The following is a 115343-nucleotide window of genomic DNA, read 5'->3' on the forward strand; positions in this document are numbered from 1 at the left end:
CGCGCGCCGCAGCACCTCGAGCACGCTCGGCTTGAGCCGCACCAGCGCCAGCCGCCAATGGCGCGCGTCGCATTCGGCCGCGAAGGTCTTGAGCGCCTCGATCGTGGTGCCGTCGACATCCGGCGACTCCTCGAGGCTCAGCAGGATCGTGTCGACCGGCGTCGCGGCCTCGTGCGCGAGTTGCCGCACCCGATTCAGCACGCGCTCGGCGTTCGCGAAGAACAACTGCGCCTCGGGCCGCACGATCAGCACGCCCGGGATCGGCTTCGCATCGGCATGCATCGTGATATCGACGAAGTCGTGGCTGTCGCGCAGCCGGCCCAGCTCGCTCACGTTCGGCTCGGACAGCTTGCGCAGGGTCAGCAGCAGGCTCACGCCGATCGCGGCGAGCAGGCCGTGCAGCACGCCGAGCACGATCACCGCGAGCAGGGCCGCGAGCACGACGAGGCGGTCGCGGCGCCACGCCCAGTATGGCCGGAATACCGCCGGGTGCAGCGAATGGCTGACCGCGAAGATCACGATGGCGGCCAGCACCGCTTCCGGCGTGCGCGCGAGCTGCGGCAACAGCAGCCAGACGATCAACGCGATCACCACGGCCGCGCACAGCCCCGCCACCCGGGTCTGCGCGCCCGCGGCCTCGTTCGCGGACGTGGCCGAATACCCTGCGCCGACCGGCATCCCGTGACACAGGCCCGAGACGAGGTTCGCGCAGCCGATCGCGACGAGATCGCGATTCGGCGATACCGTGTCGCCATGCTTGAGCGCGAAATTGCGGATCGAGCCGTAGGATTCCGCGTACAGGATCAGCATCAGCGCGAAGCCCAGCTCGGCGGTCTGCATCCATGCCGCCCGGTCGAGCGCGGGCACGCCGAAGGCGAGATGCTGGAGGTCGATGTGCCCCACCACCGCGATCCCATAGCGCGACCAGTCGATCCAGTAGCCGAGCGCGATGCTGAGCACGATGACGATCAGCGTCGCCGGCACCCGCGAGCGGCGCCCGAGCACGAACAGGATCGCCAACGCCGCCGCGCCGAGCGCGAGACTGTAGGTGTTGGCATGCGCGAGGCCCGTCAGCAGATCGAGCGCGACATGCGGCGTGTCGCTATGGCTGACCGGCACCACGAGGATCTTCGGCAATTGCTTGATGACGATCGTCAGCGCGAGGCCGAACGTGAAGCCGCGCAACACCGGGCGCGCGATGAAATCGGACATGCCGCCGAGCCGCGCCGCCCCGGCCAGGATGAACAGCACCCCGGTCGTCGCGACGAGGGCCGCGGCGAGCGCAAGCTGCGCCGCCGCCCCCCCGCCCGACTCCGACAGCACGGTCGCGGCCAGCACGGCGGCCGACGAGGAGGTCGACGACACGATCGCGAACCGGCTGCTGCCTGTCAGCGCATAGACCACGAGCCCCGCCAGCAGCGCGATCAGGCCCGCCTGCGGCGGCAGGTTCGCGAGGCCGGCATAGGCCACGGCCTCCGGAATCAGCAAGCCCGCGATCGACACGCCGGCGAGCGCGTCCCGCGCCAGTTGCTCGCCGCGCGGCGCCGGCGGCGTATCGAGCGCGGCGAAATGCGTGACATGCTGCGGCCCGGCATCGGGGCGGTTCGGAGTGTCCATGCGGGCCTCGGCGTACGAAAGGAACAGGGAGCGTCAGGCCTTCGGCACGATCAGTCCGGACCAGCCGGGCAGATAGCGCGCGTCTTGCGCATGCGCGTGATTGAGCGCCGCCTCGAGCGCCTTCGCGAAATCCTTCCGGATGCTGGCCAGCGGAATCTTCGGGCGCAGGTAGTCGGCCCACAGGAATTCGCTGAACGGCGTCGCGTCCTTCGCATAGCCGCCCGCCGTGCGCAGCTCGCCGGCGAGACTGCGATACGGATCGTCCTTGAGGCCCGTCAGCACGTTCGGCAGCCGGGTGAAATCATGGCGCTGCCCGTCGATGCCGAACGGATGCACCCACTGGTTGTGCTCCATGATGCGCCAGAAGATCGTCTCGTCGAGCCACGACAGATCCTTGAGCAGCATCGCCTTGACGTCGGTCACGCCCTCCTCGATCAATGCCAGGCCGAGGTGATGGTGATCGACGATGAAGTACTGCTGGTCCGGCCCGAGCACCGCCGGGAACCAGTGCGATTCGATCGCCGCCTTGCGCGCCTTCTTGCTCAGGCTCTTCCAGTGCTTGCGCTTCGCCTTCACCTCGCGATAGCCCACCGTCATCTGCGTGGGCCGCAGCGCCTCGAGTTTTGCGGGAACCAGGTGCACATCGTTGCCAAGCGCCATGATGGAGTCCTTCCGAAACGAGAATGCCGGCAACGATACAGCGGAATCGCGCGGCCGTTAATCCGTTGTGGCCCCGGGGACGTCAATCTTGCGCGAGATCCCCGCGTTCGAGGCGATGCCGGACGTAAGGCCGGCCGTCCTGCACGATCTCCACGCGGCGCATGCCGAGCTTGCGGGCGACCTTGAGCGAGCCTGCGTTCTCGGCCGCGATGTCCGCGATGATGCGCGGCAGCCGCACCGTCCCGAACGCGTGCGCGACGATCCGCGCCGCGGCCTCGCTCGCGATGCCGCGCCCCCAGGCCTCGCGCACGAGACGCCAGCCGATCTCGACCTCGCGGCCACCTTCGGAATAATCCGGGATCAGCAGGACCCAGCCGACGAAGCGCGCCGGGTCGGCTTTCTCGAAGATCGACCAGTAGCCGAGCCCGGCCGGATAGTCGCGCAGGATTCGATGCTCGACGAAGCGCCGATGCTCGACGGGATCCGCCCACGGGCCCGCGATGTGCCGGGTCACCTCGGGATCGCGGTCCATCGCGAGGCAGGCCTCGAGATCGGCGAGCCGCCTCGGGCACAGCCACAGGCGCCCGGTCTCGAACACCGGCAGCGCCGGCCCTTCAACAGCGTGCATGTCGCGCTCCTTGCATTCCTGGTCCACGCATTCCAATTCTTTCAATTAAATTAACTCGATATTAATTTAAAAATACATTTCTTTCATTCGCGATCGCCCGATTTAAGCTCTCGCATATCACCCGGCTTATTTTCATAGGGATTAATCCCGATCGGAACCGGCAAAAGCCACGACCGTGCGATGGGCGGCGTACACTCGACGTACCGCCCGCCGCGCGCGCAGCGGGACGGCGCAAGCGATTCCGGCGCGCCTCACCAGGAGACCGCAGTCATGAGCTGGACCCGAGAACAACGAAACGTCACGATTGCGGCCTATCTCGGCTGGACACTCGATGCATTCGATTTCTTTCTGATGGTGTTCGTGCTGAAAGATATCGCAGCCGAATTCAATACGAAAATACCGGCCGTCGCGCTCGCGGTCACGTTCACGCTCGCCGCCCGTCCGATCGGCGCACTGATCTTCGGGCGTCTCGCCGACCGGTTCGGCCGCCGGCCGACGCTGATGGTCAACATCGCCTGCTACTCGCTGCTCGAACTCGCGTCCGGCTTCGCGCCGAGCCTCGCGGCGCTGCTCGTGCTGCGCACGCTGTTCGGCGTCGCGATGGGCGGCGAATGGGGCGTCGGTTCGGCGCTGACCATGGAAACCGTGCCGACCCATTCGCGCGGCGCCGTGTCCGGGCTGCTGCAGGCCGGCTATCCGAGCGGCTACCTGCTGGCCTCGGTGGTGTTCGGGGTGCTCTACCCGTACATCGGCTGGCGCGGCATGTTCATGGTCGGCGTGCTGCCCGCGCTGCTCGTGCTCTACGTGCGCTCGCACGTGCCCGAATCGCCCGCCTGGAAGCAGATGGAGAAGCGCCCGCGCCCGAGCCTCGTCGCCACGCTGCGGCAGAACTGGAAGCTGTCGGTCTACGCGGTCGTGCTGATGACCGCGTTCAATTTCTTCTCGCACGGCACCCAGGATCTCTACCCGACCTTCCTGCGCGAACAGCATCAGTTCGATCCGCACACGGTGTCGCTGATCGCGATCGTGCTCAATATCGGCGCGATCGTCGGCGGGCTGACCTTTGGTTCGCTTTCCGAAAAAATCGGCCGGCGCCGCGCGATCTTCATCGCAGCCCTGATCGCGCTGCCGGTGCTGCCCTTGTGGGCCTTCTCGAGCGGCGCGGTCGCGCTCGCGATCGGCGCGTTCCTGATGCAGATCTCGGTGCAAGGCGCATGGGGCGTGATCCCGGTCCACCTGAACGAGATCTCGCCGGACGAGATCCGCGCGACCTTCCCCGGTTTCGTCTACCAGCTCGGCAATCTGCTCGCGGCCGGCAACGCCACCTGGCAGGCGCAGATCGCGGTCAGCCACGACAACAACTATGGGCTCGCGCTCGCGATCGTCGCGGGCATCGTCGCGGTCGTGATCGCCGTGCTGATCCTGTTCAGCCGCGAACGGCGCGGCATCGACATGACGCAGTCCGCCGCGACCAGCACCGCCGCCTAGCCACACGAAGTGCAGTGCATCATCGTGCGGGGCGCGCCACGGCGCGCCCCGCGCCTTTTCATGCTGCAACGCACCTCAAACTCTAGAGGAATCTATCGACAAAGATGCTTGCCGCCGACCCTCGACGCTTTTTATCTTAATAAAAACGGTTGTTTCAATTACATATTTGAATCGCTTGTTCGCGGGCCGGGAAACCGGCATGGGAGGCGGAACATGGCAGTTCGTCAAGCCAGCCGGCAATCCGGCGGGACGAAGGCGCGCATCCTCGATGCGGCCGAAGATCTCTTCATCGAACATGGCTTCGAGGCGATGTCGATGCGGCAGATCACTTCGCGCGCCGCGGTGAATCTCGCCGCGGTCAACTATCACTTCGGCAGCAAGGAGGCGTTGATCCACGCCATGCTGTCGCGGCGGCTCGATCAGCTCAACGAGGAGCGCCTGCGGCTGCTCGATCGCTTCGACGCGCAGCTCGGCGCGAACGTGACCTGCGAGCACGTGCTCGGGGCGATGTTCATTCCCGCGCTGCAGGCCTCGCGGGATCCGCAGCGCGGCGGCCGCGCGTTCCTGCGGCTGATCGGGCGCGCCTACACCGATCCGTCGACGTTCGTGCGCAGTTTCCTGACCGCGCATTACGCCAGCGTCGCGGGCCGCTTCTTCGATGCGTTCCAGCGCGCGCTGCCGAACCTGCCGCGCGCCGAACTCGGCTGGCGGCTGCACTACGCGATCGGTGCGTTGTCCGGCGCGCTCGCGGGCGCCGAGACCGACAGCCTGATCGAGGAATTCTCGCAGGGCCGCACGATGAACGACGTGCAGCTGATCGCGCGATTGTCGTCGCTGATCGTCGCCGCGCTCAAGGCGCCGATGCCGGACGCGACCCAGCTCGCGATCTTCGCCGCCGTGCTCGGCGATGCGGCGGCGGCCGGCGCGACGCTGCCGCCCGATCTGTGCCCGCTTGCCCAGAGCATCGCGCCGGTTCGCCAGAGCGCCCCCGCCGATACGCCCGAGCCGCACACGACCTGACCCACCCCACCCCGCAGCGCGCGGCGCACGCCGCGCAGCCCGGCGCCGTCGCGCGCCGGCGCGTCGAGATCATCAGCCAGGAGACTCCGATGACCGCCCCCGTCGTATCCGCCGCGGCCCAGACGCCGAACACCGATGGCGTCTGGTATGCCTCGTATCCGCGCGGCGTGCCGCATGAGATCGATCTCACGCAGTACGAATCGCTGGTCCAGTATTTCGACGAGTGCACGGCGCGCTACACGGATCGGACCGCCTATCTCAGCGCGGGCGCGAAGCTCGGCTACGGCGCGCTCGCGCGCAAGGTGGACGCGTTCGCGTCGTACCTGCAAGGCATCGGCGTGCGGCCCGGCGACCGGGTCGCGATCATGCTGCCCAACACCTTCCAGTATCCGATCACGCTGTTCGGCGCCTTGAAGGCCGGCGCCGTGGTGGTCAACGTGAACCCGCTCTACACCGCGCGCGAACTCGCGCATCAGCTGAAGGACAGCGGCGCGCGAACGATCGTCGTATTCGAGAATTTCGCGAAGACGCTCGAAGAGGCCCTGCCCGGCACCGTGATCGAGAACGTGCTCGTGACCGCGCTCGGCGACCTGCTCGCGGACGGCCTCAATGCGAAAGGCCGGCTGATCAACTTCGTGCTCAAGCGCGTGAAGAAGCTCGTGCCGGCCTATCGCCTGCCCGGGGCGGTGCGGCTGCGGACGGCCCTCGCGCAGGGCGCGCGCCGTCCGGCCACGCCCGTGCCGCTGACCCGCGACGCGCTCGCGTTCCTGCAGTACACGGGCGGCACGACCGGCGTGGCGAAAGGCGCGATGCTCACCCACGGCAACCTGATCGCGAACCTGCTGCAGGCCAAGTCGTGGGTCTCGGACCAGATGACGGGCGACGTCGAGACCGTGCTGACGCCGCTGCCGCTCTATCACATCTACTCGCTGACCCTCAACGCGCTGATCTTCATCGGCCTGGGCGGCCGCAACATCCTGATCGCCAATCCGCGCGACACCAGGATGGTGATGAAGATCCTGCGCAACGAAACCTTCACGGGGATCACCGGCATCAACACGCTCTACAACGCGTTCCTCGACAACGAGGAATTCCGGCGCCGCGACTTCTCGCAGCTCAAGCTCGCGATGGCGGGCGGCATGGCGATGCAGCGCTCGGTCGCGGAGCGTTTCAAGACGGTCACCGGTTGCCCGATCGTCGAAGGCTACGGGCTCACCGAGTGCTCGCCGATCGTCACGATGAACCCGGTCGACCTGCAGGACATGCACGATTTCAGCGGCTCGATCGGCCTGCCCGCGCCGTCGACCCGGGTGCGCCTGCGCAAGGAGGACGGCAGCTGGGCGAACCTCGGCGAACCGGGCGAGCTGTGCGTGCAGGGGCCGCAGGTGATGCGCGGCTACTGGCAGCGCCCCGACGAGACCGCGAAGGTGATCGACGCCGAGGGCTGGTTCTCGACCGGCGACATCGGCGTGATGGACGACAAGGGCTTTGTCCGCCTGATCGACCGCAAGAAGGACATGATCCTGGTGTCGGGCTTCAACGTCTATCCGAACGAGATCGAGGAGGTCCTGGTGATGCACCCCGGCATCCGGGAAGCGGCCGCGATCGGCGTGCCGGACCCGGTGCAGGGCGAGCGGGTCAAGGTGTTCGTGGTGCCGCGCGACGCGTCGCTGACGGTCGACGAGGTGCTCGCCCACTGCCGCAAGAACCTGACCGGCTACAAGACCCCGAAACTGGTGGAGTTCCGCGACGCGCTGCCTCAGACCAACGTCGGGAAAATCCTGCGCCGCGCGCTGCGCGATGAGGCGCTGGCGAAACTTGCGAGCCGAAAGGAGCACTAAGCAGTTTTGTCGGCCTATTTCCGGGAGGCAGGGATGACACAGATCGAAGCACGCGGCACGTCCGCGCAACGGCTGCGCAAGCGGCTCGCGGCCACGGCGCTGGCGGGCGCCCTCGCACTCGCGGCAGGCCCGGCGGCGGCGGACGCAACGCCCGCCGCCGAAGCGGCCGCCCTGCCGCCGGACCTCGCGAAGGTCGTGAAGCTGCCGGTCGAGCAGCAATCGCGCTGGCTGCGCACGGCCGCTCGCCAGGGCACGCTGGAAAAACTCGACGACGCGACGCTGACCGCCCTGTTCACCGCGCTCGATCCGCTCGCTGTGCCCGGCTATATCGCCGCGGGTCCGAATGGCTACCCGTCCTACGAATTCACGATGCGGCGCGAGGAGCGGATCCGCGGCAAATGGCCGGATACGCCGGACCACATGCTCGTGCGGACCACGCGCGAGCCGCTGCGGATCTACGCGAAATGGCTGCCGGACGGCGCGCACGCGGGCCAGGAAACGATCTACGACGCCACCAAGCGCAGCGACGAGATGTACGGGCACCTGGGCGGCCTGCTCGGCAAGATCCCCATGTGGACCGCGATCGACGGCACACTCGCGCGCTCGCAGTCGAACCATCAGGTTCGCGACCTCGGCACCGAGTACATCGCCAACCAATACCTGACCGAAGGGAAGAAGTACCTGGAAGCCGGAGTGAGCCGGCCGACCCATGTCGAAGTGAAGACGCTCGGCGGCGTGCGCGTCGTCGCGCTGACCTACGAGACGCCGACCGGCCGGCCGCAGTTCTATGCGAAGAAGGAAACGCTCGGGCTCGACCTGCGCCAGCCCTACTTCCGGACCGTCGAGTCCTATGACAACGACGGACGGATCTTCGAGCGGATCGTGTTCGAGAAGATCGCGCCGAACCCCTTCGACGATGCGACCTTCGACCCGAAGAATCCCGAGTACAAGTTCTGACCGCCGCCATGCGACGCGACATCGGGCCGCGCCGCCGCCCACGCCGCGAGGCGGGCCGCCCGCGCCCGTTCGCCCCCGCGCGTCGCGCCCGGCGCAAGCACGGCGCAGCCGGTCCGCCTCGCCGTCACGCCCCTGTCACGGGCGCGCGCAGCCCGCGCCGTCGCGGCCACGGTCACATCGCCGTCGCGCCCCGCCGGACGGCGTTCGGCCGAACGGACAAATCGCGCAAACCGGCCCAAGCGTCTATAGTGGGTAACGGTTAGACACAAACACACGCGCACGCACCTGGGTCGAACAGGGTAAAATCCCGCCAAACACGGTGCGCTTTGCGCGCCGCGCTAACGCATAACTCTCATCTGACGCCGGCTCCTGCCGCTTCTCAATGGCCAATCCTGCAGAATCCCATCCGCAAAACGACTTCATCAACGCCGCGCGCAAGGAGCGCAAACGCGTCGAAATCTATCTCGTCAACGGCATTCGCCTCACGGGATGCATCGAGTCGTTCGATCAGTACCTGGTGATGCTGCGCACGCCCGTCGGTCTGCAAGGCATCTACAAGCGCGCAATTTCGACGATCCAGCTCGACACCGGCGGTTCCCGCCCGGGCGGCCCGCGCGGGCCGCGCACGGGTGGTCACGGCGGTGGCCGCCCCGGCGGCCGCGAAGGCGGTGGCCACAGCCCGTACGGCTCGCATGGCGGCGGTCGCGAATCGCGCGGTGACGGCTACCCGCCGCGCGAATCCCGCGGCGACGGCTACGCCCCGCGCGAGCCCCGTGAGCCGCGCGGCGACTACACCCCGCGCGAGCCCCGCGACACCTCGTATGGCGCGCCGCACGATGGCGCGGGCGGCGCCCCGTCCGCGCCGGAGCGCAGCAACAACGGCGCCGGCCCCGTGATCGTCACGCGCCGCCGCCGCCCGCTCGGCCCGACCGACAGCGAATAAGCCGCGCGCGGCAGCAAAAAAGGCAGGCCATCGGGCCTGCCTTTTCTTTTTGTCCGGCTGTTTCGCTTGCCGCGGGTCCGATGAAACGAAACCCGCAGGCTTCGTTCCCCGTTTTCAGCCCCCGCTCAGTGCGTGTTCGGCAAACCCGCGTCGGCCTGCCGCTGCAGCGAACGGACCTGCTGTTGCAACTGCCGCAACTGCGCCTGCAACGCTTCCTTCTGCGCCTGCAACGCCGCGGCTTCGTTGCGCGTCGCCTTCTGGCGGTTCGCGACCGCCGTCTGCTGCTCGCGCGCGACGCTCAAGTCGGCCTGCAGGCGGCTCGCCCGCTGCTGCACGACCGCGATCTGGCGATCGGTCTGCGCCTTTTGCGATTCCAGCCGGGCCGACTGCAATTCGGTCGTGGCCAACGACTCCGCCTGCCGGGAGAAATCGCGGTAGATCGCCTCGGCGCGCACCTCGTTGGTGGTCTTGATCACGCGCCAGAATGCCTTTTGCTGGAACAGCGCGACGAAATAGGTGCCTTCCTTGATATTGAACAACAGGCTCGCGCCGTAGCTGCCGTTGTACGCAGTACGCATCTCGGTCAGGTCGTGCGACTGGATCTGGCGTTGCAGATCGTCGATCGTGCTCTGCGCGCTCGCGTCGGGCTGCACGGGCTGCGGGTTCGTCGCGGGCAACGGTTGCGGGGCGGCCGTCGACAGGTTCAGCACACCGGCGGCAGGCGCCGCGGCCGCTGCGGGCGCGGCTGCCGAATCGCTGTCCAATGCCTGCGCCTGAGCGCCTTGCATCCCTCCCATCGCTGCCAGCGCAATGAATGCGCTCCCCAATACCCTTTTATGGCTCATTTAGAGATTCCCGCACAGATTAATTTTAATTCTGCCTACAAGCTTCCTATTATCACTCACTTTCGCGGGCTTCGGGCTCTTCGTCGAAAATCTGATACTTGCGCATCTTCTCCCACAGCACCTTGCGGCTGATGCCCAGCTGCTGCGCGGTGTCCTGGCGCCGCCAGCCGTTCGCGTCGAGCGCGGCGATCACGCGGCTGCGCTCCGTCATGTCCCATTTGCTGCGATCGACGAAGACCTCCGCCGCGCTCTCGGCGGGCACCGGCTGCGCGGCGCTGCGCGCGTGCGCGACGAGCCGCTGCAGCCGCGCCGCGTCCCAACCGCCCGTCTGCCGCACCGTCACCCCGACCCGCTCCGCCAGGTTGTGCAGCTCCCGCACGTTGCCCGGGAAATAGGTATCGGCGACCGCGTCGGCGAGCCAGTACGGCAAATCCGGCAGCGCGGCGAGCCGCTCCTCGCCGACCACCGACGCCACGAACGACTTGAACAGCGCGATCTTGTCGACCGCGCCGCGCTCCTCGAGCGAGGGGATCGACAGCTCGATCACCGCAAGCCGGTAGTAGAGATCCGCGCGGAACAGCCCGTCCTTGACCAGTTGCGGCAGCTTCTTGTTGCTCGCCGCGACCAGCCGGAAATCGACCGTCACGGGCGTCACCGCGCCGACCCGCAGCACCGCGCCGTCCTCCAGCACCCGCAGCAGCTTGACCTGCTGGTAAAGCGGCAAATCGCCGACTTCGTCGAGGAACAGCGTGCCGCCCGCCGCCTGCTCGAAATACCCTTTATGCGCAACAACCGCGCCCGTAAACGAGCCTTTCGCGTGGCCGAAGAACAGCGACTCGAACAGGCCATCGGGGATCGCGCCGCAATTGACCGGCACGAATTCGCCGAGCCGGTAGCGCGAATGCTTGTCGTGCAGCAACTGCGCGATGCGCTCCTTGCCGACGCCGGTTTCGCCGTGCAGCAGGACGTTGGTGTCGCAGTCGGCGAACATGTCGACTTCCTGCAACAGCGCCTGCATGCATTCGGAATGCGCGACGAGCGCGCTCGGCGCGAGCGTCTTCGCGGCGTGCGCACGCAGCTGGGTCGCGAGCTTCGAAATCATGCCGCGCAGTTCCGCGCAGGTGAAATCGAGCGGCAGGATGTGCGAGTAGTCGGGCGGATACTGGGAAGCGTCGTGGCCGCGGGCGGCGCCCACCCACACGACCGGCATGCCGATGTTGGCCTGCCAGTCGCGCAGGAACGCCGCGCCGCTCTCGATCATGCTGACGCTGATGATCGCGAGCGAGGGGCGCAGCGCGGTGCGCTCCGGCGACAGCACGACGCTGTCCGCGCGGATCACCTCGACATCGAAGCTCGCCATGCAGCGGGCGACCCGGTCGACGATATCGGCCTTGCCTTCCCAGACATACAGATCAAGCTCTTCGATTGCGTTCGTGTTTCTCATCGTAAGCGACTATCTTCAATAAACCGTTTGCGATGCGCGACAGGTCAGCGCCTCGTTGTGGACCGTGGCGGAGCCGATCTGGGCGCCGAGCAGGTTGAGCAGCGGGACGACGAGCGCGTCGAGGGTGCTGTATAGCGGCGTCAACAGCGGCGTCAGGGCGCTGATGATCGAACCCAAGCCCTGCGCCCCCAAGGCGAGCGGCAGTCCCAGGATCGTCACCGTCAGGCCGTTTGGCGAACTCAAGCCCTGAGCAAGACTCTGCACCGCGTTGCCCAGCACGGAACCCACCGCGTTCGAGTTCGCCGTCTGGTAATCATCCGAATCGCCCGTGATCCCATTGAACGTCAAGGTGGCCGCGCTCGACTGCGGCAAGGTCGCGATCGCCTGGATATTCGCCTGGATCGTGATCAAATTGAGAATCGAGACGATCGTTGCGCTGTTGCAGCCAAACGCCTGACTCGCATTCAGGCCGAGCGGCGTGCCGATGCAGAGGTTCGCGAGCCCGGGCAGCACGCCGACCACCGCCGTGCTGGCGGCGGTCGTGGTCGCACAGTTGGTCGACTGCAACCAGGCCGTACCCGGGGCGATCTGCAAGGCCACGGGCAGCTGGACGCTGATCGGGAGCAAGTTGCCGACTATCGCTCCCAGCAAGCCCAACCCGGCGGTCGCCAGATTCGCCGTCCCCAGCCCGATATTCAGGTACAGCCGCACCGCCGCCGTCCGGGCCAGCGTCCGCCACTGGCCGGTCGACGGATTCATCCCAGCCTCGCCCACTGCCAGTACCGGCGGCTCGATGATCTGCACCTGCAAGGTCACGCCCTGCCCCGCCAACTGCAGCCCTGTCGCCAACTGCACCGCCGGCTTGCCCGCCGCCGCCACCTCGGCCGAGACCATGATCGCATCGAACACGTTGATCTGCGCATCGACCGCCGCCTGCGTATTCGCGAGCCCGACTGCGATGACGCCCGATCCGCCGTTGCTGCTGCCGACATTGATCAGGTTGCCGCCCGGAACCTGCGCATTGACGATCGTCTGCATCGCGCCGATCGCAGCCTGGAGGTTCGCATTGACGACCTGCGTGCGCGTCAGCGCGTTCAGCATCAACTGCATGAACTGCCCCGCCGTCACCGGCAGCGAGAGCAGTTGATCGACCGTCCCCACGCCCGCCGCCACCATCAGATCCTGGATCTTGATCGTCGAGCCGACGAGCGCCTGATACGACGCCACGCTCAGATTCAGGCTCGTGCCGAGCAGCGCGTTGAGCAGTTGGTTGACCGCGCCGTTCTGCAGGCTCGCGAGCGTCGTGCCGATCGTGAACTGGTCGGTGTTGGTGGCGCGCGCGGTCGACACCGCCTGCACCGTGCGGGCCGGCCCCATGAAGAAGTACGGCACGTTCTGCGAGACGGTCACCTGGACCGCATTCAGCTGCGTCCCGCCCACCGAGAAATAGCTGGGCGGCGCGTTGTTCTGGATATCCCAGCGCCCGCACGCGACCTGCAGCGTGCTGGAAAAGCCGTTCGCGGTCGCGTTCTGCTGTGCGGTCGCGGTCGGCTGGATGCACTGGTCGTCCATCTTCTGCGCGGCCGCAAGCGCCGACATGTCGGCGACCCTTTGCAAATTACGCCGCACGTAGAACACATTGCCGATGTCGATGACACCAAGCACGATGGTGGCGACGAGCAGCCACAACACCGCCATCACCGCGAGCGAGCCGCGTTCACGCCGGCTGCCGCGTGGCGGCCGGCGTTTCAAGGTGCGGGCGTGGGACATGATCGCCTCACTGTGACGAGGACGCCGGCGTCAGCGAAGAACTGCTGCTGCCTCCGCCGCCGCTCGAGGACGCCGCCGAGCCGAAGAATTCCGGGATCTTGTTCTTGAACGAATCGAGATAGCGCTGGTACGCCAGCGACGCAGCCGCGCCGAGCATCGGCTGTTCCTGCACGGCGGCCCGGTTGCTGCCCTGCAGGTCGAGCCACGCCAGCGTCGCGTGGCCGATTTCCGAGGCGGGCGGCGTCGCGTTGACGGGCGCGGCCTGGGCGGGCTGAGCCTGCGCCTGCGCGCCCGACGCGCCGAGTGCGCCCGCCAACAGCATGGCACTGATCCACCGGCGCCGCGTCGCGGCCCGGTTCGTCGCATGGTCGAATACGTGCGTCATGATCATCCCCCGGTAAATGGCCACCCTCTCAGCGCGCGAACCGCTGCAACAGCGGCACCGTCGGATCGAAGGCCTGCGTGCTGACCCCGCTTGCCCCAGCCCCGGCCGCCGCGGGCGCGCCGGCCAGCGGCGCCTGCGGCGCGGTGGCGCGTTCCCGTGCGCGCATGGCCGCGCTGATCTTCGCCGCGTCGTCGCGGATTTGCGCGCGGACCTCGGGCGCCAGCTTCTGCTCGTTCATCAGCCCGAGGGCCTCGCGCGCATGTCCGTTCGCGCTCAGGAACAACGCGAGGTTGCTCAGGATCTTCGGATTGCTCTGGTCCAGCTCCGCCGCCTTCATCAGCGGCACCCGCGAACCCGCCACATCGCCCTCGCGCATCCGCGCATAGGCGAGATCCGACAGCGTCAGCGGGTCGGTCGGTGCAAGCACCGACGCCTGCGCCAGTTCGCGCGAGGCCCGCGCGAAGTCGCCCGACGCGCCCGCCAGCAATCCCAGCCCGCGATATCCGCGCGCGGCGAGCGGCGTGTTCAGCAGCTGCTGGTAGGCGGCCGCGCTCGCGACCGGCTGGTCGGTCGCGCGCAGCGCGTCGGCGCGCAGCAGAATCGTGTCGGGCAGCACGCCGTACTGCTTCTCGTAGGCGTCGATGTGCGCGAGCGACGCGTAGTACAGCCCCTGCGCCTGCATCCGCCCGATCAGCCCGAGGTACATGCCGGGCGTGTCGGGCGTCGCATTCTTGTCCGCGGCCGCCTGCATCAGCGCGGCCCGTTCGGCCTGCGGACCGATCCCGTAGCCCTGCTCCTTGAACGCGCAGCCGGCCAGCGCCAGCGCGCACAGCGCGAGTCCCGCGAGCATGGGCGATGAAGCGGATCGTTTCATGATGTCCTCTCGTTGCGCGGCGCGCTCAATGGCTCGCCGCCTGGCCAAGCGTATGCAATACGGCGAGCATCCCGGGGCCGGCCGTCACGATGAACAGCGCCGGCAGCAAGGTCAGGATCATCACGCCCGTCATCTTCACGGTCAGCCGGCCGATCCGCTCGCGCAGCATCGAGCGCCGTACGTCGCGCAGCCGGTCGCCGAACTGCTTGAGCGGCTCCTGTACCGCGCCGCCATGTTTATCCACCTGGATCAGCAGCCGCACGATCGCGCGCAGATCCTCGTTGCCGAAACTCGTCGCGAGCCGCTGCAGCGATTGTTCGCGCGTGCGCCCGGCGCCGAACTGCCGCTGCGCGATCCCCAGCTCGGACGACAGCACCGGCAGCATGCCCTTGAAGTCGTTGATCACGACCTGCATGCTCTGGTCGAGCGACAGGCCGACGCCCTGCAGCAGCCGCAGCATGTCGACGAGCAGCGGCAGTTCGTCGACGACCGACTGGCGGCGCGCATTCGCGCGGCGCCGGATATAGACCTTCGGCAGCATGAAGCCGACGATCATCGCGACGCCGACCCACAGGGTCCAGCGGCTTTCCTGCACGCGCCCGCTGATCAGCACCGCGACCACGATCGGCAGCGCGAGCGCGCAGACGATCCGCGCGCTCAGGAAGATGCCGCGGGTGCGCGTGTCGACGTAGCCGCACTGTTCGAGCAGCCGCCGGTCCTCTTCCGCGACGATCCGCTGGCCGATCCGCGTATCGAGCAGGTCCATGCCGATCTTGCCCGCGCGATCGAGCAAGGTGGCGAAGCGCTGCCGCCCGGCGGGCGGTTCGTCGGCCGGCTGCGCGCGCGCGGCCGGCGCACCTGCCTGCACGGCGCGCGCGGCGGCGGCCTCGACCGCCGCCGCGCGCTGATCGAGCGCCTCGACCAGCGCCTTTTCGCTGCGCTGGACCAGCACGGCCCGCAATACGGCGAGCACGGCCAGCAACAGCACGCCGAACGCGCCGAGACCGAGGGCAATCGCACCAAGACGGCTGGAATCCATCGTCATCACCTGAGGCGGGCAAGCCGGTACAGCCAGTAGCCGCCCGCGATCTGCAACAGGAACGCCACGTAGACCAGCTGGCGACCGAACTCGTCGAACCACATCGCACCGAAATATTGCGGACTGGTCGCGATCACGAAGCAGCCGATCCCGACCGGCAGCAAACCGAGCACCCAGGCGGACAGCCGGGTCTCGGCGGACATCGCGATCAGCTCGCGCTCCGCCTGTTCGAGATCGCGCATGAACACGGCCATGCGATCGAGCATCACGTCGGCGCGGCCGCCGTACTTCACGGACAGGCGCAGCACCGAGCCCACCAGTTCGAATTCGCGCACCCGGTACAGCTGCGCGATGTACACCATCGCGCGATCGATCTCGACGCCCGAGCGGAGCATCCGCGACACGTGGTCGAGACAGCCGCGCAGCGGCGCCTCGGTCACCAGCAGCGCGGCCTGGAACGCAGCCGGCACGCTGTTGCCGAGCGTCACGAGCCGCACGATGCCGTCGAGGAACGACGGCAGCTGACGGACGATCTGCAGCCGGCGCCGCTGCATGCGCGACACCAGCCAGAACACCAGCAGCGTCACGCCGCCGATCAGCGTCGCGCCGGCGGCGAGCAGGCCCCCTTCCGCCCACGCCCACAGCGACAGCACGACGATCACCACGAGCAGCAGGATGATCCGCCCCCGGACCTCGTCGAGACCCGCGCGATTCGAGAAATTGAGCCACGATTCGAGCAGCTGTTCGCGCCAGCGCGCCCAGCCCGCGAGCGTCTTGCCCGCGCTCGCGGGGCGCGCCGCCGCCTTCGGCGCGGCGGCAGCGGCCGCCGCGCCCGGCTTGTCGACCGGACGCGCCATCGGTTCGAGCCGGCTGTCGATGAAGCGCGCGGTATGCGCGCGCTCCTGGCGCGCGTCGCCGCGCCGCCACAGCGCCAGCGCGCCGGCCGCCAGCACCAGCGCGACGACCAGCACCCAGAGGGCGGCGCTAGACATTGAAGCCTCCGCCGCCGCCGCGCCCGAAGCCGTCGCCCGCGGCCGCGCCGCCCGCCGGCGCGAGCGTCTGGCGGAAGCGAGTGAGCTTCGGCGAATGCGGATGGATGCCGAGCGACTCCCAGGCGTCGACTTCCTCGCCGTCGGCCATCACGCGCGGCTCGTAGCGATACAGCTCCTGGGTCGCGATGATGTTGTCGGACAGGCCCGTCACTTCGGTCACCGACAGGATGCGACGCCGCCCGTTCGAGAGCCGGCCGATCTGGACGATGAAATCGATCGCGTTGGCGATCTGCCGGCGCAGGCTCGACTCGGTGCCCTGGAAGCCCGCGAAGCCCGCCAGCATTTCGAGCCGGTACAGACATTCGCGCGGCGAGCTGGCGTGCACCGTGCCCATCGACCCGTCGTGGCCGGTGTTCATCGCCTGCAGCATTTCGAGCACTTCGCCGCCGCGCACTTCGCCGACGATGATCCGGTCGGGCCGCATCCGCAAGGTGTTGCGCAGCAGGTCGCGAATCGTCACGACGCCGCTGCCGTCGAAGCCGCCCGGCCGGCTTTCGAGCCGCACCACGTGGGGGTGGTTCAGCGACAGCTCGGCCGTATCCTCGATCGTCACGACCCGCTCGACCTCCGGGATATGAAAGGCGAGCGCATTCAGGAGCGAAGTCTTGCCGGAGCTGGTGCCGCCCGACACGAGGACGTTGCAGCGCGCGGCGACGGCCGCCTGGAGCAGCGCGCCGATTTCGTCGTTGTAGGTCCCGTTGCCGAGCAGGTCGGACGGCTTGAGCGGATCCTTGCGGAATTTGCGGATCGACACGATCGGACCGTCGATCGACAGCGGCTCGATCACGACGTTGACCCGCCCGCCGTCCGGCAGACGCGCGTCGACCATCGGATTCGACTCGTCGAGCCGGCGCCCGATCGGCGCCAGGATCCGGCGCACGATCCGCAGCAGGTGCGCGTTGTCGGTGAAGCGCACCGGCAGCTTCTCGAGGATCCCGTGGCGCGACACATAGATGTCGTTGTAGCCGTTGATCAGGATGTCTTCGACGTGCGGATCGGCCAGCAGATCCTCGATCGGCCCGAACCCGGCCAGCTCCTTGGTCAGGGCCTCGGCGATCGTCCGCACCTCGTTCTCGTTGAGCGGAATCCGGCGCAGCCGGACGAAGCTGTCCATCTCCAGGTCGACGAACTGGTTGATCGCCTGCCGCGACCAGCGGCCGAACTCCGCGCCGAGCTCCTCGATGCGGGTCAGCAGATGTTCGTGCGCCGCGTTCTTGATGTCGTGGAACTGCTGCGACTGCGAGAACGGCGCGGCGCCGTCGGCGAATTGGATGTCGTGTGCCATCGCTTAAGACCGCTTGGACGAGAGTTGAATGAAACGCTTGAGCGCGGACAGACCGCTTGCCGCACGCGGGCTGCGCGGCGCGGCGCCGCTCGCGAGGCGCTCGACGAGCGGCTCGAGCGCGCGCACATAGGGATCGCGCTCGGCCGTCTCGACGATCAGCCGTCCCTGGTTCGCCGCATGGCCGATCGGCACGCGGCGCGCAGGCAGCGTCGCGACGAGCGGCAGGCTCAGGCGCTCGGCGATCTGCGCGGACGCGAGCCCGAGCGCCGGGTCGTACTGGTTCACGACAAGCCGGATCGTCTCGGCGTGCACCCCGGCCTCGCGCAGCCCGTCGAGCAGTTCAACCGCCGACACGACCGAGGCCACCCCCTGATCGCACACGAGCCAGGCCTCGTCGGCGACATTGGTCACCTGCGAGACGAACTCGCGGTTCGAGAAGCCGCCGAGGTCGATGATCTGGTGATCGAAGAATGCGCGCAGCCGGTTCACCAGCCCGACGCACGAGGCATACGATACGTCGCGCAGGTCGGCGAGGTTCGGCGGCAACGTGGTCAGCGCGACGCCGCTGGGATGACGCGCGAGCGCCGTATTGACGAAGGTGCGGTCGAAGCGGCGCAGATTGCGCACCGCCTCGACGAAATGAATCTCGCAGCGCGTGTTCAGGAACAGCGCGCCGTCGCCCGCGGGCAGCCCGAGATCGACGAGCGCGGTCTGCCGCCCCTGGCTCGCCGAACGCTTCTGCAGCAGCACCGACAGGTTCGCGGCCAGCGTGCTCACCCCCATGCCCGCGCGCGCGCCGAGCAGGACCGTGACCTTGCCGTGCCGGATCGCCGGCTCGCCGAGATGGTCGAGCAGACCGCGCGTGATGCGCAGCGCATCCTCCCCCGGCGCGCCGAAGTCGACGAAGTCGCGCACCCCGGCGCGCAGCGCGGCCAGCGCGCTCTCCGGCTCCGCGAGCGAACCGAGCGCGACCACGGGCAAGCCCGGGTGGGCGGCGCGCACCGCGGCGGCGGCGATGCTGGCCGCCGCCGCGCGATCGGCCGAGAAGTCGATGAACACCAGCGCCGGATTGAGCCCCGTGATGCGCTGCGCGAGCGCCGCCGGGTCGAGCGGCGACGCCTCCACCGCGCCCGCCGAGACCAGTGTCTGCGCGAGCCAGCGCACGTGCTCGTCATGCGACGAGGCACACACGAAATAGTCGGTGACGGCGGGTTCAGCCAATGACTGGGTTCTCGCGTTCATGTTGAACACCTCCGGTTACGCGCGGCGCGCCCGCGCCCCGCGCAGCGGCACGCAATCCCGCTGCGCCCCTGGCATCGCGGCGCAGCGCGCTCATTTCGAAAATCCCGGGCCGATATCCGGCGACAGCACGCCGCCCAGATACGACCGCCACACCGGCCCGTCGCGCTGCTCGGACAACTCGCCCGGCGTCGCGGGCAGCGGCGCGCCCTGCGCGATCGGCGCGACCAGGTGCGGCGTCACGATGATCACCAGCTCCTTGTCGTTCTGCTGATAGCTGAGGTTCTTGAAGAACGCCCCGATGATCGGCAAATCGCCGAGGAACGGCACCTTGTTCAGATTCGACGTCGTCTCGCGATCGATCAGGCCGCCGATCATGAAACTTTCCCCGTCGCCCAGCTCGACCGTCGTGTCGGCGCGCCGCGTCGTGAGCGCCGGCACCTGGATGCCGTCGATCGTGATCGAGTGCACGAAATCGAGCTGGCTCGACTCCGGCGCGACCTTCAGCGCGATCCGCCGTGGGCTCAATACGGTCGGCGTGAGCGTGAGCCCGACGCCGTAGGGCTTCCAGTCGATCGAAATGGTGCCGAGCGACTGCGGCACCGGCACCGGGATCTCGCCGCCCGCGAGGAAGCTCGCGCTCTGGCCCGACAGTGCGACGAGCGTCGGCTGCGCGAGCACGCGCGCGAGATTGTTCGCCTCGAGGATCGACAGGTCCGCGAACAGCCCGCGCGACGCGGAGCCGACGATCAGGTTGAACGCGGATGCGATCGGAATGTTCGCGTTGATCGAGGCCGTCGACGAGGTCCCGCCCGTCACCGACTGCAACCCGGACGGCGCGAACGAGCCGAACGTGAAGCCGTTGTTCTGCTTGAAGAGGTTGATACCGGCCTGCTTGATCACCGAGCGGCTGAACTCGACCACCCGCACGTCGACCTGCACCACGCTCTTGCCCGCGATCGTCGCCGCGTCGATCACCGCGCCGTCCTTGCTGACCATGGTCCTGGCGATCGCCAGCGCGTGCTCGTGCGAATCAGCCGACGCGGCGGAGCCGGTCACCACCGCGGTGCCGTTGAACGACCTCACGCTCGGCCCGCCCTGGCCGGACAATGCGCGCGCGGCGCCGCTGACGACGTTGACGTTGTAGACCATCGGCTCTTCGCGCCCCCGTTCCCACACCATGACATTGGTCGAACCCGCTGCCTTCGCGACCAACAGCACGCCGCCGCGTCCGCCCTTGACGACCAGCACGTCCGCGACGCTCGGATCGCCGACCGCGACCCGCTGCAGGTCGCGACCGCCGGCAAGCTGACGCTGCGCGCCGACCGACAGCTCGATCGTGCTCTCGCCCGCCGCGCCCGCGCCGGACACGACGAGCAGCGCACATACCGCAATGACCAATGCAATCAATTTATTTTTCATTGTGTCGGAGACCGCGTTGCGGCCTTCTCCCTACCGTCACTGGTTCAACTGCCCACCACCTCGATCAATAGGCGACCGTCTCGGCCCGCCCACCCCGTATGACCTCGATGCTGCCGCCCTGGCGCGGCGCAGCGTTCACGCGCGGCTTCGGCGCGGGCGCGCTGTCGCTGTGCGACAGATCACCCAGCACGAGCCCCAGCGCGGCCTGCGCCGACTGACTCTGGCTCGGCGCCGCGCGGATCGCGACCGTCTGCGCCGCGACCTCCTCGTCGCGCGGGCTGCGCAATGCAAGCACCAGCCGGCCGCTCGCCTCGGCGAGCGTCAGCGCGTCGACCTGCGCGGTCGGCACGGCCAGCACCGCGGTTCGCGCGGCGGAACCCGTCGGGCCGGTGGTGCCGTCGCGATCGGCGGTCGCATCGCCGAACGCGAGCACCCGCACCCGCGACAACAGCAGCCGCGCCTGTGACTTGGCGATTTCCGAGCCGCTCATGCCGAACCCGCCCTCGCGCTTCAGGCTCACGAACACGTCGACGAAATTGCCGGGCCGCAGCCGGCTGCCCACCGCGTTGGCCTCGTCGACCTTGACCGCGACCGCGCGCTCGCCCGGCGCGATCTGGTCGGCGAGCCCGGACATCAGCGCGGTCTCGACCACCGGCGCCTGCGCGGCGATCGCATTGACCGGAATCCGGCCCGCGACCGCCGCCGGATCACCGAACGCGCCCGGCGGCAACGCGCCAGCCTGCTGGATCTTCAGCGCATCGAGCGGAATCGGCTGGCCGGCGGGCAACGCGCGCACCGCGACGACGAGCGGGAAGCTGTGCGCAGGCACCGCCTGCACGATGGTCGTCGGGGCCGGCTGCGCCGGCTTGCGGCCGAGCACCCACGCATAGATGCCGAGGAGGACGGCGATCCCGATCAGCAGTCCCGCGATGATCTTCGTCAGATTGTTGGCCATGGTGTTGTTGTCGGAACAGCGAAAGAAAGGCTGAAACAAACCGGTCGCGTCAGGTTCCGCGGCGAGCGTGCCGTTAACGGCGCAAGGGCGGGCTCCTCATATGATCGTGGCGGGATTGATCTCGACCGTCGCCTGGCTCGTCAGCGTCGTCGGCAATGCGCCGGTGAACAGCGCGATCGTCGGCACCAGCGGGCTGCTCGCATACGGATAGGTGATCGTGACCTGCACGCAGTACATCGTCGCGTCGAACGAACACGGCTGCTGCGCGACGCTCGTGCAGGTGGCATTGGTCGACAGCCAGCCCGTCAGGCCGTTGGCGGCGGTGCAGGCGGCCGTCGCGCGCAGGCCGAGCGCAGCCGTGGGCGTGGTCGCCACCTGGTAGTTGAGCGCGGCGCGCGCGCCTTCGGTCGCGGCGAGCGTCAGGCTCTGCTGCGCGGCGAAGATCATCCCGTAGGTGACGATCGCGTAGAAGATCACGAAGAACAGCGGGAACAGGATCGCGAATTCGACCGCCGTCGCGCCTCGCTGGCGCCGGCTCCACAGCCGTGGCGTGATGGCAGGCTTCATTGCGCCCCCCCGGTGTAAGTAAGGTAGGCGAGCCAGCAGGCTGCCGGCACGACCAGGCACGCCGCATACGGCGTCGAGCGCCGCGCGCCCAGGGCGAAGGTCGGCGTGCCGCCCCGCCACAGCGTGACGAGCGAAGTCCGGGTCAGCAGCATCACGCCGAGCGCGTGGAGCCCCGCGGCGATGCTTGCGACAATCCACAGCCACGGCAGCGCGCTGATGCCGCACCAGGCGCCCAGGACGGCAAAGACTTTCACGTCGGCCGCGCCCATGACGCGCAATGCAAAAAATGGAAACAGCGAGACCAATCCAATACCGCCGCCCAACAACGCGCCGGAAAGCGTGGTACCGAATGGATTATGTCGGCCAGCTGTAAATATGAAAACCGCAATCAATCCGGAAATCACGAGCGCATTGGGAATACGGCGGTCGCGGCAATCGTCGATCGCGACTGCGGTAGCCCAGGCGAAAAAGAAAGCAACACTGAATAAGTGAACCATTTCAGCCTCAATCGCCCACGCAACGGTACGCGGATTGCCGAAGCAATCCGCGATTCGTAATAACGCGTAACAATCCAGTGCGTTATGCCGTCGGCAGCTTCGCAACGATGCTGGAGAACACGGCGTTCAGCGATGAGCCGAGCGTGCCGACGCTGGTGGCGATGACGACCGCGATCAGACCTGCGATCAGACCATACTCGATCGCGGTGACGCCCGTTTCTTCCCGTAGGAAGCGATTCATCAGTGCTTTCATGGTGATCCTCGTGCCTTGGAGTTTTCGTTGGCCCTAATGCGCCTCGCATAACGGCCCACTTTGCCGCATCGTCGTCCCCGGCGACGTGACAATTTCGTTATAGCTCGTATTTCAGGAGCTCTTCACAATTTGAAGCAAGTTAACAGTCATCGCTATAGCGTCCTCCTCGTGTACCAATTCGTACAAACCTTGCACGGACGAATCTTATATCCGAACCTCTTTGCCTTCCAACTTGTTTTATACATTTCGTTCAGACAATCCAACGTCACGTACACCTTATTTGTACGGCTTTTCGGTAGCACTTACACATAGGACTTACGATAGGTTAGATCTGCCAGCCTAATCCATCTATAAAACAATCGTTTCAAATTTCGAAGCACTGACTGCGTTACGCGATGTGCGTAACGCAAAACCCTCGGCGTTACGTTACGTACCCCGTGCGACGTATCGTCGTATTGTTCATTTCATCTGGTTTTCTCCTCGCGCCGCAGGGTAGGGAAATCCTTGCTGGACAAGGACGATCGTCCGTTTTTCGCGTGTTCCGAACAGACAGTCGAATGGTGTGGCACGGCAGTTGCAGGGTGGATATCGCGGTAACCACACACACACCACATGACAGCAACGCGAGGATGATATGGACACCCTGACTTTTGTACATGGCACGCTCCGGACGACTTTGATCGCGGCCACCGTGGCAACCATGCTTACCCTGACCGCTTGCGGCGGTTCCGGCACGCTCAGCTCGGGACTCGGCGGCGGCTCCAGATCCGGTACGTCGGGCGGCGTGACCACCACGACGTCGGGCACCTCCTCCGGCTCCAGTTCCGGCACCTCGGGTTCCAGCTCCGGGACGTCCGGCTCCAGCTCGGGCACGTCGGGCTCGAGCTCGGGCACCAGCTCCGGTACGAGTTCGGGAACCAGTTCCGGCACCAGCTCGGGCACCGGCGCATCGGTCAACGCAGTCGGCTCGGTGCTCGCCGGCACCGGCAACATCGTCACGAATGTGGGCGCAACGGTATCCGGCGTCGGCACCGTGGTCGCCAATCAATCGCTGCCCGGCGTCAGCCCCCAGACGACGCAATCGCTCGGCGGCGTCGTCCAGCATGTCGGCGGCGCGGTCAGCGCGCTCGGCAACGGCCTGAACAGCGGCCTCGGCCAGCTCGGCGCCACCGCCAACCCGCTCGGCACCACGCTGGCCAGCACGGGCAACGTGGTCGGACAGCTCGGCGACGCGGTCACCAGCACCGGCGCCCTCGTGACCAGCCTCGGCAGCGGCCCGCTCGCACCGCTCGCGCCCGTCACCTCGGCCGTCGGCGGGCTCGTCGCCTCGCTCGGCAACTCGGTCACGACGACCGGCACGAATCTCGGCGTCGCGCTGTCGACCGGCCCGGTGCAGCAACTGACGCAAACGGTCAGCTCCGCCATCACGCCGATCACGACGATGGTCGGGAATACTACGCAAACGGTCGGCAACGCAACCGGCCTCGGCGCGCCGGTCAACACCCTGCTCGGCACCATCGGCAACGGCCTCAATCAGGCCGGCGCCCTGCTCGCATCGACGGGCGGCAACCCGGTGACGACCGGGCTCGGCGGCACCGTGTCGGCGACCGGCAACACCGTCAAGTCGGTGGGCGGCCTGCTGTCCGGCACCGGCGGCGCCAATCCGCTCGCGCCGATCACCGGCATCGTCAACGGCCTGACCGGCACGCTCGGCGGCGGCGTCGGCGGCGGGAGCGGCGGCACCAATCCGCTTGCCCCCATCACCGGCCTCCTCTCGACCGTCACCGGCGCACTCGGCGGTGCGACGGGCGGCGCAGGCGGCGCCAACCCGCTCGCCCCCGTCACCGGCCTCGTCTCGACCGTCACCGGTGCGCTCGGCGGTGCGACGGGCGGCGCAGGCGGCGCCAACCCGCTCGCCCCCGTCACCGGCCTCGTCTCGACCGTCACCGGTGCGCTCGGCGGTGCGACGGGCGGCGCGGGCGGCGCCAACCCGCTCGCCCCCGTCACCGGCCTCGTCTCGACCGTCACCGGTGCGCTCGGCGGCGCGACGGGCGGCGCGGGCGGCGCCAACCCGCTCGCCCCCGTCACCGGCCTCGTCTCGACCGTCACCGGTGCGCTCGGCGGCGCGACGGGCGGCGCGGGCGGCGCCAACCCGCTCGCCCCCGTCACCACCGTCGTGTCGACCGTCACCGGCAGCGTGTCCGGCTCGGCAGGCGCGACGGCGGGTGCGGCAGGCGGGGCTTCGCTGTCCGGCTCGAGCGGCGGCACGAGCAGCGCGAACAATCCGCTCGCGCCGATCACGTCACTCGTCGGCGGCCTGCTCGGCAGCCTCGGCGGCAAGCCTCATTAAGACAGCGAGGAGTCGATCATGAGCCACCCCCACCTTATCCGCCCGGCCACGCTCAACACCTGGCGCGTCCCGCTCACCACGCTCGCCGCCGCGCTCGCCACCGCCTGCCTGCTCGCCGCGTGCGGCGGCAGCGACGTGACCGCCCCGCCGGCCGCGAGCACCGGCACGGGCAGCGGCAGCGGTTCCGGCTCGGGCAGCGGCACCACCACGACCCAGACCACCGCAGGCACCGCGGGCGTCATCAACACGCTCGGCAAGACCGCGATGGATCTCGGCAGCACGGTGGGGTCGGTCAGCGTGCCGGGTCTCGGCAACGGCGTCACGCAAGGGCTCGGCACCACGGTGTCGGGCGCCGGCACCATCCTGAACGCCGCGGCCGACGCCATCAGCAACGGCCTCGGCCAGACCGGCTCGACATCGAATCCGGTCGGCACCACGGTCGCCGGGCTCGGCAGCGTGGTCAGCGCGGCCAGCCCCGCCGTGCAGGGCCTCGGCGACACGGTCCAGGCGCTCGGCACGGGTCCGCTCTCGCCGCTGTCGCCGCTCACGACCCCCGCCAGCACGCTGATCGACACGGTCGCGAACGGCGCCAACGCAGGCGGCAAGACGCTCGGCACCGTGCTGTCGTCCGGCCCGGTCCAGCAGGTGACCCAGCCGCTCAGCAACGCGATCACACCGATCGTGATCACGGCGGGCCAGGTGACCCAGACGATCGGCACGACCTCGGGCCTCGGGCAGCCGGCCTCCGGTCTGCTCGCGCAGGTCGGCGGCGCGATCGGCTCGGCCGGCGCGCAGGTCGGCGGCTCATCTAGCCAGCCGCTCGTCGGCGACGTCGGCCAGCTGGTGTCGTCGGTCGGCAACACCGTGACCAACGCAGGCGGTGTCGTGAACCCGGCCGGCCCGAACGGCGCCGCGCCGATCCCCGGCCTGACGGTGAGCCTCGTCGGCGGCTCGTCGGCCACGGTCGGGGCCGGCTCGGCCGGCGGTTCGCCCGCCAACCCGCTCAACGGCGTGCTGTCGACCCTCGGCCTCGGCGCGAATCCACTCGGCTCCGTGACCGGCCTCGTCGGCAGCTCGGGCGCAGGCGGCCCGCTCGCCCCCGTGACCGGCATCGTATCGAGCGTCACGGGTTCGCTCGGCGCCGCCACCGGCGGTGCGAATCCGCTCGCGCCCGTCACGGGTTTGCTGAATACTGTCACGGGTACCGTCGGCGGCGCGGGCAGCGCGAGCGGCAGCAATCCGCTCGCACCGATCACCGGGCTCGTCAGCAGCACGACGGCGTCGAGCGGCAGCGCGAGCGGCCCGCTCGCGCCGGTGACGGGACTGTTGGGCACACTCGGCGGCATCGGCAAGTAACGCGTCACGCGCGCGACGCTGGCCGAGCGGGACGCGCGGTTTCACGAGATTCGGCACCACAAGAAAAGACCACGATGCGCGGCGCGGGACCGGCCGCGCATCGGCATCGAAAAACGAAAAGCAGGCCAACGAGGAATCACGATGACATCCAGACATGATGCGTGGATCGTGCTGCTCGCGCTCGCCGCGGCCACCGGCGCCTCATATGCCCAGAATCGCCCGGGCGGCAACCCGCTCGAAGCACTGCCCCCGATCAACCCGCCCCAACGTCCGAACGTGACCGTGCAGGTCGCGCCCCAGGAACTGCAGGTACAAGCGTTGCTCGCACGCCACCTGACGCCCGCCACCTTCCAGGTCGAAGGCGTGAAATCAATCCCATTCGAGGAGATCTCCCGCCGCTTCACCCCGCTCGTCGGCCAGGACATCACGATCGGACAACTGATCGAGGTCGCCAACGGCGTGACCAAGCTGTACCAGGATCGCGGCTACGCGCTGTCGTTCGCGTTCATTCCCGCGCAAACCTTCGAGGGCGGCGTGGTGCGCGTGACGGTCGTCGAGGGCTATGTCGCCAACGTGAAGATCACCGGACGGCCGGGTGCGATGGAAGCGAAGGTGCGCGCTATCGCCGCACACATTACCGACGACCATCCATTACGGCGCGCGACCTTCGAACGCTACGTCAACACCTTCGGCCTGCTGCCCGGCGTCACGGTCAAGGCCAACGTGCCGCCGCCCCAGAACACCGACGGCGCGACCACGCTCGAACTCGACGTGCAGCGCAAACCGTTCAACGTCAGCATGGGCCTCAACACGAGCAACCCCGGCGTGCAAGGGCTCATCACCGCGACCGAGAACGGCCTGACCTCGCTGGGCGAACAGTTGAGCATCTCCGCGCTGTATCCGAAGGGGCCGAACAACCAGACCTACGTCGCGTTCAGCGGCTCGGTGCCGATCGGCAGCAGCGGCCTGATGACGCGCCTCGACGCGAGCCACTACCGCGGCAACCCGACCGACAATCCCGGCCTGCCGTCCTACGTGCAGCGCACCGTCATCAACGACAAGCTCGGCCTGTCGGCGTCGTATCCGCTGCTGCTCAACAACCAGCACAGCGTGCTCGGCACCGTGTCCGGCTATGCGTCGCACAACGAGGATCGCTACCAGAACCAGATCAACGGCGCGAGCCTCGGGATGCGTTCGCAGGTGCGCGTGCTGCAGATGCAACTCGACTACACGAACGTCCAGCCGACCCAGGTGCAGAAGCTGAGCTTCAATGTCGCGAAGGCCTTCGACATCCTGGGCGCATCGAAATCCGCCGACACCAACGTGCCCGGTGCGGTCGCGACCAATCCCGCGTCGATCACCTTCGTCCGCACGGGCGCCACCTACGTGCAGACCAACCAGTGGCCGCTCAAGATCGGCACGACGTTTCAGCTGACCGGACAATACAGTCCCGATTCGCTGCCGACCACCGAGCAGATCACCTTCGGAGCCCAACGTTTCGCGCTCGGCTACCAGCCGGGCGAAACCTCGGGGGACTCGGGCTGGGGCATGTCGGTCGAACTGAACCGCGCGTTCGCACCCGGCTACACCTACCTGAAGACGATCACGCCCTACGTGGCGTTCGACATGGCGCGCGTGTACCTGCACGCGGGCGCGACGTCGCCGAACCGGCTGTCGTCGGTCGGCATCGGCGTGCGGGTCTCCGACAGCCGCTTCTACAACATCGACCTGTCGATCGCGAAGCCGGTCGGCGACGCGCCCGTCGAAAGCGCCGCGCGCAACCCGCGCGTGAATGCGTCGTTCTCGTATCAACTGAACTGAGCAAGCGCGACGGCGCGGCCCGCGGGCCGCGCCGATTAGAGGCTTTTCTATCAAACGGCGCCCGTGCTTTCACGTATTCTGCGCAAGGTTCACGCTATCGCGGCCCTATGCAGGCAGCCCCGTGGACGCCAGGAAAACAACAACGCAATCCAAGGAGGACGACGATGACTCGATTGACCCGCTCCCTGCGCTCGCTGACCGTCGCGGGTGCGCTGCTGGCCTGCGCGGCCGCGGCATTCGCACAGAACGACAGCCCGATCGGGACCTGGCAGACGATCGACGACAACACCGGCAAGCCGAAGGCGCTGGTGCAGATCTCGCAGGACACGAGCGGCGACCTGTCGGGTACCGTGCTCAAGGGACTCGGCGCCAGTGACACCCCCGATCGCCGCTGCACCGCGTGCACCGACGAACGCAAGGATCAGTTGATCAAGGGCATGACGATCATCAAGGCGATGAAGAAGGTCGGCGAAGGTTGGGATGGCGGCAATATCCTCGACCCGGAAAACGGCAAGGTGTACCGCTGCAAGATGGCGCTCGAGGATGGCGGGCAGAAGCTCGTCGTGCGCGGCTATATCGGCATCTCGCTGCTGGGGCGCTCGCAAACCTGGATTCGCCAGCAGTAAGCGTATGCCTCATCGCGCGCCGCGCGCGCGACACAAAACAAAACCGGCCTGTGCGATCGATCGCCGGGCCGGTTTGTTTTTGGGGCATCGTTCAACTCAGGCCGCGCGCCTCCAGCAGACGCGCTTGCAGGGGGCTCGGCCGCCGCTCGTGATCGACGGCATGGCGCGCCTCGGCCGCCTTCGAATGCGGATGCGTGCGCATCCGGGCGCCCATCACCTCGCACAGATCGTCACTGGCCGAGCCGAACAATTCGACGAGCACCTGCTTGAGCGCGCCCGTCTCGTGCCAGACCTTGAAGCGGCGATGGCAAGTTTGGTAGGAGGGATAGCGGCGCGGTATCGCGGACCAGGTCGCGCCGCTGTAGATCACCCACAGCACGCCGTTCAACACCGCGCGCGTGTTTGCCAGGGGCCGCCCGCGCAATTCGGTGCGCGGGCGCAGTTCGGGCAGCAAGGCGGCAACGCGCTGCCATTCATCATCGGTAATGTCGCGATACGGCGTCATGTACTTCTCCGTTCGTAGAAAGCATGACGCAACGATATCGAGTCGACCTGACCTTGAATATAAGACAGATCCGAATTTAAAAATAGTTAATCTCGAATTAACGTAAGTTAACTCTCTTACACACGCCTTCGCGCTACGGGGGTGTTCAGCGCTCCGAATGATCGGCAGCGCTGCGCATCACGTGAGCGAGGTGTCAACGATGCGCCGGGGCGCTTCAAGATACTCCTTCGACTGCATCTCGACGATGCGCGACACGGTCCGGCTGAATTCGTTGGCCATCGGCCCTTCGAGATACAGCGCCTCGGGCGGCACCGCGGCCGACATCAGCAGCTTCACCTTGTGATCGTAGAGCACGTCGATGAGCCAGGTGAAGCGACGCGCTTCCGACGCCATGCGCGGCGACATCTGCGGCACCTCGGACAGCACGATCGCATGGAAACGGCTGGCCAGTTCCAGATAATCGTTCTGCGAACGTGGTCCACCGCACAGAGTCGCGAAATCGAACCAGACGACGCCATCCGCCTTGCGCAGCGCCTTCAGCTCGCGCTTCTCGATATGCAGCAGCGGGCTCTCGTCCGGTACCGCCGCGAGCTTCCCGAACGCGTGCCGCAACGCGCGGTCCGCTTCCGCGCCGAGCGGCGTGTGATACATCTGCACCTGCGCGAGCGTGCGCTGCCGGTAATCGACGCCGGCATCGACATTGAGCACGTCGAGCCTGTCATTGATCAGCGCGATCGCGGGCAGCATCCGGTCGCGATGCAGGCCGTCCGGATACAGGTCGTCCGGCCGGTAATTCGAGGTCATCACGAATTGCACACCGTTATTGAACAATCGGTCGAGCAATCGATACAGGATCATCGCATCGGCGATGTCGGACACATGGAATTCGTCGAAGCAGATCAACCGATAGCGCTTCGTGATACGGCGCGCCAGTTCGTCGAGCGGATCGGCCTGCCCCTTCAATTCCTCGAGTTCGCGATGCACCTCGCGCATGAACTCGTGGAAATGCAGGCGGGTCTTGCGCTGCACCGGCACGACCGCGTAGAAGCTGTCCATCAGGAAGCTCTTGCCGCGCCCCACCCCGCCCCACATGTACACGCCGCGCGGCAGATCCGGATGGATGATGAGCTTCTTGAACGCATTCGAGCGGCGCGCCTTGTAGGCAACCCATTCGTCGAAGCATCGTTGCAGGCGGTCGACCGCGGCGCGCTGCGCGGAATCGGACTGGTAGCCGCGCGTCTTCAGTTCGCGCTCGTAGTATTCGGTGACGTTCATCATGCAGGCCGGTAAACACAAAGGCGAGCGGGAAATCCCGCCCGCCTTTGTCATGGAACCGCGACGCCGGCCGCGCGCGGCCGGCGCTTCAACGCGCTCAGCTGTTCAGCGAACGCTTGTCGACGGCCAGCGCCGCCTCGCGCATCACTTCGGACAGCGACGGGTGCGGATGGCTGATCCGGGCGATGTCTTCCGACGCCGCCTTGAATTCCATCGCGACCACCGCCTCGGCGATCAGGTCCGACGCATTCGCGGAGATCACGTGCACGCCGAGCAGTTCGTCGGTCTTCGCATCGGCGATCATCTTCACGAAACCGTCCGGCGCGTTCATGCCGAGCGCGCGGCCGTTGATCGAGAACGGGAACTTGCCCGACTTGATCTCGCGGCCTTCCGCCTTGAGCTGCTGCTCCGTCTTGCCGACCCACGCGATTTCCGGCTGGGTGTAGATCACCCACGGAATGCAGTTGTAGTCGATGTGCGGCTTCTGGCCGTCGATCACTTCCGCGACCAGCACGCCTTCGTCTTCCGCCTTGTGCGCGAGCATCGGGCCGCGCACCACGTCGCCGATCGCGTAGACGTTCGGCAGCGCGGTCCGGCAGTGATCGTCCACGTCGATGAAGCCGCGCTCGTTGGCCTTCAGCCCGATCGATTCCAGGCCGAGGTTGTCGGTGTTCGGCACGCGGCCGATCGATACGATCAGGCGATCCGCTTCGAGCGTCTGCGCGTTGCCGTCCTTGTCGGCGTAGGCGATCGACACGCCGTTCGCATCGGCCTTCACGTCGCCGATCTTCACGCCGAGATGGATGTTGAGGCCCTGCTTCTTGAACAGCTTCGCCGCTTCCTTCGCGAGCGCCTCGTCAGCCGCGCCGAGGAACGCCGGCAGCGCTTCGAGCACCGTCACTTCGGCGCCCAGGCGACGCCACACCGAGCCCAGCTCCAGGCCGATCACGCCCGCGCCGATCACGGCGAGCTTCTTCGGCACCGCGTCGAAGGTCAGCGCGCCTTCGTTGTCGACGACGATCTTGTTGTCGACCGGCACGTTCGGCAGGTGACGCGCCTTCGAGCCCGTCGCGATGATCACGTTCTTCGCGGTCACGACTTCGGTTTCGCCTTCGCCGCTGACCTCGATCTGCACGCCGGCGTCGGTCTTGCCGGTGAACTTGCCGTGGCCCTTGAGCCAGGTGATCTTGTTCTTCTTGAACAGGAACTCGATCCCGCTCGTCATCTTCTCGACGATCGCGTCCTTGCGGCCGATCATCTTCGCGATGTCCATCTTCACGTCGCCCACCGTGATGCCGTGGTCGGCCAGGTGATGCGACGCCTTCTCGAATTCCTCCGACGACGCGAGCAGCGCCTTCGACGGAATGCAGCCGACGTTCAGACAGGTGCCGCCGAGCTTCAGCGCGCCCGCCGGGTTCTTCCATTTCTCGATACAGGCAACCGTTTTGCCCAGTTGAGCGGCGCGGATCGCGGCGATGTAGCCGCCAGGGCCGGCGCCGATCACGACGACGTCAAATTCCTTGGACATGACAATCCTTTTCTATGGCCGCCGCGCCGCGCCGCGGCGCCCGGATGGGCGCGCAGCGCACGCGGCGGCGGTTCAATGCGGGAGAAGCCGGGCTTACAGGTCGAGCAGCAGGCGGGCCGGATCTTCCAGCGCGTCCTTCATCGCGACCAGCGACAGCACCGCTTCGCGGCCGTCGATGATGCGGTGGTCGTACGACAGCGCCAGGTAGTTGATCGGGCGGATCACGATCTGACCATTCTCGACCACCGGGCGCTCCTTCGTCGCGTGCACGCCGAGGATCGCCGACTGCGGCGGGTTGATGATCGGGGTCGACAGCATCGAGCCGAACACGCCGCCGTTCGAGATCGAGAACGTACCGCCCGTCATTTCCTCGATCGACAGCTTGCCGTCCTTCGCCTTCTGGCCGAATTCCGCGATCTTCTTCTCGATCTCGGCGAGGCTCAGCTGATCCGCGTTGCGCAGGATCGGCACCACGAGGCCGCGCGGCGAACCGACCGCGATGCCGATGTCGAAGTAGCCGTGGTAGACGATGTCGTTGCCGTCGATCGACGCGTTCACGAGCGGGAATTTCTTCAGCGCGTGCACCGCGGCCTTCACGAAGAACGACATGAAGCCAAGCTTCACGCCGTGTTCCTTCTCGAACTTGTCCTTGTACTTCGCACGCAGGTCCATCACGGGCTGCATGTTCACTTCGTTGAACGTCGTCAGGATGGCGTTGGTCTGCTGCGACTCGAGCAGACGCTCGGCGATCCGCGCGCGCAGGCGCGACATCGGCACGCGCTGCTCCGGACGGTCGTTCAGCCAGGTCGTCGCCGACGCCGGAACCTTCACGTCCGGCAGCGCGGCAGCCTTCTTCGCCGGAGCCGGAGCGGCAGCCGGAGCGGCAGCCGGAGCGGCCTTCGCCGGTGCGGCGCCTGCGCCCAGCACGTCGCCCTTCGTGATGCGGCCGTCGCGGCCCGAGCCCGGCACCTGGCCCGCTTCGAGGCCCTTCTCGGCCATCAGCTTGGCGGCGGCCGGCGATGCGCTCGCGCTCGCCGACGCGGCAGCGGCGGGTTGCGCGGCGGCTGCCGGCGCGGCGGTAGCCGCCGGAGCCGGCTGCACTTCGGCGGCGCCGGCGGCGGCAGCAGCGGCGCCAGCCTTGGCTTCGGTGTCGATCGTCGCGATCAGCTGGTCGGCGACCACGGTGTCGCCGTCGTTTTGCAGCACTTGTGCGAGCACGCCTGCAGCGGGCGCCGGCACTTCGAGCACGACCTTGTCGGTCTCGAGTTCGATCAGGATTTCATCTTGCGCGACGGCTTCGCCGGGCTTCTTCTTCCACTGCAGCATGGTTGCTTCCGAAACCGACTCGGAAAGCTGGGGGACTTTGACTTCTACGATAGCCATGTGATTTTCCTGGATGCCTAATCTGGGTGATGACGGGTTCCGGCGCACCGCCGCGCAGCGCGCGGCGCACCCGGCGGGTGCGGGAAGGCGCCGTGCGCCTTCCCGTCGCGCCGCGTCTGGTTATTTCGCGATCGATGCGCTCTTCAAGCGGCCGAATGCACCCTCGATGAGGGCCTTCTGCTGCTCGTAGTGCTTCGCGTAGTAGCCGACAGCCGGCGAGGCCGAGGCCGGGCGGCCGCTGTATGCCAGCTTCTGCCCTTCCTTCATGCCTTCGCGCAGGTGGTGTTCGATGTAGAACCACGGGCCCTGATTTTGCGGCTCGTCCTGCACCCAGACCACTTCAGTCGCGTTCTCGTACTTCCTGAGTTCCGCTTCGAACTGCTTGTGCGCGAACGGATACAGCTGTTCGATACGCACGATGGCGACGTCGTTCGCCTTCGCCTCGCGACGATGCGCGACGAGGTCGTAGTACACGCGGCCCGAGCAGGCCAGCACGCGCTTGACCTTCTTCGCATCGATGCCGCCGTCGATTTCGCCCAGCACCGGCTGGAACGAACCCTTCGCGAGCTCCGACAGATCCGACACCGCTTCCTTGTGGCGCAGCAGCGACTTCGGCGTCGCGACCACGAGCGGCTTGCGGAACAGGCGGATCATCTGGCGACGCAGCAGGTGGAAGATCTGCGCGGGCGTCGTCGGCTGGACCACTTGCATGTTGTGGTCCGCGCACAGCTGCAGGAAGCGCTCGATACGGGTCGACGAGTGCTCCGGACCCTGGCCTTCGTAGCCGTGCGGCAGCAGCATCGTGAGGCCCGACACGCGGCCCCACTTCACTTCGCCCGACGAGATGAACTGGTCGATCACGACCTGCGCCCCATTGACGAAGTCGCCGAACTGCGCTTCCCAGGCGACGAGCGTGTTCGGCTCGGCGGTCGAGTAGCCGTATTCGAAGCCCAGCACCGCCTCTTCCGACAGCACCGAGTCGATCACCGTGAACTTCGCCTGGCCTTCGGCGATGTTCTGCAGCGGCACGTAGGTGCCGTCGTTCCAGCGCTCGCGGTTCTGGTCGTGCAGCACCGCGTGACGGTGCGTGAAGGTGCCGCGGCCCGAATCCTGGCCGGTCAGGCGCACCGAGTAGCCCGATGCGACGAGCGACGCGTACGCGAGATGCTCGCCCATGCCCCAGTCGAGCGGCTGATCGCCGCGCGCCATGTTGCGGCGGTCGTTGATCACGCGCTCGACGAGCGGGTGGACCTTGAAGTTTTCCGGGATCGTCGTGATGCGTTCGCCGAGGCGCTTCAGTTCGGCGAGCGGCACGGCCGTATCGGCTGCGTCCGTCCACTTGCGGTTCAGGAACGGCACCCAGTCGACCGCGTACTTGCTCTTGTAGTTCGACAGGACCGGGTCGACCGTGTGGTGGCCGTCGTCCATCGCCTTGCGGTACGCCTTCACGTAGTTGTCGGCGTCTTCCGCGGTGATCACGCCCTGCTGCACGAGCTTCTCGGCGTACAGCGCGCGGGTGCCCGGGTGCTGCGCGATCTTCTTGTACATCAGCGGCTGCGTGACGGCCGGCGTGTCCTGCTCGTTGTGGCCGAGCTTGCGGAAGCAGACGATGTCGATCACGACATCCTTGTGGAACTGCATCCGGTAGTCGATCGCGATCTGCGTCGCGAGCACCACCGCTTCCGGATCATCGCCGTTCACGTGCAGCACCGGCGCTTCGATCATCTTGACCACGTCGGTGCAGTACAGCGTCGAGCGCGCATCGCGCGGGTCGGACGTCGTGAAGCCGATCTGGTTGTTGATGACGACGTGCAGCGTGCCGTGCGTGCCGTAGCCGCGCGTCTGCGCGAGGTTCAGCGTTTCCATCACGACGCCCTGGCCCGCGAAGGCCGCGTCGCCGTGGATCTGCACCGGCAGCACCTGGAGGCCGTCCGCGTCGCCGCGGCGGTCCATCCGCGCCTTCGCCGAACCCTCGACCACCGGGTTGACGATTTCGAGGTGCGACGGGTTGAACGCGAGCGACAGGTGCACCGGGCCGCCTTCCGTCGAGATATCCGACGAGAAGCCCTTGTGGTACTTGACGTCGCCGGCCGGCAGGTCGTCGACGTGCTTGCCCTCGAACTCCGCGAACAGGTCGGCCGGCATCTTGCCGAGCGTGTTGACGAGCACGTTCAGGCGGCCGCGGTGGGCCATGCCGATGACGATTTCCTGCACGCCCTTCGAGCCTGCGTGCTGGACCACTTCGTCCATCGACGCGATGAAGCTCTCGCCGCCTTCGAGCGAGAAGCGCTTCTGGCCGACGTACTTGGTGTGCAGGTAGCGCTCGAGGCCTTCGGAGGCCGTCAGGCGATTCAGGATGTGCTTCTTCTTCTCGGGCGAGAAGTTCGGCGTCGCGCGGGTCGACTCGAGGCGCTCCTGCCACCAGCGCTTCTGCTCCGGATCGCCGATGTACATGTACTCGGCGCCGATCGTGCCGCAATACGTGTCGCGCAGGCCCTTCACGATATCGCGCAGCGATGCCTGGTCGAAACCGAAATAGAGATTGCTGGCGCTGAAGGTCTGGTCGAGATCCGCTTCGGAGAAATCGTAGAACGCGGGTTCGAGCTCGGGGATCGCCGGGCGCTCGCGGCGCTTGAGCGGATCGAGGTTGGCCCATTGCGAGCCGAGGAAGCGATACGCGCTGATCAGGGACTGGACGTGCACCTGCTTGCGGGCGGTGGCGAGATTGCTGCCGCTTTCGCGCGGCACGAAGGCATTGGCCTTCGCGCGCTGGGCGAACGATTCGACGATCGGGTTATGCGCGACGTCGTTGGCGTTCGTGCCGTCGGTCGCGGGGACGTTCTGCAGCGCGTCGAAATACTCGCGCCAGTTATCCGGAACCGACGCCGGATTGTCCAGGTAGGCTTCGTATAGTTCTTCAACATACGAAGCATTGCCGCCGAACAAATACGAGTTCAGCTGGAACTGCTTCATTACATCTGACATTTTACGCTCACCTTTCTTCGAGCTTCTCGAGAAATAGCGGGTTGCACAAACCTTCCGCGACACGGCCTGACCGTTTAGCGGATTGCGAATCAAGTCTTGCTTGGAAGGACCTAAAACTTTCGTGCGCGCAGCATATCACAGAACCGCCCTCCCGGCGCACCTCGTCAGGGGTCCGAAAGCCCCGTGCGACGGGCTTTCGCGGCTTTCACAGGGATTCCCCGAAGGCCCGGCAACAATGTTTTTCACGGCCCTTTCGGAAACCGTGCGACGCACCCAAAAAAGCCGCCCGGAGGCGGCTTTTTGGTTCGGCGCCGACGCAGCGGCTGCGTTCAGTCGACCGCGGTCTCGCGGCTCGCGCGGCGACGCTCGTGCTCCTTCAGGTGGCGCTTGCGCAGGCGGATCGACTGCGGCGTCACTTCGACCAGTTCGTCGTCGTCGATGAACTCGACCGCGTATTCGAGCGACATCTGGATCGCCGGCACGAGGCGCACGGCCTCGTCGGTGCCCGATGCACGCACGTTGGTCAGCTGCTTGCCCTTGATCGGATTCACGACCAGGTCGTTGTCGCGGCTGTGGATCCCGATGATCATGCCCTCGTACAGCGCATCGCCCGGCTTCACGAACATGCGGCCGCGATCCTGCAGCTTCCACAGTGCGTAGGCCACCGCCGCGCCGTCATCCTGCGAGATCAGCACGCCGTTGCGGCGCTCGCCGACCGAGCCTTCCTTGACCGGTGCGTACGAATCGAAAATGTGGCTCATCAGGCCGGTGCCGCGCGTGAGCGTGAGGAACTCGCTCTGGAAGCCGATCAGGCCGCGCGCCGGGATGCGGTATTCGAGACGCGTGCGACCGCGCCCGTCGGATGCCATGTCGAGCATTTCGCCCTTGCGGCGACCCAGCTCCTCCATCACGCCGCCCTGGTTTTCGTCCTCGACGTCGACCGTCAGCAGTTCGTACGGCTCATGCTTCACGCCGTCGACTTCCTGCATCACGACGCGCGGACGCGACACCGCCAGCTCGTAGCCTTCGCGACGCATGTTCTCGACCAGGATCGTCAGGTGCAGCTCGCCGCGACCCGACACTTCGAACACCGTTTCGTCGCCCGTGTCGCGCACGCGCAGCGCGACGTTGTGGTTCAGCTCCTTCATCAGGCGATCGCGGATCTGGCGGCTCGTGACGAACTTGCCTTCACGGCCGGCGAGCGGCGACGAGTTGACGAGGAAGTTCATCGTCAGCGTCGGTTCGTCGACGGTGATCATCGGCATCGCTTCGGGGGTGTCCACCGCGCAGATCGTCGCGCCGATGCCCACATCCTCGATCCCGTTGATCAGCACGATGTCGCCCGCCTCGGCGGATTCGACCTGCACGCGCTCGAGACCCTTGAACGACAGCACCTGGTTGATCTTGCGGTTCAGCACGTCGCCGTCCGGGCCGAAGCGCATCACGACCGGCTGGCCCGGCTTGATGCGGCCGCGCGTGATGCGGCCGACGCCGATCCGGCCGACATAGGTCGAGTAGTCGAGCGAAGTGATCTGCAGCTGCAGCGGCGCTTCCGGATCGGCCGGCCGCACCGGCACGTGCTCGAGGATCGCCTCGAACAGCGGACGCATGTCGCCGTCGCGCGCCGACGCGTCGAGCGAGGCGTAGCCGTTCAGGCCCGATGCGTAGACGATCGGGAAGTCGAGCTGCTCTTCGGTGGCGCCGAGCTTGTCGAACAGATCGAAGGTCTGGTTGATCACCCAGTCGATGCGGGCGCCCGGACGGTCGATCTTGTTGATCACGACGATCGGCTTCAGGCCCAGCGCGAGTGCCTTCTTCGTGACGAAGCGGGTCTGCGGCATCGGGCCCTCGACCGCGTCGACCAGCAGCAGCACCGAGTCGACCATCGACAGCACGCGCTCCACTTCGCCGCCGAAGTCGGCGTGCCCCGGGGTGTCGACAATGTTGATGTGCGTACCTTCGTACTCGACCGCGCAGTTCTTCGCGAGAATCGTGATCCCGCGCTCTTTTTCGATGTCGTTCGAGTCCATCACCCGTTCCGCGATCTGCTGGTTCTCTCGGAAGGTGCCGGATTGACGCAGCAGTTGGTCGACGAGCGTTGTCTTGCCGTGGTCGACGTGGGCAATGATGGCGATATTGCGAAGGGCGCGGGTCATAGAAACCTGGAAATCGGAGCCTGAAGGTACAAACGCGCAAACGCGCACATGTCTATTCACACATGCGCGCGCCATGCAGCTGGGAAGCCTCAAATTATAGCACGCAGACAAGTCCGCACCGGACCTTTCGCTGCGACGCAACACCCACGCCCTTCCCGGACGGGTTCCACCACCGATAGCCCCACTCCGTGAATGGGCAATAACCGGCCGCCAGCGCGCCCACGCCCGTTGCATTAACATTTGTCGCGGCAACTAATCGTGCCTATACTGCTGCCTAGTCAACTATTGCAGCCTCAGAGAATTATGTCGGATCCGTCCACCTCTTCTTCCCCGTCGGACCTGTCGCTGTCTGCGTACCAGATCAACGAAAGCGTCGGTTACCTGATGTCGCGCGTGAAGTCGCTGATGACGAACATGGTCACGCAGCGCACGCAGACCGAGCTCGGCATCACCGGCACCCAGGCGAGCATGCTGTTCATGCTCGCGGTCGGCCGCTGCTCGACCGCCGCCGAACTCGCGCGCGAGTACGGCATCGACGCGAGCGCGATCACGCGCCTGCTCGACCGCGTCGAGAAACGCGGCCTGCTGTCGCGGGTGCGCAGCAGCGAGGATCGGCGCGTGGTCCGGCTGGAGCTGACCGACGAGGGGCGCGAGCTGGCCGCGCGCATGCCTGAAATCTTCCGCGGCGTGCTCGAACAACTGCTGGACGGCTTCACGCCGGAAGAAGTCGGCTTTCTGAAAAGCATGTTGCGGCGCATTCTCGGCAACGCCTGCGAGAACGCCGGCGGCATCACACCGCAATAATTGCCACATCAATAGTTTTAGACAGATAAATGTAAGGAAATCCTTGCAGTGTCCACTATCCCGTCCGAGTCAGGAAACACCGTGATGAAAAACCTTCCGTCGTCCGCGCACCTTCACGCCGGCCGCGCCGCGCTGGCCGCGGCGGCGGCCGCGTTCGCGCTCGCGGGTTGCGCGAACTACATCGGCATCAAGAGCGACAAGCAGATCGCGCCCGCGTCGCAGTTCGAGACCGCGCGCAGCCTGCCCGGCGAAGGGGGCCCGTGGCCCGCGCTCGACTGGGCCGGCCAGTTCGGCGATCCGCAGCTGCCGAAGCTGATCGACGAGGCGCTCGCCGGCAGCCCGTCGATCGCGCAGGCGCAGGCGCGCATCGCGAAGGCGGCGTCGTATATCGAGTCGTCGCGCGCGACGCTGCTGCCGAAGGCCGACGCGAAGTATTCGTGGACCCGCGAGCTGTATTCGGGCAACGGGCTGTTCCCGCCGCCGTACGGCGGCAGCTGGTACAGCGAGAACAACGCGCTCGCGAGCGCGTCGTGGGAGCTCGACCTGTGGGGCAAGAACCGCGCGCGGCTGGCGATGGCCGTGTCGCAGGAAAAAGCCGCCGAAGCGGACCTGCAGCAGGCGCGCGTGACGCTCGCGTCGTCGGTGGCGCGCACCTACAACCAGCTCGCGCAGCTGTACGCGCTGCGCGACATCGCGCAACGCGAGATCGGCAACCGCGAGACCGTGGGCAAGATCACCGACGGCCGGGTCGGCGCGGGGCTCGACACCAACGTCGAGCGGCAGACCGCACGCGGCAACGTCGCGACCAGCCAATCGACGCTGTCGGATCTCGACGGCCAGATCACGACGACGCGCTACCAGCTCGCGGCGCTGCTCGGCAAGGGCCCGGATCGCGGGCTGTCGATCGCCGAGCCGGTGCTGAACCCGAGCGGCGCGGTGGCGCTGCCGGACAACCTGCCGGCCGATCTGGTCGCGCGGCGGCCGGACCTGGTGGCCGCGCGCTGGCAGGTGGAGGCGGCGCTGCACAACGTGAAGGAAGCGAAGGCGGAGTTCTACCCCGACGTGAACCTCGCGGCGGGCTTCGGTTTCGATGCGTTCGGCTGGGGCAAATTCCTCAATTTCGCGAGCCGGCAGGCGCAGTTCGGCCCGGCGATCCACTTGCCGATCTTCGATGCGGGCGCGCTGCGCGCGCAGCTCAAGGGCCGCTATGCGGACTTCGATCTCGACGTGGCGAACTACGACCAGACGCTCGTGAACGCGCTGAACGAGGTGGCGACGCAGGTGTCGTCGATCCGCTCGATCGACCAGCAGATGGGCGATGCGCAGCGCGCGCTCGACGCGTCGACGAAGGCTTACGAGCTGGCGGTGATCCGCTACAAGGGCGGGCTGTCGCCGCAGCTGCAGGTATTGAACGCGGACAGCAACCGGCTCGCGGCCGAACAGACGGTGACGAACCTGAAGATGCGCCGGCGCGATCTGCAGATCGGCCTGATCCGCGCGCTCGGCGGCGGCTTCGACGCGACCGGCACGCGGCTCGCCGCGCCCGTGGTCGCGCGGCAGGCATCGAATGCGAACTGAGGCGGATTGAGCCGCCCGCCGCCCGAACCGATTCCAATTCATACACACACGTACTACTCGAGATAAGACGGAGAAACTCGCCATGAGCGACCCTCAACAAAACGCCACCAGCGCGCAGCCGCAATCCAACGGCAAGCGCAAGCGGATGATGACGCTGCTGATCCTGGTGGTCGTGATCGCCGCGATTGCCTACGGCCTCTACTACTTCCTCGTCGCGCGCTTCCACGAGTCGACCGACGATGCCTACGTGAACGGCAACGTCGTGCAGATCACGCCTCAGGTGACGGGCACCGTGATCGCGGTGAACGCGGACGACACGCAGACCGTGAAGGCCGGCGACCCGCTCGTGGTGCTCGACCCGGCGGACTCCCAGGTCGCGCTGCAGCAGGCCGAGGCGAATCTCGCGCAGACCGTGCGCCAGGTGCGCGGCCTGTATGTCAACGACGACCAGTACCGCGCGCAGGTCGCGCTGCGCCAGTCCGACCTGTCGCGCGCGCAGGACGACCTGCGCCGCCGCCTCGCGGTGGCGCAGACGGGCGCGGTGTCGCAGGAAGAGATCTCCCACGCGCGCGACGCGGTCAAGGGCGCGCAGGCCTCGCTCGACGCCGCGCAGCAGCAGCTCGCGTCGAATCGCGCACTGACCGCCAACACGACGATCGCCGATCACCCGAACGTCCTCGCCTCCGCCGCCAAGGTGCGCGACGCCTACCTGAACAATGCGCGCAACACGCTGCCCGCGCCGGTCACGGGCTACGTCGCGAAACGCTCGGTGCAGGTCGGCCAGCGCGTGTCGCCGGGTGCGCCGCTGATGTCGGTGGTGCCGCTCAACGCGGTGTGGGTCGATGCGAACTTCAAGGAAGTGCAGCTCAACCATATGCGGATCGGTCAGCCGGTCGAACTGACGGCCGACATCTACGGCTCGTCGGTCACGTATCACGGCAAGGTCGTCGGTTTCTCGGCAGGAACGGGCTCCGCGTTCTCGCTGCTGCCCGCGCAGAACGCGACCGGCAACTGGATCAAGGTCGTGCAGCGCCTGCCCGTGCGGATCGAACTCGATCCGCAGGAACTGGCGAAGCATCCGCTGCGGATCGGCCTGTCGATGCAGGTCGAGGTCTCCATCAAGGATGAAAGCGGCAATCAGCTCGGCAACGTGCAGAACACGATCTACCAGACCGATGTGTTCGCGAAGTACGGCGACGAGGCCGATGCCGAGATCGCCCGCATCATCCGCGCGAACGCCGGCAACGGCGCGCCGGCCGCGGCAAGCGCGCCGGCCAAGGTCACGGGCAACGTGTCGAAGCTGATGTAAGCGGCGCACGTTCCAAAGGACACCATGGCACAGCCACAAGCCTCCTACCCTCCGCTGCAAGGCGGACAGCTCGTGCTCGGCACGATCGCGGTGTCGCTCGCCGTTTTCATGAACGTGCTCGACACCTCGATCGCCAACGTCGCAATCCCGACCATCTCGGGCGACCTCGGCGTATCGTCCGACCAGGGGACCTGGGTCATCACCTCGTTCGCGGTCGCGAACGCGATCTCGGTCCCGTTGACGGGCTGGCTCACTGACCGCATCGGCCAGGTGCGCCTGTTCCTCGCCTCGATCATCCTGTTCGTGATCTCGTCGTGGCTGTGCGGTCTCGCGCCCACGCTGCCGTTCCTGCTCGCCTCGCGCGTGCTGCAGGGCGCGGTGGCGGGGCCGATGATCCCGCTGTCGCAGGCGCTGCTGCTGTCGAGCTACCCACGCGCGAAGGCGCCGATGGCGCTCGCGCTGTGGGCGATGACCACGCTGATCGCGCCGGTCGCCGGCCCGATCCTCGGCGGCTGGATCTCCGACAACTATTCGTGGCCGTGGATCTTCTACGTCAACATCCCGGTCGGCATCGCCGCCGCGGCAGTGACCTGGATGATCTATCGCAACCGCGAATCGACGGTCCGCAAGGCGCCGATCGACGGCGTCGGGCTCGCGCTGCTGGTGGTCTGGGTCGGTTCGCTGCAGATCATGCTCGACAAGGGCAAGGATCTCGACTGGTTCGCCTCGACGACGATCGTCGTGCTCGCGCTGACCGCGGTCATCGCGTTCGCCTTCTTCGTCGTATGGGAGCTGACCGCGGAGCATCCGGTCGTCGACCTGTCGCTGTTCCGGACGCGCAACTTCTCGGGCGGCACGATCGCGCTGTCGGTCGGCTACGGGCTGTATTTCGGCAATCTCGTGCTGCTGCCGCTGTGGCTGCAGACCCAGATCGGCTATACCGCGACCGACGCCGGCCTCGTGATGGCGCCCGTCGGGCTGTTCGCGATCCTGCTGTCGCCGCTCACAGGCAAGATCCTGCCGCGCACCGACCCGCGCTACATCGCGACCGCGTCGTTCCTGACCTTCGCGCTGTGCTTCTGGATGCGCTCGCGCTACACCACGGGCGTCGACGAATGGTCGCTGACGCTGCCCACGCTGGTGCAGGGAATCGCGATGGCGGGCTTCTTCATCCCGCTCGTCTCGATCACGCTGTCCGGCCTGCCCGGGCATCGGATCCCGGCCGCGTCGGGGCTGTCGAACTTCGTGCGGATCATGTTCGGCGGGATCGGTACGTCAGTGTTCCAGACCGCGTGGGATCATCGCAACAACTTCCACCATGCGCAGCTGGTCGAGCAGGCGAACGTCTACAACCCGACCTTCAACCAGGCCGTCACGCAGATGGGCAGCCTCGGCCTGACCGACCAGCAGGCCCACGGCCTCATCAACAATCTCGCGACCCAGCAGGCCGCGCAATTGGGGGTGAACGACCTGTTCTACATCTCGGCGGCGATCTTCGTGCTGCTGATCGGCCTCATCTGGATCACCAAGCCCGAACGCTCGGGCGGCGGCGATTCGAGCGCGGCGGCATCGGCCGCGCACTGAGCTGCGCGGGAAAATGACGAACGGCCCGTTGGTTTCATCGAACCAACGGGCCGTTTTCTCGCGCGGACGCCTTGCCGGCGCGCGCCCCGCGACGCATCAGGATGCCGGCCGCGGCGTCCCGCGCCCGGCCGGCGCATCAAGCGGCATCGCCGCCGCCGGCCAGCAGCCGCTTCGGGGCCAGCACGCCGCTGTTGATCACGCCCACGCCGAGCAGGCGCCCGCCCTCATCGTAGACGCGCACCGTTTCGCCGTCGGCGAACGTCTGCGCCATGCCGAGATCCTCGAGCCGGATGCGCTGCCCCTGCAACAGGCGCCGCGCGCCGTCAGCCGCGAGCGTCATGCTCGGAAACGTCGACAGCAGCGCATCGACGGGCCGCAGCCACGCATCGCGCTCGCCCTCCGCCGCATCGGACAACGCATCGAGCGTCACCGCGTGCTCGAGCGTCAGCGCGCCGACGCCCGTGCGCCGCAGCGCGACCAGGTGCGCGCCGCAACCGAGCATCTCGCCGATGTCCTCGGCAAGCGTGCGGACGTAGGTGCCCTTGCTGCAGGTCACGCGGAAGCTCACGTCAGGCAGCGCGCACGCGATCCGCTCCAGCGCGTGGATCGTGACCTGGCGGCCTTCGCGCTCGACCGTCTGTCCGGCGCGCGCGTATTCGTACAATGGCTTGCCGTCGCGCTTGAGCGCCGAGTACATCGGCGGCACCTGCACGATCTCGCCGCGGAAGCGCGCAAGCGCCGCGTCGACGGCCGCGACGTCGCAGCGCACCTCGCGCGTGTCGATCGCCTCGCCTTCGGCGTCGCCCGTGGTCGTGCGGATGCCGAGACGCATCGTCGCCTCGTAGGTCTTGTCGGCCTCGAGCAGATCCTGGGAAAACTTGGTGGCCTCGCCGAAGCACAGCGGCAGCAGGCCGGACGCCAGCGGATCGAGCGTGCCGGTATGGCCGGCCTTCTTGGCGAGATAGAGGCGCTTCGCGCGGATCAGCGCATCATTGCTGGACAGCCCGATGGGCTTGTCGAGCAACAGCACGCCGTCGAGCATGCGGCGCGGCACGCGCGGACGTTGTGGTGCAGTCGTCATGGTCATGCGGCGCTCGTTCAGTCGTCCTTCGCCCGCGTCGCATTCGCCTCGTCGATCAGGCGCGACATCTCGTGCGCCTTCTCGGTCGTCTTGTCGTAATGGAAGTGCAGCGTCGGCACGGTATGGATGTGCAGGCGCTTGAACAGCAGGTTGTGCAAGTGGCCCGCGGCGTGGTTCAACGCCTCCTGGGTCGCGGCGGGATCGCCGGTCAGCACCGTGAAATAGACCTTCGCATGCGCGTAATCCGGCGTCAGCTCGACGCTCTGGATCGTCACGATGCCGATCCGCGGGTCCTTGACCTCGCGCATGATGAGTTCGGACAGGTCGCGCTGGATCTGGTCCGCGATCTGCACGTTGCGATTGGGAGAAGTACGTTTCTTCGACATGATCAATCCGACATTCCGTTCTGCGGGCAGCGGGCCGGCGACGCTCGATGCGCCGCCGCCATGAAAAATGGGCGGGACAGGCCCAAGCCTGCCCCGCCCATGAGCCTGCGCGCCGTGATTACAAGGTACGCGCGACTTCCGTGACCTCGAAGACTTCGAATTGATCGCCTTCAACGATGTCGTTGAAATTCTTGATCGACATACCGCATTCGAAGCCCTGCTTCACTTCCTTCACATCGTCCTTGAAGCGCTTGAGCGAATCGAGCTCGCCCGTGAAGATGACGACGTTGTTGCGCAGCACGCGCACCGACGACGAGCGCTTGACCAGGCCGTCCGTGACCATACAGCCGGCCACCGCGCCGATCTTCGGCACCTTGAACACCTGGCGCACCTCGACCATGCCCGTGACCGTCTCGCGCTTTTCCGGCGCCAGCATGCCCGACATCGCCGCCTTCACCTCATCCACGGCGTCGTAGATGATGTTGTAGTAGCGGATGTCGATGCCGTTCGACTCGGCGAGACGCCGCGCCTGTGCATCGGCGCGCGTGTTGAAGCCGATGATGACCGCCTTCGATGCCGTCGCGAGGTTGACGTCGCTTTCGCTGATGCCACCGACCGCGCTGTGGACGATCTGCACGCGCACTTCGCTCGTCGACAGCTTGACGAGCGACTGCACGAGCGCTTCCTGCGAGCCCTGCACGTCAGCCTTGATGATGAGGGGCAGGTTCTGCACCTCGCCCTCGCCCATCTGCTCGAGCATGCTTTCGAGCTTCGCGGCCTGCTGCTTCGCGAGCTTGACGTCGCGGAACTTGCCCTGGCGGAACAGCGCGATTTCGCGCGCCTTGCGCTCGTCCGGCAGCACGATGACTTCCTCGCCTGCGCCCGGCACTTCCGACAGACCCTGGATCTCGACCGGAATCGACGGGCCGGCTTCCTTGGTCGGCTTGCCGTTCTCATCGAGCATCGCACGGACCCGGCCGTAAGCGGTGCCCGCAAGCACGACGTCGCCGCGGTTCAGCGTACCGGACTGCACGAGGATCGTCGCGACCGGCCCCTTGCCCTTGTCGAGCTTGGCTTCGATCACGATGCCCTTCGCCGGCGCCTCGACCGGCGCCTTCAGTTCGAGCACTTCGGCCTGCAGCAACACGTTCTCGAGCAGGTCGTCGATACCCGTGCCCGCCTTGGCGGACACCGGCACGAACGGCGAATCGCCACCGTATTCTTCCGGCACGACGCCTTCCGCGACCAGTTCCTGCTTCACGCGGTCCGGATTCGCTTCCGGCTTGTCGATCTTGTTGATCGCCACGACGATCGGCACGCCACCCGCCTTTGCGTGGGCAATGGCTTCCTTCGTCTGCGGCATCACGCCGTCGTCGGCCGCGACCACCAGGACCACGATGTCGGTTGCCTTCGCACCGCGGGCACGCATGGCCGTGAAGGCCTCGTGACCCGGCGTGTCGAGGAACGTGACGACGCCGCGCGGCGTCTCGACGTGGTAAGCGCCGATGTGCTGCGTGATCCCGCCCGCTTCACCGGCCGCCACCTTCGCGCGACGGATGTAGTCGAGCAGCGAGGTCTTGCCGTGGTCGACGTGGCCCATGACCGTGACGACCGGCGGACGCGGCAGTTGCTCCGCGTCGCTGCCCGTTTCGCCTTCGACCAGCAGCGCTTCCGGATCGTCCAGCTTCGCCGCGACCGCCCGGTGCCCCAGTTCCTCGACGATGATCATCGCCGTTTCCTGGTCCAGCACCTGGTTGATCGTGACCATCTGGCCGAGCTTCATCATGATCTTGATGACTTCCGACGCCTTCACCGACATCTTGTGCGCCAGGTCGGCGACCGAGATGGTTTCCGGCACGTGCACTTCACGCACGATCGGCTCGGTCGGCGCCTGGAACGACGACCCGTTGTCCTGGTGCTTGCCGCGCCCCTTCGGGCCGCCGCGCCAGCCGCGGTCGACGCCGCCGCTCGAATCGCCGCGCGTCTTGATGCCGCGGCGCTTCGCCGCGTCGTCCTGCCAGCCGCCCTTGCCACCCGGCTTCTTGCGGTCGCCCGCGGGCGCCGTGGTGGTGGTCGCCGGCGCGGCCGCGCCGGCCGGCTTCTTCGCAGCAGCCGGACGCGCCGTCTCGCCAGCCGGCTTGGCCGGCTTGTGCAGCGTGCCCTTGGCCTCGGCGGCCTTCGGCGGCTCGGCCGGCTTCGGCGGCTCGGGCGCCTTCACCTGGGCCTTGCGCGGCGTATTCATCATCTCGCGAATCGCGCGCGCTTCCGCCTCGGCGGCCTCGCGACGCTTGCGAATTTCTTCTTGTTCGGCGCGTGCCTTGTCCGCCGCCTCGCGGGCTGCGTCTTCGGCCTTCTTCGCCGCTTCGCGCTGCGCCGCGCGATCCGCGGCGGCGCGCTCGTCTTCCTGCGTCTGCACTTGTGCTTCCTTCGCCTGCTCTTCTTCCTTGGCGGCAGCAACCTGCTGCGCCACCTGCGCCACCTGAGCGGCTTCCGCAGCACGCTTCGCGGCTGCGTCTTCCTCGGCGCGGCGACGCTCGGCCTCGGCCGCCTCTTCCTTGGCCCGACGCTCGGCTTCCTCGCGTTCCAGGCGTTCCTGGCGCTCGCGCAGTTCCTGCGCCTGCTTCTCGAGCAGTTCCGCCTCGCGACGCGCCTCTTCTTCGCGACGCTTCAGATCCGCATCGGTTTCCGCATCCTGAGCCTGCTGATCGTGCTCGGCACCGGTCTCGCTCACGTCGTCACGCTTGACGAACGTGCGCTTCTTGCGCACCTCGACCTGAATGGTGCGAGCCTTGCCCGTCGCGTCGGCCTGCTTGATCTCCGACGTATGCCGGCGGGTCAGCGTGATCTTGCGCTTGTCGCCATCGGTCGCGCCGTGCGATTTACGCAAATGATCGAGCAGACGCGCCTTGTCCGTCTCGGACAGCGCATCGTCTTCACTCGCTTTCTGGACGCCCGCTGCCTGCAGCTGTTCGAGCAGCACACCAGCAGGCATTTTCAGTTCCGCGGCAAATTGGGCTACGTTGTTACTCGCCATTCATTCCTCTTAGTGCAAGGACCGATTCCTTGCGGTTAGCATCGGGTCAGGCCTTCCGGCCGCCAGCAAATCAATGCGCCATGTTCATATCTCACTGAAACCAGTGTTCGCGCGCCTTCATGATCAGCGCCTTTGCAGCTTCTTCTTCCATCCCGGTCATCTCGACCAGTTCGTCGACAGCCAGCTCGGCGAGATCGTCACGCGTCTGCACGCCCTGCTCGGCCAGCTTCGTGAGCAGTTCCGGCGTGAGGCCATCGAGACTTTTCAGATCGAGCGCGGCGTTTTCGACTTTCTCTTCGTTTGCGATCGCCATCGTCAGCAGCGCATCGCGCGCGCGGTTGCGCAGCTCGTGGACGGTGTCTTCGTCGAAAGCCTCGATTTCGAGCATTTCGTTCAACGGCACGTAGGCGATCTCTTCGAGGCTCGTGAAGCCTTCGTCGATCAGGATGTCCGCGACTTCCTCGTCGACGTCGAGGCGCGCCATGAACAGGCCGCGCAGCGTGTCGCGCTCCTCGTTCTGCTTCAGCGCGGATTCGTCCGGCGTCATGATGTTGATCTGCCAGCCGGTCAGTTCGCTCGCGAGGCGCACGTTCTGACCGCTGCGGCCGATCGCGATGGCCTGTTCGTTTTCGTCGACGACGACATCCATCGAGTGCTTTTCTTCATCGACGACGATCGACTGGACCGCTGCCGGCGCGAGCGCGCCGATCACGAACTGGGCAGGATCCTCCGACCATAGCACGATGTCGATGTTTTCGCCACCAAGCTCATTGCGCACGGCCTGCACACGCGAACCGCGGATGCCGACGCAGGTGCCGATCGGATCGATGCGCTTGTCGTAGGCGACCACGCCGATCTTCGCGCGCACGCCCGAATCACGCGCGGCCGCCTTGATCTCCAGCAGCCCCTGCTCGATCTCGGGCACTTCCATCTCGAACAGCTTCATCAGGAATTCGGGCGCGGTGCGCGACAGCTCGATCTGCGGACCGCGTGCGGTGCGATCGACCTTCGCGATATAGGCGCGCACGCGATCGCCGACCCGCAGGTTTTCCTTCGGAATCAGCTGGTCGCGGCGCAGCAGCGCCTCGACGCGGCCCGATTCGACGATGAAATTGCCCTTGTCGAGCCGCTTGACCGTGCCGGTCATGATCTTCTCGCCGCGCTCGAGGTAGTCGTTCAGGATCTGCTCGCGCTCCGCGTCGCGCACCTTCTGCAGGATCACCTGCTTGGCGGCCTGCGCGCCGATCCGGCCGAATTCGATCGAGGGCACCGGTTGCTCGATGTACTCGCCGACTTCGACGTCGGGGTGGTCTTCACGCGCCTCGAACAGCAGGATCTCGCGGTCCGGCTCTTGCAGGCCGGCCTCATCGGGTACGACGAGCCAACGCCGGAAGGTTTCGTGTTCGCCGCTCTCACGATCGATCTGGACGCGGATTTCGGCGCCTTCGTCGAACAGCTTCTTGGATGCGGATGCGAGCGCCGCCTCGAGGGCGCCCAGCACCACATCCTTGTCGACGTTCTTCTCGCGCGCCAGCGCATCCACCAGCATCAACACTTCGCGACTCATTGTTTGCGGCTCCTAAAATCAACGTGCGGAATCAGGCGGGCTTTGTCGATATCGGCCAGCGTGAAATCCAGCATGGCCGCCTCGCCCTTCTTCCTCTCAAATTCCAAACCGATCGTTTCGCCATTCGGCGCATGCAGGATGCCCCGGTAGGTCTTGCGGCCATCCAGCGGTTTCTTCAGGGTGATGACGATTTCGCTGCCCGCGAATCGTTCGAAATCAGTCAGCTTCTTCAACGGGCGGTCGAGTCCCGGGGACGAGACTTCGAGCCGTTCGTAATCGATGTTTTCGACCGTCAATACGTGCTGGAGCTGACGCGTGACCTTCTCGCAATCCTCGATCGCGATGCCGGCGGGCTGATCGATGTAGACGCACAGCATGCCGCGCCCGGTGCGCTCGAGATCGACCAGCTCGTAACCGAGCCCGGTGACCGTGGTTTCTATCAGTTCCGTCAGTTGCACAGTGTCCTCTCAGGTGTTCGCGCCCGCCGTTCGCGATTCACCCGCAGACGCGCGCCTTAGCTGGCGCGGAAGCGCTACCCGAGATGCCTAACCGTTTCAGCAAAAAAAAATGGGCGGAACGCCCATCTTCTTACCGTTGGTCGCACCTGAGCCGCACATCAAAAAACCCGCACGCCCAGCGACTTCGCGATTATAGCGTTTTTTGGCCCGAACGCAAAGCGGGAGCCCGCAAAACCCGCCTTGCGCGGCGATTTTGCGGGCCGTGGACGGGCTTTCGGCAACACCGGAACCCGCAACGGGTTCAGCGCCCGCGCGAGCGGTTGCGCGGCTGCTGCGCGCGCTGACCGCCGCGCCCGCCGCCCGCCGCATTGCCCTCGGCGCGGTTGCCGTTGCCGTTTGCGTTGCGGCCGCCGCCCTTGCCGGCAGCGCCGCGCTTGTTGCCGTTCGCACCGCCGTACGACATGCGATTGCCGTCGACGTCGCGGCCGCCCGCGCGGTTGCCGTTAGCGTTGCCGCCACCGTTGCCGTTGCCCGCCCGGTTGCCGAAGCCGCCGCCGTTGCCGCCACCATTACCCGAACGGTTGCCGTAGCCGCCGCTGCCGCCATTGCCCGGGCGATTGCCGTAGCCGGCGCCGCTCGGCAGGCCGCCATAGCTGGCGCCCACGCCGAACGCGCTGCCCGCCGCGCCACGCCGGCCGCCGCCGCGTCGCGGCTGGTCGAGCTGGCCATGCGTCGTCAGCACCGGCTCGCGGTTGAGGAAGCCCATCGAGGTTTGCATCGGGTCCGGCTGACGACGCTCGGCCTGATCGGCGCCACCGCCCCGCTTCGCCTTGTCCTCGCTCGGCGCCTTCAGGCCGACCGAGGCCATCAGACGACGGACTTCCGCCTCCTCCAGCTCCTCCCAGCGGCCGCGCTTCAGCCCGCGCGGCAACCCGATCGGACCGTGGCGCGTACGAATCAGGCGGCTCACCATCAGCCCGGCCGCCTCGAACATGCGTCGCACCTCGCGGTTGCGCCCTTCCGCCAGCGCCACGTGGTACCAGTGATTGGTGCCCTCGCCGCCGCCGTCACGGATGCGCAGGAAGTTCGCAGGACCGTCCTCCAGCTCGACGCCGTGCAGCAGCTTCTGGCGCATTCCTTCCGACAACTCGCCGACCACCCGCACCGCATACTCGCGCTCGACGCTGTAACGCGGGTGCATGAAGCGGTTCGCGAGATCGCCGGAGGTCGTCAGCATGAGCAGACCTTCGGTGTTGAAGTCGAGCCGGCCGACCGCCAGCCATTTCGCCGTCTTCATCGGCGGCAGGCGGTCGAACACCGACGCGCGCCCTTCCGGATCGGCGTGGCTCACGATCTCGCCCGTCGGCTTGTGATAGATCAGCACGCGCGGCGGCTTGTTCGGCAGCTTGCGCCTGACCGGCTTGCCGTTGATCCGCACCTGGTCGGTCGGCATGATGCGCTGGCCGATGTGAGCCGGCTCGCCGTTCACCGACACCCGGCCGGCCACGATCAGCTCTTCCATCTCGCGGCGCGAACCCATGCCGGCCTCCGCCAGCACCTTGTGCAGCTTCGGCGCGTCATCGTCCGGCGCCAGCACACGCTTGCTGGCCTGACGACCGCGGCGCAGCATCGGCGCGTGCGCGCCGCCTTCCGCCTCGTTGTCGGCATCGAATGCCGGCGACGTCACGTAGGCGAACACATCGTCCTGGCCGGCCTCGCCCGCGGCGCCCTCGGCAGCCGCGGCGGCGCCCCGCTTGCCCTTGGGAGCAGCCTGCCCCTGGCGCGCAGCCCCTTCTCGCTTGCCGGCCGCCGGCTTGCGCGGCGCCTTGGCCGCGCCTTCCTTGCGCGGCGCCCGTGCGGGCGGCTGCGCCTCGTCGCCGGCTTCCGGCGCGTCGACCGCGCCTTCCGCGCCGTCGCCGGTCTTCGATTTGGCCGCCGCCCGGCGGCGTGCGATCAGGCTGCGCGGACCGCGCCGCAGGCCGCGGCGCGGGCGTTGCTCGTCGCCGCCGGCGTCCTGAGCCTGCTGCTCGGGCGCTCCGTCGGCCCGCGCCGCCTGAACGGCATGCGCGGATTCAGACGCATCAGTGTCGTGGGTATCTGTCAAAACAACCTCAAAGTGTCAGGTCTCGCGCCCGTCGCGGGCGCGGCATGGGTTCGCCGCCTCAGGCGCGGCGCTGCGCGGGTTCTGCTTCGTCCGGCGGCTCGCTCGCGGGGGTCGCTTCGCTTGCGCTGCGCACAGCATCGGCGAGACTGTCGGGGGTATCCTCCAACGTCTCCGGCTGCGCCCGGTCCGGACCGGCGTCATGCGGGATGCCACCGATCGCGCCGCGGTCTTCCTCCGCCGCCTGTCCGGACGCCGCTTCGGCGACATCCGGTGCGCGGTTTGCTGCTTCCGGCGCCTGCCGGTCTGGATCGACCGGGACGCCGGGGTGTTCTTCCTCGCTCGCATCGGCGACGGCTTCCGACATCGCCTCCGATCCGGCCGGCGCCTCCGCGTCGGGCCCGCCTTCCGGCAATCCGCTTGCGGCGCTCGGCACGTCGGCCGCCGGTTCGCCGTCCGGCGCGGGCTCGACCGCATCGGCCTGCGCTCCATCCGCGAAATCGATCGACTGCTGCGCGAGCAAGCTGGCCTCGAGATGCGCCGCGGGCTCCTCGAGCGCAGGCAGTTCGTCCAGCGCCTTCAGCCCGAGATCGTCGAGAAACTGCTTGGTGGTCGCGTACAGCGCCGGGCGCCCCGGTACGTCGCGATGACCGATCACCTCGATCCAGCCGCGATCCTCGAGTTGCTTCACGACCTGCGTATTCACGGTCACGCCGCGAATTTCCTCGATATCGCCGCGCGTCACCGGCTGCCGGTACGCGATGATCGCAAGCGTCTCCAGCACCGCGCGCGAATACTTCGGCGGTTTTTCAGGATGCAGGCGGTCGAGATACGTGCGCATCGCGGGCTTGCTCTGAAAGCGCCACCCCGATGCGAGGCCGACAAGCTCGACGCCCCGCCCGGACCATTCCTGTTTTAGATCTTCGATCAATGTTCGGACTGTATCGGCCGACACGCTGTCGGCAAAGAGCTTGCGCAGATCGCCGAGCTTCAGCGGCTCCTGTGCGCAGATCAAAGCAGTCTCGAGGACGATCTTCGCCTCTTGGGTATTCATGCAGCTAGGCCAGACCCTGTGGTCAAACGAACCGGATCAATAAAAACAGACGAATAGGAACAGAAGACGCGCTCGCCCGATTCTGATCGGTCATATTGATGGGAGCACGAACCGGGGGTGGCGAAACGACGACCTTCAAGCCTGACCCAAACCGGACGGAACAGCGCGAAGCCATGATGGAATCGCGTGACTGAACGCCATCTTACGCAAAATCGCGCAGTGCGTAAAGATCATGTGCATAGGTCAAAAGACAGGCCGGAACGTCGGCGCGGCGGGCGGGCCGCGCCCGGCCGCCGCCCGCGCCCCGCGCGATGCCGCATCAGTCGAGCTCCTCCGAACGCGGCGGCATGTCCTTCACCAGCCCCCAGATCGCCTCGGCCGCGGGCGACAACGAGCGGTCGCGCCGCCGCACCAGCTCGACCGTGCGCTCCGCGCGCGGCGTGAGCGGCCGCGCGACGAGCGACGAACCGGCCGGCAGCGGCAGCGAAAGCCACGGCAGCACGCTGACGCCGACCCCCGCCTCGACCAGTCCGAACACCGTCGCGGAATGCCCCAATTCCTGTACCACCGGCGCGGCCACCCGGTGGGCCGCGAGCGCCGCGTCGATCAGCGGCCGGCTTCCGGATGCGTAATCGAGCAGCACCAGCCGCTCTCCGTCGAGCGCGGTCCAGGGCACGCTGTCGCGGGCCGCGAGCGGATGGTCGGCGCGCGCGACCAGGCAAAACGAATCGGTCATCAACGGCTCGCACACCACCTCGCCGACGGCGAGCGGCCCGATCACCACGCCGAAATCCACCTCCCCCGACTTCACTTTGTGGAGCACGTCGCTCTGCACATCATCACGCAACCCGAGCGTGACGAACGGAAACTGCCGCTCGCATGCGGCCACGACCCGCGGCATCAGGCGGCACGCGATCGTCGGGCTCGCGGCGACGATCACCCGGCCACGACGCTGCTCGCCGATCTCCCGGATCTCCCGCAGCGCGTCGTCGAGATCCACGAGCAGGCGCGACACGCTCGCGATCAGATTCGAGCCGACGTCGGTCAACTGCACGTCGCGCGTCGTCCGGTCGATCAGCTTGAGCCCGATCTCTCCCTCGAGTTCGCGCACGCAGCGGCTGACCGCGGACTGGGTCAGACCGATCTCGTCCCCCGCCCGGCTGAAGCTCCTGAGCCGCGCCACGGCGATGAACACCCGCAACTGCCGAAGGGTGATATTCATTGGCTAACCTCATCAATCCGATTCATCCATGCGCAATTCTATTGCGTCCCGCCGCCATCCTGCACGCATGTCTCGCTGCGGTGCAGCAGGTCCCGCCACGCACGCAGCTCGGGCCCTATTGCACAAGATTGGTGATTCTCCTTATTTGCGCGATGGTCATTTTGGCGTCTTATACGCCCCTAGCTGACATAGCAGTCGGCCCGCTGCCAAGCGGCTTTTGAGGTAGTGGTCACAGACGTGGCACGCTTCGTGCATTAGCTGGCGTACAGGGTCGCGGGCATCGTGCGGCAATCGCTGCGCGACGCGCTCGGCACCCCCACCCGGCACCCGCCATCCCGGGTGCTTGAAGAGTGCGCGGCGCAGGGCAGCGCACCGGAGTTAGCTTCGCTGAGGTGAGGACATGATGCTGTTCGACGATTTGAGAGATAACGAATGGGCGCTGGTCGAGGGACTGTTCTGCTCGGAGCCTGCACGCAATGAGCGTCGTGGCCGTCCGCGCGTGGAAGCACGCTCGGTGGTGAACGCCGTTCTGTGGGTGCTGTCGACGGGCGAAGGCTGGTCGAAGCTGCCCGGCCGCTATCCGTCGCCGCCGACCTGCCGTCGACGCTTCGACGAATGGCAGGCCGACGGCACGCTCGCCGAGGTCGTCAAGCGCCTCGGAACGGGCGGGCGACAGATCTCGCTGCGCGGGCGCATCGGCGCAAGCGCGGTCAAGCCACCCGCGCCGCCGAGCCGCGACCGGCTGCGCGGCGCGTTCTGGACCAATCCGGAATCCTGGCGCGCCCCCGTCAAGATGGCCTGACTCCCGACTGGGCGGCATCACAGCCGCCCAGTTTCATTTCCGGGCCGTACACGCCTCGCCCGTCGCCGGGCGATACATCTCTTTACCATTGCTTACAGCGCCGGACCGTGCGCGCATCTACCTTAACCGGTATATGCAGACAGGCTGCGTCGATGGTCTGAAGGGAGCCCGGCGATGAAATCCATGTCATGGCGCGTGCTATGCGGCATTGTCGTGTTCGCTGCGCTTGCGTCATCCGTCCAGGGCGAACCGCATCGCTCGAAGCCGACCCACCCCGCGCACGAAGCCTCCGCCCAGGCGCCTGGCGCCCAATCGGCTCCGGGCAAGACCGGCGTACCGCGCGGCGACTTGCGCGGCGACATCGCCAGCAACGCACGCACGCACGGCGACCCGCCCCGCGCACCCAGCGGGAATCGCCCACCCAAGCCCTGAGATTTGCTGAAAATCGGAGCGCGCCCGGGAACTGCCAGGCGCGTGCCAGGTCACATCCTTGCCATGAGCACAGCGTGGCAGCAGCAATGTACCCGGTACCGCCCGTATCCTTGCGATACGGGCTTTTTTTGCGCGCGCGTGATACGCGCCCGAACCTAGAGGCGGCTCTCGAGAATCGAGACCGCGCTTGCGTCGCTCAGTACATAGTCGTTCATCCGGCGATCCACCCAATCCGATCCTTTCTCATCCCGCTCCAAGCGGGCGAACTCCGCACGGCCGTTATCCGTGAGTACCGCGATATCGACCGGCGCGTGAAAACCAGGCGCAGGCGCGACGGTTTTCTGCCGGACCGTATCCATCAGTCCCAGCGTGCGCAGATATTCAAACACACCCGGGCGCCGTGCCCATGGCACCTGACGGTACTGCACTCGCCGGAGCGCGTCGAGCACCGCTTCGTTGGAATACGTGGCCATCTCGATTCTTTCTTAAAGTGCAGCGACCTAGCGGCGCAGCCTCGCCAGCCAGGATTTCCGCCCGCCGACGCCGCACCGCAGCTAAAAAGGGGTCCTTATAATCCCCTCTGCTCACCCTTCATCCGTCTCTCAGCCCAGGCCGCGCCTTGCACAACAAGGGACAGATCACGGATTGTCTCTAAAAAGATACCTTACCCCAATCAAATTGATTCTGTTCAATTCATTTACGCTTCTCTTCGTTGCATGCGTGCTGTGGCGCAAACATCGCACGGCAATCGCCGCCGCAAGCCTCATGCTGCTCTGGCTGCTCGCGTCGGGATGGCTCACCACGCCCCTGCTCGAATGGACGGAAGCCGGCGTACGCCCGGTCGAGCAGCCCATCATGACAGGCGATACCGCCCTGATCCTAATCGGCGGCGGCACCCGGCGGCATCACGGCATCGCCACGACGCCACCGGACGGGCTCGCCCGCATCGTCAGGATCGCCGAGCTGTACGCGTCCTGCAAAAAGCGCGCGAATCGCTGCACGGTGATTCTGTCCGGCGGCGATCCACAGCATCATGGTGCCACCGAAGCCGCCACCTATGCGCGCGATCTGCTCGCGCGCGGTGTCGATCCGGCCGACGTACTGCTCGAGGACCAAAGCCGCACCACCTACGAAAACGCCAAGTTCACGACTTCTATACTACGCTCCCGGCATGACGATGCCGTGGTTCTCGTCACATCGGCCTATCAGATGCGTCGCGCGCTGCTCGACTTCGCGCATTTCGGCATCACGCCCCAACCGGTCTACGCCAACCGCCGCGTCGCGCGGACAGGCTGGCTGCCGCGCCCGGGCAACTTGGTCGATGCCGAACTCGCGCTGCACGAACTGCTCGGCATCGCGCAATTTCATCTCTACCGCACGCTCGGCTGGTTCTGAATGCATCCCCCCTTGCCCATCGTCCGCACTCCCAAGCTTTGACGACGCGCAACCAACCGCGCACATGGCGCCGCAATGAATGCTCGCGCACTGTTGCGCCCGTTCAACGCAGACGCCCGGGCACCGCCAATCGAATGCATTGATCCGTCACTTTTGCTAAACTCGGCTCACTCGATTGCAGTCGCCAGACAAATCGGCAACACTCGGGTCCATCACCACTTAGCGGAGGTAGAGCAATGAAGAAAATGTCCCTGGCTATCCTGGTTTCGATGTCGGCTCTGGCTGGCGCGGCCTATGCTCAAGAAAGCACGACGATCACGACGATCACCGATCCCGCCAAGATCGCCGAAATCGAGCAACGCGCACAGGCCATCCAACAGCAGCAGGAAGCCGAGCGCGCTGCTGCCGAAGCCAAGCCGATGCACGAGCATCACATGAAGAAGGGGCACAAGCCCGCCAAGAAGACCAAGGCGAAGGCCGACGCAGCCAGCCAGTAAGCCGCTTCGCTCACCGGCGAAAAAGCCGAATCCGGGTCGCCGGGTTCGGCTTTTTCGTTGATGGGGCGGCTTCGCCGCGCAGTGTGCTAAAGTCGCGCACCCAACTTTTCCAACCCGTGCGCACCCCGGTGCGGAGGACAGAATGAGCAACATCCAACTCGATATCGAATGGACCGAGGCCGCAACGCGCAAGATCAAGCAAGTGATGCCGCGCGCCTCCGAAGACGCATTCCTCGCGCTGCCGCCGATCGAATGCCTGCCGATGGAGGGCGACGTCCTGTTCCTCGGCCCGCAGGGCAAGCAGCAACCGTTCATCGTCGCGGAACGGCAGTATCACCACGACGGCGACGCCGACTGGACCATCATCCTGATCCTCGACGTCCCCGACACCTCGCACTGACCTCGCGCGCCGCGGACGCTTGCGCCTCCGCGGCACCCACCCGCATCAGGCGAGCTTCGTGGTCACATGAATATCCGCATGCTCGATCCAGTCCTCGGCGGCCTGCTTGTAGGCCTGGATATGCGCCGACGTCCGATGGGCAGTCAGCGCGGACTCGCTTTCCCATCGTTCGATAAACACGAAACGACGCGGATCGCCGAGGTCGCGGTGCAGGTCGTACTGCAGCGCACCCGGCTCCTGCCGGGTCGGCTCGACGATGCCTTCCAGCTGCGCCTGCAGCCGCGCTTCCGCGCCCGACTTCGCGACAATCAACGCCACCACGACAACCTCGGCCATATCTGACTCCTGCCTCAAGAATGGAGCCCCCAGCATACGCGAATCCGCCGGCACCGGTATTGAGGCACGCCGCCTCGGACAACCGACGTAAAGCAACCGACAAAAAAATAGCCCGCGCTTCACGGGAAGCGCGGGCGAAACCGTCGCCCTACGAGGATAGGCGACGGGGCCACCGAGGTCCGCCAAGGCGCGGACCATCATCGGTGTGGGCAGCCGGCACACGGCGGCGCCCGAATCTGGATACCGGTCTCGATACGCCCCCGGGACACGGCCCCGAGGTATCGTCCGGCTCCCCCCTGATAACTCTTGACATGAAGTATTAGCAGTTTCCATGCCAATCAAAAATCAATCATAAGCATTTGATTTTTATAGATTATTCTTCTTTCAAAAACACTGCCCCATGCCCCCGGCCGATCCGTAACGCGCAGACGTTACGTAACACCGCCGGACAGGGTACGTACGACCTGCGCCCATATTCGACTGGGCGCGCGCCACACGACAGGCAATAAAAAAGCCCGCCGGATGGCGGGCTTGGCGCAGTCCGGCCGCGATGTTCGCGGCTCGACGCGTCGTGCGATGTTCAACGCATCTGATTCACGAGCAGCGACATGATCTGGCGAGCAGGCGGCGAGGTATCGACCGCGCCCTTGTCGTCGACGATCGCAATCCGGGTCTGGTCCTGGGTCAGCGCCTTCACGTTGATCTGGTATTGCTGCGCCTTCTTTTCCTTCTTGCCGTGGAACAGCTGGCTCCAGAAGCCCTGCTCCTCCGCGCTCAGATCCTTGGGATCAACGTAGCGAACGTAGTACAGCCCCTTGGTGCGATCGCGGTCATCGACCGTGAAGTTGGCGCGATCGAGCGCGAGGCCCACGCGCAGCCACGAACGATCATACGGCTCGCTGAGCGTGAGCTCGGGCGGCGCATCCGGCACCACGCCCGCCGAATCGTTCGGCCCCTGCGCCGACGACGCCGACGAACGCGCGACATTCTGCGCAGCAATCGCCGCCGCCGCATCCTTGCCCTTCCCGCCCGACGCCGCCTTCGCACCGCTGGCCGGCAGCTGGTCATCGCCCGCGATCGGCGTACCGCCCGCCTGCACGCGCGCGTCGTTCTGCGCAAGCACTGCCATCAGGCGCTTCAGGTACTCGGTCTCGAGGCCCGGATCGTTCGGCTTCGGCTCCCACTTGCTCGAATCGTTGTTCGGACCGACCAGCGCCTCGCGCATCCCCTTCTGACTCACGAACACGTAGGTGCCGCCGTTCGGCGCGGTATCGAGGCGCGTCCGGTACTTGTTGCGCTCGGCGGTGACGTAGGAATTGCCCATCGCCTTCGAAATCACGCCGCGGATCAGGCCGTCGTTGACCTGCGGATGGGTTTCGTTCCAGTCGGTCTCCATCACGCCGCGATCACGCTGGTCGACCACCAGCAGAAAACCCTGCTCCTGCCAGAAACGGCGCACCTGCGGCCAGATCTGCGCGGGGGTCTTGTTGTCGATCACGAGCCAGCTCTCGGTGCCCTCGCGCTGGATGTGCATGCCCGTAACGGCGGGCGCCACGGTATCGCTCGGTGGCGCCTCCTGGCGCACCTGCTGCAGCGTGGAGAGGGATGTCGCGCCGCCCAGCGGCGGCAGCGAACGCTGATCGGCCGTCTCGTCGAGCATGTTGGGCGGAACCGCAAGCGACACCTCCTTCGAACGGGAATCGCTCTTGTAGTCGACTTTCGTAGGCGACGGCGAACTGCACCCGGCCAGGAACGCGCCGGTTGCGAGCAGTGCTGCGAACCGCTGGGTAAGACGAAGATCAGTCATGTTCTGGGAATCCTTCCACTTAGGCACGGCGACTTTTCCGTGGATCAACCTTGCATTTTACCGGCCCGGCGACGGCCTGTGCAAAAAGCGCGCCGTCGAGATTCGCATATCGCGTCGACGCGGCAAAAAAAGCCGTCCAATAAGCTGATGAATTCGCACCGAACGCTCCACGGACGCGGCTCCGCGAGTATGCCCGCCCTCCGTTCACAAAACTTTACGATCCGCGCGGGGCAAGCTCCGCCAGCCTGCGCGCCGGGTCAGGGATAACGATCAGTGGGGTTCGCGCCGATTCCGGGCCCCGTTTCCCGATCGGCCCGCTATCTTTAAATAGCATCGGCCAGCAGGAGAATCGGATCATGAGATACGCCGCCGCGCTGTCCGTCGCAGCGCTCGCCTTCCTCGCGTCGCCGGCCGGCGCGCAACTCGGCGGCACGATGCCGGCCGCCGCGGCGCGCGCCTTCGCCGCCTCCGCGCCGGGCGTCATGCCGAACGGCGCCGTCGTCACGCGCAGTTGGGTTGATGCGGGCGGCACGACCATCAACGAATACGCGACGAGCGCCGGCCAGATCTTCGCCTACACGTGGAGCGGGCCGACCTCGCCCGATCTGCGCCAATTGCTCGGCGCGCATTTCTCCGACTACCAGAACGGCGCGGCGCTCGCGCGCGGGCAAGCCGGACTGCATGCGGGACGGGTCGCGCAATCGGGTTTCGTCGTCGAAGCGGGCGGCAGGATGCGCGGTTACACGGGACGCGCGTGGCTGCCGGACGCGCTGCCCGCCGGCGTGTCGATCGACGATCTGCACTGAGGAGACTGACATGATCGCGAAACGCGCACTCGCCGCCCTCTTCGCCGTCGTGCTGGGCGCATGCGGCGGCGGCGGCGGCGGTGGTGGTGGCGGCAGCGGCAGCAGCGGCGGCGGCGGCGGCGGTTCCGGCAATTCGAACCCGCCCTCGTCGAACACGCAGAATTCGCAGGCCGTGTCGGTCACGGCCGGCGTCGCCAATGTCAACAACATCCTGCTCACCAGCGTGACGATCTGCACGCCCGGCACCAGTCAATGCACGACCATCGACAACGTGCAGGTCGACACCGGCTCGCAAGGCTTGCGATTGCTCGCATCGACCATCCAGGGGCTGTCGCTGCCCGCCGTCACCTCGGCGAGCGGCGCGATCACCGCCGCGTGCGGCGTATTCGGCACCGGCTATACCTGGGGCGCGGTGCGCAGCGCCGACATCAAGCTCGCGGGCGAACTCGCGTCGAACCAGCCGATCCAGGTCATCGCCGACGCCAGCACGCCGAACACGCCGTCCGACTGCTCGCAAGCCGGCTCGTCGATGCAAACGCAGAGCACGCTGCGCGCCAACGGCATCCTCGGCATCGGCCTGTTCCAGACCGACTGCGGCAGTGCTTGCGCGACCAGCGCGCTGCCGAGCTGGTACTACACCTGCACGTCGAGCGGCAGTTGCACGAACAGCGCGCAGCCGATCGCCCAGCAGATCGCCAATCCCGTCAGCGCGTTCGCGACCGACAACAACGGCGTGGTCATCACGCTGCCGGCGATCCCCCCCACGGGGTCGCCAAGCGTCACCGGCTCGCTGATCTTCGGCATCGGCACGCAGTCGAACAACGCACTGGGCGCCGCGACCGTGCTCGCCGCGACGGCTTCGGCGGGCTATGTGACGAGTACGCTCAACGGCAAGACCAACAACAGCACCTTCATCGACAGCGGTTCGAACGGGCTGTTCTTCCAGGACACGTCCCTGTCCCAGTGCAGCGGCTGGTTCTGTCCGCCCACGACACAGACCTTCGGGATCAACCTGACCAGTGCGGGCGGCTCGGCGACGGCGACGACCTCGTTCTCGGTAGCCAATGCGCAATCGCTGTTCGCGACCGGCAACAATGCATTCAACGATCTCGCGGGACCGCTCGGCAACGTGGTCGACCTGGGCTTGCCGTTCTTCTTCGGACGGACCGTCTACACGGCGATCGAAGGCATGCAGACGCCCGCGGGCGCGGGACCGTATTACGCGTTCTAGCTGCTGTTGAAATACGCTGAGGATGGACGGATCGGGCGGGCCGATCCCGTGCGCGGATGCGGTGGGGAAACAGCGATGAGTCGGCTGTGGACGGGCGTCGACAGCGAAAGCGTTGCCGCTGCCGTTATCGCTATGCGTGTTCGCGTGCGGCATTGAGGCACGCGACCGACACCCCATAAACGGAAAGGCCTGGAAGACCGAACCAGTCAAGGAGAACCTTGACTGGCCAGCCTTCCAGGCCTTGATTCCTGGTCGGGGCGAGAGGATTTGAACCTCCGACCACCTGCACCCCATGCAGGTACGCTACCAGGCTGCGCTACGCCCCGAAAGAGGGAAAGTATATCAGACAGTTTGAGCGAATAAAACCATCCGATCGCAATTTCTCCACGAGACCGAAAGCGCGCGCGACACAGGCCGCCCGCTCGCTCGCCGCAGCAACACGGCCTCGCGCGAACGACGCGGCATACCCCAACATTCAACCGCCGCCCGACAGCGCACGAGGCGCATCGTCTTCCAAACACTTTACCTGCGAGCCCGTCGCCCCTACAATCGCCCCATCATTGGGGAGTAGCCTTCCTCCGCCCGGAGGAGAACGCGTCAACATACTTGGCCTCGGCCGTGGCGCGTTCGACCGACAAGGTTTGGCGAGACCATTGGCGCATCGCTTCGTCTTGGGTCGGACGGGAAGCCTGCGCCATGGTCCATCCACGTCCGACCTTGGAGTCCCCTGATGCGTCTGCTCAGTCCTTCGCCCCACGTCACGCCCCCGCGCCACATCCGCCCCGCCTCGCGTCGAGGTGCCGCATGATCGCCATGTTTCTCGAACTGCTGCTCATGCTCGCGATCATCCTGGTGGCCGCGGAGATCTTTACCAATGCACTCGAACATCTCGGCGAGCGCCTCAAGATTTCGGAAGGCGTCACGGGGTCGCTGTTCGCGGCAGTCGGCACGGCCCTGCCGGAAACCATGGTCCCGCTGCTGGCCCTGGCAGGCGGAACCGCCAACCCGACGCTGAACCAGGAAATCGGCGTAGGCGCGATTCTCGGCGCACCGCTGATGCTGGCCACCCTGACAACCTTCCTGATGACCTTGGCCGTGATCCGCTCGCGCGGCCTCGGCGGCTTCCTCACGCCCGAGCGCACCGGGTTCACGCGCGACCTGAACTACTTCCTCGCCGCATTCACGCTGGCCACGATCGCCATGTTCGTCCCGCATCGCGAATGGTACGCACGCGGCCTGCTGAGCCTCACGCTCGTCGGGCTCTACATCGCCTATGTCGTCACGACATTCCGCGCCTCGGACAAGCTCGTCGCGGGCGGCCACGGAACGGAGGCGCCCGCGGCCATGCTGCTCTCGCGCCTCGGCCTGCCGACCCATCTCGGCACTATCGCCGCCCAGTTGGCCATCGGCGTGGCGCTGCTCGTGGCGGGCGCGAAGGGATTCATCCACGGCGTCGAGGGCGTCTCGCATCTGCTTGGGGTCTCCCCGCTGCTGCTGTCGCTCATCATCATTCCCATCGCCACGGAATTGCCCGAGAAGGTGAACAGCGTGCTTTGGATCCGGCGCGGCAAGGACACGCTCGCCTTCGGCAACATCACGGGCGCCATGGTGTTCCAGGGCACCCTGCTGCCCGCGATCGGCATCCTGCTCACCCCCTGGGAGCCGCGCCCCGAAGTGCTCACCGGCGTTGTCGTCACCTTGCTGGCGGCCGCATGGCTGCGTCTCAATGCGCGTCGCCGCGGCCTCGCGCTCTGGGCCCTGCTCTTCAACGGCGTCGCCTACTTCGCGTATCTCCTGATCACGGCGACCCATCGATAACGGCGAATGCGCGAAGTCGCTCATCAGCCTGCGCCGCATTTCGCAAGCGATGTCGCGGCGGCGCGCATGACACGCGCGCCGCCGCGATCCGGCGAATGCAGCGCCGTCACTGCCCGATCTGCTTGCTGACCTGATTCTCCTGCTGATTCAGCGTGCGATCTTCCTGCCGCGTGATGTGCCCGTTGTCCTGATGCGCCATGTCGCGCTCTTCCTGGCGGACCTGGTGGTCGTCGCGATGCAGCTTCGCCGCTTCCGCGGGCGACATCTTGCCATCGCGCACCGATGCATGGATCCGCCGGTCCTGGTTCTGCAGCCTGTGATTGACTTCCGCGCGACGCGGATGATTCGCATCCCATTGGGTCTCGGCGGAGGCCGTCCCGATCGAGGCGGCGGAAAGGGCCGCCACGGCGGCAAACATATAGATGGACAAGCGCATGATCGTCTCCCGGTACGGTAGTCGGCGGCTCGATGCCGCCTGCCTATCTCAACGCGATAGGCCACGCCCCTGCCGACCCGCCATTTGTGAGTTGCGTAACCAGTTGTATCGCGGCCCGCCGACAACGCAGACTCGCCCCCCGCGACCTGTGCCGTTTGATCCGGGACGCCGATCCGCGCGGACCGCACGCGCCGTCGGACCCTGCTGCCCTGCACCACCGCACGCCGGTGTTTGGTGCCGACGCTCTACCGACGCCATGCGACACTGCGCGAAACCGGCGTCAACCGGTGCGCCGCCCCGACGGGCGTGCATTCCAACACATGGAGACAGACGATGCGGACACCGGCCCCGCGCGCCGATCGCGCACTCCCGTCACGCGCAGCGCGTTCATGGCGCGCGGCGCGCGATGCCGCTTCAGTTCCGGGCCGGCTGCTGCATGCGCTCGCGACCACGACGCTCGCGCTCGCGATGCTCGCCGCGGGCTGCGCCGAGTCGGCGTCGAACCCCGCCGCGTCGCCCACGCCGCCCGCGCTCGAACGCGCGAAGGCCGAGCGCCTCGCACACGAACAGCAACTGGCGCGCACGGTGCCGTCCCTCGCCTCGATCAAGCTCGCGCAACCGCGCCCGACGACCCTGCGCGACTCCGGACAGAACGGCGCGCTCACCTTCCTGCGCGACATCGATTTCCGGATCGTCGGCGACCTCGGCTTCTACGTGCACGAACTGTCGGCGACACTGACCCCGACCCACCCGGGCGCGCCGGTCGTGTTCGACGATCCGTCCAGTTTCGAGATCGACGTGCATCGCGGCATTGTCACGCTCGACGACGCCAAGCTGACCGCCCTGTTCGGCTCCTACATCTTCGGCTATCGCGACGCGCCGCTGCGCAAGCTGCGCGTATCGGCCGGCGACGGCGTGATTCATCTGCAGGGCGAAATGCGACGCGACAGTTGGGTGCCGTTCTCGCTGACCGGCAAGCTGACGATCCGCGACGCCACTCAACTCGTGTTCCATCCGACCGCGATCAACGTCTCGGGCATCGACGCGAATCCGGTCATGCGCGCGGCGAACGTCAGGATGTCGGATCTGCTGAAGATCGACACGCCGGTCGCACGGCTCGCGGGCGACGATCTCGTGATGGCGGTCGACCGGCTGATGCCGCCGCCACGCCAAAAGCTGACGATCGTCGCATTGCGCATCACGCCGGCGGGCCTCGATCTCGCGCTCGACGACGGCACGCAGGCCGGCTTCGCGATACCGGACGGCGCGCCGCATCAGGCAATGTATATCCGTGGCGGAGACGTGAAGTTCATGCGCTCGATGCCGATGAACGCAGACATCCTGATCAGCCCGGCGCGCGCGCCGCGCGCCGGCGAGCGCTTCGTGTTCGACCTGTACCACTATCGCGAACAGGTCGCGGCCGGCTACTTCAACTTCAACGCATCGGGCGCGATGTCGATCCGGATGCCGTCGTACGCCGCGCCCGCCGCCGCCACGGCGTTCGGTTCGCCCGCAGCGCGCCTCAACGATCGCTGGTTCGCCTCGCAGCAGGCCGACTTGCGCGAGGCGCGCGCACGCTGGGAAGCCGCGAGCGTCGTCCCCGCCGATGACATGTCGCAGCCCGGTTTCCGCAAGATCGCGATGCGCCGGGACGCCGGGGCGGCCTTCAACGAGCGTCACGTCTCGAATCGCATGCCGACGCTCCACCTGCGCAACGTCGATTTCTACCTGAGCGGCGAGATCGGCTTCCACGTCGACGAACTCGATGCGCAACTCGTGTCGAAGCGCGCCGGCGAGCCGGTCGATCTCGACGATCCCAACCAGTACGACATCCGGATTCTCGGCGGCTCGGTCGTCGCACCCTGGGCCGCGATGTCGGCGCTCTTCAACCAATACCTGCTCGACTACTCGCCCCGCTCGCTCAACGACCTGCAGCTGAGCGCGGACGGCGCCGACTTGCGCGTGCAGGGCGGCATCAAGCTGTGGAACCACGTGCCCGGCGTCTGGCTGCCGACCGACATGCAGGGCGCGCTGCGCGTGCTCGACGATCGCCACCTTGCCTTCACGCCGTCCCGCGTCTCGGTGCTGGGCGTGCCGCAAGCCGCGCTGCTGCGCGCGCTCGGCATCGAGCTTGCAACGCTCACGCCGCTCCGGCGGCGCGGCGCGGAACTGCGCGGCGACACGCTGGTGCTCGACCAGTACACGGTCTTCCCGCCGCCGGCGCTCGCCGGCCATCTCGCCGACGCGCGCATCGAGCCGGCCGGCCTGAGGCTGTCGTTCCAACGCGCACCCGCCCCGGCCGCGCCGCCCGCGCCGCCCGCGACGCGCCCCGACACCGATGCCCGCAGCTACATCTGGATGGAAGGTGGCGACATGAAGATGTTCAACGTGCTCGAACTGAACGTGCGCGCACTGATCCGCGACTCGTCGCAGCGCGGCCCGATGCGCTTCGACCTGTACGGCTACCGCGATCAGGTTTCGAAGGGCTCGGTGCGGATGGCGCCGGACGGCGCGCTGCTGGTCGATCTCGGCAAGCCGGATCCGCTCGGCCGCTGAGCCCAGACATGCAAAAACCCGCGCGATCCTGCGATCGGGCGGGTTTCGTGTGGGAGCAGGCCGAAACGCGGACGCGCCCGCCTAGCGCGATTTCAATCCGTCGATGACGGCCTGCAACGCCTGGCGCAGTTGCGCGACATCCACCGCGCCGCCCGCATCTTCTTGGGCCGTCGCCGAGACGGCCGCGCCTTCCGGCGCCTGCTCCTGCTCCCGCTCATCGCCGCCGACGATGCGTCCGCTGCCATGCGAATCGAGGCGATTGCGCGCGCCGTTGATCGTGAAGCCCTGTTCGTACAACAGGTCCCGGATGCGCCGGATCAACAGCACCTCGTGGTGCTGGTAATAACGGCGATTGCCGCGGCGCTTGACCGGCCGCAACTGCGTAAACTCCTGCTCCCAATAGCGCAGCACATGCGGCTTCACGCCGCACAGCTCGCTGACTTCACCGATCGTGAAGTAGCGCTTCGCCGGGATCGGAGGCAACACGACTTTCTCAACCGTCGATGTCATCGTCAGTCAACCGTCGGTAACACGCGCGGCAACCGCGCAAGGGCGTCAACCCGGGGGATCAGCGCGCGAAATCGGTCTCGGCGCCGCTCTCGACCAGCGCCTTCAGCTTCTGGCTGGCGTGGAACGTCACGACACGGCGCGCGGCAATCGGAATCGCCTCGCCCGTCTTCGGATTGCGACCGGGCCGCTGCGGCTTGTCGCGCAACTGGAAGTTGCCGAAGCCGGACAGCTTCACGCTTTCGCCGCTTTCGAGCGCGTCGCGGATCACCTCGAAGAACGCCTCGACCATGTCCTTCGCTTCGCGCTTGTTGAGCCCGACGCTGTCGAACAGCAATTCGGCCAGTTCGGCCTTGGTCAGCGTGGGCGCCTCGGAGGGCGTGGCCGCAGGAACGTCGCGCGCCATGGCGCTGCGTTGCGCGGTCAGGAGGGCTTCGAATTCACTCGAGTTCATGTCGTTCATATCTGCAAAACTAGCGCGTAAAACCGGGATAAAAACATGCGGAAAGCAACCGGAACGGTTGCTTTCGCGCGTCATCCGCGCAAACGCGCGCCATAGACTCGAGCCATGCGATCCACCAGGGTATGAATGGCCTGATCGACCACCTCATCCTGCAGAGTCCCGGCAGTATCTTGCAGGGTAACCCGGAACGCAAGGCTTTTCTCGTGGGCGGACAACCCACTGGAAGTATTTGATTTTGCACGAAATTCGTCAAAGAGTACAACCTTCTGAACGAACTTGCAGGCATCCTCGGCCAGCGCCTTCTTCATTTCGTCGAAGAGCGCCTGGACTTCCACCTTCTGATCGACCACCACGGCGATGTCGCGCCGCACCGGCGGGAACTTCGACACCTCCGTCGGCGCCGGCAGCGCGCGCGCGACGAGCGCGTCCGCGTCGACTTCGCACAGCACCGGCGCATGCGGCAGCTCGTACTTCTGCATCAGGCGCGGGTGCAGTTCGCCGATCCAGCCGACCGCGCGGCCGTCGAGCTCGATCCGTGCGCTGCGGCCCGGGTGCAGCGCCGGATGCTCCGCCTTCACGAAACGCGCGACGGCGGGCGCGAACAACGCCTCGAGGTCGCCCTTCACGTCGAAGTAGTCGACCGCGCGCGTCGCGGCGCCCCACTGCTCGTCGATCACCGGGCCGTACGCGAGCGCGCCGACCCGCTTCGGCTGCGCATACCCCGCGACCGCGAGTTCGCCCGCCGCGATCGACGCATCCGCCAGGAACACGCGGCCCGTCTCGAACACGCGCACGCGATCCGCGCGGCGGTTCAGGTTGTGGCGCAACACGTTGACGAGGCTGCCGAACAACGTCGTGCGCATCACCGACAGCTGGCTCGCGATCGGATTCAGCAGGCGCACCGGCCGGGCATTGCCGGCGAAGTCCTGCTCCCACTCCGCATCGACGAAGCTGAAGTTGACCGTTTCCGCGTAGTCGCGCGCGGCGAGCGCGTGACGGATCGCATGAATCGAGCGCCGGGTCTCGTCCGTGCCGCGCATTTCGCTGGCCGCGACGGGCGGGCGCGCCGGGATCTTCTCGAAACCGTAGATCCGCGCGACTTCCTCGATCAGGTCTTCCTCGATCTCGATGTCGAAGCGGTGCGGCGGCGGCGCGACCGAGAACACGTCGCCCGTGTGCTCGAACGACAGACCGAGTCGCGTGAAGATGGCGGCGATCTCATCCGCCGAGATCGCCACGCCGATGATGCGGTTCGCGCGCGACACGCGCATCGCCACCGGCGCACGCTGCGGCAGGTTGACCGCCTGATCGTCGACCGGGCCCGCCTCGCCGCCGCAGATCTCGAGGATCAGCTGCGTGATGCGTTCGATGTGCGCCACCGTGGTGGCGTAATCGACGCCGCGTTCGAAACGGTGCGCCGCATCGGTCGAGAAATTGTAGCGGCGCGCGCGGCCACGGATGCTGTCCGGCCACCAGAACGCCGCCTCGAGGTAGATGTTGGTCGTGTCGAGCGTCACGGCCGTGCTGTCGCCGCCCATGATACCGGCCAGGCTCTCGACCTGATGATCGTCGGCGATCACGCCGACCGTCTCGTCGAGTTCGACCGTGTTGCCGTTCAACAGCTTCAGCGATTCGCCGCGCTCGGCCCAGCGCACGACGATGCCGCCGTGGATCTTGTCGAGGTCGAACACGTGCGACGGACGGCCCAGCTCGAACATCACGTAGTTCGAGATGTCGACGAGCGCCGACACGCTGCGCTGCCCCGCGCGTTCGAGACGTTCGACCATCCATTGCGGCGTCTGCGCGCGCGCGTTCACGCCGCGGATCACCCGGCCGGAGAACCGGCCGCACAGGTCCGGCGCGGCGATCCGCACCGGCAGCGTCTCGGTCAGCGCGACGGGCGCGGGATGGATCTCGAGCGGCTTGAGCGGCGCGCCCGTGATCGCCGCGGTTTCGCGCGCGATGCCGAACACCGACAGGCAATCGGCCTTGTTCGGCGTGAGCTTGATTTCGAAGATCGTGTCGTCGAGATTCAGCGTCGCCCGGATGTCCTGGCCGATCGGCGTGTCGTCCGGCAGGATCAAGAGGCCGCTGTGATCCTCGGACAGCTTCAGTTCGCGCGCCGAGCACAGCATGCCCTGGCTCTCGACGCCGCGCAGCTTGGACAGCTTGATCGCGAACGGCTTGCCGCCTTCCTCGGCGGGCGGCAGCTCCGCGCCGACGAGCGCGACCGGCACCTTGATGCCGGGCGCGACGTTCGGCGCGCCGCACACGATGTTCAGGAGCGCGCCCGTGCCGGCGTCGACCTGGCAGACGTTGAGCTTGTCGGCATCCGGATGCTTGACGACCTCGCGCACCTGGCCGACGACGATCTTCGTGGTCGGCGGCGCGACCGGCCGCAGCGATTCGACTTCGAGTCCTGCCATCGTCAGCGTGTGCGACAGCTGATCGGTACTCAGCTGAGGATCGACAAAGGTTCTCAACCAGGATTCAGGGAATTGCATGGATGTCTACGTTCGAAACAGGTTAGATCGATGCCCGGCGCGCACGGCGCGACGCGGGCCCGGAGCATGCGGACGGGCGCGGCGTTATGCGAACTGGCGCAGGAAACGCAGGTCGTTCTCGAAGAACAGGCGCAGGTCCTGCACGCCGTAACGCAGCATCGTGAGCCGTTCGAGGCCGCTGCCGAACGCGAAGCCGATATAACGCTCCGGGTCGAGGCCCATGTTGCGGATCACCGTCGGGTGCACCTGCCCGGAGCCCGAGATCTCGAGCCACTTGCCGGCGTTCTTGCCGTGCTCGAACATCATGTCGATCTCGGCCGACGGTTCCGTGAACGGGAAATACGACGGGCGGAAACGCACGAGAATGTCGTCGCGTTCGAAGAATTTCTTCAGGAAATCGGTATAGACGCCCTTCAGGTCCGCGAAGCTCACGTTCTCCTCGATCCACAGGCCCTCGACCTGGTTGAACATCGGCGAATGCGTGGCGTCGCTGTCGACGCGGTATGTGCGGCCCGGCGCGATCACCTTGATCGGCGGCCGGTTCATGCGCGCGTAACGCACCTGCATCGGGCTCGTGTGGGTGCGCAGCAGCAGCGGGCGGCCGTCGGCGTCCTGGCCGTCGACGTAGAAGGTGTCCTGCATCGAGCGCGCCGGATGGTTCTCCGGGCTGTTCAATGCAGTGAAGTTGTACCAATCGGTCTCGATCTCGGGGCCATCCGCGACATCGAAGCCGATCGAGCGGAAAATCTGTTCGACGCGTTCCCAGGTGCGCATCACGGGGTGCAGGCTGCCCGCGCCCGCGCCGCGGCCGGGCAGCGTGACGTCGATCGCCTCCGCGGTGAGACGCTGGTTCAGCAGCGCATCGGCAAGCGCCTGGCGGCGCGCCGTCAGCGCGGCTTCCACCTGCTGCTTCACGACATTGATGCGCGCGCCTTCCGTCTTGCGGGTGTCGGGATCGAGCTTGCCGAGGCCCTTGAGCAATTCGGTCAGCGCACCCGACTTGCCGAGAAAGCGGGCTTTCTCGTTTTCGAGCGTGGTGATATCGGCAGCCTGCTCAAAGGACTGCTGCGCATCGGCGACAATCTGGTCCAGATCCATTGATCCCATTTTCCAACGTCAAGTGTTCACGGCGAGCGGACGGGCTCGACCAAACAAAAAAGGGGCTCGGAAGAGCCCCGTTTTCGCTGCAGCGGCCGTAACTACCGGATCATCGCTGCAACTGACCACGCAGTACTAATTTCGCAATTAGGCTGCAACGGCGGCTTTCACCTGCTTCACGATCGCAGCAAAAGCAGCCTTGTCGAACACCGCCATATCAGCCAGCACCTTGCGGTCGAGTTCGATCGACGCCTTCTTCAGGCCGTTGATGAACACGCTGTAGGTCATGTCGTGCTGACGCACGGCCGCATTGATACGCGTGATCCACAGTGCGCGGAACACACGCTTCTTGTTGCGGCGATCGCGGTACGCATACTGGCCTGCGCGCATCACCGCCTGCTTGGCGATGCGGTAGACGTTGTTGCGACGGCCGCGATAACCCTTGGCCAGGTTGATGATCTTCTTGTGGCGGGCCCGTGCGGTTACCCCACGTTTGACTCGAGGCATGTTTCTCTCCTATGAGTATCGGTTGAGGGTTAAGCGAACGGGAGCATCGCGCGGACGGAGTTCAGATCGGAATCATGAACTGCCGTGGCGCCGCGCAGGTGACGCTTGTTCTTCGTGGTTTTCTTGGTCAGGATGTGGCGCTTGAAGGCTTGACCGCGCTTGACGGTACCGCCCGGACGCACCACGAAGCGCTTTGCAGCGCTCTTCTTGGTCTTCATCTTAGGCATGACGAACAACTCCAGTTTATTAGATGGACATGGGTGTGCGGTTGGCTTGCGCCCTTGACCCGCCCTTCGAAACCCAGGCCCACTTGTGTACAGCGCACCGCTTGCGCGGCCGCTGTCGTATCGGGCGCGCCGCCCTGACCGGGCGACGCGCCGAACCACTCGACGAACCGGCGCGCGCAGCGCGCCGGTTCGTTACTTCTTCTTCTTCGGCGACAGCACCATGATCATCTGGCGCCCTTCCATCTTCGGCATCTGCTCGACCTGGCCGACTTCGTCGAGATCCGAGCGCAGACGCTCGAGCATCCGCATGCCGATTTCCTGGTGAGCCATTTCGCGGCCGCGGAAACGCAACGTGATCTTCGTCTTGTCGCCTTCTTCGAGGAAGCGCACCAGATTGCGAAGCTTGACGTTGTAATCGCCGTCATCGGTACCCGGGCGGAATTTCACTTCCTTCACCTGGATGACCTTCTGCTTCAGCTTCGCCTCGTGCTGCTTCTTGGCTTCCTGGTACTTGAACTTGCCGTAGTCCATCAAACGGCACACCGGCGGAACCGCCTGAGGCGCGATTTCCACCAGGTCAACGTCCAGCTCTTCCGATTTCCGGAAGGCCTCAGCGAGTTTTACGATCCCGATGGGCTCACCCTCGACCCCGACCAGACGCACCTCAGGCGCAGAAATTTCACCGTTGATGCGATGCGACGACTTATCAGTAGCGATGTTACGTTTCCTCTAAAAATTAAAAAAACGAGCCGCGCTGCCAGGGCGGTTACTTGAACGTCCGCAGATCCTCATGCAGGCGCTCAACGAAGGCATCGACGGGCATTACACCAAGGTCGACGCCGCCACGGGCACGCACGGCTACCGTTTGTGCATCACGCTCCTTATCGCCCACGACGAGCAGATACGGCACTTTTTCAAGCGTGTGCTCGCGTATTTTATAGCTAATCTTCTCGTTACGCAAATCCGCCGTCACTCTAACCCCTTGTTTTTGCAACGATTGAGCAAGGGATTGCGCATAGTCGACCTGACTCTCCGCGATATTGAGGACGACAGCCTGGATCGGCGCGAGCCAGCTCGGCATTGCACCAGCATGGTGCTCGATCAAAATGCCGAGGAAACGCTCCATCGATCCGACGATGGCCCGGTGCAGCATGACCGGCCGGCGGCGGCTGTTGTCCTCCGCCACGTACTCGGCGCCGAGGCGCTCGGGCAGCACCATGTCGAGCTGCAGCGTGCCGCACTGCCACGAACGGCCGAGCGCATCCTTGATATGGTACTCAATCTTCGGACCATAGAACGCGCCCTCGCCCGGCAGCTCTTCCCAGCTGAGGCCGCATGCCGTCAATGCGTCGCGCAGGCCCTGCTCGGCGCGATCCCAGGTCTCGTCCGTGCCGGCGCGCTGGTCCGGGCGCAGCGACAGCTTGATGTCGATGTGCTCGAAACCGAAATCCTTGTAGACGCTCATCGCGAGCGTGTTGAACGCGATCGATTCCGCGATGAACTGATCTTCGGTACAGAAGATGTGGGCGTCGTCCTGCACGAAGCCGCGCACGCGCATCAGGCCGTGCAGCGCACCCGACGATTCGTTGCGGTGGCACGAACCGAACTCCGCGTAGCGCAGCGGCAGGTCGCGGTACGAGCGCAGGCCGTGGTTGAACACCTGCACGTGCCCCGGACAGTTCATCGGCTTGATCGCGTAGTCGCGCTTTTCCGATTCCGTCGTGAACATGTTCTCGCGGTAGTTCTGCCAGTGGCCGGACGCCTCCCACAGCGAGCGATCCATGATCATCGGCGTCTTGATCTCGAGGTAGCCGGCATCGTTCACGCGGCGGCGCATGTACTGCTCGACCTGCTGCCACAGCGCCCAGCCCTTCGGATGCCAGAACACCATGCCCGGCGATTCGTCCTGCATGTGGAACAGGTCGAGCTGCTTGCCGAGCTTGCGGTGGTCGCGCTTTTCCGCCTCTTCCAGCATGTGCAGGTACTGGTCCTGGTCTTCCTTGCGGGTCCAGGCCGTGCCGTAGATCCGCTGCAACTGCTCGTTCTTCGAGTCGCCGCGCCAGTAGGCGCCCGCCACCTTCATCAGCTTGAAGACCTTCAGCTTGCCCGTCGACGGCACGTGCGGGCCGCGGCACAGATCGGTGAAGCCGCCGTGCGAATACAGCTTGATCTCGTCAGCCGACGGGATCGACTCGATGATCTCGGCCTTGTACTTCTCGCCGATGTCGCGGAAGTACGCAGCCGCCTCGTCGCGCGACACCACGCGACGCGTGACCGGCTCGTCCTTCTTCGCCAGCTCCTGCATGCGCTTCTCGATCTTCTCGAGATCCTCCGGCGTGAACGGACGGTGATAGGCGAAGTCGTAGTAGAAGCCGTTGTCGATCACCGGCCCGATCGTCACCTGCGCCTCCGGATACAGCTCCTTCACCGCATACGCGAGCAAATGCGCCGCCGAGTGACGAATGATGTCGAGGCCGTCCGCATCCTTCTCCGTCACGATCGCGAGCGATGCGTCGTGGTCGATCAAGGCCGACGTATCGACCAGCTCGCCGTCCAGCTTGCCGCCGAGCGCGGCCTTCGCGAGACCGGGACCAATCGAGGCCGCCACTTCGGCGACGGTCACCGGATGCTCGTATTGTCGAACTGAGCCGTCAGGCAGGCGTATCGAAACCATAGCAATCTCCGTGATGCCGACAGTGAGCGGCAGGCAAACAACACATTAAGAAAATAGCGATAAAAAAAATGCGGCCCCGCTTTCGAGGGGCCGCATTTCGATACTTCACTTACTGCAAGGCGAAACGGTTCCTCGACTAGCGTCGCTCCGAAATCGTTTCGGTCAACGTTCGCGGTGTCATAACCGTATTCGCCTTTTGCGTAGAATTTTCTACTGCCGCCCCAGCCCGGAAATCCGGCCTGGAACCGATGTCGTTGGTAGGCTCGATTGGATTCGAACCAACGACCCCCACCATGTCAAGGTGGTGCTCTAACCAACTGAGCTACGAGCCTGTCGAGAAACGAGATTATATGGACCTCTTTCATTCCTGGCAAGTGGTTTGATGCAAATTCTCAAAACACCCGCCAGGCACGCGCCGGGCCCGGCCCGCTCAGGTCTTGCGCGTGGCCCGCACGACGCCGCCCACCTCGCCGAGCAGCGTGCACGCGCGCTGCACCTGCGCCGAATTCGACACCTCGACCGTGAACTGCATGAACGCCGCGTTGCGCCGGCTCTGGGTCTTCACGCCGACCACATTCATCTTCTCGCGCGCGAACACTTCGGAAATATCGCGCAACAGCCCCTGCCGGTCGCTCGCCTCGATCATCAGATCCACCGGATACACCGACGCGCCCCGCCCGCCCAGCACCTCGGCCGACCAGGTGGTCTGCAGCACCCGCTCGGGCGCGCGCTCGGCCATGCGCTGGAAGGTCGCGCAATCGCTGCGGTGGATCGACATGCCCTTGCCGCGCGTGACGAAGCCGCTGATCGGATCGGGCGGCGCGGGGCGGCAGCAGCGCGCGAGCTGCGTGAGCAGCGCATCGACGCCGACCACCAGCACGCCGGTCGACGCGCCGTGCGCGACGCTCGAACCACTGCTGCGCTTCTCGAAGTGCTCGGGCGCCTCCGGCTCGGGTTCCGGCGGCGGCGCATCGGACAGTGCCTGCTCGACATGGCGCAGGCTGAACTCTTCCTTGCCGACCACCGAGAACAGCTCGTCCGGCGCCTTGAAGCCCAGCTTCGCCGCCAGGTGATCGAGATTCACCGAGGTCTTGCCCTCGCGCTGCAAGGTCTTCTCGACCAGCGCGCGGCCGCGCGTGATGTTCTCCTGATGCTCCACCAGGTTGAACCACGCACGCACCTTCTGCCGCGCGCGCGAGCTGTGCAGATAGCCGAGCTGCGGATTGAGCCAGTCGCGCGACGGTCCGCCCTCCTTCACCGACACGATCTCGACCGTCTGGCCGTTCTGCAGTGTCGTATTGAGCGGCACCATCGCGCCGTCGACGCGCGCGCCCCGGCAACGGTGGCCCAGCTCGCTGTGCAGGTGGTAGGCGAAATCGACGGGCGTCGCGCCCTGCGGCAGTGCGATCACGCGCGCCTGCGGCGTCAGCACGTAGATGTGGTCGTCGTCGAGCGAGGTCTCGCGCAGCTGCGCCCAGGCCTCGCGACCGTCCATCGCGCCGGGCGAGCCGCCCTCCTCGACATCGTCCTTCCAGGCGAGCAGCTGGCGCAGCCACGCGATCTTCTCATCGTACTTGTCGTTCGCGGCGAACTGGCCGCCGTAGCCGCGCGTGCCGGCCTCCTTGTAGCGCCAGTGCGCGGCGACGCCATACTCGGCGAAGCGATGCATCTCCTGCGTGCGGATCTGCACCTCGAAGGCCCGCCCGTCGTCACCGATCACGACCGTATGCAGGGACTTGTAGCCGTTCGGCTTCGGCCGCGAGATGTAGTCGTCGAACTCCTTCGGCACCGGCTGCCACAGGTGATGGACGATGCCGAGCACCGTGTAGCAATCCTTGATGTCCGGCACGATCACGCGGAACGCGCGCACGTCGTACAGCTCGGAGAAATCCAGCTCCTTGCCGCGCATCTTGCGCCAGATGCTGTAGATGTGCTTCGGGCGGCCGCTCACGTCGGCCGGGATCTGCGCGGCCGCCAGCTCGCGCTGCAGGCGCTCGATCGCCTCCGCGACGTAGGCCTCGCGCTCGATGCGCTTCTCGTCGAGCAACTTCGCGATGCGCTTGTAGGTCTGCGGATCCTCGAAGCGAAACGCGAGGTCCTCCAGCTCCCACTTCAGCTGCCAGATGCCGAGCCGGTTCGCGAGCGGCGCATAGATGTCGAGCGTCTCGCGCGCGACATCCGGCGGCGGCGCCAGCTTCGCGGCCGCGTAGTAGCGCAGCGACTGCAGGCGCGACGCGAGCCGGATCAGCACCACGCGAATGTCCTGCGCGAACGCGAGCAGCATCTTGCGCAGCGCCTCGATCTGCGCGCGGCGCGCGGCCTGCGCGTCGCGGCCCGCCTCCGGCAGCAGATTCTGCGCGGCCCGCATGCTCACGGTGCCGAGCCGCAGCAGCTTGCGCACGTCGGCGACGAGACGCGCCACCTCGTCGCCGAAACGGCTCGCGATCACGTTTTCCGGATCGTCCAGGTGCGGCGTCAGCGCGAACAGCGCCGCGGCCCGCACCGCCTCCGGATCGACGTTCAGCGTGCGCATGATCGCCGCGGTGCCGCTCGCGTGGTCGGCGAGCCGCTCGCCCGACGACAGGCACGCGTCGCCCGCATGCTCGCGCACGAACGCCAGCACGTCGTCGAACGAAGGTGCGGCGGCCGTCGCAGGCGTCTGATCGGTGATCATCGCACCGCCAACCGGAATGCTGTCATCGCGAACCGCTCTCAGCTCCGTTGCGCCGCGACCACGACGATCTCGACCAGGCACGCGGGATTCGCGAGCTTCGCCTCGACCGTGGCGCGCGGCGGCGTGGCGCCTTGCGCGACCCATGCATCCCACACCGCGTTCATGCCCGCGAAATGCACCATGTCCGAGATGAAGATCTGGACCGACAGCAGGTGCGACTTGTCGCTGTTCGCTTCCGCGAGCAGCCGGTCGACGTGGCCCAGCACTTCGCGCGTCTGGCCCGTGATGTCCTGCGCCGTGTCTTCCGCGATCTGGCCGGCGAGGTATACCGTGCCGTTGTGGATCGCGATTTCGGACAGGCGGGGGCCGACGTGGTGACGAGTAACTGCCATGAGAATTCCCGGATAGAAATAATGGATCGAAGGACGGCGCGGCGGGCCTCCGGCCGCGCGGCGCCGAACTGCATATTATGACGCGAGTCCCGCGTCATCGACGAAAAAACGGCGCGCGATCGCGATCTGCCCGGCGCTGATGAAGGCCGGCGCATGGCCTGCATCCGCGATCTCGACCCGCGTCACCGCGCGGCCGCGTGCGACCATCTCGTCGACGGTCGCCGCCGAGAGCAGGTCCGACTCCGCCCCGCGCACCACCAACAGCGGTCCCGCGAACGACTCGAGCGAACGCCACAGCAGCGCTTCGCCCAGCGCGGTCTGCTCGGGCGTCGCCGCGCGGATCGCGACGCCGATACGCGGATCGTAGCGCGCGACCCATGCGCCGTCGTCGCGCCGCCGCAGCAGCGGCCGGTTCAGCTCGCGCCAGTCGTCGGCCGTGAGCGGACCGAACGGCAACGCGAGCGATGCCAGGTAGTCGACCCCCTCCTGTTCGGTCGCGAAGGCCTGCTCGACACCCACGTATTCGCCGATCCGCCCGAGCGCGGCGGGCTCGATGCGCGGCCCGATATCGTTGACGATCATGCGCGCGATCGGCGTGCCCGGCAGCCCGGCGAGCGCGAAGCCGATCAGGCCGCCCATCGAGGTGCCGAACCAGTCGACGGACTCGACGTCGAGCCGTGCGATCAGCGTCACCATGTCGGCCGCGTACTGGGGCACGCCATACAGCAGCGGATCCGCGAGCCAGTCCGAGCGGCCGCGACCGGCCACGTCCGGACAGATCACCCGGTAGGCATCCGACAACCCGGCCGCGAGCCGGTCGAAATCGCGGCCGGAACGCGTGAGCCCATGCACGCAGACCAGCACGCGCGGATTCGCCGGGTCACCCCACTCCGTATAGGCGATCCGGTGCAGGCCGGCCGGGCTCGCGCACTGGACGCGGCGCTCGCGGGGGGAAACGGAATGGGAAATGGACGAAGGCATCGTGACACCCCAGGAAAGGAGAAGGGGAAGACGGCCGGGCGACATCGCCTGCTGGTCGGCCCGCCGACGGCAACGATCCGATTTAAACACATCCCGCCGCCCTCCTGATTGCACGCGCGTCGCGCGCGCCAACCCGCCGCGGCGCAGCCCCGCCATCGCCTTTCATTCCACCCAAATCGAAACAATGCAAAGAATTGAACCAATCAGGAAAGCACTGTGATCGCCAACAATATCGCTCATCCCGCCCATCGTTGAGCAAAGCCGTATTGCATCAACCGGTTCCGCCCGCCGCCCCCTGCACCGATCCGCCCTCGGCATGCGAAAAACCTCCAGCCTACGGTTTGATTTTCACGGGATTGACTCATAAGTTAATTCCATTTCATGCTTAGCGCGTCGCCCCGGCGCTGACGGGAATTCCGCCGGCACAGGTACGTCACGCCCGTCATCGGAGTGCCAGCAATGTGGGACGACACGCTTGCCCGGCCCGGCCACCGTCATTGGGATCCGACGCTCTACCTGAAGTACGCGGACCTGCGCCTGCGCCCCGCGCTCGAGCTGCTGCGGCGCATACCGCTCGCCGCACCCGACTCGATCCATGATCTCGGCTGCGGCCCCGGCGACACGACGCTCGCACTACGCGAACGCTGGCCCGACGCACACCTGTGCGGCGTCGACCATTCCCTCGACATGCTCGACACCGCGCGCGCCCGGGCGCCGGAACTCGACTGGCGGCAGGCGGACATCGCCAGTTGGGCGCCCGCGCGCACGACCGACCTGATCTTCGCGAGCGCCGTGCTGCACTTCCTCGGCGATCACGACACGCTGCTGCCGCGTCTGCTGCATCACGTGCGGCCCGGCGGCTGCCTGGCCCTGCACATGCCGGACTGGTGGTCCACGCCGTGGTATCGGCTGATGCACGAGGTGCTCGCGACCGGCGGCCCGGCCGGACAGGCGCTCGGCACGCCCGAACTGCGCATGGCGCTCGCGCGCAATCCCGTCGAGAGCGCGCCGTTCTACTACACCTTGCTGGCCCCGCACGCACACCGCATCGACATCTGGGAAACCGACTACCTGCAGGTCGTCGACGGCGACGACCCCGTGTTCGAATGGATCCGCGCCTCCGGGTTGCGGACGGTCACCGACCATCTCGGGGAAGCCGAGCGCGCGCGCTTCGTCGCGCAATACCTGCCGCGGCTGCGCGGTCTCTACCCGCGCAGGGCGGACGGCCAGACGCTGTTCCCGTTCAAGCGCCTGTTCATCGTCGCGCAGCGGCGGGAATGAAGCGGCCGACGGTTCATGCTTCGAAGGAGCGGCTCACCATGACTACCCAACAGATCCTGATCGTCGGCGGCGGCCTCGGCGGCACGATGCTCGCCAATCAGCTCGCCGCCCGCCTGTTCCGCGAACTCATCGACGGCACGGTGCGGATCACCGTGCTGTCCGACTCGCCCGACCACTACTACAAGCCGTCATTCATGTATGTCGCGTTCGGCGCCTGCTTACGCGAGGATCTCGTGCGCCCCGAACGCGCGCTGCTGCGCCCCGAAATCGACTTCGTCATCGATGCGGCCGTGCATTTCGACTTTGCCGCCCGGCGCGTGCATACGCGCGGCGGCGCACGCCACGCATACGACCATCTCGTGATCGCGACGGGCTGCGTCCCCGCGCCCGAGCGCATCGAGGGGCTCGCGGAAGCCGGCGATCATTTCTACCAGTACGCGCCCGCGCGACAGCTCGCGCGGCGACTCGCGGCGATCGAGCGCGGCCGGATATTCGTGACCGTGAGCTTTCCGAAATCGCACAACGTGCCGCATCAGTGCGGGATCGCGCCGATCGAGACGACGCTGATGCTCGACGACTACCTGCGCCGGCGCGGCGTGCGCGATCAGGTGGAGATCATCTACACCTATCCGACCGTCGCGCAGTTGCTGCGCAATTGCCTGTTCCTGCAGCGCCCCACCTGCGACATCTTGCCCGCGCTGTTCGAGCGGCGCGGCATCCGCTACCAGCGCGGCTTCACCCTCGCGCGCGTCGATCCCGCGCGCCGTGTCGCGTATTCGGAGGAAGGCGCCGAGCAGCCGTTCGACATCCTGATGGCGACGCCGCCGATTCGCGCGGTCGACGTCGTGCGCGCGAGCGGCATTTCGGAGGCGGCCGACGACGAAGGCTGGCTACCCACCGATCACGAAACGATGCAGGTGCACGGGCTCGACAACGTGCATGTGCTCGGCGATACGGTGGACCTGCCTGTCAGCAAGGCAGGCGGCGCCTGCCACAACCAGGCGCCCGTGATCGCCGAGAACCTCGCCGCGCAGATCCGGCTCGGCGATGCGCCGGTCACGCGCTACGACGGCAAGGTGCAGGCGGTGGCGCAAATGGGTCTCGATGCGGGCATGCCGCTCTGGTACGACTATCGCCGCGATGTGCAGCCAACGCCGCCGACCCGCCTCGGCGGCCTGCTCCGCCACGGCTTCAACCGCGGCCTTTACTGGGCGGTCGCGCGCGGCCTCGCCTGAATCCCGCCCTCGCTCGGCGAACCGCCGGCGCGCAACGTTTCCGGAGAACGTCACCATGTCCCTTGCCACCGCCGATCCGGCCCACGCCGACGCGCCGGCCGATGCGCTCCTCGCCCGGCTGCAGCCGCTCGTCGACGGGCCGCGTCTCGATACGCTCGTCGATCTGTTCGCGCTCGTCGCCGACCTGCTCGACTTCGCCGATCCCGCGCTCGTCGGCCGGCTCGCAGGAACCTTCGAGGAACTCGTCGCGGCCGGCTCGACGGCGGGCGGCGCGCTGCGCATCGCCAGCGCCGAAGCCGGCCGGCGGACCGACGCGCCGTCGGCGCGGGCGCTCTGGTCGCTGGTTCGCGACGCCGATACCCGCCGCGGCCTCGGCCTGCTGCTGCGCACGCTGCAGATCGTCGGCGCGCAGCATCGACAGGCGGGAGGTGAGATGTGCCAGCCTCCAACCGACGCCGCGCATCAATGAAAACGCCCCGCATTCCAGGCATGCGGGGCGTTGCGCCGCTTCTCGGCGGCCGCGCCGGGCGCGGCCCGAGACGCGGTTAAGACACGGCGCTCACGTCGAGCGGCGCGCCCGTCTTGGTCTTGATTTCGTCGACGCTCACGCCGTCGGCCAACTCGACCACCTTCAGCCCCGCCGGCGTCACCTCGATCACGCCGAGGTCGGTGATGATCAGGTCCACGACGCCCACGCCCGTCAGCGGCAGCGTGCATGCGTCGAGGATCTTGTGCTGGTCGCCCTTCGCGACGTGCTCCATCAGCACGATCACGCGCTTCACGCCCGCCACCAGGTCCATCGCGCCGCCCATGCCCTTGATCATCTTGCCCGGGATCATCCAGTTCGCGAGATCGCCCGTCCTGCTGACCTGCATCGCGCCGAGGATCGCAAGATTGATGTGACCGCCGCGGATCATCGCGAACGAATCCGCCGACGAAAACGTCGACGAACCCGGCAGCGTCGTGATCGTCTGCTTGCCGGCATTGATCAGGTCGGCGTCGACCTCGTCGTCGGCCGGGAACGGCCCGATGCCGAGCAGCCCGTTCTCCGACTGCAGCCACACCTCGACGTCCGACGGGACGTGGTTGGCCACGAGCGTCGGCAGGCCGATGCCAAGGTTCACATAAAAGCCGTCCTGCAGCTCCCGCGCCGCGCGCGCGGCCATCTGGTCACGATTCCAAGCCATGTCATTCTCCTTTCGCGCGGACGGTGCGTTGTTCGATACGTTTTTCCGGCGTGGTGTTGAGCACCACCCGTTGCACGAAGATGCCGGGCGTATGGACCTCGTCCGGATCGAAGGTGCCGGTCTCGACGATCTCCTCGACCTCCGCGACCGTGATCCTGCCCGCCATCGCGCATACCGGGTTGAAGTTGCGCGCCGTGCGGCGGTAGATCAGGTTGCCCGCCTTGTCCGCCTTCCAGGCCTTCACGAGCGCGACGTCGGCCGTGAGCGACGGCTCCAGCACGTAGTGGCGATCGCCGAACTGGCGGGTTTCCTTGCCCTCCGCGATCACCGTGCCGTAGCCCGTGCCCGTGAAGAAGGCCGGGATCCCCGCGCCGCCCGCGCGCAGCTTCTCCGCGAGCGTGCCTTGCGGCGTGAACTCGAGTTCGAGCTCGCCCGCCAGATATTGACGTTCGAATTCCTTGTTTTCGCCCACGTACGACGAAATCATCTTCTTGACCTGGCGCGTTTCGAGCAGCAGCCCGAGGCCGAACCCGTCGACGCCCGCATTGTTGCTGATGCAGGTGATGCCCTTCACGCCGGTGTCGCGCAGCGCGGCGATCAAGGCCTCGGGAATGCCGCACAGGCCGAAACCGCCGACCGCGAAGGTCTGCCCGTCACGGACCACGCCTTCGAGCGCGACGGCCGCGCTTGGATAGACTTTGTTCATCAGTATGTCCCTTCCTCTATGGAAACCAGCCAAACCGGTTCGCGCGATGCGTGCCGGACGAACCCGCCGCATCATTCTAAGCACGCCCGGCGAAACCCGCCGCGACGTCATGATCCGCCTGAAAGGGTACGATGCCGACCGGATGCGGCACAATACGCAAAAGTACATAAGCGTTTGCCGCCACGGGCGGCGCCCATCCGTCCGCATCCGTCGATCCCATGCCCGCCCTCGATTACCAGACCGCCTTCCACCTCGCGCCGATCGGCCTCGTCCTGTCGCGCGATCGGGTCATCGAAGACTGCAACGAAGAACTGGCCGCGATCTTCCGCTGCGCGCGCGCCGACCTGATCGGCCAGTCGTTCCAGGTGTTGTACCCGTCGCCCGACGAGTTCGCGCGGATCGGCGAACGGATCCCGCCCGTGATGATCGCGCAGGGCAGCTACGCCGACGACCGGATCATGAAGCGCGCGAGCGGCGAGCTATTCTGGTGCCACGTGACGGGCCGCGCGCTCGACCGCACCGCGCCGCTCGCGGCGGGCGTATGGACCTTCGAGGATCTGAGCGCGACGCGCCGGGTCGCGGTGGAACTGACGCCGCGCGAACGCGAGATCGCCGCGCAGCTCGCGACCGGCAAGACCAGCAAGCAGATCGGCCGGGTGCTCGACATCAGCTCGCGAACCGTCGACATCTATCGCGCGCGCCTGATCCGCAAGTACGGCACGAACAACACCGCCGAGCTGCTGCAGCGCCTGCTCGGGCACTGAGCCGCGCGCGCCGGGCACGCTGGCGGAACAGCCGCCCGACCGCGGCGCCACAAGAAAAGAAAACGCGCCGGAGAACGCCGACGCGCAGACATGCAGGGCGGAGACTCAGGCGGTCTTCACCTGCAGCGCGGACTCGATCGTCGCGCGCAACAGGTCCGGAATCGGCACCGACTTGCCGAGCGCGTAGTCGACCCAGACGCAGCGCGCGTTGCCGCGCGCGTACAGGTGCTCGGGATCGTCCGCGCGGGTCAGCTCGAAGCCGGTATCGAAACTGCTGCGGCCGGGCTTCGCGACCGACATCTTCGCGATGATGTCGCCCGGATAGTGCAATTGCTTCAGAAACTCCATCGACGCATTGACGATCACGGGCCCCTGCCCTTCGCCGTTGCCGCCCGCCACGCCGAGCTGCTCGAACCACGAGATCCGGACCTGCTCCATGTAACGGAAATAGACCGTGTTGTTCACATGGCCGAAGGCGTCCATGTCGCCCCAGCGGATCGGCATCGACATTTCAAAAACGTGGGTGTAATCGCTCATTGGAATCTTCTTGCGGGTGTCACGCTGCCTTACGCGAGCCCGAAGCCATCGTCGGCCGAGATGATCGAGCCGTTGATGAACTGGGACTCGTCGGCCGCCAGCAGCAACAGCAGGCCGTCGAGATCCTGTGGCTTGCCGAGGCGCTTGCGCGGCAGCATCGACTGCAGCTTCTGGCCCTGCTCGGTTTCCCACAGGTCGTGATTGAGTTCGGTATCGATATAGCCGGGACAGATCGCATTGACGTTGATCCCGTGGCGTCCCCATTCGAGCGCCATCACGCGGGTCATGTGCACGACCGCGGCCTTGCTCATCGCGTACAGGCCGATCTGCGACAACGGGCGCAGCCCCGCCACCGACGCGATGTTGATGATCCGGCAGCCCGGCTTGCCGTTGCCCTTGCCGCGCATCATCATGCGCTTCGCCACTTCCTGCGCGACGAAGAAAGCGCCGCGGGTGTTGGTGTCGAACACGGATTCGAAATCGGCGGGGGTCACGTCGACCAGCTTCTGCCGCTTCGAGACGCCGGAATTGTTGACCAGGATATCGATCATGCCGGCCTCGGTTTCCGCATGCGCGACGGCCGCCTTGATGCTCTGGCAATCGGTCACGTCGAGCGACACCACGTGCGCGGCGCCGCCCTCGGCCTCGATCTGCGCGCGCAATTCCTTGAGCCGCTCGACGCGCCGGCTCGCCAGCACGACCTTCGCGCCCGCCTGCGACAGCACCTGCGCGAAGCGCTGGCCGAGCCCGCTCGACGCGCCCGTCACCATCGCCACCTTGCCTTCCAGATTGATCGAACGACCCATAGCCAGTTCCTTTCCTTGACGACGCCAGGCCGAGCGCCCGCGCGCGGCCACCTTATCACACAAATAGAACGATCGTGCTAATCTAGCCGCGTCCGGTTGCGGCAAGCGTTTTATTTCGCGGACAATACGCTCCCGAATAAAAGCATTCTAACGGTTAGAGGAATCTCCATGACCCCCGCAAGCCTCATCGAGCAATATGGTCCGCGCGAATCGATGGAATATGACGTCGTGATCGTTGGCGGCGGCCCCGCCGGGCTGTCGGCGGCGGTCCGGCTCAAGCAGCGCGCCGCCGAGAAAGGCGCGGAGATCGGGGTGTGCGTGCTGGAGAAGGGGTCGGAGATCGGCGCGCACATCCTGTCGGGCGCGGTGATGGATCCGCGCGCGCTGACCGAACTGTTCCCCGACTGGCAGGCGCAGGGCGCGCCGCTCAACGTGCCGGTCACGGAAGACCGCTTCCTGTTCCTGACCGAAACCGGCGCGAAGTCGGTGCCGCACTGGGCGCTGCCGGACAACTTCAAGAACGAAGGCAACTACGTGATCAGCCTCGGCAACGTCACGCGCTGGCTCGGCCAGCAGGCGGAAGCGTTGGGCGTGGAGATCTTCCCGGGCTTCCCGGCCGCGGAAATCCTCTACAACGAGGACGGCTCGGTCAAGGGCGTCGCGACCGGCAACCTCGGCGTCGGCAAGGACGGCGAACCGACCGAGAACTTCCAGCTCGGCATGGAGCTGCACGCGAAGTACACGCTGTTTTGCGAAGGCGCGCGCGGGCACCTGGGCCGTCAGCTGATGGAGCGCTTCAAGCTCAATGCGAACAGCGAGCCGCAGTCGTACGGGATCGGCATCAAGGAACTGTGGGAAATCGATCCCGCGAAGCACAAGCCGGGCCTCGTGATGCACACGGCGGGCTGGCCGCTCAAGCGCGACACCTACGGCGGCTCGTTCCTGTACCACATGGACAATAATCAGGTGGTGGTCGGCTTCATCGTCGGGCTCGGCTACACGAACCCGTACCTGTCGCCGTTCGAGGAATTCCAGCGCTACAAGACCCATCCGGCGATCCGCCAGTTCCTCGAAGGCGGCAAGCGGGTGTCGTACGGCGCGCGCGCGATCACGGCGGGCGGGCTGCTGTCGCTGCCGAAGACGGTGTTCCCGGGCGGCGCGCTGGTGGGCGACGACGCGGGCTTCCTGAACGCGGCGCGGATCAAGGGCAGCCATGCGGCGATCAAGACCGGGATGCTGGCGGCCGACGCGGCGTTCGACGCGGTGCAGGCGGGCCGCCATGGCGACGAGCTGAATGCGTATCCGGATGCCTTCAAGCAGTCGTGGCTGCACACGGAGCTGCACCGCGCGCGCAACTTCAAGCAGTGGATGAGCAAGGGGTTGTACCTGGGCACGGCGATGGTCGGGCTCGAACAGAAGGTGCTGGGCGGCAACGTGCCGTGGACGCTGCATCACCAGCACGCGGATCACGAGATGCTGAAGCCGGCGTCGCAATGCGAGCCGATCCAGTATCCGAAGCCGGACGGCAAGCTGACGTTCGACCGGCTGTCGTCGGTGTTCATCTCGAACACGAACCACGAGGAGAACCAGCCGGCGCACCTGACGCTCAAGGATCCGAAGGTGCCGGTGGACGTGAACCTGCACGTGTACGCGGGCCCGGAGGCGCGTTTCTGCCCGGCGGCGGTGTACGAGTTCGTGAAGGCCGACGACGGCGCGGAGCGCCTCGTGATCAACGCGCAGAACTGCGTGCACTGCAAGACCTGCGACATCAAGGACCCGACCCAGAACATCGTCTGGGTCACCCCCGAGGGCGGCGGCGGACCGAATTATCCGAACATGTAATGCAGCCGCTGGTCCGCTCCCGAGCGGGCCATCCCCCTTCGCGGCGGCCCGCCTTCAGCCGCCCGTCAAATTCACGAGCCGTTCGCGCACCTGCGCGAGTACCGGCGCCCACGCACCCACCCGCTCCTGCCGATACAGCCGGATCGCGTCATACCACGGCGCGGCCTCGCGCGCGTCCTGCCAGAACCACGCGGATACGCGATCGATCATCAGGCAGGTCGGCACGCCGAGCGCGCCCGCCAGATGCGCAGGACCACTGTCGACCGTCACCACCAGGTCGAGATTCATCGCCAACGCCGCGACAGCATCGAAATCCGCCGCGAATCCTTGCATCGGATCCTCGATCGCGATACCGTGCGCGCGCCAGGCGGCCAGCGTGTCGCCCCGTCCCGGCGACAGCGCGAAATACGCGATGCCCGGCACCGTCAGCAGCGTGGCGAATTGCTCGGCGGGGATCGAGCGACGCGCATCGCGGACATGGCGCGGGTCGCCGTTCCACACGATGCCGACCCGCCGCCGGCCCGCCGCTCGCGCGTCGACCCAGGCGCGCCAGCCGGCAACCGCGCCGGCCTCCGCGCGCAGATAAGGGCGGCCCCATGCCGACGGATCATCGATGCCGAGCCGCAGCGGCAGGCTCATCAAGCCGCAGTGGAAATCGGGCCGGGTGAGCATGGCGGTTTCCAGCACGACCTCCACCGGCAGCGCGCGCGACAGCAGACCACGCAACGGCCCGTCATAGCCGACGATCAGCCGGCCGCCCTCGCCGCGCACGCGTTCCGCCAGCCGCGGCAGGAAACGCGCGGCCCACAGGCAATCGCCATGCCCCTGCTCGGCGAACACCACGAGCGTCCGGCCCGCGAGCGGCTCGCCGCGCCAGTATGCGCTGACGGCGGCCAGCGCCGCGCGGGCGGGCGGCGCCTCGCCCGGCAACGCCAAGCGCGCCTCGTAATCGCACCAGCCGCGCGCGAAGTCGCCGGCGCGCAGCGCCAGTTCGGCATGGTCGAAACGCAGGTAGGGATTCGCGCCGTCCAGCGCGCGGGCGCGCGCGAACCAGGCATGCGCCTCGTCGAAACGCGCCTGTTCCTTCACGCACAGCGCCAGCTTGTGCATCACCACGGTGTTGTCGGGCACGTTCGCCGCCGCCTCTCGCAGCAAGCGTTCGGCCGCGTCGAGGTCACCACGCGCCTCGCATGACGCCGCGCGCCACACGAGCGCATTCCCGTCGCGCGGATCGTCGGCCAGCAGGCGCGACGTCGCGTCGTCGACGAGCGGCCACGCGCGCAGCTTGAAGCCAAGCTGCGCGATCGCCGTCAGCAGATGGGGAGAATCCAGCGCCGGATCAAGGCGGTACGCGGCCAGCAACGCATCGAGCGCCGCCTGCCAGCGGTCGCCCGGCGTGCTCAGCAGTGCGCGACCGAGCGCGAGCCAGTCCTGCGCGCCGGCATCGGCGCACGCCGTGCGCGCGCGCAGCGCGGCAAGCGGATCGTCCGGCGCGCCCGGCATCCCGCGCCTCGCCGGCCGTCAGCCCGCGCGGGCGGCGATCTTCGGCGTCGTGGTCGACACGTCGCCGCATTGCCCGCGGTGGCGCAGCGCATGGTCGATCAGCACCAGCGCGAGCATCGCCTCCGCGATCGGCGTCGCGCGGATCCCGACGCACGGATCATGCCGCCCGAAGGTCTCGACGACGGCAGGCTCGCCTGCCTTCGTGATCGAGCGGCGCGGCGTGCGGATGCTCGACGTCGGCTTGATCGCGATCGACACTGTGACGTCCTGGCCGCTCGAAATCCCGCCCAGCACCCCGCCCGCGTGATTGGTGACGAAGCCGTCCGGGGTGAGTTCGTCGCCATGCTCGGAGCCGCGCTGCGCGACGCTCGCGAAGCCCGCGCCGATCTCGACGCCCTTCACGGCGTTGATGCCCATCATCGCATGCGCGATGTCGGCGTCGAGCCGGTCGAACAGCGGCTCGCCCCAGCCGACGGGCACGCCCGACGCGACCACGTTGATCCGCGCGCCGATCGAGTCGCCGTCCTTGCGCAGGGCGTCCATGTAGTCCTCGAGCGCCGGCACGATCTCGGCGTTCGGCGCGAAGAACGGGTTCTCGCGCACGTGTGCCCAGTCGACGAATGGCACGTCGATCTCGCCCAGCGCGCTCATGTAGCCGCGCACCTCGACGCCGAAGCGCTCGCGCAGCCACTTCTTCGCGATCGCGCCTGCGCCGACGACGGGCGCCGTCAGGCGCGCCGACGAACGGCCGCCGCCGCGGTAATCGCGGATACCGTATTTCTGCCAGTACGTGTAGTCGGCGTGACCGGGGCGGAACGACTCGGCGATGTTGCCGTAGTCCTTGCTGCGCTGGTCGGTGTTGCGGATCAGCAGCGCGATCGGCGCGCCGGTCGTCACGCCCTCGAACACGCCGGACAGGATCTCGACGTGGTCGGGTTCCTGGCGCTGCGTGACATGGCGCGAGGTGCCCGGCTTGCGGCGATCGAGTTCGAACTGCACGTCCGCCTCGGTCAGCGCGAGTCCCGGCGGACAGCCGTCGATCACGCAGCCGATCGCGGGACCGTGCGATTCGCCGAAGGTCGTGACAGTGAAAAGCGTACCGAGGGTATTGCCGGACATGGGAGCCGTCCAAAAAAGAAATACGGGGAAACCGCCATTATGCCAGCGGCCCCGCCCGGTGCGGGAAACCGCGGTGGGCGGGGCTGGGCGGGCGGCCCGCGCTACTTGCGCACGCCGCGCAGCTCGGTCACCGCCGCCTGCAACGCCTCCGGCGTCGCCGCAGCGGCGCTCAACGGCTCGCCGACGGCCAGCGTCAGCCGGCTCATCACGCCGCGCGCGATCGGGCGCGGCAGCTCCGCGCCCTGATCGTGCGAGAACACGCTGCCCCACAGCCCGCGCAGCGCCATCGGCACGACGGGCACGCTCGCGCGCCGCAGGATCTCGGTCACGCCGCGGTGGAACGGGTTGATGTCGCCCGTGCGGGTCAGCTTGCCTTCCGGGAAGATGCAGACGAGCTCGCCCTCGGCCAGCGCCGCCGCACACGCATCATAGGCGCGCTCGAGCAACGCCGGATCCTCGTGGCGCGGCGCGATCGGGATCGCCTTCGCATGGCGGAACACCCAGCTCGCGAACGGCGTCGAGAAGATCCGGTGATCCATCACGAAGCGGATCGGCCGCGGGCTCGCCGCCGCGATCACGAGCGCGTCGACGTAGCTGACGTGGTTGCACACGAGCAGCGCCGCGCCGGTTTCCGGAATCCGCTCCGCGTGGACGGTGCGCACCCGGTAGAACGTGTGCACGAGCACCCACGCGAGGAAGCGCAGCAGGAATTCCGGCACGAGCAGATAGATGTACGACGCGACCACGACGTTGAGCAGCCCGGTCACGAGGAACAGCCCCGGAATGCCGACGCCCGCCTTGGTGAGCAGCATCGCGAGCAACGCCGAGACGATCATGAACAGCGCATTGAGGATGTTGTTCGCGGCGATGATCCGCGCGCGATGGGTCGGGGCACTGCGGCTCTGGATCAACGCGTAGAGCGGCACGCTGTAGAAGCCGCCGAACATCGCGAGCAGGAACAGGTCGACGAGGATCCGCCAGTGGGCGAGATCCGCGAGGAATTCGCCGACGCCCAGCAGGTGATCGCGCACGGGCAGCGCGTGGCTCGCGAAGTACAGCTCGATCGCGAACGCGCTGATGCCGAGCGAGCCGAGCGGCACGAGCCCGATCTCGACGCGCCGGCGCGACAGCTTCTCGCACAGCAGCGAACCGATGCCGATGCCGAGCGAAAAGGTGGCGAGCAGCACCGTGACGACGTCCGGATTCGCGGACAGCACGTCCTTCGCGAAATTGAAGAACGAGGTCAGGAAGGTCGCGCCGACGAACCACAGCCACGAGATGCCGAGCAGACTCAGGAACACCGTGCGGTTGCCGGCCGCGAGCCGCAGGTTGCGCCAGGTCTCGGACACGGGATTCCAGTTGATCACGAGGTCGGGCTGCGGCGCCGGCGTCGGCGGTACGCGCGACGCGACCAGCCGGCCGATGACCGCGATCACGACGCAGCTCGCGGCGAGCAGCACCTCGCCGCGCCCGTCGATCCCGGCCGCCGCGCCGCCGATGAGCGTGCCGATCAGGATCGCGACGAAGGTGCCCATCTCGACGAGGCCGTTGCCGCCCACCAGCTCGCGGTCGTCGAGGTGCTGCGGCAGGTACGAGTACTTGACCGGCCCGAACAGCGTCGAATGCATGCCCATCATGAACGTGCACAGATAGAGCAGCGGCGCGGCATGCGTGACGAACCCCGCCGCGCCGACCAGCATCAACGCGATCTCGAAGCTCTTGACGAAGCGCGTGAGGCGCGCCTTGTCGTATTTGTCGGCGATCTGGCCGGAGGTCGCCGAGAACAGCACGAACGGCAGGATGAAGATCGCGGAGATCAGGAACGCGGCGGTCTTCGCATCGACGCCGCTGAAGCGGGCCGTATGGTAGGTGACGAGCGACGTGAAGCCGATCTTGAAGACATTGTCGTTGAGCGCGCCGAAGAACTGCGTCAGGAAAAACGGCGCGAAGCGACGCTCGCGCAGCAGATCGAACTGCGACGCGTGCGGCCGCCGCGCATCGCGACGCGCGGCGGAAACGGAAGTGTGATCACTCATGCGCAAGAACGCCGCGGCCCGCTGCCATGCGATCGCGCACGTTGGTCTGTTTCAGGGATGGGCGGGCGGGCCCGCGGGCTTCAGGTGGGAAGCGGCTTGTGGACCTCGTCCTCGGGCTCCGGCCAATCGCGGATATACGCCTTCAACATGCGGTTCTCGAAGCTCTGCGCCTCCACCACCGTCTTCGCGACGTCGTAGAACGAGATCACGCCCATCAGCACCCGCTTGTCGAGCACCGGCATGTAGCGCGCGTGGCGCTCCAGCATCATCCGCCGTACTTCGTTGACGTCGGTTTCCGGCGTACAGGTGAGCGGCTCGTCCATGAGCTTGCGGACCTGGGCGTCGCCGATCGCGCCGCCGTTGTCCTTCAGGCGCAGGATGATCTCGCGAAACGTGAGCATGCCGACGAGATCGCCGTACTCCATCACCACGAGCGAGCCGATATCGTGCTCCGCCATCGTGTCGACCGCATCGCGCAACGGCGTATCGGGCGTCACGGTAAACAGCGTATTGCCCTTGACTTTGAGAATGTCGCTGACGCGCATCGTTGTCCCCTAGTGCATTCATGCATAACTGGCTTCCGATCCTAGCGGAAAGCCTGTTAAAAGGAAAGCGCATGGCCGTGCGGAAGATGGCCGGTTGCGGAGGGCCGGTTGCGGGGGGCCGGTGTCGGACGGCCGGTTGCGGACGGCCGGTTGCGGATGCCGCCTCGCCGCCGCACAATGGGAAAGCACGCGCGTACCATTTGCGACGCATCGCGCCCAAGGAGATCGCCATGGCCCACCCCGCCCCCACCGAGCGGTTCGCGAGTTTCTCGGAGTTCTACCCGTTCTACCTGGGCGAGCATCGCAACGTCACCTGCCGCCGGCTGCATTTCATCGGCTCGCTCGGCGTGATCGGCTGCGTCGCGATGGCGCTCGCGATGGACAACTGGCTGTGGCTGCCCGCCGCGGTCGTCTGCGGCTACGGGTTCGCGTGGATCGGTCACTTCTTCTTCGAGAAGAACCGCCCCGCCACCTTCCGCCATCCTTTCTACAGTCTGATGGGCGACTGGGTGATGTTCAAGGACATCTGCACCGGCAAGATCGCGATCTAGCCCCCTCGCCCACCGCCTCAGGCCGCCGGATCCGGCCGCACGGCGGGATCCGCCCCGGCCGCGCCCTCGGCGTCCGTCGCCGCGGCCGCCCGACGGCTCGCCAGCAAGGTCGCGAGCGGCACCGCCAGCCGGTCGCTCGCGAGCGCATCCAGCAGCAGCGCCTGGTCAAACGGTGTTTTGCTGCGCTGCAACTGATACACCAGCTCGCCCCGATCGACCACCATCACGTCGAACAGGTCCGCCACGCTCAATTCCGCCGGGTTCACCAGCAACACGTAACGCGGCGCGGCGTCCCGCTCGTTCTGCAGGCGCGCGACCCATTCCCGCTCCTCCATCGTCGCCAGCAGCCGTTGCGCGGTTTCCATGTCGCAGCGCACCATCAGCGCGAGCCGCGCGGCCGTGTGGCCGGCGCGCCCCGCGTCGCGCGCATCGGACAGGCGCGCCAGCAGTTCGAGCGAGTCGAGCAGGTCGCTGCCCGGATAGCGGATCCGGTGGAACTGCCCGATCCGGATCGCCGGCAGCGCCGACGCGATCATCGCGCCGCCCAGCGCGATGAACCAGCTCAGGTACATCCACAGCAGGAACATCGGCACCGCCGCGAACGCGCCGTACACGGCGGTATAGGTCGGGATGCGCCGCACGTAGTAGCCGAAGCCGCGCTTCGCCAGTTCGAACGCCAGCGCCGCGCAGATCCCGCCCACCACCGCGTCGCGCCACGCGACCGCGCAGTTCGGCAGGTACACGTAGAGCAGCGTGAACGCGAGCACCGTCAAGGGCAGCGACGCGGCCGTCAGCATCCATTCGAAGACGGGCGGCGTGGTCGAGGTGCCCGCGAACGCGAGCGATTTCGTGAACAGATAGGACGAGATCGACAGGCTCACGCCGAACAGCAGCGGCCCGAGCGTGATCAGCGCCCAGTAGGCGAGCACCCGCTGCGCGAACGGGCGCGGCTTGCGCACGCGCCAGATCACGTTGAACGCCGACTCGACCGTCATCATCGTCATCACCGCGGTCACCACGAGCACGATGATCCCCGCCGTCGTCAGCCCTTTCGCCTTCGAGGCGAACTGGTTCAGATACTTGAAGATCTGGTTGTTGAACTGCGCGGGCATCAGGTGATCGGCGAGGAAACCCTGCAGCGAATTCTGGAACGACGCGAAGATCGGGAATGCGGTGAACAGCGCGAACGCCACCGTGACGAGCGGCACGAGCGCGAGCATCGTCGTGAATGTCAGGCTGCCCGCGACCTGCGGGATGCGATCCTCGGCGCTGCGCCGCGCGGCGAAGCGCGCGAGGCGCCGGATGGTGTCGAGGTCCACGCTCAACTTCGGCAACGGCTTTCTCCTTCTGCTTGATGCGGCACGGGCCGCCGCGCGCGGCGGCGGCTTCAGCCCCTATAATAGCCGCTCACTCCAGTGGCCTATGAAAGACATCCTCGTGCTCTACTACAGCCGCCACGGCGCGACCCGCGAGCTGGCGCTTGCGATCGCGGGCGGCATCGACAGCGTGCCCGGCGCCCAGGCGCGCATTCGCACCGTTCCGGCCGTCTCCGCCGTGTGCGAGGCGACGCAGCCCGACATCCCGTCCGACGGCCCGCCCTACGCGGAGCTGCGCGACCTCGAGGAATGCGCGGGCCTCGCGCTCGGCTCGCCGACGCGCTTCGGCAACATGGCCGCGTCCCTCAAGTACTTCCTCGACGGCACCACGCCGCAGTGGCTGTCCGGCGCGCTCGCCGGCAAGCCCGGCTGCGTGTTCACCTCGACCGGCAGCCTGCATGGCGGCCAGGAATCGACCCTGCTGTCGATGATGCTGCCCCTGCTCCATCACGGCATGCTGATCGTCGGCATCCCGTACACCGAAAGCACGCTCGCCACGACCCAGACGGGCGGCACCCCGTATGGCGCGTCGCACTTTTCGCGCGCGCATCAGTCGGGCATCTCGGCCGACGAAAAGACCCTCGCCGCCGCGCTCGGCGCGCGACTCGCGCGCGCCGCGCTGCAGTTGAGCGCCGCGTCGTGAGCGCCGCGCCCCCACCCGCCGCCGCGCGTCCCGGTCTCGCCCTCGCCGCGGCGGCCCTGCTCGCCGCGCTGATCGCGCTGTCAGTCGCCTGGGAGATCTGGCTCGCGCCGCTGCGCCCGGGCGGCTCCGCGCTGATGCTGAAGGCGGTGCCGCTCGCGCTCGCGCTGCCCGGCGTCTGGCGCCGCAGCGTGTATACCCTGCAGTGGGCGTCGATGCTGATTCTGGTCTATCTTGCCGAAGGGATCGTGCGCGGCATGACCGATACGGGCCTGTCCGCGACGCTCGGCTGGCTCGAAACCGCGCTCGCCCTCGGCTTTTTCGCCGCCGCGCTCGCCTACGTCGCGCCGTTCAAGCGCGCGGCCAAGCAACGCGCGCGCGATCGTTCCCGACCCTCCCGCTCCTGACCGTCATGACCGCCTCCGCCTTCCTCGACGCCTGCCGCCAGGCCATCGGCGCCGACCACGTGCTGACCGACCCGCACGACACCGCGCCGTTCCTCACCGATTGGCGCCGCCGCTACCAGGGCGCGGCGTGCGCGGTGCTGCGGCCCGCCACGACCGAGGAAGTGGCGGCGCTCGTGAAGCTCGCCGTCGCGCACCGCGTCGCGCTCGTGCCGCAAGGCGGCAACACCGGGCTCGCGGGCGGCGCCACGCCCGATGCGAGCGGCGCGCAGGCGGTGCTGAGCGTCGCGCGGCTGAACCGCGTGCGCGCGCTCGATCCGCACAACAACACGATCACCGTCGAGGCGGGCGTGATCCTCGCCGAGGTCCAGGCGCGCGCCCGCGAGGCGGAACGCCTGTTCGCGCTGAGCCTCGCGGCGGAAGGCAGCTGCACGATCGGCGGCAATCTCGCGACCAACGCCGGCGGCACCGCGGTGCTGCGCTACGGCAACGCGCGCGAGCTGTGCCTCGGGCTCGAGGTGGTGACGCCGCAGGGCGAGATCTGGGACGGCCTGCGCGGCTTGCGCAAGGACAACACCGGCTACGACCTGCGCGATCTGTTCATCGGCGCGGAAGGCACGCTCGGCATCATCACCGCGGCCGTGATGAAGCTGCACCCGCGCCCCGCCGCCCAGGTGACGGCGCTCGCCGCGCTCGACTCGCCGCATGCGGCCCTTGATTTCCTCGCGCTCGCGCAACGCGCGGCAGGCCCGCTGCTGACGGGCTTCGAGCTGATGTCCGATTTCTGCATGAAGCTGGTCGGCAAGCACTATCCGCAGCTGCGCTATCCGTTCGAGCACGCGCATCCGCAGACCGTGCTGCTCGAACTGTCCGACAACGAAAGCGAGGCGCATGCGCGCGCGCTGTTCGAGACGTTGATGGAAGAGGCCTTCGAGGCCGGCCAGGTGGTCGACGCGGTGGTCGCCGAGAACCTCGCGCAGTCGCGCGCGTTCTGGGACCTGCGCGAGCACATCCCGCTCGCGCAGGCCGACGAGGGGCTCAACATCAAGCACGACATCGCGGTACCGATCTCGTCGATCGCCCGCTTCATCGACGAGACCGACGCGGCGATCCAGCAGGTCGCGCCCGGCGCGCGGATGGTGACCTTCGGCCACCTCGGCGACGGCAATCTGCACTACAACGTGCAGACGCCCGAAGGCGGCGACGCGAAGCGCTTTCTCGCCGACTGCCAGGCGCCGATCAACCAGGTCGTCTATGAGAACGTGCACCGCCACCGCGGCACGATCAGCGCCGAGCACGGCATCGGCCAGCTGAAGATCGACGACGCGCAACGCTACAAGTCGGCGGTCGAGATCGGGCTGATGCGCACGCTGAAAGGCGCGCTCGATCCGCTCAACCTGATGAACCCCGGCAAGGTGCTGCGCTAGCCGCGCGAGGAGTCCGACCGTGAAAATCCGCGTGCTGTCCGACCTGCATCTCGAAGGCAATGCGCCCGACGCGATCCCGTACGCGCAAGCCGACCTCGTCGTGCTCGCGGGCGACATTCACAATCATGCGGAAGGCTTGCGGTGGGCGGCCGAGACCTTCGATCCGGCGACCCCGGTCGTCTACGTCCCCGGCAATCACGAGTACTACGACGGCGAATTCGGCGCGCTCGAGGCCGCGATGCGCGACACCGCGCAGGCGCTCGATCACGTGCACTACCTGAACAACGCGACCTTCGTCGATCCCGACGGCCGGTTCCGCGTGCTCGGCACGACGCTGTGGAGCGATTTCGCGCTGTTCGGCGACACCGCCGCGGCGTGCGACGCCGCGCGCAAGGTCATGCTCGATTTCAGGGGCGTGATTCAGGTGGACTGGCCGCACGGCGTGCCGCGCGACTTCGCGCCGGACGACGCGATCGCGCTGCATCGCACCGCGCGCGCCTGGCTGGAGGCCGAACTCGCGCGCCCCTTCGCGGGCCGCACGATCGTCGTCACGCATCACGCGCCGCACCGGCTGAGCCTCGCGGCGCGCTATGCGGACGATCCGGTGTCGGCGGGCTTCGTCAGCGACCTCGACGCGCTCGCGCGCGCGCCGGTCGCGCTGTGGCTGCACGGCCACACTCATACGTCATTCGACTACACGACGCCGGGCGGCACCCGGGTCGTCTGCAATCCGCGCGGCTACCTGCACCGCCGCACCGGCGAACGCGAGAACCCGTCGTTCGCCTGGGACACGGTCGTCGCGCTCGACTGAACGCGTCAGCGCGTGCGCTCGACGCGCACCGGCTGCGGCTTCGCCTTCGTCATCCTGCGCAGCAGATCGCGCGACACCGCCACGCCCACCACGCCCAGCAGCACGCCCAATCCCATCAGCAAATGCAGGTTCATCATCGTTCTCCCGGTTCCATCCGATTCAGCCAATCACGTTGATCAGACAGTAGCAAACTCAGCGCGACACAAAGGTAAAAAAATGTTGCGCCGGCGACAAATTTCGTCAGATGCCGCGCGCCGCGCTCAGGTCGTGCGCGCGAATTGCTGGAGCGCGGCGACGTCGGCATCGACGGTCGCCGGCAGTTCCTCGCGCAGGAAGTCGACCCAGGTGCGGATCTTCGCGTCCAGGTACTGCCGCGACGGATAGAGCGCGTAGATGTTCATCACGTGCGACCGGTACTCGGGCATCACCCAGGCGAAGTCGCCGTGCTTGAACCCGGCGATCGCCGAGTAGAGCGGCAGCACGCCGATGCCCATCCCCTCGCGCACCGCGGCGGCCAGCGCCTCCGCGACATTGACGCGAAACGGCGGCGAGGCCAGCGACACGGTTTCCTCGCCGTGCGGGCCGGTGAGCTTCCACTCGGCCCAGTGCATGCCCGGCGCGACCATCCCCAGGCACACGTGCCCGGACAAATCCTGCGGCCGCTGCGGTACGCCATAGCGCGCCAGATAGCCGGGCGACGCGCATGCGACGCTGAAGGTCGTCGCGAGCCGCTGCGACACGAGCCCCGAATCGGGCAGATCCTGGTCGACGATCAACGCGACGTCGTAGCCCTCGTCCAGCAGGTCCGGCATCCGCTGCGCGAGCGTCAGCTCGACGTGCACATCCGGATAGCGCTCGCGGTAGCGCGAGATCGCCGGCACCGCGTAATGCTGGCCCAGGCTCGTCATGCAATGCACCTTCAGCTTGCCCGACGGGCGCGCATGCGCGTCGCCCGCCTCGGCTTCCGCCTGGTCGACGTACGCGAGGATCTGCTCGCAGCGCTGCAGGTAGCGCTCGCCCGCCTCGGTCAGCGCGATGCGGCGCGTGGTGCGGTTCAACAGGCGGGTGCGCAGGTGGGATTCGAGATCCGACACCGCGCGCGACGTGTAGGCCGTCGTCGAATTGAGCTGCTGCGCCGCGGCGGTGAAGCTCCCCGCCTCCACCACGCGCACGAACACCCGCATGTTTTGTAGCGTATCCATGCTCTTTCCCTATTGAATCAGCGCCGATTGTTGCACGAAGAACAATGAATATTATCTCGTGTTCTGTAAAAATGCGTTTCATATCGGCCTATTTATCCAACAATACCCGCAAAAATATAATCGACACCGAGTTATCTTTATCCGAAAGGGAGAAAATCGTGCGGCCTCCGGCAACAAGAGGGACGTTTGCACTCGCGGTTCTTGCAATTTCATTGACAATCGCCGGTTGCGCGAGCATGGGCGGAATTGCACCGCAAGCCAAGCAGATCGATCCCGCCGCGCTCGACGCCGGCACCGCGATCCAGGCGGCGAACCGCGACGCGGGCTGGCCCGCGTCCGACTGGTGGCGCGCCTATCGCGATCCGCAGCTCGACGCGTGGGTCGCCGCCGCCCAGGCCGGCAGCCCGTCGCTCGCGGCCGCGCAGGCGCGCGTGCGCGAGGCGCAGTCGATGGCGCGCGCCGCCCACGCGGACGAGCTGCCGCAGCTGAACGGCGCGCTGTCGCTGGCCCGCCAGCACTGGCCGGACAACGTGTACTACGGCCCCGGCCCGCTCGCCAACGCCGATACCTGGAACAACACCGGCACCCTGAGCCTGTCGTACCACCTCGACCTGTGGGGCAAGGACCGGAACACCGCGGAACGCGCGGTCGACGTCGCCCGCGCGCGCGCCGCCGACGAACGCGCGGCCCGGCTCGAACTGGAAACCAATGTCGTGCGCGCCTACATCAGCCTGTCGATGAACTTCGCGCTGCTCGACATCGCGCATGCGACCTACGAGCGCCAGCACGAGCTGGCCGAGCTCGCCCGCAAGCGCCTGATCGCAGGCCTCGGCACGCAGCTCGACGTGAGCCAGGCGGAAGCCACGCTGCCCGACTACGAACGGCAGATCGACACCTACGAGGAAGCGATCGCGCTCGGCCGCCACCAACTCGCCGCGCTCGCCGGCAAGGGCCCCGGCGCGGGTGCGGCGCTCGCGCGCCCCGCCCTCGCGCTCGACGCGCCGGCCGGCCTGCCGTCCGCGCTGCCCGCCGAGCTGATCGGACGCCGCCCGGACGTGGTCGCCGCGCGCTGGCTCGTCGACGCCCAGGCCCGCGGCATCGACGTCGCCAAGGCCGACTTCTATCCGAACATCAACCTCGTCGCGTCGATGGGCGGCTTCGGCGTCACCGCGCCGTTCGCCGACTTCCTGCGCGCGATGAACGGCGGCTGGTCGGCCGGCCCCGCGCTGACGCTGCCGATCTTCGAGGGCGGCCGGCTGCGCGCGCAGCTCGGCGCGGCCGCGGCGGGCTACGACCAGGCGGTCGAGCACTACAACCAGACGCTCGTCGGCGCGCTCAAGGACATCGCCGACAACGTCGTGCGGATCCGCTCGCTCGACACCCAGCAGAAGGACGCCGGCCGCTCGGTCACGCTCACGCAGCGCTCCTACGATCTGTCGCGCGAAGGGTTCCGGCGCGGGCTCACCGACTACGTGAACGTGCTGGTCGCGCAAAGCCAGCTGCTGCGCGCGCAGGACACCCGGACCCGGATCGACGCCGAGCGGCTCGCCGCGCATGCGTCGCTGATGGCCGCGCTCGGCGGCGGGCTCGACGCGCCCGAGGACGCGCCGCGCGACGCCGCCTTGCCCGCTTCCGCCACGCCGGCGACGCGCCGCTGATACGAGGCCGCCATGTCCGCTTCCACCGCCTCCCGCCCGTCGCCGTTCGCCGCGTTCGTCACGGCCGCCGCCGATTGGGCGCACACCGACGGGCACGCCTGGATCTACCTGGCCAAGGCGCTCGCGGCCGCGTTTCTCGCGCTGGGCGTCTCGATGGCGCTCGACCTGTCCGCGCCGAAGACCGCGATGACGACCGTGTTCATCGTGATGCAGCCGCAAAGCGGCGCGGTGTTCGCGAAGAGCTTCTATCGGCTGGTCGGCACCTTCGTGGGACTGACGGCGACGCTCACGCTGGTCGGCCTGTTCCCGCAGCAGCCGGTGCTGTTCCTGATCTCGCTCGCGCTGTGGATCGCGCTGTGCACGGCGGGCGCCGCGCGCAACCGCAACTTCCGCAGCTACGGCTTCCTGCTCGCGGGCTACACCGCCGCGCTGATCGGCCTGCCCGCGTCGCAACACCCGGACGGCGCGTTCATGACCGCGATGACGCGCGTCTCCGAGATCACGGTCGGCATCCTGTCGGCGGGCGTGATCAGCGCGCTGATCTTCCCGCAGTACACGGGCGAGCAGATGCGCACCACGGTGCGCCAGCGCTTCACGGGCTTCGTCGACTACGTCGCGGCCGCGCTGGCCGGCGACATGGATCGCGCGCGCATCGAACGCGTGCACACGCGCTTCGTGGCCGACGTGGTCGGCTTCGAGGCCGCGCGCAGCATGGCCGTGTTCGAGAATCCCGACACCCGCATGCGCAGCGGCCGGCTCGCGCGCCTGAACAGCGAGTTCATGACCGCGTCGAGCCGCTTCCACGCACTGCACCAGTTGATGAACCGGCTGCACGCCGCGAGCGCGCAGGCCGTCGCCGCGATCGAACCGTACTTCCGCGAGATCGCGCCGCTGCTGAGCCCGGAGGGCGAGCCGGTGCGCTCGTCGGCCGACGCCGCGCGGGTCGCCGCGCAGCTGCTCGCCTATCGCGACGCGCTGCCGCGCCGGATCCGCGCGACGCGCGCCGGGCACGAGAACGATCCCGCGTTCCCGCTGCTCGACTTCGATACCGCGTCCGAGCTGCTGTACCGCTTCATCGCCGACCTGCACGCGTACTCGGCCACCTATGCGTCGCTCGCGAGCAGCAGCCACGAGCGCGAACGCTGGATCGAGCGCTACGAGCCGCGCACCAATCCGACGGCCGCGCTGATCGCCGGCGTGCGCACCGCGATCGTGGTGCTCGTGCTCGGCTGGTTCTGGATCGCGACCGCGTGGCCGAGCGGCGTGATGCTCGTGCTGAACGCGGCGGCCGTATGCGCGCTGGCCTCGTCGACGCCGCACCCGACCCGCATGTCCGCGCAGATGGGCTTCGGCACCACCCTCGCGGTGCTCATGGGCCTGCTGCTGATGTTCGGCGTGTATCCGCACATCGACGGCTTCGTGATGCTGTGCGCGGCGCTCGTGCCGTTCCTGTCGATCGGCATCTTCATGTCGGTGCGGCCGAAGCTCGCGGGCTACGGCATGGGCTACCTGATCTTCTTCTGCACGCTCGCCGGGCCGGAGAACGTCACCCACTACGATCCGACCGGCTTCATGAACGACGCGCTCGCGCTGATCCTGTCGATGCTGGTGTCGGCGGTCGCGTTCGCGGTGCTGTTCCCGCCGGCCGGACCCTGGCTCAAGCGCCGGCTGTTCGCCGACCTGCGCCACCAGGCCGTGGCCGCCTGCCGCGCGCGCCTCGCCGGGCTGCGCACGCGCTTCGAGAGCGGCGCGCGCGACCTGATGTTCCAGGCCCACGGCCTCGCCGCCGACCAGCCCGGCACGCAGCGCGACGCGCTGCGCTGGATGTTCGCGGTGCTCGAGACCGGCAATGCCGTGATCGACCTGCGCAACGAGCTGGCGACCCTGCCGCCCGACCCGCGCTACGCGGCCACCATGCCGTGGCGACGCGCGATCGACGTCGCGCGCGACGCGGTCGCCGCGCTGTACGCGCAACCGGCGAGCGCGCGCTTCGACCGCGCGCTCGCGGCGACCATCGACGCGATCGCCTCGACCCAGCAGGCGCTCGCCACCTTCGAGCCGCCGCGCGAGGAGCGCCGCCGGCTGCAACGGATCCTGAGCCACCTGCATTTCATCCGCACGGCGCTGCTCGATCCGGAATCGCCGCTCGCCACGCTCGGCGCGCCTTCGCCCGCCCAACCAGGAACGCCCTCATGATGCCGCGCGAAATCGCCATTCTCGACGCCTACATGCCCACCGTCGTGCTGATGTTCGTCATCGGCGCGATCCTGACCTGGGCGCTCGACCGCCTGCTTGCCCACACCGGGCTCTACCGCGTCGTCTGGCACCCGTCGCTGTTCCGCGCAAGCCTGCTCGTCTGCATCTGCGGCGGCCTGAGCCTTGCCGTCTATCGTTGATATGAATCGAACCATGATCCTGCGAAAACTCTTCGGCTTCGTCGCGACAGCCGCCATCCTGATCGTCGCGATCCTGATCGGGCGCACCCTGTGGGTGTACTACATGGACGAGCCCTGGACCCGCGACGGCCGCGTGCGCGCGGAAATCGTCAACGTCGCGCCCGACGTGTCGGGCGCCGTGGTCGCGCTGCCCGTGCGCGACAACCAGTTCGTGCACAAGGGCGACGTGATCATGCAGATCGATCCGTCGCACTACCAGATCGCGGTCGAGCAGGCGCAGGCCGCGGTCGCGGCCCGGCGCGCCGAGCTGCAGATGCGGCGCGCCGACGCCGCGCGCCGCGCCGATCTCGACGCGCTCGTCGTGTCGAAGGAGAACCGCGAGAACGCGACCCAGACCGCCTCCAGCGCGGACGCGCAATACCAGCAGGCGCTCGCCGCGCTCGACGCCGCCAAGCTGAACCTCGCGCGCACCACGGTGGTCGCGCCGGTCGACGGCCACATCACCAACCTGAACGTGTTCCGCGGCGACTACGCGACGGCCGGCGCGGCCAAGCTCGCGATCGTCGACAGTCATTCGTTCTGGGTATACGGCTATTTCGAGGAAACCAAGCTGCCGCGCGTGAAGATCGGCGCGAAGGCGGAAATGCGGCTGATGAGCGGCGGCGTGCTGAAGGGCCATGTCGAAAGCATCTCGCGCGGCATCTACGATCGCGACAATCCGCAAAGCCGCGACCTCGTCGCCGACGTGAACCCGACCTTCAACTGGGTGCGCCTCGCGCAGCGCGTGCCGGTGCGCATCAGGATCGACGCGGTGCCGGACGACGTCGTGCTGTCGGCGGGCACCACCTGCACCGTGATCGTCGAGCAGGACAAGAAGCAGGACAGCAAGAAGCGCAGCTGAGCGCTGCGCCGGGGCACGCCGCCGACGCAGGCGGCCGCGCCCCTCATCCGCGCAGTCAGGCCGTCGCGGCCGCGCGCGCGGGCACGCGGAAATGACTGACCATCGCCTTGAGCGACTGCGCCTGCTCGTCGAGCGAACGCGCGGCCGCGGCCGCCTGCTCGACGAGCGCCGCATTCTGCTGGGTGCCCGAATCCATCTGCGAGACGGCGCGCCCGATCTCGTCGATGCCCGCGCTCTGCTCGTTCGACGCGCTCGAAATCTCGCCCATGATGTCGGTCACGCGCTTCACCGCGCGCACCACCTCGTTCATCGTGCGGCCCGCGTCCTGCGCGAGCAGCGCACCGTTCGCGACCCGCTCGACCGACGCGCCGATCAGCGTCTTGATCTCCTTGGCCGCGGTCGCCGAGCGTTGCGCGAGCGAGCGCACCTCGCTCGCCACCACCGAGAAGCCGCGCCCCTCCTCGCCCGCGCGCGCGGCCTCGACCGCCGCGTTCAGCGCGAGGATATTGGTCTGGAACGCGATGCTCTCGATCACGCCGGTGATGTCGCGGATGCTCTTCGCGCTGTCGTCGATCTCGGTCATCGTCGCGACCACCCGGCCGACCACCTCGCCGCCCTGTTCCGCGACCGCCGACGCATTCGCGGCCAGCGCGCTCGCCTGCTTCGCGTTCTCGGTGTTCTGGTGGACCGTCGAGGTCAGCTGCTCCATGCTCGCCGCCGTCTTCTCGAGCGCGACCGCCTGCTGCTCGGTGCGCTGCGACAGGTCGAGATTGCCCATCGAGATCTGCCCCGACGCCGCCGCGATCGCCTCCGCGCTCGCCGCGATGTCGCGCACCGTGCCGGCCAGGCCGTCCTGCATGTCGCGCAGCGCGTGCAGCATGCTGTCGCGGTCGCGCTGCTTCAGGCGGATCGCATTCGTGAGATCGCCCTGCGCGATGTGCCCGGCGATCTTCTTCGCATAGGCCGGCTCGCCGCCCAGTTGCGTGCCGAGCCGCCGCACGACCCACTCGGCGATCACGAAGGCGAGCGCGATCAGCCCCACGGTCATGATCGCGATCATCGCGAACGAGGCGCGGAACAGCGTCGTCGAGGTGTCGAGCGTCGCGCGCGAGGCGTCGCCGCGCGCCTTCACGAGCCCGTCCACCAGGGTTTCGAGCTTGCCCGTCTCGACGATCAGCGAGACGTCCTGGGTGCCGACCTGCCAGCTCATCTGCGACAGGTCGAGCGGCTGCTCGCGCACGAGCTTGACGAAGTCGCGCAGGTGGCCGCTCCATGCGCCGACCGAGGTCGAGAACGCCTTGAGCTTCGCGCTGTCGTCCGTATCGGCGGGATGCGTGAAACGCTGCAGCGTGGCCAGCTCGGCGCCGATCGCGTCGAGCCCCTTGTCGATGTCGCCGCCGAGATCGTCGCGCTCCTTCGCGGTGGTCGCGGTCAGCAGCATCTTCTGCGCGCGGCTCGCGCGCAGCACGTAGCCGCGCACTTCCTCCGCCGAGCGGCTCGCGACGTACCCCTGCTCATACACCGAACGGATCGAGCCGTGCAGACGGCTGATCTGCATCAGCGAGAACAGGCCGATCACGAGCGTGCCCACCAGCAGCGTGCCGAACGCCACGCGCAAGGTCGTCTTCACCGACCAGGGCTTGCGCGCGGTGCTCCGCTTCCCCGACGCGCCCGCCCCCCGGCCCGTCGCTTCGTCATCCGGCAAGAATCCGGGCCCACGTCGCCCACGCAGCGCTACGCCTTTCATTGATATGTCCCCGTTCTGGTCTGCTGCTGCAACCGGGAAGGTCGGTCCCGGCCTGGCCGTCGACATGCCACGCACGCCGGCCGGGCGCCCCTGGCCAGGCGTGTCCACTGGCCGGATCGGTCGAATCCGGTGTACGCGGCTTTCATTTCATTCTTTCACGATGCTTCCGCCGCTTCTACGGCAACGGCGCGTGCTTCTTGAGTCCGGCCAAACCCGCAGGCGCGGCGCGCACGGCCGCGGGCGTCTCCCCTTATACCCATCCAAAAATCGGCGCACCTTGATTCAACAGGCAAATCGAATGTCTCATTCTCGACAAAGGTTGGCCGGACAATGAACAGACGCCACATTAGACTGCGTTCACGCATGAATGAACAACGCGCACCCGGCTTCCGGCAAGCGCCCTTCCGCCTCCTCGACCCGCCGCATCATGGAAACCAGTCTCGACAACCGCTCCGCTCCCGTTCCGCCCGCCGCCACGCCCGCGCCGGCCATCACGCGCACCGTCTATCCGGTGCTCGGCGCGATCAGCTTCTCGCACCTGCTCAACGACATGATCCAGTCGCTGATCCTCGCGATCTATCCGATGCTGAAGGCGAATTTCGCGCTGTCGTTCGCGCAGATCGGGCTCATCACGCTGACCTACCAGATCACCGCGTCGCTGCTACAGCCGCTGATCGGCTACTACACCGACAAGCATCCGAAGCCGTACTCGCTGCCGGTCGGGATGAGCTTCACGCTGGGCGGGCTGGTGCTGATGTCGATCGCGCCGAACTTCTCGATCCTGCTGATCGCGGCCGCGCTGGTCGGCTGCGGCTCGTCGGTGTTCCATCCGGAATCGTCGCGCGTCGCGCGGATGGCGTCGGGCGGCCAGCACGGGCTCGCGCAATCGCTGTTCCAGGTGGGCGGCAACGCGGGCTCGTCGCTCGGACCGCTCCTCGCCGCGTTGATCGTGATCCCGCACGGCCAGCGCAGCATCGCGTGGTTCTCGCTGGCCGCGCTGGTCGCCATCGTCGTGCTGTGGCAGATCGGCCGCTGGTACCAGCGCCACCCGGCCACCCGCAAGAAGCTCGCGCGCGACGCGCAGTCGCTGCTGCCGCCCCGCAAGGTCGCGTTCGCGATGGGCGTGCTCGTGATGCTCGTGTTCTCGAAGTACATCTACCTCGCGAGCCTCAACAGCTATTTCACCTTCTACCTGATCGACAAGTTCCATCTGTCGGTGCAGGCCGCGCAGTTCCACCTGTTCGTGTTCCTCGCGGCGGTCGCCGCCGGCACCGTGATCGGCGGCCCGATCGGCGATCGCATCGGCCGCAAGTACGTGATCTGGGTATCGATTCTCGGCGTCGCGCCGTTCACGCTGCTGCTGCCGTACGCCAACCTGCTCTGGACCAGCGTGCTGACCGTGATCATCGGCGTGGTGCTCGCGTCGGCGTTCTCCGCGATCATCGTCTACGCGCAGGAGCTGATCCCCGGCAAGGTCGGGATGGTCGCCGGGCTGTTCTTCGGTTTCGCGTTCGGGCTGGGCGGCGTCGGCGCGGCGGCGCTCGGCGAGCTGGCCGACGCGACCAGCATCGGCTTCGTCTACAAGGTGTGCTCGTTCCTGCCGCTGCTCGGGATCCTCACCGTGTTCCTGCCCGACATCGAGGGCATGCGGCGCGCGGCGGCGAAAGCCGCCTGAGACGACCCAGGCCCGAACCGGCGGCGCGCTTGCGCCGCCGCAGGAGTTCAGCGCGCCTGCGCGTGAATCGCGAGGAAGCGCCGCAGGATGCCCGACGAATAGGCGCCCGCGATATCGGCGAGAAAACGCGTGAACGACGCGCTCGCGTGATCGTCCGCGGTATCGGAAATGGTGCGCACGACCGCGCACGGCACGCCGTACTCGTGGCACACCTGCGCGAGCGCCGCGCCCTCCATCTCGACCGCGCATGCCGCGGGCAGCGCGTCGCGCAGCGCGATCACCTCGCGCTCGCTCGACACGAAACGATCGCCGCTGATGATGAGCCCCGTGCGCACCTGGGGCGCGCGCAGGCGGAAGCGCTGCCGCAGCGCCTCGCCCTCTTCGGCGATGAACTGCTCGCATGCCGCCCGCAGTTGCGCGGCAAGCGCCGCGTCGGCCGGGAAACGCGCGACGCCGAGCAGCGGCGCCTCGAAGCGCGGAAACAGCGGCGAGGCGTCGAGATCGTGCTGCAGCAGCGCATCGGCGACCACGATGTCGCCGACCGCGACCTCGCGCGCGACCCCGCCCGCCACGCCCGTGAACACGACCGCGCGCACCTGAAAGCGCAGCAGCAGCGCGCTGACGGTGGCCGCCGCCGCGACCTTGCCGATCCGCGCGAGCGTGACGACGCAGGCCACGCCGCTCGCCGTGCCGACGTGATAATCGCGCCCGCCCAGCGAAACCGTCTCGACGGGCCCCTCGGCGCGCATCGCGGCGACCAGGTCGCCCAGTTCCTCGGGCAGCGCCGCGAGAATGCCGAGCGGCTGCCCGGCCGGCAACGTCAGGGAGGACGGCGTCATTCGACCGCCTGCAGTTTCGCGACGGCGAGCGCGAGCCACTTCTCGCCATGGCGCTTGAACTTGACCTGCGCCTTCGCATCGGCGCCGCTGCCTTCGAGCGCCGTCACCGTGCCTTCGCCGAACTTCGTGTGGAAGACCTGCTGGCCGACCCGGAAGCCGCCCTCGGCCGCGCGCTGCTGGTTCGCGAACGCGGGCAGCGGCGCCGTCACGGCCGCATCGACCACACTCTCCCGGCTGCCGCCGCCCGGCCGCGAGAACCAGTCGCGCCCCCAACCGGCGTTGTCGGCGCGGCCGCCCCAGCGCGCCGAGGCCTCGACCTTCGGCGTCAGCCACTTGAGCACGTGCTCGGGCAATTCATCGAAGAAGCGCGAGCGGATGTTGTAGCGGGTCTGGCCATGCAGCAGGCGGCTCTGCGCGAACGACAGGTAGAGCCGCTCCTTCGCGCGCGTGATCGCGACGTACATCAGGCGGCGCTCTTCTTCGAGGCCGTCGGATTCGAGCGCGCTGTTCTCGTGCGGGAACAGGCCTTCCTCCAGCCCCGTGATGAACACCGCGGCGAATTCGAGCCCCTTCGCCGCGTGCACCGTCATCAGCTGCACCGCGTCCTGGCCGGCCTGCGCCTGGTTGTCGCCCGCCTCCAGCGAGGCGTGCGACAGGAAGCCGGCGAGCGGCGTCATCGTGTCCGGGTTCTGCGCGGGCGCATCGAGCGCGAACGGATCGAGCACCGCGTCGGCGGGATCGTCGCTCGCCGCCGCGAGCCCGGGCGCCGCGGTCGCGCCGGCGCGCAGCGGGATCGCGCGCGCCGGCGCGTCGAGCCCGTAGCCCTCCTCGCCGACGAACGCGGCAGCCGCGTTGACCAGTTCCTGCAAGTTCTCGAGCCGGTCCTGCCCCTCGCGCTCGCCCTGGTAGAAGTCCGCGAGGCCACTCGCGCGCACCACGTACTCGACCGTCTCGGGCAGGCTCATCTGCAGCGTCTCGGCGCGCATCTTCGCGATCAGGTTCGCGAATCCGCCGAGGCTCGTGCCGGCCTTGCCGGTCACGTAGGGAATCGCGGCCGCCATCGCGCAATCGTAAAGACGCGCGGCATCGGCGAGCTGCTCGATCGAGCGCGCGCCGATGCCGCGCGTCGGGAAGTTCACGACGCGCACGAACGCGGTGTCGTCGTTCGGGTTGTCGATCAGGCGCAGATACGCGAGCGCGTGCTTGATTTCCTGGCGCTCGAAGAAGCGCAGCCCGCCGTACACCCGATACGGAATGCCCGCCGTCATCAGCGTGTGCTCGATCGCGCGCGACTGCGCGTTGCTGCGATACAGGATCGCGACCTCGCTGCGCGCCATCCCGCTGCCGATCAGCGAGCGGATCTCCTCGACGATCCAGCCCGCCTCCTGCGAATCGGTCGCCGCCTCGTACACGCGCACCGGCTCGCCGTGCCCGGCGTCGGTGCGCAGGTTCTTGCCGAGCCGGTGCGCGTTGTTCGAGATCAGCTGGTTCGCCGCGTCGAGGATGTTGCCGTGCGAGCGGTAGTTCTGCTCCAGCTTGATCAGGTTGCGCACCCGGAACTCGTCCTCGAAGTCGCGCATGTTGCCGACGTTCGCGCCGCGGAACGCATAGATCGACTGGTCGTCGTCGCCGACCGCGAAGATCGCGTTGTGCGAACCCGCGAGCAGCTTGAGCCACGCGTACTGGAGCTTGTTGGTGTCCTGGAACTCGTCGACCAGGATGTGCTTGAAGCGCGCCTGGTAATGCGCGCGCAACGGCGGATTGTGCGCGAGCAGCTCGTAGCAGCGCAGCAGCAGCTCGGGGAAATCGACCACGCCCTCGCGCTGGCACTGCTGGTCGTACGCCTGGTAGATCTCGACGAACTTGCGGTTGAAGTTGTCGGTCGCGTCGACCTTGTCGGGCCGCAGGCCCTGCTCCTTCGCGTTGTTGATGAAGTACTGGACGTTCTTCGGCGGATACTTCTCGTCGTCGATGTTGGCCGCCTTCATCAGCCGCTTGATCGCGGACAGCTGGTCGGCCGTATCGAGGATCTGGAAGGTCTGCGGCAGCCCGGCGTCGCGGTGATGCGCGCGCAGCATGCGATTGCAGAGGCCGTGGAAGGTGCCGATCCACATGCCGCGCGTATCGATCGGCAGCAAGGCCGTCAGGCGCGCCATCATCTCGCGCGCGGCCTTGTTAGTGAAGGTCACGGCGAGCACCGTCGGGGGCGATGCATAGCCCTGCTGGATCAGCCACGCGATGCGCGTGATGAGCACCCGGGTCTTGCCGCTGCCCGCCCCGGCGAGGATCAGCGCCGGTTCGTTCGGCAGCGTGACGGCCGCGTGTTGTTCTTGATTCAGGTTGGCGAGCAGATCGGGCATAAAGACGAGGCGGAATGGCGCGGGAACGCAAAGCGGACATTATAAGGGGGCACTGAGGAACCGATGCGGCGCATCCCGCCGAGGCGCGCCGCCGCCTGCCCCGCGCCGGGTCCGGAGCGCGGATCGGCGGGCGATGCGACGCCTGTTTCCGCGCCCCGCCCGCACCGATCCGCCCGCCCCTCGCGCGGCCGGACACGCGGCGGCGCGACGACGCGACCGGAAATCCGAACCCGATCGCACCGCCCCACCTACCCCGCGGGCTTTATAATCCAGGGTTTACTTATCCAACACGCATCTTTCGGCAGATTTCCAACCATGAGCGACAGCACGCTTGCGAAAAGTTTCGAGCCCCACACCATCGAAGCCCAATGGGGGCCGGAGTGGGAAAAACGCGGCTATGCCGCCCCGGCCTTCGATCCGTCCCGCCCGGATTTCGCGATCCAACTGCCGCCGCCCAATGTCACGGGCACGCTGCACATGGGCCACGCGTTCAACCAGACGATCATGGACGGCCTCGCGCGCTACCACCGCATGCTCGGCGCGAACACGCTGTGGGTGCCCGGCACCGATCACGCGGGCATCGCCACGCAGATCGTCGTCGAACGCCAGCTCGATGCGCAGGGCCAGTCGCGCCATGACCTCGGCCGCGAGAAATTCGTCCAGCGCGTGTGGGAATGGAAGGAACAGTCCGGCTCCACGATCACGCGCCAGGTGCGCCGCCTCGGCGCGTCGACCGACTGGTCGCGCGAATACTTCACGATGAACGACAAGATGTCGAACGTCGTGCGCGAGGTGTTCGTGCGCCTGTACGAACAGGGCCTCATCTATCGCGGCAAGCGCCTCGTGAACTGGGACCCGGTCCTGATGACCGCGGTGTCCGACCTCGAGGTCGTGAGCGAGGAGGAAAACGGCCATCTGTGGCACATCAACTACCCGCTCGTGAACGGCGGCGGCCACCTGACCGTCGCGACCACGCGCCCCGAGACGATGCTCGGCGACGTCGCGGTGATGGTGCACCCCGAGGACGAGCGCTATGCGCACCTGATCGGCCAACACGTGCAGCTGCCGCTCACCGGCCGCGAGATCCCGATCATCGCCGACGACTACGTCGACCGCGAATTCGGCACGGGCGTCGTGAAGGTCACGCCCGCGCACGACCAGAACGACTACCAGGTCGGCCAGCGTCACCAGCTGCCGCAGATCGAGATCCTCACGCTCGACGCGAAGATCAACGACAACGCGCCCGACACGTACCGCGGCCTCGACCGCTTCGAGGCGCGCAAGCGGGTGGTCGCCGATCTCGAGGCGCTCGGCCTGCTCGACTCGGTGAAGCCGCACAAGCTGATGGTGCCGCGCGGCGACCGCACGGGCGTCGTGATCGAGCCGATGCTGACCGATCAATGGTTCGTCGCGATGACGAAGCCGGCGCCGGAAGGCAGCTTCCATCCGGGCAAGTCGATCACCGAGGCGTCGCTCGACGTGGTGCGCGACGGCCAGATCAAGTTCGTGCCCGAGAACTGGACCACCACCTACTACCAGTGGCTCGAGAACATCCAGGACTGGTGCATCTCGCGCCAGCTGTGGTGGGGCCACCAGATCCCCGCGTGGTACGGCGAGAACGGCGAGATCTTCGTCGCGCGCGACGAGGACGACGCGCGCGCGCAGGCCGCCGCGCAGGGCTATGCGGGCGCGCTGCGCCGCGACGAGGACGTGCTCGACACCTGGTTCTCGTCCGCGCTCGTGCCGTTCTCCTCGCTCGGCTGGCCGGAGGAAACGCCCGAACTCAAGCACTTCCTGCCGTCGTCGGTGCTCGTCACCGGCTTCGACATCATCTTCTTCTGGGTCGCCCGGATGGTGATGATGACCACCCACTTCACGGGCCAGGTGCCGTTCCACACCGTCTACGTGCACGGCCTCGTGCGCGACGCGGAAGGCCAGAAGATGTCGAAGAGCAAGGGCAACACGCTCGACCCGATCGACATCGTCGACGGCATCGACCTCGACACGCTCGTCGCGAAGCGCACCACCGGCCTGATGAACCCGAAGCAGGCGGCGACGATCGAGAAGAAGACCCGCAAGGAATTCCCGGACGGCATTCCCGCGTTCGGCACCGACGCGCTGCGCTTCACGATGGCGTCGATGGCCACGCTCGGCCGCAACGTCAACTTCGATCTCGCGCGCTGCGAGGGCTACCGCAACTTCTGCAACAAGCTGTGGAACGCGACCCGCTTCGTGCTGATGAACTGCGAGGGCCACGACTGCGGCCTCGACAAGCCCGAAGTGTGCGGCGCGGGCGACTGCGGCCCCGGCGGCTATCTCGACTTCTCGGCGGCGGACCGCTGGATCGTGTCGCTGCTGCAGCGGGTCGAGGGCGATGTCGCCAAGGGCTTCGCCGACTACCGCTTCGACAACATCGCGACCAGCCTCTACAAGTTCGTCTGGGACGAGTACTGCGACTGGTACCTCGAACTCGCGAAGGTGCAGATCCAGAACGGCACCCCGGAGCAGCAGCGCGCCACGCGCCGCACGCTGCTGCGCGTGCTCGAGACCGTGCTGCGCCTCGCGCATCCGGTCATTCCGTTCATCACCGAGGCGCTGTGGCAGAAGGTCGCGCCGCTCGCCGGCCGCTATCCGCAGGGCAAGGCGGAAGGCGAAGCGTCGCTGATGGTGCAGCCCTACCCGCGCGCCGAACCCGGCAAGCTCGACGAAACGTCTGAACAGTGGGCGGCCGAACTGAAGGCAGTGGTCGATGCATGTCGTAATCTACGCGGCGAGATGAATCTGTCTCCGGCGACCAAGGCGCCGCTGCTGGTGGCGGGCGACGCCGCGCGCCTCGGCTCGTTCGCGCCTTACGTGAAGGCGCTGGCGCGCCTGTCCGACGTCCAGATCCTCGCCGACGAGGCGACCCTCGACCAGCAGGCGCACGGCGCGCCGATCGCGATCGTGGGAAACAGCAAGCTGGTGCTGAAGGTCGAGATCGACGTGGCGGCGGAACGCGAGCGCCTGTCGAAGGAAATCGCCCGGCTCGAGAACGAGATCACGAAATGCGCGGCCAAGCTCGGCAACGAGGCGTTCGTCGCCAAGGCGCCCGCCGCCGTGGTCGAGCAGGAGCAGAAGCGCCTCGCCGAATTCAAGAGCACGCTGACGAAGCTGGGCGCCCAATTGGTCCGCCTTCCGGCGTAACAATCGGTAATCTTCATTGCGTTCACTATAATGGCGGAATGATCATTGAATTCGAATAGCCGAATTCATTCGAGAAACAAGGGTTTATCTATGCTGAAAGTCACCAAGGCAGTTTTCCCGGTCGCGGGATTGGGCACGCGCTTCCTGCCCGCGACCAAGGCGAGTCCGAAGGAGATGCTGCCCGTCGTCGACAAGCCGTTGATCCAATATGCGGTGGAAGAGGCCATCGCGGCCGGCATCACCGAGATGATCTTCGTGACCGGGCGCAGCAAGCGTGCGATCGAGGATCATTTCGACAAATCGTATGAGATCGAGGCGGAGCTCGAGGCGCGCGGCAAGGAAAAGCTGCTCGAACTCGTGCGCAGCATCAAGCCGAGCCACGTCGACTGCTTCTACGTGCGCCAGCCCGAGGCGCTCGGCCTCGGCCACGCCGTGCTGTGCGCCGAGAAGCTGGTCGCCGACAACCCGTTCGCGGTGATCCTGGCCGACGACCTGCTCGATGGCCAGCCGCCCGTGATGAAGCAGATGGTCGACGTGTTCGACCACTATCACAGCTCGGTGATCGGGGTCGAGGAGATCCCGCCGTCGGAAACGAAATCCTACGGGATCGTCGACGGCAAGGAGTGGGAGGAGTCGATCATCAAGATGTCGGCGATCGTCGAAAAGCCGGCGCCCGAAGTCGCGCCGTCGAACCTCGGCGTGGTCGGCCGCTACATCCTGAAGCCGCGGATCTTCGAGCACCTGCGTGCGCTCAAGCCCGGCGCGGGCGGCGAGCTGCAGCTGACCGACGCGATCGAGGCGCTGCTCGCGGACGAGCAGGTGCTGGCGTACAAGTACCAGGGCACCCGCTACGACTGCGGCAGCAAGCTCGGCTACCTGAAGGCGACGGTCGAGTTCGCGCTGCGCCACCCGGAAGTGAAGCAGGAATTCGACACCTACCTGCGTCAGCGCGGCACGCCGCAAAGCTGAGCGCGCGGGCCGCGCGCCCCCGCCGGCCCGTGGCGCGTCAGTGCGGCGCGTCGGCCGGCGTCACCGAGACGACGCCCGGCATGCCGCCCGCGTCGTCTTTTTTCGTCTTCACGAGCCAGCCGCCCGCGGCGCCGAACGGCACCTGCGCGAGCGCGC

Annotated in this window: 97 protein-coding genes, 2 tRNA genes, 1 pseudogene and 1 riboswitch (2 of these 101 running past the window's edge); of the genes and pseudogenes, 37 read left to right on the plus strand and 63 right to left on the minus strand. The window is 67.2% G+C overall.

All coding sequences use genetic code 11. The features are described from left to right. The 3 genes from Bsp3421_RS22350 to Bsp3421_RS22360 form a co-directional block, all read right to left on the minus strand. Nucleotides 1-1617, minus strand: partial view of a SulP family inorganic anion transporter gene (locus Bsp3421_RS22350; protein WP_274003514.1) — the 5' portion only. Its footprint begins 90 nt before the window's first position; only the first 1617 of its 1707 coding nucleotides appear in the window; its start codon is at nt 1615-1617; the stop codon falls past the left edge of the window. Nucleotides 1618-1650: 33 nt separating this feature from the next. Beyond that, complete coding sequence (locus tag Bsp3421_RS22355) at nt 1651-2277, minus strand: ParB-like protein (RefSeq protein ID WP_274003517.1); 627 nt, start codon at nt 2275-2277, stop codon at nt 1651-1653. Nucleotides 2278-2359: 82 nt separating this feature from the next. Continuing rightward, nucleotides 2360-2905 carry a GNAT family N-acetyltransferase gene (locus tag Bsp3421_RS22360; RefSeq protein ID WP_274003519.1) on the minus strand — a complete coding sequence of 182 codons (546 nt, stop codon included), beginning with the start codon at nt 2903-2905 and terminating at the stop codon, nt 2360-2362. A 270-nt stretch (nt 2906-3175) separates the two neighbouring features. On the opposite strand from Bsp3421_RS22360, the gene Bsp3421_RS22365 reads away from it, so the two are divergent. The 5 genes from Bsp3421_RS22365 to hfq all read left to right on the plus strand — a co-directional run bounded on the left by Bsp3421_RS22365 (nt 3176) and on the right by hfq (nt 9154). Beyond that, entirely contained in the window at nt 3176-4393 is a 1218-nt protein-coding gene (locus Bsp3421_RS22365) for an MFS transporter (RefSeq protein ID WP_274003520.1), read from the plus strand. A gap of 213 nt (nt 4394-4606) precedes the next feature. After that, on the plus strand, nt 4607-5413 hold the full coding sequence (locus tag Bsp3421_RS22370; RefSeq protein ID WP_274003522.1) for a TetR/AcrR family transcriptional regulator: 807 nt from the start codon (nt 4607-4609) through the stop codon (nt 5411-5413). Nucleotides 5414-5502: 89 nt separating this feature from the next. Continuing rightward, entirely contained in the window at nt 5503-7254 is a 1752-nt protein-coding gene (locus tag Bsp3421_RS22375) for an AMP-binding protein (RefSeq protein ID WP_274003523.1), read from the plus strand. Nucleotides 7255-7287: 33 nt separating this feature from the next. Continuing rightward, nucleotides 7288-8211 (plus strand): DUF1571 domain-containing protein, encoded by a 924-nt coding sequence (locus Bsp3421_RS22380; protein ID WP_274003525.1) that lies wholly within the window; start codon nt 7288-7290, stop codon nt 8209-8211. Between the two features lie 382 nt (nt 8212-8593). Beyond that, nucleotides 8594-9154, plus strand: coding sequence for an RNA chaperone Hfq (gene hfq / locus Bsp3421_RS22385; RefSeq protein WP_274003526.1), 561 nt, complete (start codon nt 8594-8596; stop codon nt 9152-9154). Nucleotides 9155-9279: 125 nt separating this feature from the next. Here the strand turns inward: hfq and Bsp3421_RS22390 are convergent, their stop codons facing one another. The 14 genes from Bsp3421_RS22390 to Bsp3421_RS22455 form a co-directional block, all read right to left on the minus strand. Further along, nucleotides 9280-9999: a DUF2968 domain-containing protein gene (locus Bsp3421_RS22390; protein WP_274003529.1), complete on the minus strand. Its 720-nt coding sequence runs from the start codon at nt 9997-9999 to the stop codon at nt 9280-9282. A gap of 52 nt (nt 10000-10051) precedes the next feature. Then, complete coding sequence (locus Bsp3421_RS22395) at nt 10052-11443, minus strand: sigma 54-interacting transcriptional regulator (RefSeq protein ID WP_274003531.1); 1392 nt, start codon at nt 11441-11443, stop codon at nt 10052-10054. A gap of 15 nt (nt 11444-11458) precedes the next feature. Next, nucleotides 11459-13213, minus strand: a complete 1755-nt coding sequence (locus Bsp3421_RS22400) for a TadG family pilus assembly protein (RefSeq protein ID WP_274003533.1) — start codon at nt 13211-13213, stop codon at nt 11459-11461. 7 nt (nt 13214-13220) lie between these two features. Beyond that, nucleotides 13221-13598, minus strand: a complete 378-nt coding sequence (locus tag Bsp3421_RS22405; protein WP_274003535.1) for a DUF3613 domain-containing protein — start codon at nt 13596-13598, stop codon at nt 13221-13223. Nucleotides 13599-13626: 28 nt separating this feature from the next. After that, on the minus strand, nt 13627-14472 hold the full coding sequence (locus tag Bsp3421_RS22410; protein ID WP_274003537.1) for a pilus assembly protein: 846 nt from the start codon (nt 14470-14472) through the stop codon (nt 13627-13629). Between the two features lie 25 nt (nt 14473-14497). Next, nucleotides 14498-15511: a type II secretion system F family protein gene (locus Bsp3421_RS22415; RefSeq protein WP_274003539.1), complete on the minus strand. Its 1014-nt coding sequence runs from the start codon at nt 15509-15511 to the stop codon at nt 14498-14500. A 5-nt stretch (nt 15512-15516) separates the two neighbouring features. Further along, on the minus strand, nt 15517-16503 hold the full coding sequence (locus Bsp3421_RS22420) for a type II secretion system F family protein (protein ID WP_274003542.1): 987 nt from the start codon (nt 16501-16503) through the stop codon (nt 15517-15519). Next, nucleotides 16496-17848 carry a CpaF family protein gene (locus tag Bsp3421_RS22425; RefSeq protein WP_274003544.1) on the minus strand — a complete coding sequence of 451 codons (1353 nt, stop codon included), beginning with the start codon at nt 17846-17848 and terminating at the stop codon, nt 16496-16498. The genes Bsp3421_RS22420 and Bsp3421_RS22425 overlap by 8 nt, the downstream gene beginning before the upstream one ends. A 3-nt stretch (nt 17849-17851) precedes the next feature. After that, on the minus strand, nt 17852-19090 hold the full coding sequence (locus tag Bsp3421_RS22430; protein WP_274003546.1) for a fimbrial protein: 1239 nt from the start codon (nt 19088-19090) through the stop codon (nt 17852-17854). A 90-nt stretch (nt 19091-19180) separates the two neighbouring features. Beyond that, a complete protein-coding gene (locus Bsp3421_RS22435) occupies nt 19181-20509 on the minus strand; it encodes a type II and III secretion system protein family protein (protein WP_274003547.1) in 1329 nt (442 codons plus the stop codon). 64 nt (nt 20510-20573) lie between these two features. Continuing rightward, a complete protein-coding gene (gene cpaB, locus Bsp3421_RS22440) occupies nt 20574-21464 on the minus strand; it encodes a Flp pilus assembly protein CpaB (protein WP_274003549.1) in 891 nt (296 codons plus the stop codon). Nucleotides 21465-21560: 96 nt separating this feature from the next. Further along, nucleotides 21561-22031 (minus strand): TadE/TadG family type IV pilus assembly protein, encoded by a 471-nt coding sequence (locus Bsp3421_RS22445; RefSeq protein WP_274003551.1) that lies wholly within the window; start codon nt 22029-22031, stop codon nt 21561-21563. Further along, nucleotides 22028-22528: an A24 family peptidase gene (locus Bsp3421_RS22450; protein ID WP_274003553.1), complete on the minus strand. Its 501-nt coding sequence runs from the start codon at nt 22526-22528 to the stop codon at nt 22028-22030. Before Bsp3421_RS22450 ends, Bsp3421_RS22445 begins: the two co-directional genes overlap by 4 nt. A gap of 82 nt (nt 22529-22610) precedes the next feature. Beyond that, the gene (locus tag Bsp3421_RS22455) at nt 22611-22781 is read right to left on the minus strand and encodes a Flp family type IVb pilin (RefSeq protein ID WP_274003555.1); all 171 of its coding nucleotides are present in this window, start codon (nt 22779-22781) and stop codon (nt 22611-22613) included. 634 nt (nt 22782-23415) lie between these two features. Between Bsp3421_RS22455 and Bsp3421_RS22460 the strand changes: the two genes are divergently transcribed. The 4 genes from Bsp3421_RS22460 to Bsp3421_RS22475 all read left to right on the plus strand — a co-directional run bounded on the left by Bsp3421_RS22460 (nt 23416) and on the right by Bsp3421_RS22475 (nt 28934). Next, a complete protein-coding gene (locus Bsp3421_RS22460) occupies nt 23416-25131 on the plus strand; it encodes a collagen-like triple helix repeat-containing protein (protein ID WP_274003558.1) in 1716 nt (571 codons plus the stop codon). Nucleotides 25132-25149: 18 nt separating this feature from the next. Beyond that, nucleotides 25150-26487: a collagen-like triple helix repeat-containing protein gene (locus Bsp3421_RS22465; RefSeq protein ID WP_274003559.1), complete on the plus strand. Its 1338-nt coding sequence runs from the start codon at nt 25150-25152 to the stop codon at nt 26485-26487. Nucleotides 26488-26628: 141 nt separating this feature from the next. Continuing rightward, nucleotides 26629-28308, plus strand: coding sequence for a ShlB/FhaC/HecB family hemolysin secretion/activation protein (locus tag Bsp3421_RS22470; RefSeq protein WP_274003560.1), 1680 nt, complete (start codon nt 26629-26631; stop codon nt 28306-28308). A 164-nt stretch (nt 28309-28472) separates the two neighbouring features. Next, a complete protein-coding gene (locus Bsp3421_RS22475; protein WP_274003561.1) occupies nt 28473-28934 on the plus strand; it encodes a DUF2147 domain-containing protein in 462 nt (153 codons plus the stop codon). A gap of 91 nt (nt 28935-29025) precedes the next feature. Here Bsp3421_RS22475 and Bsp3421_RS22480 read toward each other — a convergent pair whose 3' ends face one another. The 6 genes from Bsp3421_RS22480 to typA all read right to left on the minus strand — a co-directional run bounded on the left by Bsp3421_RS22480 (nt 29026) and on the right by typA (nt 38766). Beyond that, entirely contained in the window at nt 29026-29439 is a 414-nt protein-coding gene (locus tag Bsp3421_RS22480; protein ID WP_274003562.1) for a transposase, read from the minus strand. A gap of 177 nt (nt 29440-29616) precedes the next feature. Further along, the gene (zapE, locus tag Bsp3421_RS22485) at nt 29617-30714 is read right to left on the minus strand and encodes a cell division protein ZapE (protein ID WP_274003563.1); all 1098 of its coding nucleotides are present in this window, start codon (nt 30712-30714) and stop codon (nt 29617-29619) included. 97 nt (nt 30715-30811) lie between these two features. Next, nucleotides 30812-32242: a dihydrolipoyl dehydrogenase gene (gene lpdA / locus Bsp3421_RS22490; RefSeq protein WP_274003566.1), complete on the minus strand. Its 1431-nt coding sequence runs from the start codon at nt 32240-32242 to the stop codon at nt 30812-30814. 93 nt (nt 32243-32335) lie between these two features. After that, entirely contained in the window at nt 32336-33625 is a 1290-nt protein-coding gene (odhB, locus tag Bsp3421_RS22495) for a 2-oxoglutarate dehydrogenase complex dihydrolipoyllysine-residue succinyltransferase (RefSeq protein WP_274003567.1), read from the minus strand. Nucleotides 33626-33745: 120 nt separating this feature from the next. Then, nucleotides 33746-36610 (minus strand): 2-oxoglutarate dehydrogenase E1 component, encoded by a 2865-nt coding sequence (locus Bsp3421_RS22500; protein WP_274003569.1) that lies wholly within the window; start codon nt 36608-36610, stop codon nt 33746-33748. 329 nt (nt 36611-36939) lie between these two features. Then, nucleotides 36940-38766, minus strand: a complete 1827-nt coding sequence (gene typA / locus Bsp3421_RS22505; protein WP_274003571.1) for a translational GTPase TypA — start codon at nt 38764-38766, stop codon at nt 36940-36942. A 303-nt stretch (nt 38767-39069) separates the two neighbouring features. Between typA and Bsp3421_RS22510 the strand changes: the two genes are divergently transcribed. The 4 genes from Bsp3421_RS22510 to Bsp3421_RS22525 all read left to right on the plus strand — a co-directional run bounded on the left by Bsp3421_RS22510 (nt 39070) and on the right by Bsp3421_RS22525 (nt 44041). Further along, entirely contained in the window at nt 39070-39570 is a 501-nt protein-coding gene (locus tag Bsp3421_RS22510; RefSeq protein ID WP_252984211.1) for a MarR family winged helix-turn-helix transcriptional regulator, read from the plus strand. Nucleotides 39571-39654: 84 nt separating this feature from the next. Continuing rightward, entirely contained in the window at nt 39655-41148 is a 1494-nt protein-coding gene (locus Bsp3421_RS22515; protein WP_274003573.1) for an efflux transporter outer membrane subunit, read from the plus strand. 82 nt (nt 41149-41230) lie between these two features. Then, entirely contained in the window at nt 41231-42457 is a 1227-nt protein-coding gene (locus Bsp3421_RS22520) for an EmrA/EmrK family multidrug efflux transporter periplasmic adaptor subunit (protein WP_274003576.1), read from the plus strand. Between the two features lie 24 nt (nt 42458-42481). Continuing rightward, a complete protein-coding gene (locus tag Bsp3421_RS22525; protein ID WP_274003579.1) occupies nt 42482-44041 on the plus strand; it encodes a DHA2 family efflux MFS transporter permease subunit in 1560 nt (519 codons plus the stop codon). 136 nt (nt 44042-44177) lie between these two features. Here Bsp3421_RS22525 and truB read toward each other — a convergent pair whose 3' ends face one another. The 8 genes from truB to Bsp3421_RS22565 form a co-directional block, all read right to left on the minus strand. Then, nucleotides 44178-45122 carry a tRNA pseudouridine(55) synthase TruB gene (gene truB, locus Bsp3421_RS22530; RefSeq protein ID WP_274004319.1) on the minus strand — a complete coding sequence of 315 codons (945 nt, stop codon included), beginning with the start codon at nt 45120-45122 and terminating at the stop codon, nt 44178-44180. Between the two features lie 17 nt (nt 45123-45139). Next, entirely contained in the window at nt 45140-45508 is a 369-nt protein-coding gene (rbfA, locus tag Bsp3421_RS22535; RefSeq protein WP_274003581.1) for a 30S ribosome-binding factor RbfA, read from the minus strand. 118 nt (nt 45509-45626) lie between these two features. After that, the gene (gene infB / locus Bsp3421_RS22540; RefSeq protein WP_274003582.1) at nt 45627-48542 is read right to left on the minus strand and encodes a translation initiation factor IF-2; all 2916 of its coding nucleotides are present in this window, start codon (nt 48540-48542) and stop codon (nt 45627-45629) included. A 91-nt stretch (nt 48543-48633) separates the two neighbouring features. Beyond that, on the minus strand, nt 48634-50109 hold the full coding sequence (nusA, locus tag Bsp3421_RS22545) for a transcription termination factor NusA (protein ID WP_274003585.1): 1476 nt from the start codon (nt 50107-50109) through the stop codon (nt 48634-48636). After that, complete coding sequence (rimP, locus tag Bsp3421_RS22550) at nt 50106-50567, minus strand: ribosome maturation factor RimP (RefSeq protein ID WP_274003586.1); 462 nt, start codon at nt 50565-50567, stop codon at nt 50106-50108. The genes nusA and rimP overlap by 4 nt, the downstream gene beginning before the upstream one ends. A gap of 301 nt (nt 50568-50868) precedes the next feature. After that, on the minus strand, nt 50869-52671 hold the full coding sequence (gene rluB / locus Bsp3421_RS22555) for a 23S rRNA pseudouridine(2605) synthase RluB (RefSeq protein ID WP_274003587.1): 1803 nt from the start codon (nt 52669-52671) through the stop codon (nt 50869-50871). A 58-nt stretch (nt 52672-52729) separates the two neighbouring features. Next, complete coding sequence (gene scpB, locus Bsp3421_RS22560; protein WP_274003588.1) at nt 52730-53722, minus strand: SMC-Scp complex subunit ScpB; 993 nt, start codon at nt 53720-53722, stop codon at nt 52730-52732. Nucleotides 53723-54041: 319 nt separating this feature from the next. Beyond that, a complete protein-coding gene (locus Bsp3421_RS22565) occupies nt 54042-54944 on the minus strand; it encodes a LysR family transcriptional regulator (protein ID WP_274003589.1) in 903 nt (300 codons plus the stop codon). A 400-nt stretch (nt 54945-55344) separates the two neighbouring features. Between Bsp3421_RS22565 and Bsp3421_RS22570 the strand changes: the two genes are divergently transcribed. Beyond that, the gene (locus Bsp3421_RS22570) at nt 55345-55746 is read left to right on the plus strand and encodes a transposase (protein ID WP_274003592.1); all 402 of its coding nucleotides are present in this window, start codon (nt 55345-55347) and stop codon (nt 55744-55746) included. Between the two features lie 587 nt (nt 55747-56333). Here Bsp3421_RS22570 and Bsp3421_RS22575 read toward each other — a convergent pair. After that, complete coding sequence (locus Bsp3421_RS22575; RefSeq protein ID WP_274003594.1) at nt 56334-56651, minus strand: hypothetical protein; 318 nt, start codon at nt 56649-56651, stop codon at nt 56334-56336. Between the two features lie 205 nt (nt 56652-56856). Here Bsp3421_RS22575 and Bsp3421_RS22580 point away from each other — a divergent pair, with 205 nt between their 5' ends. The 3 genes from Bsp3421_RS22580 to Bsp3421_RS22590 all read left to right on the plus strand — a co-directional run bounded on the left by Bsp3421_RS22580 (nt 56857) and on the right by Bsp3421_RS22590 (nt 58470). After that, nucleotides 56857-57573 carry a YdcF family protein gene (locus Bsp3421_RS22580; protein ID WP_274003596.1) on the plus strand — a complete coding sequence of 239 codons (717 nt, stop codon included), beginning with the start codon at nt 56857-56859 and terminating at the stop codon, nt 57571-57573. Nucleotides 57574-57809: 236 nt separating this feature from the next. Continuing rightward, nucleotides 57810-58070 carry a hypothetical protein gene (locus Bsp3421_RS22585; RefSeq protein WP_274003598.1) on the plus strand — a complete coding sequence of 87 codons (261 nt, stop codon included), beginning with the start codon at nt 57810-57812 and terminating at the stop codon, nt 58068-58070. 142 nt (nt 58071-58212) lie between these two features. Continuing rightward, nucleotides 58213-58470, plus strand: coding sequence for a DNA-binding protein (locus tag Bsp3421_RS22590; RefSeq protein WP_274003601.1), 258 nt, complete (start codon nt 58213-58215; stop codon nt 58468-58470). Between the two features lie 45 nt (nt 58471-58515). On the opposite strand, the gene Bsp3421_RS22595 is transcribed toward Bsp3421_RS22590, so the two are convergent. Then, a complete protein-coding gene (locus tag Bsp3421_RS22595) occupies nt 58516-58806 on the minus strand; it encodes a putative quinol monooxygenase (RefSeq protein ID WP_274003603.1) in 291 nt (96 codons plus the stop codon). Nucleotides 58807-59386: 580 nt separating this feature from the next. Next, nucleotides 59387-60613: an outer membrane protein assembly factor BamC gene (gene bamC / locus Bsp3421_RS22600; RefSeq protein ID WP_274003604.1), complete on the minus strand. Its 1227-nt coding sequence runs from the start codon at nt 60611-60613 to the stop codon at nt 59387-59389. A gap of 356 nt (nt 60614-60969) precedes the next feature. On the opposite strand from bamC, the gene Bsp3421_RS22605 reads away from it, so the two are divergent. Both Bsp3421_RS22605 and Bsp3421_RS22610 read left to right on the plus strand, forming a co-directional pair. Beyond that, on the plus strand, nt 60970-61419 hold the full coding sequence (locus tag Bsp3421_RS22605) for a DUF2844 domain-containing protein (RefSeq protein WP_274003606.1): 450 nt from the start codon (nt 60970-60972) through the stop codon (nt 61417-61419). A 10-nt stretch (nt 61420-61429) separates the two neighbouring features. Then, nucleotides 61430-62650: a DUF3443 domain-containing protein gene (locus Bsp3421_RS22610; protein WP_274003607.1), complete on the plus strand. Its 1221-nt coding sequence runs from the start codon at nt 61430-61432 to the stop codon at nt 62648-62650. 249 nt (nt 62651-62899) lie between these two features. Here the strand turns inward: Bsp3421_RS22610 and Bsp3421_RS22615 are convergent. Next, nucleotides 62900-62976, minus strand: a tRNA-Pro gene (locus tag Bsp3421_RS22615). Nucleotides 62977-63200: 224 nt separating this feature from the next. Continuing rightward, a riboswitch (yybP-ykoY riboswitch) is annotated at nt 63201-63332 on the plus strand. Nucleotides 63333-63454: 122 nt separating this feature from the next. Here Bsp3421_RS22615 and Bsp3421_RS22620 point away from each other — a divergent pair. After that, the gene (locus Bsp3421_RS22620; protein WP_274003609.1) at nt 63455-64468 is read left to right on the plus strand and encodes a sodium:calcium antiporter; all 1014 of its coding nucleotides are present in this window, start codon (nt 63455-63457) and stop codon (nt 64466-64468) included. 106 nt (nt 64469-64574) lie between these two features. On the opposite strand, the gene Bsp3421_RS22625 is transcribed toward Bsp3421_RS22620, so the two are convergent. Then, a complete protein-coding gene (locus Bsp3421_RS22625; protein ID WP_274003611.1) occupies nt 64575-64904 on the minus strand; it encodes a hypothetical protein in 330 nt (109 codons plus the stop codon). Between the two features lie 333 nt (nt 64905-65237). Between Bsp3421_RS22625 and Bsp3421_RS22630 the strand changes: the two genes are divergently transcribed. After that, the gene (locus tag Bsp3421_RS22630; protein ID WP_443111578.1) at nt 65238-67460 is read left to right on the plus strand and encodes a hypothetical protein; all 2223 of its coding nucleotides are present in this window, start codon (nt 65238-65240) and stop codon (nt 67458-67460) included. Nucleotides 67461-67541: 81 nt separating this feature from the next. On the opposite strand, the gene Bsp3421_RS22635 is transcribed toward Bsp3421_RS22630, so the two are convergent. The 12 genes from Bsp3421_RS22635 to Bsp3421_RS22690 form a co-directional block, all read right to left on the minus strand. Continuing rightward, entirely contained in the window at nt 67542-67970 is a 429-nt protein-coding gene (locus tag Bsp3421_RS22635; protein WP_274003613.1) for a MerR family transcriptional regulator, read from the minus strand. Nucleotides 67971-68028: 58 nt separating this feature from the next. Beyond that, nucleotides 68029-68430 (minus strand): integration host factor subunit alpha, encoded by a 402-nt coding sequence (locus Bsp3421_RS22640; RefSeq protein WP_274003615.1) that lies wholly within the window; start codon nt 68428-68430, stop codon nt 68029-68031. A 71-nt stretch (nt 68431-68501) separates the two neighbouring features. Beyond that, the gene (pheT, locus tag Bsp3421_RS22645) at nt 68502-70934 is read right to left on the minus strand and encodes a phenylalanine--tRNA ligase subunit beta (RefSeq protein ID WP_274003616.1); all 2433 of its coding nucleotides are present in this window, start codon (nt 70932-70934) and stop codon (nt 68502-68504) included. Nucleotides 70935-71018: 84 nt separating this feature from the next. Beyond that, nucleotides 71019-72032, minus strand: coding sequence for a phenylalanine--tRNA ligase subunit alpha (gene pheS / locus Bsp3421_RS22650; protein WP_274003618.1), 1014 nt, complete (start codon nt 72030-72032; stop codon nt 71019-71021). Nucleotides 72033-72179: 147 nt separating this feature from the next. After that, complete coding sequence (gene rplT, locus Bsp3421_RS22655; RefSeq protein WP_004192938.1) at nt 72180-72539, minus strand: 50S ribosomal protein L20; 360 nt, start codon at nt 72537-72539, stop codon at nt 72180-72182. 29 nt (nt 72540-72568) lie between these two features. Next, on the minus strand, nt 72569-72766 hold the full coding sequence (gene rpmI / locus Bsp3421_RS22660; RefSeq protein WP_004191477.1) for a 50S ribosomal protein L35: 198 nt from the start codon (nt 72764-72766) through the stop codon (nt 72569-72571). Between the two features lie 192 nt (nt 72767-72958). Next, entirely contained in the window at nt 72959-73483 is a 525-nt protein-coding gene (gene infC / locus Bsp3421_RS22665) for a translation initiation factor IF-3 (RefSeq protein ID WP_274004321.1), read from the minus strand. Between the two features lie 49 nt (nt 73484-73532). Next, the gene (gene thrS / locus Bsp3421_RS22670; protein WP_274003619.1) at nt 73533-75440 is read right to left on the minus strand and encodes a threonine--tRNA ligase; all 1908 of its coding nucleotides are present in this window, start codon (nt 75438-75440) and stop codon (nt 73533-73535) included. Nucleotides 75441-75695: 255 nt separating this feature from the next. After that, nucleotides 75696-75772: transfer RNA gene (locus Bsp3421_RS22675), tRNA-Val, on the minus strand. A gap of 98 nt (nt 75773-75870) precedes the next feature. Further along, nucleotides 75871-78114: a RelA/SpoT family protein gene (locus tag Bsp3421_RS22680; RefSeq protein ID WP_443111579.1), complete on the minus strand. Its 2244-nt coding sequence runs from the start codon at nt 78112-78114 to the stop codon at nt 75871-75873. Nucleotides 78115-78152: 38 nt separating this feature from the next. Beyond that, the gene (locus Bsp3421_RS22685; protein ID WP_252986188.1) at nt 78153-78506 is read right to left on the minus strand and encodes a RidA family protein; all 354 of its coding nucleotides are present in this window, start codon (nt 78504-78506) and stop codon (nt 78153-78155) included. A gap of 75 nt (nt 78507-78581) precedes the next feature. Beyond that, a complete protein-coding gene (locus tag Bsp3421_RS22690) occupies nt 78582-79487 on the minus strand; it encodes an alpha/beta fold hydrolase (RefSeq protein ID WP_274003620.1) in 906 nt (301 codons plus the stop codon). A 459-nt stretch (nt 79488-79946) separates the two neighbouring features. Here Bsp3421_RS22690 and Bsp3421_RS22695 point away from each other — a divergent pair, with 459 nt between their 5' ends. Genes Bsp3421_RS22695 through Bsp3421_RS22705 form a run of 3 tightly spaced genes read left to right on the plus strand, consistent with a single transcriptional unit; the run spans nt 79947 to nt 82472 of the window. Further along, nucleotides 79947-80768, plus strand: coding sequence for a methyltransferase domain-containing protein (locus tag Bsp3421_RS22695; RefSeq protein ID WP_274003623.1), 822 nt, complete (start codon nt 79947-79949; stop codon nt 80766-80768). 38 nt (nt 80769-80806) lie between these two features. Beyond that, the gene (locus Bsp3421_RS22700) at nt 80807-82003 is read left to right on the plus strand and encodes an NAD(P)/FAD-dependent oxidoreductase (RefSeq protein ID WP_274003625.1); all 1197 of its coding nucleotides are present in this window, start codon (nt 80807-80809) and stop codon (nt 82001-82003) included. 55 nt (nt 82004-82058) lie between these two features. Next, nucleotides 82059-82472 (plus strand): DUF1641 domain-containing protein, encoded by a 414-nt coding sequence (locus Bsp3421_RS22705; protein ID WP_274003627.1) that lies wholly within the window; start codon nt 82059-82061, stop codon nt 82470-82472. Between the two features lie 76 nt (nt 82473-82548). On the opposite strand, the gene Bsp3421_RS22710 is transcribed toward Bsp3421_RS22705, so the two are convergent. Together Bsp3421_RS22710 and Bsp3421_RS22715 are read right to left on the minus strand one after the other, a co-directional pair. Beyond that, nucleotides 82549-83190, minus strand: a complete 642-nt coding sequence (locus Bsp3421_RS22710; RefSeq protein WP_274003628.1) for a CoA transferase subunit B — start codon at nt 83188-83190, stop codon at nt 82549-82551. Nucleotide 83191: 1 nt separating this feature from the next. After that, a complete protein-coding gene (locus tag Bsp3421_RS22715) occupies nt 83192-83896 on the minus strand; it encodes a CoA transferase subunit A (protein ID WP_274003629.1) in 705 nt (234 codons plus the stop codon). Nucleotides 83897-84114: 218 nt separating this feature from the next. On the opposite strand from Bsp3421_RS22715, the gene Bsp3421_RS22720 reads away from it, so the two are divergent. Continuing rightward, entirely contained in the window at nt 84115-84660 is a 546-nt protein-coding gene (locus tag Bsp3421_RS22720; protein ID WP_274003631.1) for a LuxR C-terminal-related transcriptional regulator, read from the plus strand. A gap of 105 nt (nt 84661-84765) precedes the next feature. Here the strand turns inward: Bsp3421_RS22720 and Bsp3421_RS22725 are convergent, their stop codons facing one another. Together Bsp3421_RS22725 and Bsp3421_RS22730 are read right to left on the minus strand one after the other, a co-directional pair. After that, complete coding sequence (locus Bsp3421_RS22725) at nt 84766-85197, minus strand: acyl-CoA thioesterase (protein ID WP_274003634.1); 432 nt, start codon at nt 85195-85197, stop codon at nt 84766-84768. Between the two features lie 29 nt (nt 85198-85226). Continuing rightward, complete coding sequence (locus Bsp3421_RS22730; RefSeq protein ID WP_274003635.1) at nt 85227-86003, minus strand: SDR family oxidoreductase; 777 nt, start codon at nt 86001-86003, stop codon at nt 85227-85229. Nucleotides 86004-86099: 96 nt separating this feature from the next. Between Bsp3421_RS22730 and Bsp3421_RS22735 the strand changes: the two genes are divergently transcribed. Continuing rightward, complete coding sequence (locus Bsp3421_RS22735; RefSeq protein ID WP_443111580.1) at nt 86100-87845, plus strand: electron transfer flavoprotein-ubiquinone oxidoreductase; 1746 nt, start codon at nt 86100-86102, stop codon at nt 87843-87845. Between the two features lie 54 nt (nt 87846-87899). On the opposite strand, the gene Bsp3421_RS22740 is transcribed toward Bsp3421_RS22735, so the two are convergent. The 4 genes from Bsp3421_RS22740 to Bsp3421_RS22755 all read right to left on the minus strand — a co-directional run bounded on the left by Bsp3421_RS22740 (nt 87900) and on the right by Bsp3421_RS22755 (nt 93048). Further along, on the minus strand, nt 87900-89348 hold the full coding sequence (locus Bsp3421_RS22740) for a tetratricopeptide repeat protein (RefSeq protein ID WP_274003639.1): 1449 nt from the start codon (nt 89346-89348) through the stop codon (nt 87900-87902). A gap of 18 nt (nt 89349-89366) precedes the next feature. Continuing rightward, nucleotides 89367-90467: a chorismate synthase gene (gene aroC, locus Bsp3421_RS22745; protein ID WP_274003641.1), complete on the minus strand. Its 1101-nt coding sequence runs from the start codon at nt 90465-90467 to the stop codon at nt 89367-89369. Between the two features lie 101 nt (nt 90468-90568). Continuing rightward, entirely contained in the window at nt 90569-92503 is a 1935-nt protein-coding gene (locus Bsp3421_RS22750) for an MFS transporter (RefSeq protein WP_274003643.1), read from the minus strand. 80 nt (nt 92504-92583) lie between these two features. Continuing rightward, a complete protein-coding gene (locus Bsp3421_RS22755) occupies nt 92584-93048 on the minus strand; it encodes a CBS domain-containing protein (RefSeq protein ID WP_274003644.1) in 465 nt (154 codons plus the stop codon). 230 nt (nt 93049-93278) lie between these two features. On the opposite strand from Bsp3421_RS22755, the gene Bsp3421_RS22760 reads away from it, so the two are divergent. After that, nucleotides 93279-93599: an Mpo1-like protein gene (locus tag Bsp3421_RS22760; protein WP_274003645.1), complete on the plus strand. Its 321-nt coding sequence runs from the start codon at nt 93279-93281 to the stop codon at nt 93597-93599. A 17-nt stretch (nt 93600-93616) separates the two neighbouring features. Here the strand turns inward: Bsp3421_RS22760 and Bsp3421_RS22765 are convergent, their stop codons facing one another. Then, nucleotides 93617-94933, minus strand: a complete 1317-nt coding sequence (locus Bsp3421_RS22765; RefSeq protein ID WP_274003647.1) for a YihY family inner membrane protein — start codon at nt 94931-94933, stop codon at nt 93617-93619. 88 nt (nt 94934-95021) lie between these two features. Here Bsp3421_RS22765 and wrbA point away from each other — a divergent pair, with 88 nt between their 5' ends. From wrbA to Bsp3421_RS22785, 4 genes are read left to right on the plus strand one after another with little or no spacing between them, the layout of a single operon-like run. Next, on the plus strand, nt 95022-95618 hold the full coding sequence (wrbA, locus tag Bsp3421_RS22770; RefSeq protein WP_274003648.1) for an NAD(P)H:quinone oxidoreductase: 597 nt from the start codon (nt 95022-95024) through the stop codon (nt 95616-95618). After that, on the plus strand, nt 95615-96022 hold the full coding sequence (locus Bsp3421_RS22775) for a DUF2069 domain-containing protein (protein ID WP_274003650.1): 408 nt from the start codon (nt 95615-95617) through the stop codon (nt 96020-96022). Before wrbA ends, Bsp3421_RS22775 begins: the two co-directional genes overlap by 4 nt. Nucleotides 96023-96027: 5 nt before the next feature. Continuing rightward, nucleotides 96028-97446, plus strand: coding sequence for an FAD-binding oxidoreductase (locus Bsp3421_RS22780; protein WP_274003652.1), 1419 nt, complete (start codon nt 96028-96030; stop codon nt 97444-97446). Between the two features lie 19 nt (nt 97447-97465). Then, nucleotides 97466-98257, plus strand: coding sequence for a metallophosphoesterase (locus Bsp3421_RS22785; protein ID WP_274003655.1), 792 nt, complete (start codon nt 97466-97468; stop codon nt 98255-98257). Between the two features lie 5 nt (nt 98258-98262). Here the strand turns inward: Bsp3421_RS22785 and Bsp3421_RS22790 are convergent, their stop codons facing one another. After that, complete coding sequence (locus Bsp3421_RS22790; protein WP_274003658.1) at nt 98263-98391, minus strand: hypothetical protein; 129 nt, start codon at nt 98389-98391, stop codon at nt 98263-98265. 126 nt (nt 98392-98517) lie between these two features. After that, entirely contained in the window at nt 98518-99459 is a 942-nt protein-coding gene (locus Bsp3421_RS22795; RefSeq protein ID WP_274003660.1) for a LysR family transcriptional regulator, read from the minus strand. Nucleotides 99460-99617: 158 nt separating this feature from the next. On the opposite strand from Bsp3421_RS22795, the pseudogene Bsp3421_RS34470 reads away from it, so the two are divergent. From Bsp3421_RS34470 to Bsp3421_RS22815, 3 genes and pseudogenes are all read left to right on the plus strand, one after another. Continuing rightward, nucleotides 99618-103313, plus strand: a pseudogene (locus Bsp3421_RS34470) (efflux transporter outer membrane subunit). Further along, a complete protein-coding gene (locus Bsp3421_RS22810; RefSeq protein ID WP_252987007.1) occupies nt 103310-103513 on the plus strand; it encodes a DUF1656 domain-containing protein in 204 nt (67 codons plus the stop codon). The pseudogene Bsp3421_RS34470 and the gene Bsp3421_RS22810 overlap by 4 nt, the downstream one beginning before the upstream one ends. A 13-nt stretch (nt 103514-103526) precedes the next feature. Further along, entirely contained in the window at nt 103527-104414 is an 888-nt protein-coding gene (locus Bsp3421_RS22815; RefSeq protein WP_274003667.1) for an efflux RND transporter periplasmic adaptor subunit, read from the plus strand. Nucleotides 104415-104469: 55 nt separating this feature from the next. Here Bsp3421_RS22815 and Bsp3421_RS22820 read toward each other — a convergent pair whose 3' ends face one another. Continuing rightward, nucleotides 104470-106161 carry a methyl-accepting chemotaxis protein gene (locus Bsp3421_RS22820; protein WP_274003669.1) on the minus strand — a complete coding sequence of 564 codons (1692 nt, stop codon included), beginning with the start codon at nt 106159-106161 and terminating at the stop codon, nt 104470-104472. 427 nt (nt 106162-106588) lie between these two features. Here Bsp3421_RS22820 and Bsp3421_RS22825 point away from each other — a divergent pair, with 427 nt between their 5' ends. After that, the gene (locus Bsp3421_RS22825; RefSeq protein ID WP_274003671.1) at nt 106589-107836 is read left to right on the plus strand and encodes an MFS transporter; all 1248 of its coding nucleotides are present in this window, start codon (nt 106589-106591) and stop codon (nt 107834-107836) included. Nucleotides 107837-107883: 47 nt separating this feature from the next. Here Bsp3421_RS22825 and Bsp3421_RS22830 read toward each other — a convergent pair whose 3' ends face one another. Both Bsp3421_RS22830 and Bsp3421_RS22835 read right to left on the minus strand, forming a co-directional pair. Further along, entirely contained in the window at nt 107884-108675 is a 792-nt protein-coding gene (locus Bsp3421_RS22830; protein WP_274003672.1) for a 5'-methylthioadenosine/adenosylhomocysteine nucleosidase, read from the minus strand. Continuing rightward, on the minus strand, nt 108672-111035 hold the full coding sequence (locus Bsp3421_RS22835) for a UvrD-helicase domain-containing protein (protein WP_274003674.1): 2364 nt from the start codon (nt 111033-111035) through the stop codon (nt 108672-108674). Before Bsp3421_RS22835 ends, Bsp3421_RS22830 begins: the two co-directional genes overlap by 4 nt. Nucleotides 111036-111350: 315 nt before the next feature. Between Bsp3421_RS22835 and Bsp3421_RS22840 the strand changes: the two genes are divergently transcribed. Both Bsp3421_RS22840 and galU read left to right on the plus strand, forming a co-directional pair. Next, the gene (locus tag Bsp3421_RS22840; RefSeq protein WP_274003675.1) at nt 111351-114218 is read left to right on the plus strand and encodes a valine--tRNA ligase; all 2868 of its coding nucleotides are present in this window, start codon (nt 111351-111353) and stop codon (nt 114216-114218) included. Nucleotides 114219-114308: 90 nt separating this feature from the next. Continuing rightward, on the plus strand, nt 114309-115187 hold the full coding sequence (galU, locus tag Bsp3421_RS22845) for a UTP--glucose-1-phosphate uridylyltransferase GalU (RefSeq protein ID WP_274003676.1): 879 nt from the start codon (nt 114309-114311) through the stop codon (nt 115185-115187). A gap of 37 nt (nt 115188-115224) precedes the next feature. On the opposite strand, the gene Bsp3421_RS22850 is transcribed toward galU, so the two are convergent. Next, on the minus strand, nt 115225-115343 hold the end of the coding sequence (locus tag Bsp3421_RS22850; protein ID WP_274003678.1) for a DUF4136 domain-containing protein. 502 nt of this gene lie beyond the right edge of the window; only the last 119 of its 621 coding nucleotides appear in the window; its start codon lies beyond the right edge, outside the window; its stop codon occupies nt 115225-115227.

The sequence above is a fragment of the Burkholderia sp. FERM BP-3421 genome (assembly GCF_028657905.1).
Taxonomy (GTDB): domain Bacteria; phylum Pseudomonadota; class Gammaproteobacteria; order Burkholderiales; family Burkholderiaceae; genus Burkholderia.

What these genes read in the sequence shown, in the direction of transcription:
- Bsp3421_RS22465 (WP_274003559.1), top strand. Translation starts at nt 25,150, where the DNA reads ATGAGCCACCCCCACCTTATCCGCCCGGCCACGCTCAACACCTGGCGC.
- Bsp3421_RS22640 (WP_274003615.1), bottom strand. Translation starts at nt 68,430, where the DNA reads ATGAACGACATGAACTCGAGTGAATTCGAAGCCCTCCTGACCGCGCAA.
- galU (WP_274003676.1), top strand. Translation starts at nt 114,309, where the DNA reads ATGCTGAAAGTCACCAAGGCAGTTTTCCCGGTCGCGGGATTGGGCACG.
- Bsp3421_RS22390 (WP_274003529.1), bottom strand. Translation starts at nt 9,999, where the DNA reads ATGAGCCATAAAAGGGTATTGGGGAGCGCATTCATTGCGCTGGCAGCG.
- Bsp3421_RS22700 (WP_274003625.1), top strand. Translation starts at nt 80,807, where the DNA reads ATGACTACCCAACAGATCCTGATCGTCGGCGGCGGCCTCGGCGGCACG.
- lpdA (WP_274003566.1), bottom strand. Translation starts at nt 32,242, where the DNA reads ATGTCCAAGGAATTTGACGTCGTCGTGATCGGCGCCGGCCCTGGCGGC.
- Bsp3421_RS22825 (WP_274003671.1), top strand. Translation starts at nt 106,589, where the DNA reads ATGGAAACCAGTCTCGACAACCGCTCCGCTCCCGTTCCGCCCGCCGCC.
- Bsp3421_RS22365 (WP_274003520.1), top strand. Translation starts at nt 3,176, where the DNA reads ATGAGCTGGACCCGAGAACAACGAAACGTCACGATTGCGGCCTATCTC.
- Bsp3421_RS22570 (WP_274003592.1), top strand. Translation starts at nt 55,345, where the DNA reads ATGATGCTGTTCGACGATTTGAGAGATAACGAATGGGCGCTGGTCGAG.
- rpmI (WP_004191477.1), bottom strand. Translation starts at nt 72,766, where the DNA reads ATGCCTAAGATGAAGACCAAGAAGAGCGCTGCAAAGCGCTTCGTGGTG.
- Bsp3421_RS22710 (WP_274003628.1), bottom strand. Translation starts at nt 83,190, where the DNA reads ATGGCTTGGAATCGTGACCAGATGGCCGCGCGCGCGGCGCGGGAGCTG.
- Bsp3421_RS22370 (WP_274003522.1), top strand. Translation starts at nt 4,607, where the DNA reads ATGGCAGTTCGTCAAGCCAGCCGGCAATCCGGCGGGACGAAGGCGCGC.
- Bsp3421_RS22420 (WP_274003542.1), bottom strand. Translation starts at nt 16,503, where the DNA reads ATGTCTAGCGCCGCCCTCTGGGTGCTGGTCGTCGCGCTGGTGCTGGCG.
- aroC (WP_274003641.1), bottom strand. Translation starts at nt 90,467, where the DNA reads ATGTCCGGCAATACCCTCGGTACGCTTTTCACTGTCACGACCTTCGGC.
- Bsp3421_RS22430 (WP_274003546.1), bottom strand. Translation starts at nt 19,090, where the DNA reads ATGAACGCGAGAACCCAGTCATTGGCTGAACCCGCCGTCACCGACTAT.
- Bsp3421_RS22835 (WP_274003674.1), bottom strand. Translation starts at nt 111,035, where the DNA reads ATGCCCGATCTGCTCGCCAACCTGAATCAAGAACAACACGCGGCCGTC.
- Bsp3421_RS22410 (WP_274003537.1), bottom strand. Translation starts at nt 14,472, where the DNA reads ATGAAACGATCCGCTTCATCGCCCATGCTCGCGGGACTCGCGCTGTGC.
- Bsp3421_RS22815 (WP_274003667.1), top strand. Translation starts at nt 103,527, where the DNA reads ATGATCCTGCGAAAACTCTTCGGCTTCGTCGCGACAGCCGCCATCCTG.
- nusA (WP_274003585.1), bottom strand. Translation starts at nt 50,109, where the DNA reads ATGAGTCGCGAAGTGTTGATGCTGGTGGATGCGCTGGCGCGCGAGAAG.
- Bsp3421_RS22630 (WP_443111578.1), top strand. Translation starts at nt 65,238, where the DNA reads ATGCGGACACCGGCCCCGCGCGCCGATCGCGCACTCCCGTCACGCGCA.
- Bsp3421_RS22355 (WP_274003517.1), bottom strand. Translation starts at nt 2,277, where the DNA reads ATGGCGCTTGGCAACGATGTGCACCTGGTTCCCGCAAAACTCGAGGCG.
- Bsp3421_RS22425 (WP_274003544.1), bottom strand. Translation starts at nt 17,848, where the DNA reads ATGGCACACGACATCCAATTCGCCGACGGCGCCGCGCCGTTCTCGCAG.
- typA (WP_274003571.1), bottom strand. Translation starts at nt 38,766, where the DNA reads ATGACCCGCGCCCTTCGCAATATCGCCATCATTGCCCACGTCGACCAC.
- Bsp3421_RS22475 (WP_274003561.1), top strand. Translation starts at nt 28,473, where the DNA reads ATGACTCGATTGACCCGCTCCCTGCGCTCGCTGACCGTCGCGGGTGCG.
- pheS (WP_274003618.1), bottom strand. Translation starts at nt 72,032, where the DNA reads ATGGATCTGGACCAGATTGTCGCCGATGCGCAGCAGTCCTTTGAGCAG.
- Bsp3421_RS22395 (WP_274003531.1), bottom strand. Translation starts at nt 11,443, where the DNA reads ATGAGAAACACGAACGCAATCGAAGAGCTTGATCTGTATGTCTGGGAA.
- Bsp3421_RS22690 (WP_274003620.1), bottom strand. Translation starts at nt 79,487, where the DNA reads ATGCCTTCGTCCATTTCCCATTCCGTTTCCCCCCGCGAGCGCCGCGTC.
- Bsp3421_RS22515 (WP_274003573.1), top strand. Translation starts at nt 39,655, where the DNA reads ATGAAAAACCTTCCGTCGTCCGCGCACCTTCACGCCGGCCGCGCCGCG.
- Bsp3421_RS22590 (WP_274003601.1), top strand. Translation starts at nt 58,213, where the DNA reads ATGAGCAACATCCAACTCGATATCGAATGGACCGAGGCCGCAACGCGC.
- Bsp3421_RS22575 (WP_274003594.1), bottom strand. Translation starts at nt 56,651, where the DNA reads ATGGCCACGTATTCCAACGAAGCGGTGCTCGACGCGCTCCGGCGAGTG.
- Bsp3421_RS22405 (WP_274003535.1), bottom strand. Translation starts at nt 13,598, where the DNA reads ATGACGCACGTATTCGACCATGCGACGAACCGGGCCGCGACGCGGCGC.
- Bsp3421_RS22715 (WP_274003629.1), bottom strand. Translation starts at nt 83,896, where the DNA reads ATGAACAAAGTCTATCCAAGCGCGGCCGTCGCGCTCGAAGGCGTGGTC.
- Bsp3421_RS22565 (WP_274003589.1), bottom strand. Translation starts at nt 54,944, where the DNA reads ATGAATATCACCCTTCGGCAGTTGCGGGTGTTCATCGCCGTGGCGCGG.
- Bsp3421_RS22380 (WP_274003525.1), top strand. Translation starts at nt 7,288, where the DNA reads ATGACACAGATCGAAGCACGCGGCACGTCCGCGCAACGGCTGCGCAAG.
- pheT (WP_274003616.1), bottom strand. Translation starts at nt 70,934, where the DNA reads ATGCAATTCCCTGAATCCTGGTTGAGAACCTTTGTCGATCCTCAGCTG.
- Bsp3421_RS22595 (WP_274003603.1), bottom strand. Translation starts at nt 58,806, where the DNA reads ATGGCCGAGGTTGTCGTGGTGGCGTTGATTGTCGCGAAGTCGGGCGCG.
- Bsp3421_RS22460 (WP_274003558.1), top strand. Translation starts at nt 23,416, where the DNA reads ATGGACACCCTGACTTTTGTACATGGCACGCTCCGGACGACTTTGATC.
- Bsp3421_RS22525 (WP_274003579.1), top strand. Translation starts at nt 42,482, where the DNA reads ATGGCACAGCCACAAGCCTCCTACCCTCCGCTGCAAGGCGGACAGCTC.
- Bsp3421_RS22445 (WP_274003551.1), bottom strand. Translation starts at nt 22,031, where the DNA reads ATGAAGCCTGCCATCACGCCACGGCTGTGGAGCCGGCGCCAGCGAGGC.
- Bsp3421_RS22400 (WP_274003533.1), bottom strand. Translation starts at nt 13,213, where the DNA reads ATGTCCCACGCCCGCACCTTGAAACGCCGGCCGCCACGCGGCAGCCGG.
- Bsp3421_RS22415 (WP_274003539.1), bottom strand. Translation starts at nt 15,511, where the DNA reads ATGGATTCCAGCCGTCTTGGTGCGATTGCCCTCGGTCTCGGCGCGTTC.
- truB (WP_274004319.1), bottom strand. Translation starts at nt 45,122, where the DNA reads ATGACGACTGCACCACAACGTCCGCGCGTGCCGCGCCGCATGCTCGAC.
- odhB (WP_274003567.1), bottom strand. Translation starts at nt 33,625, where the DNA reads ATGGCTATCGTAGAAGTCAAAGTCCCCCAGCTTTCCGAGTCGGTTTCG.
- Bsp3421_RS22705 (WP_274003627.1), top strand. Translation starts at nt 82,059, where the DNA reads ATGTCCCTTGCCACCGCCGATCCGGCCCACGCCGACGCGCCGGCCGAT.
- Bsp3421_RS22605 (WP_274003606.1), top strand. Translation starts at nt 60,970, where the DNA reads ATGAGATACGCCGCCGCGCTGTCCGTCGCAGCGCTCGCCTTCCTCGCG.
- Bsp3421_RS22795 (WP_274003660.1), bottom strand. Translation starts at nt 99,459, where the DNA reads ATGGATACGCTACAAAACATGCGGGTGTTCGTGCGCGTGGTGGAGGCG.
- Bsp3421_RS22810 (WP_252987007.1), top strand. Translation starts at nt 103,310, where the DNA reads ATGATGCCGCGCGAAATCGCCATTCTCGACGCCTACATGCCCACCGTC.
- scpB (WP_274003588.1), bottom strand. Translation starts at nt 53,722, where the DNA reads ATGAATACCCAAGAGGCGAAGATCGTCCTCGAGACTGCTTTGATCTGC.
- Bsp3421_RS22520 (WP_274003576.1), top strand. Translation starts at nt 41,231, where the DNA reads ATGAGCGACCCTCAACAAAACGCCACCAGCGCGCAGCCGCAATCCAAC.
- Bsp3421_RS22820 (WP_274003669.1), bottom strand. Translation starts at nt 106,161, where the DNA reads ATGAAAGGCGTAGCGCTGCGTGGGCGACGTGGGCCCGGATTCTTGCCG.
- Bsp3421_RS22740 (WP_274003639.1), bottom strand. Translation starts at nt 89,348, where the DNA reads ATGCCGGGCGCGCCGGACGATCCGCTTGCCGCGCTGCGCGCGCGCACG.
- Bsp3421_RS22470 (WP_274003560.1), top strand. Translation starts at nt 26,629, where the DNA reads ATGACATCCAGACATGATGCGTGGATCGTGCTGCTCGCGCTCGCCGCG.
- wrbA (WP_274003648.1), top strand. Translation starts at nt 95,022, where the DNA reads ATGAAAGACATCCTCGTGCTCTACTACAGCCGCCACGGCGCGACCCGC.
- Bsp3421_RS22435 (WP_274003547.1), bottom strand. Translation starts at nt 20,509, where the DNA reads ATGAAAAATAAATTGATTGCATTGGTCATTGCGGTATGTGCGCTGCTC.
- Bsp3421_RS22840 (WP_274003675.1), top strand. Translation starts at nt 111,351, where the DNA reads ATGAGCGACAGCACGCTTGCGAAAAGTTTCGAGCCCCACACCATCGAA.
- rplT (WP_004192938.1), bottom strand. Translation starts at nt 72,539, where the DNA reads ATGCCTCGAGTCAAACGTGGGGTAACCGCACGGGCCCGCCACAAGAAG.
- thrS (WP_274003619.1), bottom strand. Translation starts at nt 75,440, where the DNA reads ATGGTTTCGATACGCCTGCCTGACGGCTCAGTTCGACAATACGAGCAT.
- Bsp3421_RS22510 (WP_252984211.1), top strand. Translation starts at nt 39,070, where the DNA reads ATGTCGGATCCGTCCACCTCTTCTTCCCCGTCGGACCTGTCGCTGTCT.
- Bsp3421_RS22625 (WP_274003611.1), bottom strand. Translation starts at nt 64,904, where the DNA reads ATGCGCTTGTCCATCTATATGTTTGCCGCCGTGGCGGCCCTTTCCGCC.
- Bsp3421_RS22750 (WP_274003643.1), bottom strand. Translation starts at nt 92,503, where the DNA reads ATGAGTGATCACACTTCCGTTTCCGCCGCGCGTCGCGATGCGCGGCGG.
- Bsp3421_RS22500 (WP_274003569.1), bottom strand. Translation starts at nt 36,610, where the DNA reads ATGTCAGATGTAATGAAGCAGTTCCAGCTGAACTCGTATTTGTTCGGC.
- rbfA (WP_274003581.1), bottom strand. Translation starts at nt 45,508, where the DNA reads ATGTCGAAGAAACGTACTTCTCCCAATCGCAACGTGCAGATCGCGGAC.
- Bsp3421_RS22360 (WP_274003519.1), bottom strand. Translation starts at nt 2,905, where the DNA reads ATGCACGCTGTTGAAGGGCCGGCGCTGCCGGTGTTCGAGACCGGGCGC.
- infB (WP_274003582.1), bottom strand. Translation starts at nt 48,542, where the DNA reads ATGGCGAGTAACAACGTAGCCCAATTTGCCGCGGAACTGAAAATGCCT.
- Bsp3421_RS22755 (WP_274003644.1), bottom strand. Translation starts at nt 93,048, where the DNA reads ATGCGCGTCAGCGACATTCTCAAAGTCAAGGGCAATACGCTGTTTACC.
- hfq (WP_274003526.1), top strand. Translation starts at nt 8,594, where the DNA reads ATGGCCAATCCTGCAGAATCCCATCCGCAAAACGACTTCATCAACGCC.
- cpaB (WP_274003549.1), bottom strand. Translation starts at nt 21,464, where the DNA reads ATGGCCAACAATCTGACGAAGATCATCGCGGGACTGCTGATCGGGATC.
- Bsp3421_RS22760 (WP_274003645.1), top strand. Translation starts at nt 93,279, where the DNA reads ATGGCCCACCCCGCCCCCACCGAGCGGTTCGCGAGTTTCTCGGAGTTC.
- Bsp3421_RS22725 (WP_274003634.1), bottom strand. Translation starts at nt 85,197, where the DNA reads ATGAGCGATTACACCCACGTTTTTGAAATGTCGATGCCGATCCGCTGG.
- bamC (WP_274003604.1), bottom strand. Translation starts at nt 60,613, where the DNA reads ATGACTGATCTTCGTCTTACCCAGCGGTTCGCAGCACTGCTCGCAACC.
- Bsp3421_RS22610 (WP_274003607.1), top strand. Translation starts at nt 61,430, where the DNA reads ATGATCGCGAAACGCGCACTCGCCGCCCTCTTCGCCGTCGTGCTGGGC.
- Bsp3421_RS22635 (WP_274003613.1), bottom strand. Translation starts at nt 67,970, where the DNA reads ATGACATCGACGGTTGAGAAAGTCGTGTTGCCTCCGATCCCGGCGAAG.
- Bsp3421_RS22790 (WP_274003658.1), bottom strand. Translation starts at nt 98,391, where the DNA reads ATGAACCTGCATTTGCTGATGGGATTGGGCGTGCTGCTGGGCGTGGTG.
- Bsp3421_RS22375 (WP_274003523.1), top strand. Translation starts at nt 5,503, where the DNA reads ATGACCGCCCCCGTCGTATCCGCCGCGGCCCAGACGCCGAACACCGAT.
- Bsp3421_RS22685 (WP_252986188.1), bottom strand. Translation starts at nt 78,506, where the DNA reads ATGGCAGTTACTCGTCACCACGTCGGCCCCCGCCTGTCCGAAATCGCG.
- Bsp3421_RS22680 (WP_443111579.1), bottom strand. Translation starts at nt 78,114, where the DNA reads ATGATCACCGATCAGACGCCTGCGACGGCCGCCGCACCTTCGTTCGAC.
- zapE (WP_274003563.1), bottom strand. Translation starts at nt 30,714, where the DNA reads ATGAACGTCACCGAATACTACGAGCGCGAACTGAAGACGCGCGGCTAC.
- Bsp3421_RS22830 (WP_274003672.1), bottom strand. Translation starts at nt 108,675, where the DNA reads ATGACGCCGTCCTCCCTGACGTTGCCGGCCGGGCAGCCGCTCGGCATT.
- Bsp3421_RS22480 (WP_274003562.1), bottom strand. Translation starts at nt 29,439, where the DNA reads ATGACGCCGTATCGCGACATTACCGATGATGAATGGCAGCGCGTTGCC.
- Bsp3421_RS22620 (WP_274003609.1), top strand. Translation starts at nt 63,455, where the DNA reads ATGATCGCCATGTTTCTCGAACTGCTGCTCATGCTCGCGATCATCCTG.
- Bsp3421_RS22720 (WP_274003631.1), top strand. Translation starts at nt 84,115, where the DNA reads ATGCCCGCCCTCGATTACCAGACCGCCTTCCACCTCGCGCCGATCGGC.
- Bsp3421_RS22695 (WP_274003623.1), top strand. Translation starts at nt 79,947, where the DNA reads ATGTGGGACGACACGCTTGCCCGGCCCGGCCACCGTCATTGGGATCCG.
- Bsp3421_RS22730 (WP_274003635.1), bottom strand. Translation starts at nt 86,003, where the DNA reads ATGGGTCGTTCGATCAATCTGGAAGGCAAGGTGGCGATGGTGACGGGC.
- Bsp3421_RS22585 (WP_274003598.1), top strand. Translation starts at nt 57,810, where the DNA reads ATGAAGAAAATGTCCCTGGCTATCCTGGTTTCGATGTCGGCTCTGGCT.
- Bsp3421_RS22780 (WP_274003652.1), top strand. Translation starts at nt 96,028, where the DNA reads ATGACCGCCTCCGCCTTCCTCGACGCCTGCCGCCAGGCCATCGGCGCC.
- Bsp3421_RS22450 (WP_274003553.1), bottom strand. Translation starts at nt 22,528, where the DNA reads ATGGTTCACTTATTCAGTGTTGCTTTCTTTTTCGCCTGGGCTACCGCA.
- Bsp3421_RS22455 (WP_274003555.1), bottom strand. Translation starts at nt 22,781, where the DNA reads ATGAAAGCACTGATGAATCGCTTCCTACGGGAAGAAACGGGCGTCACC.